The organism is Kurthia sp. 11kri321, from assembly GCF_001534765.1.
Classification (GTDB): Bacteria; Bacillota; Bacilli; order Bacillales_A; family Planococcaceae; genus Kurthia; species Kurthia gibsonii.
Genome location: NZ_CP013217.1, coordinates 1632919 through 1748261, shown reverse-complemented (window position 1 = coordinate 1748261; position 115343 = coordinate 1632919). Strand labels below are relative to the sequence as shown.

Genomic DNA, 115343 nt, shown 5'->3' with positions numbered 1-115343 from the left:
AGTTAATATAGCTAACTTCAAGTTAAATATAAATTATAAACAAGAAAATGAAATACTTTCAGGTTTGGATGGTGCGAAAAAGACTTTAGAAAGACACGAACAAAAAATACTTCAAATTAATGAGAAATTGGATGAAGTAAAAGAAATGACGATGTGTTTTGTTTTATTACCTTTTTTAGATGAAAATGGTGAATTATACTATAAAGCAAAAGAAGACCCTAAAAAAGCTATTCGTGCAGGTTTAGCTACAACAGGAAGGTTATCACAATTTATCGATTGCAGCGCAGACAAGAGTAATCTAAATTTGCGTGTTAAAGTCGCAATCTTAGATGCTTTAAGACAATTAGGGTATATTGATTCGTTTGAAACTAGAAAATATAAAACAATTAATTATAATACGGTTTTTTCAGGAATTCATATTATTAATTTTAAAAGAACGCCATATGGAATTACAAATCGTATATTTGTATATATTGAACGTAGTGCTAATAAAGGACCTACTTTTGTTGAATGCCCGTCTCTTTGGAAAGGTCGCAAATATTATTGGGAATCTAGCTTAGAATTCCAAAAAATATCTACATTTGAAGGGCGAAAGCAGTTTAAAGCAAATCGTATAATTAAGGATATAAAAGATAAAATTCATGAATTGAACCATCGAAAAGATGAACCACATTTATTGATGATTTTTAGTGATGGTGTTACTAGAAAAGAATGGGGATTTATAACAGATAAAAATTTGGCTTCTGTTGATAAAAAAGGAGATTATACATTAGAATCAATTTGGTTTGAAAAAGGTAAAGAGTCTGAAGGAGTGCAATTTGATGAGGGAAACCAACTTCGAATTATTAGAGTAAGAAATAATTCTGAAGTTCCAGATTACTTGACACCTTTAAATGATAAAGGGGACTATCAATCTAAAACAGGGATATTCATTTTAAATGGTGTATATTATAGCATCGGCCAAAAACCAAAAGATAAAGAGTATGGAAATACTAGGTATTCCAATAATAGTAAAATACTTATGCAAAACCCTAATAAAACATGTAAGATTTCAAATATTGTAGAACTTTACCCAATTCATTTGAATAGTTTAGATGACCCGAATGAATGGATTAGTTTAGTTCATAACTATCGAGAGTTTGCACATCAATATAAAGGTACATTACAAGCTCCTTTATTATTGCACATGGCTTCTCAATTGGAAGAATATATTTATTAGAATAAAAGGTTGAATCAATATAGTATACTAGCGTATAAAAATATTAATGATTAGACTTGAGTTTCTTATTTGTGTCGGATCATACTATCTTTTTATGTAGACGAATTATTAGAATGAGATATTTTAAAATATATATTCACCATTATGATATAAAAGTATCGTGGGTTTTCAGTGTAATTTGAGAAATCTTATTTTAAAAAACAAAAAAGATCCTGGAACAGAACAAAATAATATGTCTCAAATGCGAATAATCCAATCAATTGAACGCGTAGAAAACGACTCCTGCGGGAATAGCATGAGCTGAAAACCCCACAGGAACGTAGTGACGAGGAGTTTGAAGCCATGCCCGCGGAAAGCGTTTTTCGAAGCAGAAATTGATGTGAACGAACAAATCCTGTATGATTTTTCAAAATCATATGGGATTTGTTCTGTTGAAAATACTTTTGTCCCAGACTTTTTTTATTCCTCACCCTAAATACGCTCTAAAAACTCTAAGCGATTTCCGCAAGGGTCATTCACATAAAAGCGAATCGCGTTTTCAAGTGGTTCATCTTCAACTGTCTCGATGTTGTGTGCGTGTAATGTTTCTTTGAGTAGAGCTAAGTCTTTCACGATAAAGGCTGGATGTGCTTTCGTTGCGGGGGTAAAGGGTTCTTGAATACCGATATGTACTTCATGCTGTCCGCACTTGAACCATACGCCGCCGCGTTTTTTTAGATTGTCTGGTTTTTCTATTTCAGGCATACCTAAGATGTCATGAAAGAAATGTCTATAAGCAGCTTCACTATTTTTCGGAGCAGCTAATTGGATATGATCGATGTCGATGAACATGGTTGGTTCCTCCTTATATACGTTTTCCACGTAAATTAATGAACATTGCAAAGAAAATAAGGCTAAGAATTAAGAAAATAATAATGAAGAAATTCGATAAGAACGGGTTATGGTCGGGTTCGGTTGGATAACTGCCTGTGAATACTTGGGCGAACCAATAAATCATCGTAGCAATGTGCTCTAAACTGAAGACAATGCCACTCGCTATTAAAAAGCTTGCGCTTAATACGATACTACTTTTTTCTGTCATACCGTCACCACCTTCCTAAATATTAGTATAAAGTAAAAAAATGGAATTAAAATAGTTTTTGTGTAAGTTTTCAAAACAAGTGGTAAAGAGAAGGGAGTTGAAGGGAGAGAATGATGTGAAAGGAACGGTCTTTGCAATTATTTATGTCATACTAGGAATTTTAATCATTTTAGCACCGTCGATTATTTCAGGACGTGGTTATGATGAGGCGAATACGTTGTCGTCCTTTTTGACAGCCGATTATATCGTGCGAATCATCTCGTTTATTGTAGGGATTTTAATTATTGTATTTGCGGTGCGCGCGTTCCAAAAGAAATAATACTGTAACAAACATTGAAATAGAGAAAACCCCTAAAGTTCTTATTCTACACGAATAAATGTGATTTATGAATATTGAATATGTTCTGACAAAAGAAATTCACCTTTTTGTCAAATACCATAAGAGGTATTGTGCCTATCTCGTGAACATTTAAGAAGTAGGATTGATTTTACATGTCCATATGATAGGATAAAAGCGTAATCAATATTCATTACAAATTAACTAGAACTTATTATTTAGGAGATGTTTTCATTATGTCATGGGCATTACTTATTACGCTTGTACTTGGGACAGTAGTCAAATTACTTACAGCACCACCAAATATCGTGGTTGTTTGGTTGACAGAACGTTATGCGATGCATCAAAAGTTGAAGTCAGAAGAAGTAACAATTACATTTGACCAAAAAGAATTAACAGGACAAGAGAAAGAAGATTTCATCCAATCATTTAATGAAGCCGCATTTTTAGTACGTAATCCAATTTTTAAAGGTTTCGAAGATGAAGTATTAAATCCAGATACAGACATTGTACCGTACGTAATCGATGTGAATAAAAAAGGTAAACATTCAACACTATCTGTTTATTATGCAGAAGATCGTGTAAATGTAGTAAAACAACGCAATAAAAAAGTAATCTCTTACAGCTTAAACTCAGAAGAACTATCAAATACAACATTAAAAGGTCAAGCAGCTTGCAGTAAACATATGCAACTTGTTTAATGTGATCAAACGAATGATTGAGCGAATCAATCATTCGTTTTTTTTATTACTTTTCGTTACGCTAAGAACCTGTTAAAATAGAAGCAGTGTATGTACACGTGACGAGAGTGAAAGTGGTGAAAGATATTGGACGAACAGAAAAAGCAAGAGGAACAGCCAGAAGTAGAACCGAAAGCCTCGGAAGAAACGAAGCCTGCTGGTAAATACATTCGCCTGAAGCCCTTTACACTAATTATGATGATTATTGTATTAATTCTTGCGACATCAGGTATCACAATTTTTGCTTTAACGGTTGGGGAGAAGAAGGTAGTCGAAGTACGCACACCAAACCATGAAGAATTCCAAAAAGTATTTGATACATATGATGAACTAAACAAATCGTACTATGAAAAAATAGATGAAGATGCACTTGTGAATGGTGCGTTAAAAGGGATGATTGAGTCATTAGGTGATCCTTATTCAAACTATTTAGGCAAGGAAGAAGCAACACAATTTAATGATAGTATCTCATCTAGTTTTGATGGGATTGGTGCAGAGATTCAAGAAAAAGATGGTCAGATTATGATTGTCTCGCCAATTAAAAACTCACCTGCAGAAAAGGCTGGCTTACGTCCAAATGATATTATTAAATCAGTTGATGGTAAATCGGTTGTAGGAAAAACAGCAACAGAGACCGTACAAAAAATTCGTGGTAAAAAAGGTACGAAAGTGACATTAGAATATCAGCGTGGAAAAGATTCAAAACTACACAAGGTGACGATCACACGCGATGCAATTCCAATCGAAACGGTCTATGCAAAAATGACAAAAGATAAAATTGCACATATTCAAATTACAACATTTGCGGACCAAACGTATCAAGAATTACTGAAGAAGCTGGATGAGATGGAGAAGAAGGGTATGAAAGGTCTTGTACTCGATGTTCGTCAAAATCCAGGTGGTATTTTAACAACTGCCGTTAATATTGCGAGTCTATTCGTAGATGCGGGTGAACCGATTATGCAAATTGAGCCGAAAGATGGTCAAAAAGAGATTATTCGCGCTCAAAATGGTCGTAAAGTAGATGTGCCAACTGCGTTATTAATTGATGGTGGTAGTGCTTCTGCTTCTGAAATTCTAGCAGCAGCGATGAATGAAGATGCACATATTCCATTAGTTGGTGAAAAAACATTCGGTAAAGGTACGATGCAAACAGCGAAAAGTTTAGAAGATGGTTCTACGTTAAAATATACAACAGGTAAATGGTTAACACCTGAAGGTAAATGGATTCATAAAAAAGGAATTCAACCAACTGTTAAAGTAGATTATCCAAGTTATGCTTCGTTACCATATTTAGATCCTTCTAAAACAATGAAATTAGGGGATGTATCAGAACAAGTGAAGGCAGCAGAAAAAATGCTGAAGGCACTTGGTTATAATCCAGGCAAAATTGATGGATTATATGATGAGTACACATCTTATGCGGTCAGTCGTTTCCAAGCGAATAATAAACTAACAGTAGATGGTATATTAAAAGGCAAAACGACGAATAAATTAATGGATGAATTACGTGAGAAAATCCGTAAAGATGATCCACAATTATTAAAAGCACGCAAAATTGTTTTAAAAGAATTGAATCAATAAGGAGGAAGGGGCAGCTTATGAGTTGTCCCTTTTTTCATAAAGGAGTGTTATATATGAAAGATGTGTATTTATTAAGTGGATTTTTAGGTAGTGGTAAAACAACATTACTCGCGAATATGATTAAATCATTAAAAGAACAGGGGTTAAAGCCTGCAGTTATTATGAATGAATTAGGGGAACTAAATTTTGATTCACAAGCAGTTGAAGAAGGCATTCCATTAAAAGAAATGTTGAATGGTTGTATTTGCTGTACAGGTTCTGAAAATACAGAAGCGCAAATTCAAGGGTTACTAGCAGAGAATGATTTTGATGTCTTATTGATTGAAACAACGGGTGCTGCACATCCTGTGGAAGCATTAGATGCAGTATATTCACCGCTTTTTGCAGATCAATTGAATATTAAAGGCATCGTAACCGTAGCAGATAGTAAGCGTTGGTTGATGCGTCATGAGATGACACCACAAACACGTTCTTTATTTTTAGAGCAAATTCGTCATGCGCATTTATTATTAGTAAATAAAGCAGATTTATTAACAGAACAAGAGTTAGGGCAAGTCACATACGAATTACAAGCACTAAATCCGAATGCTTTAATCGTTCAAACAACGAATGCAAAAGTACCATATTCATTTTTAAATAAAATTCAAGCGACAGCGCGTCCAACGGATATTGAAAAAGCAGATATTGGACATCATTTGCACCTTAGTTCTCGCTTAGTTGATTTTACAGACCAAGCATTTACGCAAGAGGAGATTGAGGATTGGGTGCGCTCATTACCAGAGACAGTGTATCGTATGAAAGGGTATTTGCCGATTAAAGGAAATAGTAAGCCGATGTTATTCCAATACGCATACGGTTTAACGCAGTGGATGCCTGAATTCATAAAAATGCCGCCGAAGTTAGTGATTATCGGCGACGGAGTAGATGCGATTCCTTTACCCACTACTACTTTGTGATTTAGCACGCTTAAATTGAATATAGTAGATGAGGAATGTTACGACTAGAATGGCAACAAAAGCGACGAATTCCCATATACCTAGATGAATCGTAGTGATATCGAGTGCAAGAAGTACATTTTTCAACATGATCCATGTGAGGAAGAGTAAGAGTTCATTTTTTAAAAGGCTAGTCATACGAGAGAGAATCATATGCTGTTCTTCTGATGCGAGCCGTTGATCGGGTTTTGGAAGGTGCATGAATTGTGGTTTTTGTTCCATATAACGTAGGAAACTCCAAAGAGCGATACCGAGTGCTGGAATGAAGAAAACAAACCAACGATTTGCATAGCGATCAGGTTCTCCTAAAATATTATAGTGACTTGGAACTTCTGCAGGTAGGCGATTGAAGAAAATGATGAGTAGCATAGTTGTGGCGAACCAGAGAATAAGTGTGATCCAATCGAGTACACGATACATAAAAATCCCCTCCTTCGTGCTTTTATTATAGCATGAGGAGGGGATTTTTAATAATTCACAACATCCTTTTTATGGAATTTATGAACGGAATTTATTTTGTACAATGCTTAGTCGAATACTGAGTGAGATGGCCCCAATTGCAAGACCTGTAATGAGACCAATCCAATAACCGTAAGGACCCAAATCGAAAAATGTAGCGAGTACATAACCGAATGGTAGCGCGATTACCCAATACGAGATGACAGCCATGATTGAGGTAATCGTAACATCTTTATATCCGCGTAGTGCGCCTTGAATCGGTGCTTGAATGGCATCTGATAATTGGAAGAATGCCGCATAGATTAAGAAACTTGCAGCAAGAGATAGAACATCGACATCATCACTATAAATCATCGCGATTTCATGGCGGAAACCAATAAGAATAGCGAGTGTGACCATACAGATGGACACTGCGAGCAGGATGGCTTTTTTCGTATAGTCGCGTGCATCTTTTGCGCGTCCGGCACCAATTTCATAGCCAATTAAAATGGTTGCACCCATAGAAATACTAAGTGGGATCATATAAGAGAGACTAGCGAAGTTCATGGCGATTTGATGTGCACCGATGACTTCTGTTGAGTATTGGCTCATCACAATTGTCACTACAGCGAAAATACCTGTTTCAGCAAAGAGTGCAAGTCCGATGGGAACGCCAATAAGTAAAATCTCTTTTGACTTCTTCCAGTTGGGTTTTGAAAACTGCTTGAACAACTGAAAATTTGAGAATGGTTTTGCTTTGATTGTAATCCCAATCGCGATGAAGCAAATAATCCAATATGTAATAGCAGAAGCAATACCAGCACCTACACCACCAAGTGCAGGGAACCCCCAGTTACCAAAAATAAAAAGATAACAGAAGAAGATGTTTACAGGTGTCGAAATTAAGGTGATGAACATCGACATTCTTGTTTGTCCGAGTGCATCAATGAAGCAACGAAGTACAGTGTAGATGAATAAAGGAACGAGTCCGAAACACATCGCGAGTAAGTAGCCATGTGCGACATCTTGAACATGAGGTTCTAGTGGCATCCAAGAGAGAATCGTATTCATGCTGAAGAACATGAAGGCGAAAACAATCATTGCTAAAATAATTGATACGATGATTCCTTGTTGGACGGTAAATGTTGCCTCTTTCATTTTTTTTGCGCCGACTGATTGTGCTACAATAGGGGTAACAGATAGTAAAATACCAGAAATCCCTACATAGATTGGCATCCAGATGGACGAACCGATGGAGACACCGGCTAAATCGGTTGTGCCGTATTTGCTTGAGAATAATACATCAAAAAAGGTAACTAAATATAGTGCAATTTGTGTAACTAAGATGGGTGAAACAATGACTAAAAGCAATTTCCACTTTTGTCCGTTCGTAGTCGTTTCGTACACAGAATCGCCTCCTTTCATAAAATTAAGTCCATTGTGCCTTTTCATGGATGGGTTGGTATAGTACAATAAGATATTATTTTTATACATGTAAAAATCGTATAAATAGAATGGAGTTTATTATACAAATGAATCAGAAAACAGTTGTATTAACTGGTGGCGGAACAGCAGGGCACGTCTCGCTCAATCAAGCTATCATACCATCATTTTTAGATAAAGGCTATGACGTTCATTATATCGGTTCTAAGGACGGTATTGAACAAGAAATTATTTCAGAAGCGTTTCCAAATTTACCGTTTCATTCAATTTCAAGTGGGAAGTTACGTCGCTACTTTTCGGTGAAGAATTTTACAGATCCATTCAAAGTGCTGGCAGGTGTATTCCAAGCAGTCGGTCTACTACGTAAATTAAAGCCAATGATTGTCTTTTCAAAAGGTGGATTCGTATCGGTACCGGTCGTTATTGCAGCGAAAGTTTTAGGTATTCCTGTTGTCTCACATGAATCTGATGTTACACCAGGTCTTGCGAATAAGATTTCATTACCATTCGCATCACATATTTTCACGATTTTTAAACAAACATTAAAATACTTACCATCTGAAAAATCAAGTTGTACAGGTTCAATTATTCGTCCAGAATTATTTGAAGGTGACCGAACAAGAGGATTAGCGATGTGTCAATTTACAAATGGTAAGCCGACCATCTTAATTATGGGTGGTTCACTTGGCTCGAAGTTCATTAACCAAGCAGTACGCAACAACTTAACGGAATTACTTGTACAATACAATATCATTCATCTTTGTGGTAAAGGTAATATAGATGAGGCATTAAATGAAATGCCAGGTTATCAGCAGTATGAATATGTGACGACTGAATTACCTGACTTACTTCATGCGAGTGATTACATCGTATCGCGTGCTGGTTCCAATTCGATTTTCGAATTTTTAGCGCTAGAAAAGCCCATGTTATTAATTCCATTATCAATGGCGCAGTCGCGTGGTGATCAAATCGTCAATGCGAAAATTTTCAAACAACAAGGTTTAGCAGAAGTGTTGCAAGAAGAAGAATTGACACCTGAAAGCTTCATGCAGGCACTGCGTACATTAAAAGAGAACGAAACGGCTCTACGTCAAAATATGATAGAAGCAGAATCACCAAAAACACCAGACGAGATGGTGGCACTGATTATGCAATATGCGAAAAAATAATTAGTTAATCGGGAGAGTCTTAGGATTCTCTCGATTTTTTTTACACACAAAACCCCTCCATCTAAAATGAAGGGGTTGTTTTATTACATCGCTTGTTCTGTCTCCTGTGCTTGGCGAGCAGTATACAAGTAGAAGTTATCTCGTTCGATTTTGAACAATTCGAATTTTTGTTCACCTGCATTGATTTCTTCGTATAGTGCTGGGTGACTTTCTTTCGCATCACACGCATACTCTAATTTCGCAGCAGCACGTTGAGATTTAATGTTCTCTTTTTTAATTTTCATAAATACAGTTTGAAAGTCTAGTTCAAAAAACAGTTCATTGAAGAAGTCTAGTTTTGCTTGTTGGTTATAACCCTTACCTTGATAAGGTAAACCAATCCAAGTGCCTAAAAAACCAGCCTTATCTTCAATATCGTATAGTGTAATCGTCCCAATTGGGTGGCCCCACTCGTCAAGTATTGTACGAGAAACAACAAGTCCTTGCTCTTCTTCCTCCATAAGCTGGCGAGTCATAAACCATAATTCATCTGCTGTCTTAGCCTTTTGACGGACAAAAGGGAAGACAGATGGGTGGCTTAACAATTCAAATAATTCATTACTTTCGTAAAGATCACGTTGTTTAAGCATACCTAACGCCTCCTTTTGGGTGGACCTTCAAACATACATACCATGTTCGCTCCACCTTCGAAATTTTTCATAAGTGTTGCATAAAAAATTTCGGGGTGGGAATCGAACCCACTAGAACCAGAAAACTGGTGACGCACCATTTGCCTTCCCTAAAATCTACTATTACGAATAGAGATTCATTTATGAAATTATTTTGCAATTTAAATATACAAGGAATTACATCATTTGAAAAGATAAAAATGCGAAATTTTTATCTTTTTTTAAAAAATCCCTTACCTAATGACAAAAAATCTTAAAAATTGTCTAAATCGTGTCTATTCGTCTTAGTAAATTTTAAATAAGGTTTTACTATATACCCTCTTTTAAATAAAAATATGCCGTTTTAAAGCAAAAAAATATTTCAAATAAGAAAAAATATTAGAACAAATGTATAGTATTTGATATAATTTATACAATTTTTCATTAAAAAAGCATAAAATTCTCAAAAAAATAAATTATGACTTCAAGTGAACAGGGTTGTAACCATAAAAAATAAGAATTATGATAGAGTAGACAGGAAATGTAGGGGGATTTAACGATGAAATATGATGTATTAAAAGTTCAAGGTTCAGGCAATACATTCTTTTTAATAGAAGGTAAAAATGACGAGTTGAATTGGTCAGAAATCGGTAAATGGTTATGCGACCCAGCGCAGTATGGTGGAGCAGATGGCCTACTTGTTGTGTTACCATCAGTACATGCAGATGCAAAAATGCGTGTCATTAATGCGGACGGATCAGAAGCGTCAATGTGTGGAAATGGATTACGCTGTGTGGCACGTTATGTATTAAATAAACTCGGTAAAGATCAGGGGATTATCGAAACAATGAAGGCAGACTTACATGTTGCACGTCAAGGTGAGTTAGTAGAAGGGATTCATGCTTTTGCAGTAGAGATTGCACCTGTGTCATTCGATTTAGCTTCTTTACCAATGGTCTATAATGCACAGCACACATTAATTGATGAACAGATTGCCGATTTTTCAACAGAATTACGTTATACAGCAGTATCTGTACCAAATCCACATTTAATCTCAATTGTACCTAAAGCATATATTGAAGATTTTAAACATCAGGAGCAATTAGCGAAGCGCTTAAATGACGAAAATAATTATACGCCAGATGGTGTAAACGTTAGCTATGTCTATCCAATCTCATCATCAGAAATTTTTGTCCGTACATATGAACGAGGTGTTGGCTTTACGAATGCATGTGGTACAGCGATGACAGCCTCATCGTTAGTTGCTTCACTTTTACACATTGTGGACGAAAATATGGTTACAGTCTATAATCCAGGTGGTTTCGTTAAGTGTCACGTGCAGCAAAGCGGAACAGAAACAAAATTATCCTTAATCGGAAATGCAACATATATCGCATTATATGAATTGAACATTGATGACGAAAATCATCTTTATATAAAGGAAGAGTTAACGGAGCAAAGTGAATATCTACAAAAAATAAAAGAAGTGTGTATTGCTTTTTGAAACGTGAGAAAAACAAACTCGGGGGAGTGGAAGAAATTTGAGAAACGAAATAGAAGCATCAGTGAACCAATTGCATACTTTATTTGAACATTGTGCGGATTTCGTTTTTTACATGGAAAACGTAGATGGACAATTCATTTATCGTTATGTTAATCCCGTGGCACTTGAAAAAGTATTTCAACAACAATCGCCAATCAATCAAACATTACAACAACATGTTCTAGTTTTAGAAACGCTACATGTCATTGAACGCCACTATAGACAAGCGCTTGAGACAAAAGAACAAGTTGTATTCCGAGATTTTTACTTGTTTTCAAATACACCCACAACGAGCGAAACAACTGTTATTCCATTCGGGAATGGAGAAGCGGTCTTAGCTATTACAAAAGAAGTTGATATCTTAAAAACAATAGAGGAAGAAAATCACTTTTTAAGAACATTGTTTCAAGAACAGATGAATCCTATTTTGGTGTTAAATACAGAATATGAAGTTATTAAAGCAAATAAGCGTTTTTATGAAACATTTGGTTTCCAACCCAATATTCTTAGTAGAAACTTTTTTGATATAGCAAATTTAGATGAAGAAAAAAGAGTAGTATTCTTTAATGCTCTGGCGAATGCACGCCGAGGTCGCCGTACAATGGTTCGGCAAAAATTGATTAAGGTGCGACAAGAGACAGCAGAATTTATTTTGAGTTTCACACCTATTTTACTGCATGAACGTGTTGTCGCAATTTGCATTCAGGCACAGGAATATACACGTAATATTGCGCTTCAGGAATCTTTAGATGAAGCAAGTACGATTTTGAAAGCGTATCAATTCGCTCTAAATGAAGCTGCTAATCTATGTATGACGGATGCAGAAGGTGTCATTGAATATGTTAGTCCAGGATATGAAAAGATATCACAATATAAAAAAGAAGATTTAATTGGACAGACGAATGGTTTACTTAATTCAAGACAGCACCCGAAAAGCTTTTATAAAGAGATGTGGGATACGATTAAAGCGGGTCAGCCTTGGCGTGGTGAGATTTGTAATCGAACACGTCTCGGAACGCATTTTTGGGTGGATACAACCATTGTGCCAATGTACGGATCAGATGGCGAAATCGAACACTTCTTGTCGATTTGTTTAGATATTACAGATAAGCGTGTGATGATGACGAATTTACGCAATATTGAACGTACTTTCCGCTTAATTACAGAAAATACAAATGATTTTATCGTTATTACGAATGAAGATGGTATTGTACTATATGTTTCGCCTAATCATGAATCTCGTTTAGGTTATGAGAAAGAGGAGTTACTTGGTCAATTTTATTTAAGTGTTTTAACAGAAGAGAGTAAGATGGTATTAAGTACAGAACTTGATGTGCTTTTAGAAAATGAAGGCGAATCACAGTTAGAATTACAATTATGTACGAAGTCAGGCGAACGTGTCTGGATTGAAGCACATATTACAGCTGTAGAAGATACAGAACGCTCTGAAGTGTATCAATTCGTTATTATTGCCAGGGAAATAACGAAGCGTAAACAAAAAGAAGATGAGCTTCGATTCCTTGCGTATCACGATAGTTTAACGCTCTTACCGAATCGTCGTTACGTGACACTAGAGTTTCCGAAGTTAGTGAAGCAAGCGATTACATCGGGGACTGCACTGACGCTACTCTATTTAGATGGCGATAATTTTAAACGTATTAATGACTTATACGGACATGATATGGGGGATGACTTCATTCGAAACTTTGGGCAAGCTTTACTAGAAAGTGTACGCGATCATGATATTGTTGCGCGTATTGGTGGTGATGAGTTTATCGTCATTTTATCGAATATGTCATTAGATGATGACAAGCGAAATCGTCAAACGCTACAAACAATTGAACGTATTCAAAATACACTACGCCGTGGTTGGATGATTGGAAGTACACACTTCTCACCAACATCTTCAATCGGTGTAGCGAGCTATCCGAAAAATGGAGAATCTATTAATGAATTAATGGGTCATGCGGATGAAGCGTTATATGTGGCAAAGCGTATTAACGGAAAAGACTCATATCATATTTCAGAAAAGTATTTTCAGGAGGATGTGTAATGAAAAAAATCTTATTGGTAGAAGATGAAAAAAGCATTGCACGTTTTGTTGAATTAGAGCTACGTCACGAACAGTTCGATGTAACCGTTGCATACGATGGTCGCAGTGGATTGGACTATGCTCTTACCGAGTCATTTGATTTAATATTACTCGATGTCATGCTACCTGAACTGAACGGTATAGAGGTGTGTAGACGCATTCGAAAGGAATCAGATATACCCATTTTACTCATTACAGCTAGAGATGCTGTTATGGACCGTGTAGCGGGATTAGATGCAGGAGCGGATGACTACATTGTAAAGCCTTTTGCGATTGAAGAATTATTAGCACGTATTCGAGCAGCACTTCGACGCACAACGACAATGAAGGAGGAAGAAACGCCTATTCTTCGTTTCCGTGATTTATTCATTGATGAGCAAGCGTATACAGTCACAGTTGAAGGACAGGCGCTTCAATTAACAAAAACTGAATATGATTTACTCGTGTTACTCGTTCAAAATCAAAATCGTGTCTGTACAAGAGAACAGATTCTTGTAGCAGTATGGGGGTATGACAGCGAGGTAGAGACGAATGTAATTGATGTATACATTCGTCATTTACGTGCGAAGTTGCCACCAGACTACAGTCATGCAATTGAAACAGTAAGAGGAGTGGGATATGTGATGCGCACATGAAAATCAAACAACAAATAATGCAGAAGTGGATGCACCAATCGTTAAAAACGAAGTGGGCGTTCATATCTGCTTTTGTCATTTTTATTAGTTATTTATTTATTTGTGTTGTGATGTATGTATCATTACAATCATGGCTACTCTCAGATGAAAAACAGTCTGTCACACGTTCGATGAATGACCTCACATCCTTCTTTGAAAGTCGTGGTCCTTACTTAACGCTTGAAGAAGTCCAGCGCAACGAGAATTTAATTAATGGCATTGTCGATAAGAATCAAACAGCACGTATTTTAAATGCAGATGGCGTCGAAATTCTTCGCATTAATAATACGACAAAAGAGATTCCAGCCATACCATCTGATGTACCCAGCCGAGGCTATGCACTTGAAACATTAAAAGTGGATGGAGAAAAAAGTTTTGTAGCAACTGCAAAACTACGTCTAGGCGCGTTTGAAGGATATATTCAATTAACGCATCCTTTGAGTTCCTATGTATCACTCATGCGCTATTTATTAACAGCAATGATTTTAATGGGTGTGATAGCGCTTGTGTTATCATCAGCTGTTGGTTACACGTTGGCAACGAGGCTGTTGCGACCACTTGACCGTTTACGCTTTGAGATGAATCGTGTATCGAAAGAAGGTTTTGAAGCAAAAATCGAATTGCACGAACAAAGGCATGATGAGATTGGTGACTTACTTGATGTGTACCGTAAGATGATGGTGGAACTTGAAAATTCTTTTTTACAACAACAACGATTTATTTCCGATGCCTCTCACGAGTTACGTACGCCGATTCAAATTTTAGAAGGTCATTTAAACTTAATCAAACGATGGGGAAAAGATGATCCAGAAGTATTGGCGGAATCACTCGATACGTCTTTACAAGAGATTCATAGAATGCGCTCTTTAATCGAAGAGTTATTAGACCTTGCAAGACGTGAGAAAAAAGATATTCAAAATGGAGTAAATTTAATAGAAGAAACTAAAAAAGTAATAAATGAAACAAAACAATTACATCCAGAGGCTGAAATCATACTTGTGAGTAATGAAAATGATACCTTGAATGCAGCAATATCAAGGGATGCTTATAACCAAATTGTACGAAACCTATTACAAAATGCTATTCGTTATACCGAAAAAATTCCAAATATACGAATAAGCTTGACAAATGCGGCTGAGTGCCACAAAATCGAAGTCGAAGACAATGGTATCGGCATTCAATCAGATGCCATTCCACGTATATTTGATCGTTTCTTCCGAGTGGATGAAGCACGTTCGAGAGAGCATGGAGGAACCGGTTTAGGCCTGGCAATCGTCAAGATGCTTGTTGAAAAGTATGATGGACAAATTTCAGTAACAAGTAAGGTAGGAAAAGGCACGAAATTCACTGTTAAAATTCCTAATTTTAACAATAAAGATGGAATAAATTAAGTAATTACGTGTTTCAAGTCCAAATTTGCTGAATTTGATAAAAAATATTGTATTTTTTGTGAAGAGTAGTAAGATTGAAGGGGAAAAAATATTATATCTAATTGCTAAAAGAATTCGCTTACATGCAAGCAGGTATGATTGGTAAAATATACAGTGGATTTTCATATTATTATTATAACTATTGGAAAGATGCCACTAGGCAAAAAACTTGGAGGTTATTCTCATGTCAAACAACGTTTCACCATGGGCTGCTTTTTCAGGACCTAACCTTGGCTATGTGATGGATATGTATGACCTATACTTAACATCACCAGAGGAAGTAGATGCAGAATTAGTAGCATTATTTGAACAATACGGTGCGCCAGTTGCTCCAGCAGCACAAGGCGGCTCAGAAGTAGCAGCAGTTGCTTCATCAGGTAATATTACAACAATTCTTACAGCGGTTAAATACGCTGATGCAATTCGTAACTTTGGTCACTTAGCAGCAGACATTTACCCACTTCACAATCAAGCAAGAGATACGAAGCGTATTGAAGCAGCAACTTACGGTCTTACAGATCAAGATCTAATCGAAGTTCCAGCTTCTGCACTTATCAAAGAAGTACCTGCAGGTGTACGCAACGGTTTAGATGCAATCAACTACTTAAAAGAAATTTACACAGGTAAAATTGCATTTGAATACAACCAAGTTGTTGGACAAGAAGAAAAAGAGTGGATCCAATCTAAGATTGAAAGCGGTTCACTAAATGGCGCATTAACTGCGGATGAGAAAAAAGCTGTATTAAACATGTTAAACAATGTTGAAGGCTTTGAACAATTCATGCACAAAACTTTTGTCGGCGTAAAACGCTTCTCAATCGAGGGTGTTGACTCTTTAGTTGTATTAATTGATGAATTAATCAAACGTTTTGAAACAAAAGGTACAAACGATGTTCAAATCGGTATGGCACACCGTGGTCGTCTAAATGTGTTAACACATAACGTTCACAAACCATACAAAATGATGTTGGCAGACTTTGCACACGTACCAAGCGATTTATTCGTACCAGAAGACGGTTCACTTGTTGTAACAAAAGGCTGGTCTGGCGATGCGAAATATCACTTAGGTGCAACATATAAAGCAGACAATGGTAGTCGCGTATCATTAGCTTACAACCCATCACACTTAGAAGTTGTATCACCTGTTGTAAACGGTGCAACACGCGCTGTTCAAGAAGATACATCAAAACCAGGTTTACCTGTACAAGACACTTCTAAATCAGTATCAATCTTAGTGCATGGTGACGCAGCATTCGCTGGTCAAGGCGTTGTAACAGAAGGCTTCAACTATGCAGGAACAAAAGGATTCACAACAGGCGGTTCTGTACACATCATCGCTAACAACATGATTGGTTTCACAACGGAACGCTATGATTCTCGTTCAACTGTTTACTCTTCAGACTCTGCAAAAGGTTACGAAATCCCAGTATTACACGTAAACGCTGATGCACCTGAAGCTGTAATTCAAGTTGCACGTTTCGCAGTTGAATACCGCGCGAAATTTGGTAAAGACATCGTTGTTGACTTAATCGGTTACCGCCGTTATGGTCATAATGAAATGGATGAACCAATGATTACAAACCCAGAAATGTACAACATTGTTCATAACCACGATACAGTGCGTGCGTTATACGGTAAACAATTAGTATCTGAAGGTGTTGTAACAGATTCAGATGTACAACAACTACAAGCAGATATTAAAGCAACATTACAAGCAGAATTAGACGTTGTAAAATCAGCTGGACAAGGTGCAGAACCTGATCACTCAGTACCACAAGTTGTACTTGATGGATTCCCAGAAGTTGATACATCCGTTGAAAAAGAGCGCTTAACAAAAATGAATGCTGAATTACTTCAATTCCCTGAAGACTTCAACGTATTCAAAAAATTAGGTAAAATCTTAAACCGTCGCCAAGATCCATTTGAAGGCAAAGGTAAAATTGATTGGGGCCATGCAGAAACACTTGCATTCGGTACAATCATCCAAGACGGTCACCCAGTACGTATTTCAGGTCAAGACGTACAACGTGGTACGTTCGCACACCGTCACTTAGTATTACACGATGAGAAAAATGGTAACGAGTTAACAATGTTACACCACATCTCAGGTGCAAAAGCTTCATTCGATGCAATTAATAGCCCATTATCAGAAGGGTCAATTCTTTCATACGAATTTGGTTATAACATTCAAAATCCAAACGCTTTAGCAATTTGGGAAGCACAATATGGTGACTTCGCAAACATGGCGCAAGTTATTTTCGATAACTTCATTTCAGCTTCACGTTCGAAATGGGGCGTTAAATCAGGTTTAGTGATGTTATTACCACACGCAGCTGAAGGACAAGGTTCTGAGCATACATCTGCTCGTTTAGAACGTTTCTTACAATTAGCAGCAGAGAATAACTGGACAGTCGCAAACCTTTCAAGCGCAGCGAACTACTTCCACTTATTACGTCGCCAAGCAGCAATGTTAAATACAGAAGCAATTCGTCCACTTGTATTAGTATCACCAAAATCACTACTACGTAACCAAATCGTAGCAGCTGATGTAGATGAACTAGCGAATGGTAAATTCGAAACTGTCATTGAGCATCCTGTAACAGGTAAAGATGCGAAAAAAGTAGAGAAACTTGTCTTTGCATCTGGTAAAATGGCAATTGATATTGCAGAAAAAGTAGGAGAAGGAAAAGGATATGAGCACTTACACTTAGTACGTGTTGAACAGTTATACCCATTCCCATCTGAAAAAATTCAAGCAATCATTGAAAAATATCCAAATGTAAAAACACTTGCATGGGCACAAGAAGAACCGAAAAACATGGGTTCTTGGTCATTCGCTGATCCTTACTTACGCGAGTTAGAAGGCGATCACGAAATTCGCTATGTAGGTCGTGGGGAACATTCTTCACCAGCTGAGGGAGATCCAGATTCATTCAAAGTAGCACAAACAAAAGTGATTGAAGAAGCAGTATCTAAATAATCGTTCATCATATTGAAGGAGGAAATTTAAAATGGCTGACATTATCGTACCAGAATTAGCAGAATCTATTACAGAAGGTGAGATCGTACGCTGGGTAAAACAAGTGGGCGACTCTGTAGAAAAAGGCGAATTCATCGTTGAACTTGAAACAGATAAAGTAAACGCTGAAATCATCTCAGAAGAAGCAGGTGTTTTAACTGAGATCCTTGCACAAGAAGGCGATGTTGTAGAAGTAGGCGCTGTTATCGCACGCGTTGACGCAAATGCAACAGGCGCTGCTCCAGCACCAAAAGAAGAAGCACCAAAAGAAGAAGCGAAACCAGAAACACCAAAAGAAGAAGCTCCTAAAGCTGCTCCAGCACCAGCTGCACCAGTAGTAGAAGAAACATCTTCAAACGAACGCATTATCGCTTCACCAGCTGCTCGTAAATTAGCACGTGAAAAAGGAATCGATCTTGCTGCTGTATCACCAGTAGATCCACAAGGTCGCGTACGCGTACAAGACGTAGCTGCACATGGTACAGCTCCAGCGGCTCCTGCAGCACAAGCTACACCAGCAGCTCCAGCTCCTAAAGCTGTAGATGATTCTCGCGTAGAAGCAGTGAAAATGACTCGTCGTCAACAAACAGCTGCTCGTAAATTATTAGAAGTATCACAAAACACTGCGATGCTTACAACATTCAACGAAATCGACATGACAGCAGTTATGGCACTTCGTAGCCGCAAGAAAGATGCTTTCATGGAAAACCATGACGGTACAAAACTTGGCTTCATGTCATTCTTCACAAAAGCTGTAACAGCAGCACTTAAAAAGTACCCAGCTGTTAACGCTAAAATCGTTGGTGACGAAATCCACTACAACAAGTTCTATGATGTAGGTGTAGCGGTATCAACTCCAGACGGTCTTGTAGTACCAAACGTACGTGACACAGATCGCAAAAACTTTGCTGAAATCGAAGCAGACATTGCTGAGTTAGCAGTAAAAGCACGTAACAAAAAATTAGCATTATCTGACCTTGAAGGTGGTTCATTCACAATCACAAACGGTGGTATCTTCGGTTCATTAATGTCTACACCAATCATCAATGGTGACCAAGCAGCAATCCTTGGTATGCACAACATCGTAAAACGCCCAATCGCTGTAGGCGACGAAATCGAATTACGCCCAATGATGTACGTAGCATTATCTTACGATCACCGTATCATCAACGGTAAAGAGTCTGTTGGTTTCTTAAAAATGGTTAAAGATTTAATCGAAAACCCAGAAGATTTATTATTAGAAGGTTAAGAAAACCCTTGCGTAGCAAGGCTTTAGTAGACTTCTTGAAATAGAGAAAAAGAGAAAGCCTCCGAGAAATCGGGGGCTTTTTTTGTGTTGTTTTTCTAATTTGATCACATTTTTGACCACAAGAGCTATAAATAAAATTTATATAATTAGTATGTTATAAAAGAGGAACTTGTTTTTTCAATCTAGTCTAATTGAGATACTTGATTCATATTCTAAGAATGATGAGTCTGTTTTTTTATATTATTGAACAGTAAAAAAGAACTGATTTTCTTAGTTCGCTTACAATTTGATAATTAATTGTTTAATATAGTAAAAAATACTATATAATAGATAATTAAATGATAACGAATTTTATGTAAACGTATCATTTGTTAAGTATGCTATATGGAAAAGAGTGAAGTGTATGCGAATGAAATTTGAAATTGAACCTTATGAAGATATGTTAGATGAACCATTTGAAGTAAGTAGTTATTTTTTGGACCGAATCAATATGTACATAGAAAAAAATAATCGTATGGAAGAGTTTTGCACATCGACATTTCATTCGTCTATTTTATTAGATCTCGCAGAGGGTTTGATTAACATGTACGAGCAGAATCAACAACCATTTGTGATTGAAATGTTTGAAAGTACATATGAATATACGTTTACTTATTTCCAAAAGCTTTTGACGATTACTCGATACGAAGGATATAACGGAGAGACGATTGAGATGATGAAGTGTCGCTTTGACGACTTTGTGGAAGCCTTTGTGAAGGAATATGAGAGATACCATAAGGCGATTTTGAAGCAGGATCGCCAAGCCTTTGAAAATGAGCATTATTGTATGATGCGTGACCAGATTAATATTTTGAAAAATCATGTGAACGGTGTGATTTAGGGGGAGATTCATGCGAATGAGATTTGAAATTGAACCAGATGAAGAGCTAGCGCAATTGCCTTTTCGAGTATCGACGTATTTTGAATATCGTATGAATGTGTTTGTTTTGCAAAATGGTGTAGAGAAAGAGTTTTGCACATCGACTTTTCATTCGTCTATTTTATTAGATCTCGCAGAGGGTTTGATTAACATGTACGAGCAGAATCAACAACCATTTGTGATTGAAATGTTTGAAAGTACATATGAATATACGTTTACTTATTTCCAAAAGCTTTTGACGATTACTCGATACGAAGGATATAACGGAGAGACGATTGAGATGATGAAGTGTCGCTTTGATGATTTTGTGGCAGCTTTTGTGACGGAATATGAGAGATACCATAAAGCAATTTTGAAGCAGAATCGCCAAGCCTTTGAAAATGAGTATTATTGTATGATGCGTGACCAGATTAATATTTTGAAAAACCATGTGAATGGTGTGATTTAGGGGGGGGAGATTCATGCGAATGAAATTTGAAATCGAATTATATGAGGATATGATGGGTAAACCATTTTGTTTGGATACGTATTTTAATTGTCGAATGAATATATTGATTTATCAAAATGGTGTAGAGAAAGAGTTTTGCACATCGACTTTTCATGCTGCAATCTTAGTCGGAATCGCAAAAGGTTTAATCGAAATATATGCCGATGAAAAATCGAAATTTACAGTTGAAATGTATGAAAGTACGCTTGAATATACGTTTACCTATTTCCAAAAGCTTTTGACGATTACTCGTTATGAGGGATATAACGGAGAAACAGTTGAGATGATGAAGTGTCGCTTTGACGATTTTGTGGCAACTTTTGTGACGGAATATGAGAGATACCATAAGGCGATTTTGAAGCAGGATCGCCATGCCTTTGAAAATGAGCATTACTGTATGATGCGTGACCAGATTAATATTTTGAAAAACCATGTGAACGGTGTGATTTAGGAGGGAGATTCATGCGAATGAGATTCGAAATTGAACCAGATGAAGAGCTAGCGCAATTGCCTTTTCGAGTATCGACGTATTTTGAATATCGTATGAATGTGTTTGTTTTGCAAAATGGTGTAGAGAAAGAGTTTTGCACATCGACTTTTCATGCTGCAATCTTAGTCGGAATCGCAAAAGGTTTAATCGAAATATATGACGGTGAAAAATCGGGATTTACAGTTGAAATGTATGAAAGTACGCTTGAATATACGTTTACCTATTTCCAAAAGCTTTTGACGATTACTCGTTATGAGGGATATAACGGAGAAACAGTTGAGATGATGAAGTGTCGCTTTGACGATTTTGTGGCAACTTTTGTGACGGAATATGAGAGATACCATAAGGCGATTTTGAAGCAGGATCGCCATGCCTTTGAAAATGAGCATTACTGTATGATGCGTGACCAGATTAATATTTTGAAAAACCATGTGAACGGTGTGATTTAGGAGGGAGATTCATGCGAATGAGATTCGAAATTGAACCAGATGAAGAGCTAGCGCAATTGCCTTTTCGAGTATCGACGTATTTTGAATATCGTATGAATGTGTTTGTTTTGCAAAATGGTGTAGAGAAAGAGTTTTGCACATCGACTTTTCATGCTGCAATCTTAGTCGGAATCGCAAAAGGTTTAATCGAAATATATGACGGTGAAAAATCGGGATTTACAGTTGAAATGTATGAAAGTACGCTTGAATATACGTTTACCTATTTTCAAAAGCTTGTAACGATTACTCGTTACGAAGGATATAACGGAGAGACGATTAAGATCATGAAATGTCGTTTTGAAGATTTTGTGGAAGCCTTTGTGAAGGAATATGAGAGATACCATAAGGCAATCTTGAAGCAGGATGGCCATGCCTTTGAAAATGAGCATTACTGTATGATGCGTGACCAGATTAATATATTGAAAAATCATGTGAACGGTGTGATTTAGGGGGGAAGAAAGAGATGCGAATGAAATTCGAAATCGAATTGTATGAGGATATGATGGGTAAACCATTTTGTTTGGACACGTATTTCAATTGTCGGATTAATATATTGATTTCTCAAAATGGTGTAGAAAAAGAGTTTTGTACATCGACGTTTCATTCATCCATTTTATTAGATCTTGCGGAGGGCTTGATTAATATGTATGAACAGAACCAACAAGCATTTATGATTGAAATGTTTGAAAGCACATATGAATATACGTTTACTTATTTCCAAAAGATTTTAACGATTACCCGCTATGAAGGATATAACGGAGAGACGATTGAAATCATGAAATGTCGCTTTGACGATTTTGTGGAAGCCTTTGTGAAGGAATATGAGAGATACCATAAGGCAATCTTGAAGCAGGACAGCTATGCTTTTAAAAATGAAGATTACTGTATAAAACGAGATCAAATCAATATTTTAAAAAATCATGTGAACGGTGTGATTTAGAGGGCGATAAGCATTAAATCTTAAAAAAATTCATTTCCTTTTATATTTATACGTTTCTGTAGTACAATAGAAGTGGAGGGGATTAAATGCTTACTAAAATTAGAAAAGTGAAATTCGAACCCGCAACAAAAAAACCCGTTTACCAAGTCATTATGGAATGTCCAGAAGGGCAGCAGTTATATATCAAATTTGATTATACACAAGCAACAGGAAACTTTTGGCCGCTACAAGTGATTTATAATAAGAAGAGCTATGGCTCAAAGTTAGCATGGTACACGCAAAAAGTTGAAAAAATGCCTGTTCAAGAATTTTTAGGCAATATCTCGGCAAAGATTAATCGCAAGTACGATTTTACATTTAAAGAACCTTTAACAAAATAATCAATAACCTATTATTCTAGGAAGGCGGGGCTTCATTCATCACGAGGCGACTTCGCTTGCCTTTTTAGTTTAGAGGGATTTTGAAACAGATGCAGACAATGGAGGAGACTTCGTTGTTTTTTTATTAAAAAAATTAAGAGGTGTGCAAATTTTTGCACACCTCTTTTGGTATATTAACCACAAGTTCAGATAAAAATAGTGTTTATTAAAATAAACGCTTTAAATCCTACAAATTCAGATTTATCTACAGTATAACTTATTTAGCTGAGTAAAAAAAGATTCTGAAATACTTGTTATAATTTTACAGGTAATATATACTATTTTCAGGAATTAATAATAAAAGAAACGAGGTGCTAAAAATGAGAGTTGCTTTACAACTTAAAGTCAAAAAATTACCCATTCAATATCGGATGATTTGTCTGGCTTTTGTAAAAGAGATGATTCGCCAAAGTGATGAAGAAATGTATAATCGCTTATACGATAATGTCAAAAAGCCGAAGCCTTTAACGTACAGTATCTATATGCGAAACTTTAAAGCTTCACAGACCTATTATGAAATGGAAGGTGCAACCTTTATATTTTCTTCCTCTGATCCGATGATTGCGTTAGCCTTCATTAATAGTGTATCAACGATTAAAAAGTTTGAGCATCAAAATGTATCAATTGAAATCGAACATGTTCGACTCGTAAAAGAAGTAGTTATTCGTGAACAGCAAGCAGAGTTTGCAATTTTAAATGCAATGTTAGTAGAAGATGTACATGGAAAACCTGTTTTAATTGATGATGAAAATTTTGAAACAGAGTTAAATCATATTATGAATGCTAAGTTTCAGTACTTATATGGTAGAACCTTAAAAAAACCGTTAAAAATTGTGAAATATCGTTTGAAAAAAGTAGTCGTAAAAGAAACAAATCGTCATGCCAATGGAAAAACATTATATTATACAGGGCAAAAAGGAAGAATTGTTTTAAATGGACATCCAGAAGACTTACAAAATCTTTATTACGATGGAATTGGTTTACGAACGTCTAGTGGTTGGGGGACTTTGGAATTTATAAAGTAAGGAGGGATGAACATGTATGAACATTTGTATATTCATGAATGGATTTATAATGCTGGGGCAGTTGCTATGCTCCAGCTAGATTCACAAAAGGAAATTAAAGTGAATGCGAATCGTTTAGATGTACCTATAGAGTGGATTGAACAATTACCACAACGTCTTTTTGATTATTTGATTGAAAATTATTCACGCGCGCAGAATACATTGGAGTGGCTACAAAAAACAATAAACTATGCGCGGAAAAACGTGGATGAAAAAGATAAAAAACAACAGACTGCTTTTAAAATATCTATTGATCGATTTAAAAATACTTTAAAAGATAGTTTAGCAAAAGTGAAAAAATATTTTGAAGAAGAAGAAGAAGCCATAGAAGCGGAACGATTAGAAAAAGAGAGTTTAGAAGCTTTAAAAGATAAAAATTTTGAATTATTAGAACACTTAATAAGTGAAATTCGAATTTTATTAGAAAAGAAAGAAGTAGATGAAAAAATCACGTTAAATTATGTGAAAGCTGTTATTTTAGCACCTGCTTCTGGTCAAGTTTCGTTTTTAAACGTTTCGAAAAATAAAGCGACACGACAAGAACAACAACAAATTTTTTATACAGATTTTGTTGAGCCAGTATTAATTGAGTTACGTCTACGCATGTGGATTGAACAGCAAGATGAAGAATCCTTACTTACTTTTTTACGAAAAAGTGAATATATAATCGCAAAAGAATGGCGAAAAGCACATAAGAAAGCTACAACAATCGATTTTGAATGGTTTGAACAATATCCTAAATGTGCAGCATTACCTAATCATTGGGGGACACTTCCATTCGAAGAAAAAATCTTTATGCCACTGGCTTCCACAAGTCTAAATGATCGTTGGTTTGGACATAAAGACTATATTCAAGTAATTAGTCCACTTGCACGTTTATTACTCTTTTTATCGCCACTTGGTTGTACACGTTATCGTAAAAAAACAGCAAATTCGGAGGAAATGGTATTTGCGTTTTTACACGTAGAGGGAGATTGTAAAGAAAGTCTAAAACGTAATCGTGCTTTTTCAAAAATCATGCATAATGAAAATTCGCTCATAGAGGCTTTACGAGGAACACATGAGAAGCAACAGCAGATTGAAAAAGCGAGAAGAGAAGTAACCGTATTAATTGAATGGTTTACAGAGAGTAAAGCGAAAAAGACATTATTAGAATATCGATGGATTGAAGAGCGTTTTTATAAATATGTTCTCAATGAAAATTATATTTCGCAAGTTTATCCGATGGAATTTCGAGAGGCAATTGTACAACAACATTTACGAAACTATGATACAAAAATGTTGATTCAACAAGAGCTATATGAGCAATTAAAAAAAGATACGAGGCGTAACACATGGAGTGTGTACCAATGTTTACGTATACGTGAACTCATGATGGGAGGAAGTACAGTGGAACAACAAAAGTCTCTAACAGATCGCATGCATGGTACAGGTCGTGCGTTAAGGTTAGCATTAACGAGTAATGATGTAAGTAATAGCGGGCAAAATGAATACAAAGCATTGAATAGTAAGAAGTTAGATGCATCTATTTATCGTATTTTAAATGCGGCTAAATCGGGTAATCGTACATTATTTTTTGAATTGGTTATTCGACTGAGTATATTAGCAGGACGAAAAATCAGCAAGGAATTTGCACAATGTCTTGATCGAGAAGTGGTGAACGATGCGAAATTTGCAACAATGTCACTGGCATTTGTCGCAGGATTAATGGCTGTCCAAACAAAAGAGGAGGAGAAAAAAGATGGGGAAAACAATTAGTCTATCGGTTATAGTAGAAGCGAGTCCGCTAAATTATGGTGAAGGTTTTGGAAATGTATCGGAAATGAAAAAAATAAGTCGTGTAGACGGGAATACGTATCCATTTGCATCGCGCCAATCGATTCGTTATGACATTGTTCGTTTGGGAAATGAATGGTTTGGATGGAATTTAGATACCGTATCCAAAACAAAGGGAACAGTGCAATTTAAAGATGATGTAACGATTGCCGATTCAGTTGAAATGGATTTATTCGGTTATTTGAAAACAAGTAAAAAAACGGGTGAAAAAACAGGTGAAAAATCACGTAAGCGTGCGGCAGTTGCTCGCTTAAGTCACGCAATTGCGTTAGAACCCTATACGGGAAATTTTGAATTTCTTACAAACATGGGTTTAGCTGAACGTATTGACGATACAGCAAACTTAGCAAACATCGAAAATCATTTAAGCTACTATACCTACACGATTACAATTGATTTAAGCCATATCGGTATTGATCAAAACGATTCGTTAGAGTTATCAAATGATGAAAAATATGAGCGTGTAGTACAACTACTCGATATTATTAAATTACTTTCTCGTAATATTCGAGGTCGTCAAGAAAACCTAACACCAAAATTTATTATTGGTGGTCTTTATCCAGTAGCGAATCCTTTCTTTTTAGGCAATATCAAAATGAATGTAAAGGCGTTAGAACTTGCGCCGCTAAAAGATACAATGGCATTAACATTTGCTGGACAGTCAATCGGTGAATGTACACAGATTGGACTGACACAAGGTACATTTTCAAATGAAGCAGACGTAGTGGAGCAGTTTGCAGGTCAAGTGCATACAGTGGAACAATTCTTCCAACAACTTTCAAAAGAAGTCGCACATTACTATGGTGTAGCACATGCAACTACTCAAGATTAAACTATTTCAGGAAACCGCATGCTACTTGAAGCCTTTTGCTTTTAAAGTAGGCGAAACATATCCCCTTGCACCGTTTTCAACGGTCAAGGGCATGTTACATGCTATTTTAAATGCGAAAGAGTATATTCCACTGCAACTCTCTATTCAAGGTGAGTTTGAAAGTATGTTCGTTGATTATCAAAAGAAATATATGTATAAGAAGTCAGATGTACCGGCACAATTGATTACAGATGGACTAAAAGAACAAGTTGAAACAGATTCGAACCTTGTTACAACGATGCCTATGTATCAACACTTATTATTTAATGTCACGCATGTCATTCATGTACAGGCAGAACCAACTATTTTAGAAGAACTCTATAACAAGTTTCAAAACCTTTCGACAACCGTTAGTTTAGGTAGATGGGAAGACTTAGTAAGAGTAGACCAAGTTGAATTGATAGAAGTACAAGAAGAAGGAAATGACGTAACAAAATATACACAATATATTCCAGCTACTTTGCGTGAAGAGTATGAAATGGGAGAAAATAGCCCGTTCTATCATTTACCACGAAAATACACGATTGTACGAGGACGTAGACAATGGGATTACATCGAAGCGATGCTAATACCTAAAGAAACAGATATATCTCTACATGATTGTTTTGATGAAGAAGGATTACCGATTTTTTTAATGGAGGGATAACAATGTATTATGCAAAATCAAAACCAACTCCCTTGACGATTAAAGAGCATACAGATGATGTGGTAGAGGCTGTTCGTGTTTTGAAAAAAGCTGTGGAATCTGATCTTACATTTTGTCCTAACCAATGGGAGCTGCTTGAAATAGCAGCTCTTTATCATGATATTGGTAAATACAGTACAGGATTTCAACAACGCATTCAACAAGCTTTACAACTACCAATCAATCAACAAAACCAACTGCGTAACTACCCACATAATTATATTTCTACGATGATGTTGCCATTAAAGTCACTTAGTAAAAAAGGATATCCGAAAAATGATTTAATCATTTTAACGTTAGCAATTGGTTATCATCATGAACGAAGTCAAGTTCCTCACCTAGATGAATTAAAGTCAATTTATGAAGAACAATTAGCACCTTATTTACAAGAGATTCAACAAGATTTTCAACAAGAAATTGGTCCACCAAACAGTGGTTTTTTGAAACACTTAATTAATCGTTCACTCATCTATCAACAATTACAAAAGAAACAACTACACACCAACTATATTTTACTGAAAGGACTGTTACAAAAAACAGACCGTGCTGCCTCTGCTAAGTTGCCAGGCGAAGATATTACACATTATATTGAGCGCGCAACACACACGAATGTTGGTAAACAAACGGAAGCTTTTATTGTGGAAAAATACAATCAATTACGTCCACTTCAACTTTTTGTAAGTCAGCATAAAGATAAAAATATTATTTTAATTGCACAGACAGGGAGTGGTAAGACGGAAGCAGCGCTCATCTGGATTGATGCACAAAAAGGCTTTATTACATTACCGCTGCGAGTTAGTTTAAATGCATTATACTTGCGTGTAACAAATAAAGAAGGTATGAATTATCCGCATGTAGGTTTATTACATTCCACAGCACTAGATTATTTAATTCAGAGTGAGATGGACCATGAACAAACGTCGTATGAACAATTAGTTTTGCATACACAACATACCGAGAGACTAGCAGAAAAATTAACCTTCTCTACGGTTGATCAGTTATTCAAATTTCCACTATTGTATCAATCATTTGAAATTGAACTCGCTACGCTTGCGTATTCAAAAGTAGTAATTGATGAAATTCAAGCATATGATCCGAAAATTGTCGCAATTTTACTAAAAGGATTAAAAATGATTGATGAACTAGGTGGTAAATGGATGATTATGACAGCTACAATGCCAGCGATTTTTTTAGATAAAATGCAAGAGCTAGAGTTATTAGGCAAAAACACCGTTCAAGAAACGATTTTGTTGAGAGATGACCGAGATTCAAATCCTGAAGTACCAAGAAGACATTATGTCGAAGTGAGAAATCAATCCATACATGATTTTTTAGATGATATACAAGAAAAAGGTAGGAAATCCAAAGTATTGGTTGTCGTAAATACGGTAAAACAAGCTTTAGCACTTTATAAAGAATGCAAAAAGAATCAACAAATTCAAACGAATCTACTGCATTCACAATTTACACCATTACATCGTACAGCAAAAGAAAAAGAAATTTATAAATTTGCGCAGTTATCAAATGAAGAAGCAGGTGTATGGATTTGTACGCAAATTGTAGAGGCTTCTTTAGATGTAGATTTTGATTATTTATTTACAGAAGCTGCGACAGCAGATGCATTGTTCCAACGCTTCGGACGTTGTAATCGTGCAGGAAAGCGTTACAATGGGGGCGTTCCAAATGAGGCGAATATTTTTATTGCGGCTAATTTAGAAGAAGTGAGCGGGATTGACTATATTTATGAGAAAAAGATTGTTGAAAATAGTCTACAAGAATTGACTCAGTTGCCCTCACCATTAGTAGATGAGCAACAAAAAATTCAAATTGTAAAAGATGTATTTAGTCAAGAACAGTTAGAAGATACAAAATATTTACAAATATTCGAACAGACTTTTGAGGATTTAGAAGGGTTACGTCCATTTGAATTAAAAAAAGAAGAAGCTCAAAAAATTTTGAGAGATATTACAACAGTTCCGTTCGTCGCAGGGCAAAAAAATTATGAAAAAGTGATTGCATATATTGAACAATATAATGAAGCGAAAACATTGAAGCAATATAACCAAATGAAAAAAATTCAAATTGATATGGAACGATACTTGATTACAGTAAATCCGTATCGTTTAGAAAATCAAAAGAAAAACGAAAATTTTCAATTAAATAAATTTGCCTATCGAGATTTTGAACATATTTATTTTTCAACAGACGTATCTTATTCAAAAGAACAGGGATTAGACCTAGTGTTAGATGAGACAGTGGACTACTTTTTTTAAAGAGGTGAGTAAATGGATCAGACAGTAGGGGGTTTACATGTACAGTATTTTGCGGTTTGTAAGCGGAAGTTATGGTTATATAGTAAACAAATTGGATTTGAAACGGAACATGAAAAGGTAATAGAAGGAACTGTGTTACATGAAAATTCGTATAAAAGAAAAAAGAAAGAATATAACATTTCAAATCATGCAGTAGTAGATGTAGTAGATCAAGAGTATATTCAAGAAACTAAATTATCGAGTAAAATGCAAAAAGCAGATGAACTACAATTATTGTATTATTTATATTTATTGAAATTGAGAGGAATAGATAAAAAAGGAAGGATTGCTTATACAAAAGAAAAGAAAGTAATCGACGTAGAATTAACAGAAGAAAAGGAAAAAGAAATTAAGCGTATTTTAGCTGAAATTCATACCATTTTGGAAGAACCCTTTGCCCCTAAATTAAAAAAGAAACCATATTGTAAAAGTTGTGCGTATTATGACTTTTGCTATGCATTAGAAGAGGAGTGATTCTATGCAACGTGATATTTATATGTTTGCAAATGGAACAGTTAAAAGAAAAGATAATACAATTTATTTAATTTCAGAAGATGAACAAAAAAGAGCATTACCAATTGAACAAATTGAAAACTTACACTTATTTGGAGAAGTGAATTTGAATACATCTTTTTTAAATTATGTAGGACAAAAAGATGTAGCTATTCATATCTATAACTATTATGGCTTTTATTCAGGTAGTTTCTTGCCACGCGAAAAAAAGGTATCTGGTTTAGTAACAGTAAATCAAAGCGCGCATTATTTACAACCAGAAAAAAGACTATATCTAGCAAAGGCTTTTATAGAATCGGCAGTATTTCATATGATTCGCTTTAATCGAAAAAAGCACAATCAAGATTCTTTATATGTAAAAGAAATTCAAAAATTACGTGAAGGAATTGGAAATGCGAAAAGTGTAGCGCAATTAATGGGATTAGAAGGTATGATGAGACAAAACTATTACCGAGCATTAGATGAACTAATTCCAAAAGAGTTTTCCTTTATGGAACGCACAAAACGTCCACCTAAAGATGCTTTTAATGCGCTCATATCTTTTGGTAATACAATGATGTATACGACTATTCTAAGTGAGATTTATAAAACGCAACTGAATCCAACGATTAGTTATTTACATGAACCTTCCCAAAAACGCTTTTCATTATGTTTGGATTTAGCCGAAATTTTCAAACCTCTTTTTGTAGATCCTTTAATCGTTTCTCTTGTGAATACGAAACAGATTCAATTAGAACATTTTGATTTTGAAGAAGGTTTTGTCTACTTATCTGAACAAGGACGTAAAATCTTCATTCAAGCATTCGATAAAAAATTAAAAGATTCAATTCAGCATCGTCAATTGAAAAGAAAAGTAACCTATCGCTACTTTATTCGTTTAGAGTGTTACAAATTAATTAAGCATGTCATTGGTGATACAAGTTATAAACCGTTGAAAGCGTGGTGGTGAAATGTTTGTCATTATCACATACGATGTAAATGTAAAAAGAGTAGGGAAAGTTTGCAAAAAATTAAAGGAACATCTTACATGGACACAAAATTCTGTATTTGAAGGAGAAATTACAAAAACACAATTTTTAAAGTGTAAACAAGCAATCGAGTCTATTATTGACCCTGCACAAGATAGCTTATATTATTATGTGGTAGAAAATCCAAGACATATAAAAAAAGAATTATTTGGATATGAAAAAGGAGATATGGATTTATTTTTTTAATTGGTGCATTCTGGTATAATATTAGCAAATGCGAATGAAGTGTTGATATATTAGTGTTTGTGATATTGTTTTAAGAATGTTACTTTACACGACTAGAGGTTCACTGCAAAACCGCTCTTAAAAACATTGGTATTATCATGTTTTGGGTCGGGATTTTATCTGAACATAGAGAGATTTAAAGCCAAATAATAATAAAATGTAAATACGTGCTACTAAATTTTATCTGAACATAGAGAGATTTAAAGGTCATCGTGCATTACATCATGATGGAAAACACCGTATTTTATCTGAACATAGAGAGATTTAAAGAAACCAACCGATAAACCACCAAGTGAAACTGAAAATGGATTTTATCTGAACATAGAGAGATTTAAAGTGTATTCAACAAAGAAACAAAGCGCGTTACGTGCGAGATTTTATCTGAACATAGAGAGATTTAAAGGGCTTCAACGGAAAACCATCCGTCGATTGGTTCAAGTGATTTTATCTGAACATAGAGAGATTTAAAGATACATTTGGCGAAGAACGACCGCAAGAACATATTATATTTTATCTGAACATAGAGAGATTTAAAGATGGTTGCATTAGCTTTTTTATGGTTTTATTTTGTTTTGATTTTATCTGAACATAGAGAGATTTAAAGTGTTAAGCATAACGGTACACTGTATTACCCAAATGATTTTATCTGAACATAGAGAGATTTAAAGTTAATACGATCTGCCAACGTCAACTTGTTAAGAATTATTTTATCTGAACATAGAGAGATTTAAAGTGATTTTGCGCCACCCACGATTCAGGTACACGCGCCATTTTATCTGAACATAGAGAGATTTAAAGTTTTTAGAGTTAGAAATACCAGATGGTAAGCAAATCAATTTTATCTGAACATAGAGAGATTTAAAGTAGTCTACATGGTCAAAAGGTACGTATCCCATCAAAATTTTATCTGAACATAGAGGGATTTAAAGTGTATTATCCGAAGTCAAGACGTTCGATTCCTGTTCATTTTATCTGAACATAGAGGGATTTAAAGGATAAACCATCGCTTGAACGGAGCAGTCGTTTTAAATTTTATCTGAACATAGAGGGATTTAAAGTGATCTTCGATTATTTTTACACGCATACCATTCCAATTTTATCTGAACATAGAGGGATTTAAAGTCTAATACATCTTCTACACCAGGTGTTTCTTTACTTAATTTTATCTGAACATAGAGGGATTTAAAGATCTAAGAATCATCACCACTTGTTAACTCAAAAAACATTTTATCTGAACATAGAGGGATTTAAAGGCTTTTGATGAAATCAAAGAAGAACTCGAACTGAAAATATTTTATCTGAACATAGAGGGATTTAAAGAAGTTTCTACCCCTAAAAGATATCGTGAGTATTCTTGACTTACTCGCACTTTACGGGATTTAAAGAAGTTTCTACCCCTAAAACCTAAGAAAACTTCTATTATTTTATCTGAACATAGAGGGATTTAAAGGTGTTTGTAATACGTGTTGTAATTCTTTTAGGAAATCATTTTATCTGAACATAGAGGGATTTAAAGTTGTTACGTTCTTTATACTAATAAGGAAAGCGTTCGATTTTATCTGAACATAGAGGGATTTAAAGAAATAGTCATCATGATAATAACCATTTTCTTCTGTATTTTATCTGAACATAGAGGGATTTAAAGGCTATTTTGCCAGATGGAAAAGTAGCGTTTTCACTAAACATTTTATCTGAACATAGAGGGATTTAAAGACCTCATCCCGCATTACACGTGACGGTGAATGAATTCATTTTATCTGAACATAGAGGGATTTAAAGACCTCATCCCGCATTACACGTGACGGTGAATGAATTCATTTTATCTGAACATAGAGGAATTTAAAGCGTCGTCATCATCGTCATAGTCTGATACTTCGAGATTTTATCTGAACATAGAGGGATTTAAAGTTATATAAACCAAATACGACAACAGCACCCACTTTATTTTATCTGAACATAGAGGGATTTAAAGTTCGATTTTGTAAGACCGATTACTTTCACTACATCACCATTTTATCTGAACATAGAGGGATTTAAAACACTCTTTATGAGTAAGCGGATTGAAATATATCATTCACTCATGCTAACGTAATTCTTTCCGCTTCACCAAAATAAGCAGGTAAATCAATACGATTTACCTGCTTGTTTATTACATACTTATATGAAGTTTTTCACCTCCACTGCATTTCGTCATGTAGTGCTTTTTTGAGTTGTTCGAGTTGTGTATGGAGATTGCTTGCGATGGCGCTGTGCGTGTGTGTATTTAGCCAGTCGCACCAAGCGATACCTGCTTCATATAACGCCTCCATCCATACATTCATTTCTGCTTCCACTGTTTGTTCGTCGATCGTGCAGCGAATCATACGTGCATGTTGTTGTTCCATCTTGATCATAACCGGTGTATTTGGAAAATACCTTTCTGCTGTGCCGCGTTCTATACATTCAGCAAAACCATCTACGGTAGATTGCCAGAGCGTATGTAATTCATCGGGTGCATGTTCGGTTGAGAGGTGTTTGGTAGCTGTTTGAATGGTGAGAAAGCCTTCAGCATTTGAAAAGCCACCTTGCAAACGAACATTATGCGTTTGATGAAGCAGTTGTGGTTGATTTTCTTCATCATAGACATATGTTTGGATCTGCATTCTCTGTACCTCCTACACGAGCGTAGTTTGTCGTTTCATCTTCTTCCATAATTGTACACGACTACGTGGGTAGTCGGCGAGGTTCTGAATGCCTAGTTCTTTCGCTACTTCAAAGAGTAGCGGGCGTTCTAAGTGTGCTGCTTGTAAAATCGCCTGTTCTTCAAAGAGGGCAACAGGGTCACCCATATACGTCATCTGTCCGTCTTGCATAACGAGTACGAGGTCAGCCCATTCATATGCGAAGTCTACGTCGTGCGTCGATAAAATAATCGTCCGTTCTTCCGTATGAAAGTCATTCAAATGTTTCATAATTTGATTGGCATAGTAGCGGTCGAGTCCAGCAGATGGTTCATCTAAAATTAAAATATGTGGTTCCATTGCGAGAACACCTGCAATCGCCACGCGTTTTTTCTGTCCCAAACTTAAAAAGTGAATGGGCTTTTTTCGTAATGATTCGAGTTCAAGTTGCGTAATTACGTGTTCAACCTGTGCATGTATTTTGTCAGAAGACCAGCCGAGGTTGGTTGGGCCAAATGCGATGTCTTGTTCAACCGTTCCAGAGAAGAGCTGTGCGTCTGGATCTTGGAAGACAATCCCGACTTGTCCACGTAATGCTTGAAGTCCTTTTCGGTTGTATTGATACGGCGTATCTTCCATGAAAATCGTACCTGTCGTTGGTTGAAATAAGCCATTCAGATGTTTAAATAGTGTCGATTTTCCCGCACCATTATTGCCAAGCAGTGCAATTTTTTTTCCTTGCGGTAACGTGAATGATAGGTCGTATAATGCGATTGTACCGTCAGGATATTGGTACGATACATGGTCAAATGTAATCATAAATAAAAACCTCCTAGATAAACTGCGCCGAGTAGGCATAAACTAACGCCAATACCAAGCCAGTTTCTGCGTTCGGTTTGGTACGTTACATAATGGCTTGAAATATCTTCGTTGTAGCAACGAGAAGCCATCGCCTCATGAAGTTGTTTTGAACGTCGAAAGACATCTTTAAACATGGCCGTCACTAAATAACCGACAGATTGGAACCAGCGGCGCTTTTTTTGATAACCAAGACGGGATTGCTGGGCTTCATAAATCGCCTGCATACTTTGTAAAAAGACAAAAATAAATCGGTAAGTAAGTTCACATAATTCGATAAAAATAATTGGTATTTTCAATTGACGCATCGCATATGTGATAGCACTAATCGGCGTTGTCAGTGCAATAAAATAAAGACAACTAATACTTGCGAGCACCGAGAAAAAAAGGTGAAACGCTGTATCGACACTCGCTTTTCCGATAAAAAGCTGTACACTTCCAAATGACATACTCCAATAGTGAGGAGGAAGTGTAGACGTTGTAAATGAAATAAGAATCGAAAAAATACTTGTCAGCAAAAAGAAACCAGGCAAAAGAAGTAATTTACAATAGAGTGATAATGGTATTTTAGCGGCAAATAAAATAAAAGTACTCATTACGAAAAACGTAATGAGTGAAATAAGTACATCCTTTGTGATGACAGCGAATAGCAAAAAACTCAGTGCCAATACCATCTTCTCTAAAGGATGTACGTTGCTTAAACGATTCGTATAAGCATATTGATCAATTGGAATCATGCGAAACCTTTTCTTTTTTCGTACGACCACGCATTAAACCGAAGAAGTAGCCGATAAAACCTGCACCAATTGCCGCTTGTAGTGCAAATAATAAACTTTCGATTTCGCCACTTGGTGGTTCCCAAATGCTCGAGAACCATGGTTCATAGCTTTTGTCGATTTCGGTAATGGCTGCCTCTGCTTCACCATCCGCACCGCCAAATTCAGCACCCTTTTGAATAAATAAAGGGAAGATGGCAAGGGCGATGACGATGAAAAGGAAGAATAGGTTCTTTTTCATTATTTAGCTGCCTCCTTTTTCTTCGTAAAAATATTTAACATACGTAACTCTGCCACATTGTATTTTCGTAAGAAGTTCATAACAATGACCGTTAATAAACCTTCACTAATCGCAAGTGGAATTTGTGTGAATGAGAAAATACTTGCGAATTTTGCGAATGAAGCAAGCATGCCGCCCGCTTCTGATGGGAAGGCAAGTGCTAATTGGAATGATGTAATTGTATATGTACCGAGATCACCAAGCATTGCGGCTAAAAAGACAGCAACGGAGAATGACCAACCTGCTTTTTGAGCGCCTTTGAATACATACCATGCGATAATTGGACCAGCAACTGCCATTGAGAAGGCATTTGCGCCAAGTGTTGTAAGACCGCCATGTGCAAGTAGTAATGCTTGGAATAGTAAGACGATTGAACCGACAACACTCATCGCCAGTGGTCCGAATAATACAGTACCTAAGCCGACACCTGTTGGATGTGAACAACTACCTGTAACCGATGGAATTTTTAATGCGGATAATACGAAAGCGAAAGCCCCAGATAATCCAAGCATCATCTTCGTTTCAGGATGTTCTTTTACAGTTTTTCGAATCGAACGAATCCCCATAATGATAAATGGTAGGGAGATGGCCCACCAGAAAATCGCCCACTCAATCGGTAAAAAGCCTTCCATAATGTGCATCGCATTCGCACGATTTGGCACGATTAAGAGAATGGGTAAAAAATAAACTAGCTTTAATAATTTCTTCAACACGTTCAAACGTCCTCCTTTTTCTTTGAGAATGTGCACAAAAAAACCTATTCTACAATATAGAATAGGTTAAAAAAGACATAGCAAAAAAAGCTGTCTTTCATACGCCTATCCTCGTAGGGTGAAATCAATCTTCGGTGGCAGGTCTCCTGGCTTCGCCTCATCATGTATCAACACCTTCCCGTTCATTGAACAGTGGCATATCGTTCATACACTCCGCTTCACAGTTGCGGGACAGCATCGGATTTACACCGATTTCCCTTTTAAGTAAGTTCATCAAAAACTTACACCATCGAATCGTTAAAATTATTTGATATTTCTAAAAAAGCTTATCATAAAACGCTAAATTTTGACAATACGTATTTTTTTTAACAAAAATTTTTTATGTAAGAATACTGGATAAATGCAGAGATTTCAGTGTTTTTTCAAGGTAAATAAACTTTAATAATATTCTATCAAAATGAATTTTCAGAAAAGTGTCTTGAAAGTTAGACAAATTATGGTTATGATTATAACCAAGATTTTGAAATTACATATAACGATTGTATTTTAGGAGTGCCTATTATTTTTAGGTTAAAAGGGAAAATGGTGAGATGCCATTACAGCCCCCGCTACTGTATAAGTGTCGAAACAGTCAGATCCATTGGCGAATTGCTGAGAAGGGACTGCGTTCGGATACACTTGAGTCAGGAAACCTGCTTCTAAAATCGGACAAACTTTTCGGTGGGAAGAGATTTGGACAAACTAGTAGTTGGGCTACGCTTATTTCGCTATGCCAATTTTTAGGATGTTCAACCTCTATTCGCCTAGAATAGAGGTTTTTTGTTTGCGCAAAAGCGGATCGTTCGGATACATACGAGGGGGATGTTAGAGATGACAACTTGGAATTTGAATGGTGTGCAATCACACGTATTAATTTGTAATGGTAGTAGCTGCATGCGTAAAGAGGGAGAAGAGATTACACAAAAAATTCGTGCAGAAATTACAGCACGTAACTTGGATGAACAGATTCATACATCACGTACACGTTGTAACGGGCGCTGTAAAGATGCATGTGTTGTTGTGCATTATCCAAAAGGCGATTGGTATAGCATTACGTCAGAAGAAGAAGCGACACGTTTTGTAGCGCAACTTGCAGGCGAGCAAAAAACGGTTGTACCGCGTATTACATTTGAAAATGGCGCGTTCGTTCGTAATGAAGATACACCAGCGATTAAGGGGATTTCAAAAGTGAAGGAGGAAGTTTAATGACACAACAAGGAAAATTGTATGTCGTTGGCTTCGGTCCTGGAGACTTTCAGCATATTACGAATCGTGCAGTAGAGGTATTAAAATCATGTGACGTTGTCATCGGTTATAAAACTTATGTCGATTTGATTCAAGATTTAATTACAGCGACAGCCGTAATTAGTACAGGGATGACAGAAGAAGTGTCGCGTGCGCAAGAAGCAGTAAGACAAGCAGAGGCAGGTAAGTCCGTTGCCGTAATTTCAAGTGGCGATGCAGGTGTGTATGGTATGGCAGGGCTTGTGTACGAAGTGTTAATTGAACAAGGTTGGACGGAGAAAACAGGTGTACCGATTGAGATTGTACCAGGGATTTCAGCAATTAATTCATGTGCATCACTACTAGGCGCACCCGTCATGCATGATGCTTGTACGATTAGTTTGAGTGACCATTTAACACCATGGGATCTAATTGCAAAACGAATTGAAGCAGCTGCGATGGCAGACTTCGTTATTGCTTTTTATAACCCGAAAAGTGGTCGTCGTACACGTCAAATTGCGGAAGCACAGCGCATTTTACTGATGTATCGTCATCCAGATACGCCTGTAGGTCTAGTGAAAAGTGCTTATCGTGAGACGCAGCAAATTCAGATGACGACGCTACAAGAGATGTTGGAACACGATATTGGGATGTTGACGACCGTTGTCATTGGGAATTCGTCGACATTCATGTATGACGGGAAGATGATTACACCGCGTGGTTATCAGCGTAAATATACACTTGGTGAAGAAAAACAACCGTTAAAGCCGCATCAGCGTTTGAAAAAAGAAGCAGAACCATGGGCGATGGATCAGGAAACAGGAAAGTCATACGCGCCACAAGCGATTGCTACAGTGGAGCCGAAAAAGCTTGAAGTAGATACGTTAGCACTTGCAGAGGAAGCGCTTGGCTATCTTGGTGGAACCGTTGTTGAACCGAAACAATATGTTCACCAGAAGATGGAGGCAATTTTCGAGTTTGCGGTCAGCCCAGGCGTAGCGAATAAGAAGATTACACCACAGCAAATGCTTGTATTGGCTGAAGTAGTTGGTGAAAAAGGTTCGATGGAATATACGCCAGACCATGAATTTATTCTTCGTATTCCAACCACATCACCTGAACGTATTACCGATCGTTTGCGAGAAGTCGGTCTCATAATCGCACCGGTTGGCGATGTTGTGAAAATGAAGGCATGTGATTTCTGTGACGGTGAAAAAGCCGATGCGATTCCATATGCAGATGCACTGCAAGAGGCATTTGGTGGAATGAGCTTACCGAAAACATTGAATATGGGTTTTAATGGCTGCGGAATGGCTTGTTATAAAGCAGTGATGGATGATATCGGAATTGTTTACCGAAAAGGTGCATTCGATGTCTTTATCGGCGCAAAACCTGTCGGACGGACAGCGCACCCGGGTCAACCTGTAGTTGAGGGACTAGACAAAGAACAGTTAGTACCTCTTGTAGAATCGATTATTCAAGAATACAAAGCAAATGCGCATCCGAATGAGCGCTTATTCAAATATTTTAAACGTGTGAAGAAGATTGGAAACTTTATTTATCAAGATCTCACACCAAAAATCAAAATTGCCCCTGCACCTTGTGGGGATTAGGAGTGTTGAAGATGAAAACAGCAGTATTAATCGTAGGTCATGGTAGTCGTCTACCAGCAGGAAATGAAGAAGTACGTCAATTTGCAAAGCGTATTGAAGCGCAATTACCAGAACAATTATTAGTGGAAACATGTTTTTTAGAATTTGAAAGTCCAAATATTGCACAGGGAATGAAGGCGTGTGTCGAGCGCGGCGCAGAAAAAATTATTACGATTCCAATTATGCTTTTACAAGCAGGGCATTCAAAAATTCATATTCCAATGGCGATTGATGAAGCGAAAGAATTGTATCCACATGTATCGATTACATATGGTCGTCCATTAGGCATTCACCCAAGTTTAATTGATATTTTAGAGTACCGTTTAGCAGAGAGTGGTTTTGTAAAAGACGAACAAGATGAAGATACGACGGTCTTATTAGTAGCACGCGGCGGTAGTGACTTAGATTCAAATAGTGATGTTTATAAAATTGCGCGCTTATTATCAGAGCAAATTGGTGTGCGTAATGTAGAGCCTGCGTTTATGGGTGTGACCTATCCAACAGTGGATGAGGGGATTGCACGTTGTGAAAAATTAGGTGCGAAAAAAGTATATATGCTACCGTACTTCTTATTTACAGGTATCTTAATGGAGCGTATGACCGATTGGAAAGCGCGCTATGATACGGAATACGACATGGATATTACATTATGCGAATACTTTGGCTACCATTCATTACTTGAAAAAGTGGTGATTGAGCGTATTGAAGAGGCGTTAGCTGGCGATGTGAAAATGAACTGCGATACGTGTACATATCGTATTAATGCATCTGAATTTGTCGACCATCATCACCATCACGACCATGATCATGGGCATCACCACCATCATCACCATCACGACCACAGTCATGACCATGCGCACGAACATAAGGAAGTGCATCAATAATGTTTTTTCTAGCAGGAACGAGTGATGCGCGTGCGTTAGCTGTTCGACTGAATAACCATCACGATGTTTTAGCAACAGTAGTGACAGATTCAGCGGCTGCGAGTTTGCAAGCAGAGGGAATTGCGACACATGTGGGGCGCTTAACAGCAGAAGAGATGGCTGAAAAAGTGACAGCACGCGGTGATCAAATCATTGTCGATGCAAGTCATCCCTATGCAGAAGAAGCATCAAAAAACGCACAACAAGCGGCACAGTTAGCAGGTGTCCCGTATTGTCGCTACGAACGGATGTCTGAAGATTATGAAAGCGACTTAATTACAGTTGTTGAAACATATGAAGAAGCAGCGCTTGAAGTGAAAAAGCGTAAAGGGAATGTGATGTTGCTGACGGGGAGTAAGACGCTACAAATTTTCACGAAGCATTTACTTGGTGAAGAAAGTATTACATTAATCGCACGCATGTTACCGCGCATTGACAATATGGAAAAATGCGAAGCACTTGGTTTACCGCAAAAGCAGATTATTGCGATGCAAGGACCGTTTACAGCAGAGCTAAATACGGCGTTATACAAACAATACGATACGACATTGATGATTACGAAAGAGAGCGGGAAGGTTGGTTCGGTTGATGAAAAAATCACGACAGCTTTAGCACTTGGAATTGAAGTGATTTTGATTGCACGTCCGAAAATGGATTATCCGAATATGTTCCGTAACTTTGATGATATTGAGCAATTTATAGGAGGCATTTGATCATGACAAATGAGCAACAAGAAAAAGAATTATTTATTAATACCGACAACTTTAATACGGATTTCACACCTTTAACAGTAGAGCCGAACCGTATTTATGAATATAGTTTTGAAACGATTTTAGAAGAATATGGTCCGCATGATTATTCAGAAGATGAGTGGTCAATTATTCGTCGTATCGTGCATGCATCAGCCGATTTTGAATTAGGAAAAAGTGTCATTATTCATCCAGATGCGATTCGTGCAGGCATTGAATCGATTCGTGCTGGACGACCTGTGATTGCAGATGTACAGATGATTCAAAGTGGTTCAGGTCGTAAACGATTCCAAAAACATGGTGGCGACTTGTATTGTCATATTGCAGACGAAGATGTATCGAAAATGGCGAAGGAACATAATACGACGCGTGCGATTATTTCGATGCAAAAAGCAGCGCGCTTACATGAAGGTGGTATTTATGCGATTGGGAACGCACCAACTGCATTACTAGAACTGATTCGTCTCATTCGTGAAGGAATTGCAAAGCCCGATTTAATCATTGGTATGCCGGTTGGTTTCGTATCAGCAGCTGAATCAAAAGAGGAATTATCGAAAGTGACAGAAGTGCCTTTCATTACGAATTTAGGTCGTAAAGGCGGTAGTACGGTAACCGTTGCGGCACTAAATGCGATCTCGATTTTAGCTGATCGCCAAGACTAATGGAAAAGAAGAAGAAAAAAGACCCGAAAGATATGCGCCACGGTTATACAACGGGTGCATGTGCTACTGCAACAACGAAAGCAGCTCTAATTGCTTTACTTTCGGGTGAAGAACAAGAATCGGTGACGATTTTTTTACCGGTTGGAAAATATGCCACATTTACGATGGAGCATACCGTACGAGAAGGAGAGGCTGTTCGTTGTGGCACGATTAAAGATGCAGGAGATGATCCTGATGTGACGCATTTAGCACTGATCGAATCGACTGTATCTTTTATTGAAGGTGATGCCATCGTTTTAGATGGTGGTGTCGGTGTAGGACGTGTAACAAAACCAGGGCTTCCTGTGCCTGTTGGAGAAGCAGCGATTAATCCTGTACCGCGTAAAATGTTAGAGGAAGTTGTGAAAGAGACACTCGAACATTTCGGCGTGAAGCGAGGTGTGAAAGTCGTCATCTCGGTTCCAGCTGGTGAGGAGTTGGCGAAAAAGACATTGAATGGTCGCTTGGGAATTGTCGGTGGTATTTCCATCTTAGGAACGAGAGGAACAGTTGTACCGTTTTCAAGTGCAGCTTATATGGCGAGTATTGCTGAAGCTGTTAGTGTTGCACATGCAGCAGGACAAAAACATTTGATTTTAACGACAGGTGGACGGAGTGAGCGCTATGCGATGGCGCTTTTTCCTGATTTAGCTGAAGAATGTTTTATTGAGATGGGTGATTTTGTCGGTCATGCATTGAAGCACTGTAAAATACATGACATTCCGCAAGTGACACTGGTCGGTATGATGGGGAAATTCTCAAAAGTGGCACAAGGGGTCATGATGGTTCACTCGAAAAGCGCGCCAATTAACTTTGAGTTTTTAGCAGAGCTTGCAGCAGAGAGTGGTGTGCCGCCCGCATTACAAGAAGAAGTGAGGCATGCGAATACGGCTTCGCAAGTAGGCGAGATTATGCTAGAACATGGCTATCAAGCCTTTTTTGATCGTCTTTGCATGGCATGTTGTCATGCGTCGATTCAACATGTGAAAGGAAACATCAATGTGAGTACCTACATTTATTCAATGAAGGGCGAGCAATTAGGAAGGGCTGAACAAATTGACAGCATCGATTAAATTAATCGGGATTGGTGATGGGGGAAAAGCTACCTTAAACCAACAAACAACCGAATGGATTGAACAAAGTGATGTATTAGTCGCAGGTGAGCGTGTTCTTGCCTTTTTCGATACATATGAAGGACAAAAAATCGTCATTAAAGGCGGTTTAAAACAAGTTGTGGAACAGATTCAAGCAGCTACAGGTAACATTGTCGTACTAGCTTCAGGCGACCCTCTTTTTTACGGAATTGGACAATATCTTTCGAACAAAATGCCATTAGAGATTTATCCGCATGTGAGTTCTGTTCAACTTGCATTTGCACGTTGTCAAACGAGCTGGCAAGATGCAAAAGTGATTAGCTTGCATGGTCGTTCAATAAAAGGTCTTGCTCAAAAGATGAATGGTGAAAAGAAAGTGGCGCTTTTAACAGATGAAGTAAATTCACCGAATGCCATTGCACAGTATTTACTTGATTTTGGCTTCCATGAATATCGTGCTTTTGTCGCTGAAAATTTAGAAGGTGTGGAGGAACGCTGTCGTCATTTCACATTAGATGAGATGAAAGAAGCAGCGTTTTCGCCACTGAATGTGGTCATTTTAATCGCACAGGAAACACCGTATGTATGGCCGCTTGGTATTGAAGATGAGGAATTTTCACAGCGCAAGCCAGATAAAGGGCTGATTACGAAAAAAGAGATTCGTGTGTTATCCATTCAACAATTAAATGTGAAGCCAGATTCGATTATTTGGGATATTGGCACATGCACAGGTTCGATGGCGATTGAAGCAGGGCGTATTGCAAAAGAAGGAGCAGTCTATGCGATTGAGAAGAATGAGCCTGATTTAGCAAACTGCCTTGAAAATCAAAAGAAATTCCGCGTAGATGTGACGGCGATTCATGGGAAAGCACCTGAGCGTTTAGACGAATTTCCGAATCCAGATGCGGTCTTTTTAGGCGGTACAGGCGGAAATATTCGTGATTTATTGACGATTTGTTCAGAGCGCTTAAATGAAGGTGGACGCATCGTTTTAAATGCGACAACAATTGAAAATTTAGCGAAGGCCGTTGAGATTTTTAAAGAATTGGGTCTACACGTACATATTATCCAAGCGCAAATCGCACGCAGTAAGCCGATTTTGGATATGACACGTTTTGTTCCACTCAATCCAATCTTTATTATTACAGCGAGCAAGGGGGAAAATTAAGATGGCAACATTGTTCGGCTTAGGGGTAGGTCCAGGAGATCCAGAATTAATTACAGTGAAAGCTTTTCGTGTGATGAAAGAATCACCTGTCATTGCCTATCCAAAGAAGATGAAGGGCAAAAAAAGTTACGCACAGCGCATTGTTGATGTCTATGTGAATGGCATGGATAAGGAGATGCTTGGGCTTGTGTTCCCAATGACAAAACATCAGGAAACATTAGACCGCGAATGGAATAAAGCAGTTGATGAAGTATATGCGCGTATTGCGGAAGGAAAAGACGTAGCATTCGTAACAGAGGGCGACCCAATGCTCTTTAGTACGTTCATTCACTTAATGACATTGATGCAAGAACGTCATCCAGATGTCGACATTCAAATGGTTCCAGGGATTTCATCATTTAATGCCTCTGCTTCAAGATTAGGTATTCCACTTGGTGAAGGAGACGACCATATCGCGATGATTCCAGCAGTCGACGATTACGATGCGATGCGTCGCGCGATTGAAAATCATGATGCCATCGTCTTTATTAAAGTGGCAAAAGTGATTGATTTAATGCTTCAAGTGTTACGTGATTTAGACTTATTAGACCGCGCACATGTGGTCACAAAAGTAACGTCCGATGAAGAAATCATTTGGAAAACATCTGAACTTGATGGTGTCGAGCTTGAATATCTTACATTAATGGTGGTGCGTAAATAATGAAAAAAATTTATATTGTGGGCGCAGGTCCGGGAGATCCTGATTTAGTAACAGTAAAAGGATTACATATTATTCAAACAGCTGATGTTGTGATGTATACAGATTCTTTAGTGAATCAAGAATTAATTGCGAAGGCTAAGCCAGAAGCGGAAGTTGTGAAAACAGCAGGTATGCATTTAGATGAGATGGTACAAGCGATTGTCGATCGTGTAAATGAAGGGAAAGTGGTGGCACGTGTTCACACAGGAGATCCAGCGATGTATGGTGCAACCATGGAACAGATGGCGATTTTACAGCAACATGATATTACATGCGAAATTATTCCGGGTGTGAGTTCTGTATTTGCGTCTGCTGCAGCAGTAGGAGCTGAGTTAACAATTCCTGATTTAACACAGACACTTATTTTAACGCGTGCAGAAGGTCGTACTCCTGTACCTGAATTTGAAAAATTACGTGATTTAGCAAGTCACCATTGTACGATTGCACTATTTTTAAGTGCGACATTAACGAAGAAAATCGTGCGTGAATTACAAGATGCAGGTTGGTCGGATGATACGCCAATCGCAGTAGTACAACGTGCAACATGGCCAGACCAAAAGATTGTACGTACGACATTAGTGAATTTAGATGAAGCGATGCGTACGAACGGAATTCGTAAACAAGCAATGATTTTAGCTGGTTGGGCATTAGATCCACATATTCATGAAAAAGATTATCGTTCGAAATTATATGATAAAACATTTACGCATGGTTTCCGTAAAGCGGTGACAGAGTAATGGTCATCGAGTTACGTGACGATGTATTAGCGCCAATTGAAGTGAAGCATCCGTATGCGATTGTCGCAATTACTAAGCATGGTGTGGAGATTAGTCGTAAACTACACGCGGCATTGCCAAACACAGATGTCTATTATATGAGTAAGTTTGAACGTGGTGATGAGCGCGCGCATAATGTTCAATTATTTAGTGGTAGCGTGCGTATGTTATTCCCAGCATTATTTAAGCATTATCAAGGTATTATCACCATTATCTCACTCGGTGCAGTCGTACGCATGATTGCACCTGTGTTAGTCGATAAAAAGGTCGATCCAGCTGTCGTTGTCATCGATGACCGCGGTGAGAATGTCATCAGCATGTTATCAGGGCATCTTGGCGGTGCAAATGCTTTAACGCATACGGTAGCAGAAGCTCTACAAGCGAATGCGATTATTACAACAGCATCTGATGTTCAAAAGACCATTCCAGTTGATTTATTCGGTGCGAAATTTGGCTGGCAGTGGGATTCTGATACACATTTGACACCTGTATCGGCTTCAGTTGTCAATGAGGAACATGTGGCGATTGTACAAGAGACAGGTGAAAAAGATTGGTGGATGCATGATACACCGATGCCGACGAATCTAAAACAATATGACACGATTGCAGAAGCGATGGATGCAAAACCACAAGCAGCACTCGTAATTACACATCGTCTCTTACAACCAGATGAACTGATTGAAAATGCGGTCGTCTACCGTCCGAAATCATTAGTCATTGGTATGGGGTGCAATCGTGGTACATCAACAGAAGAAGTAGAGCAAGTCATTCAAGAAACATTACAAGAACTCGGCTTATCCATCAAAAGCGTGAAGGCACTTGTGACATTTGAATTGAAAAAAGATGAGCCTTGCTTCCATGAGGTTACGTCAAAATATGACTGGGAATTTAAGTGGTATTCAAAAGACGAGTTGAATGCAGAACAAGTGACAGCACCTTCGGATACGGTTTTTAAATATACAGGTGTTTATGGAGTAAGTGAACCAGCTGTACGTCGTTATAGTGGGAACAGTGAACTATTATTAGTGAAGAAAAAATCAGGAAATACAACCATTTCGGTTGCGGAAATTGTTTATGAGGATGTGAGAGAATGAATCGTTTTGTCATCGCAGGGACGAATAGTGGTGTAGGAAAAACAACACTTACGATTGGTTTAATGGCAGCGTTACAAAAAAGAGGTTTGACGGTACAGGGATTTAAATGTGGCCCCGACTATATTGACCCATCATTCCACCAAGCTGTAACAGGTAGAACATCGCGTAATATTGATAGTTTCATGTTTGAAGAAGACGTTGTAAAAGACATCGTCATGCGTGCAACTGCATCAAGTGATGTCGCGATTATTGAAGGTGTTATGGGATTTTACGATGGGAAAAATCCATTGTCAGACGTGGGTTCAACAGCGGACATTGCAGCGATTACAGAATCGCCTGTTATACTCGTTGTGAACTGCGCTGCGATGGCAAGAAGTGCAGCTGCGATTGTGAAGGGGTTCCAACTTCTATCGAACCGACCGAAGATTGTTGCGGTCATTGCGAACCAAGTGGGAAGTGCAAGTCATTTTCAAATTGTGAAAACAGCAATCGAAGCAGAATGTCGTATTCCGGTCATTGGCTATATGAAGAAACAGCCTGATTTACATATGCCAAGTCGCCATCTAGGGCTAATTCCTGCTTTAGAACGCGGTGAGATGCAAGATTATTTTGATCAATTAGCTACGCTTGTAGAAGAAACGATTGATCTCGATCAATTATTAGATGTAACGAAGGCCGCGCCATTAGCTGTAACATCTTCTGTTTTTACAAAACAAACTGAACAGACTTGTACCATCGCAGTCGCAAAAGATGCAGCATTTAACTTTTACTATGAAGAAAATTTAGAGCTTTTACAGGCAAATGGAGCCAAGCTTGTTTATTTTTCACCTTTAGCAGATGAGGAAGTGCCAGAAGAAGCAGATGGTCTATATATTGGCGGGGGCTTCCCAGAAGAATTTGCGGAGAAACTTTCAAAGAATGAACGCGCAAAACAATCCATTCAATCATTCATTGCTTTAAAACGCCCAACCTTTGCTGAATGTGGAGGCTTTATGTATTTAACAGAAGCGATTGAAACATTGGACGGAGAACGTTTTGACATGGTCGGTGCCATTCCAGGATGTACGAAGATGCAAGGAAAACGTGTGGCGCTCGGTTACCGAGAAATCTATGGTAAAAAAGATAACTTTTTAATTAAAGAAGGTATGGTTGCAAAAGGACATGAATTCCACTATTCAACATATGAAGGGGAAAGTGAAAACCATGCATATGATACGAAGGGAAAATTCAAAGCAAAAGGCGAAGGTTATTTACGTGACAATATCGTTGCGGGCTATACACATTTTCACTTCGCGTCAAATCCAGCAGTAGCAGCACGCTTTGTTAGCGCATGCTCGGAAAGGAAGGTCTTATGTACGGAAAAGTCTATTTAGTAGGTGCGGGGCCTGGCGATTTAAAGTTAATTACAGTAAAAGGACTGGAATGTGTACAGGAAGCAGATGTCATTGCATATGACCGATTAGTGAATAAAGAGTTATTGAAATATGCTAAATCAGGTGCTGAATTAATTTATTGTGGTAAAGAACCCGGTCGTCATCATTTTATTCAAGAAGAAATTCATGCATTACTCGTTGAAAAGGCGAAAGAGGGAAAAGTAGTGACCCGTTTAAAAGGCGGTGATCCATTCGTATTCGGACGTGGTGCAGAGGAAGCGCTCGTACTACGACAAGAGCAAATTCCATATGAAGTCGTTCCAGGTATTACAGCGGGAATTGCAGCGCCAGCTTATGCAGGAATCTCAGTGACACATCGTGAAATGGCATCAAGTTTTGCGATTATAACAGGGCATGGGCGTGATTCAAAAGGACAAGATACGATTCAGTGGGAACATATCGCAACAGGTATTGATACACTTGCTTTTTATATGGGTGTTGGGAATTTACGTTATATTTCCGAACAGTTAATAAAACATGGTCGACCTGCTACAACACCGGTTGCCATTATCGAAAAAGGTACAACAGCTGAACAGCGTACGATTGTATCCACATTGGAATGTATTGCAGATGAAGCAGTCGAACAAAATATTAAAAATCCAGCGATGGTGCTCATTGGTGAAGTAGCAAGCTTACATGAAACACTCGCATGGGTAGAGGAGGAACAACAATATGTCAGTCATTCAGTCTATTAAAGAAAGACGTGCGATTCGAAATTATACAACACAACCTGTAGAACGTGAAAAAATCGAACAATTAATTGAAGTGGGAACATATGCACCAACGGATCGTTTGCGCGAACCATGGCATTTTTATGTTTTTGGTGAAGAAAAGAAACAAGCATATGAACAACTAGCAACAACATACTTAGAAGAACGTTTTCCAACGAAGCCACATTTAGTTGAAAGCTCACTAAAAGTCGTGCGTACAACACCGGTTGTCATCGTTGTAACATCGAAGGCTGTTGAAGGCGATGCAGATGCGACAATGGACGACCTTTGTGCAACAAGCTGTGCCATCCAAAATATGTGGTTAGCGGCATCTGAACTCGGTCTTGGGTTTGTATGGCGTACACGTGGTGTCGGTCTTGTACATGATGAACGTTTACATACATTTATTGAAGCTTCGTCTGATGAACGAATCATCGGGACGATTTTTATTGGTTATCCAGAAGGCGATACACCAGAACCGACAAAACGCACACCAGCTGTAGAAAAGACGACGTGGTTATAATGGCAAGACAGGGATTATTCTTACTCTATACAGGTGATGGCAAAGGGAAGACAACTGCCTCTTTAGGTGTGACATTACGTGCGATTGGTCGTGGATTAAGCGTTACGTATTTACAATTCATTAAAAATCCAGACCGTACATATGGCGAAAAGCTCGCTTTAGCGAAGCTGGGTGTTGAGATGAAGCAGATGGGCATTGGTTTTACATGGACGAAAACACCAGAAGAACATCGCGAAGCACTGAAAAAAGCATGGGCTTTAACAAAAGAGAAGCTACAAGATGATACAATTGATGTACTCGTATTAGATGAATTAAATAATGCACTCGCAATTGATCGTTTTCCGATTGATGACGTACTACCACTTGAAGAAGTCGTCGAAGCCATTCGAAATCGTCCGAAAACGATGCACCTTGTCGTAACAGGTCGCAGTGCAAAGCAACCATTAATTGATTTAGCTGATCTTGTATCTACAATTGAACCAACAAAACATTATTATGATGAAGGTATTCCAGCAGTGAAAGGACTTGAATTTTAAAGGGGGAATGACGATGCCAGCAAAAGCAGTCATGATTCAAGGAACGTCATCGGATGTGGGAAAAAGTATGTTGGCGACAGCTCTCTGTCGTCATTTTTCAAATGCAGGTTATCGCGTCGCACCATTCAAATCACAAAACATGGCACTGAATTCCTATGTAACTGTGAGTGGTGGCGAGATTGGTCGTGCGCAAGGGGTGCAAGCAGAAGCAGCGCGCGTCGAAGCGACAACGGATATGAACCCAATTCTGTTAAAGCCAAAGCAAGATATGATGTCTGAAATTATCGTACATGGAAAACATCATCTCAATATGACAGCTAAGTCGTATCGCAATGACTTTGTTGATGAGGCATTACCCATTGCAGTAGAAGCAGTGCAACGTCTAAAAGAATCCTATGACGTCATCGTTTTAGAGGGTGCTGGAAGTCCAGCCGAAATTAATTTAAAAGCACGTGACATTGCCAACATGAAAATGGCACATGCGGCAGATGCAGCTGTCATCTTAGTGGCTGATATCGACCGCGGTGGTGTATTCGCTTCAATCGTCGGGACACTCGCATTACTTGATGAAGACGAACGTGCACGTGTAAAAGGCATCATCATTAATAAGTTTCGTGGCATGAAAGAATTACTAGATGATGGATTAGAATGGCTTGAAAATTATACAGGCATTCCTGTCCTCGGTGTCGTTCCATATATGGATGTACAGATTGAAGCAGAAGACTCTCTTGCACTCTCGGCACTACGTTTAAAACGCCCGAAAGACAATGAATTCGACTTAGATGTTGCAGTCATTCAATTACCACGCATTTCGAATTTCACAGACATCGACCCGCTCATGGACGAACCAGGTGTTGGCGTACGTTTTGTGAAAACAGTCGCAGAATTGAAAAATCCCGATGTCATTATTATACCGGGAACAAAAAATACGATTGACGACCTCGCATGGCTGCGTGCGCAAGGTTTTGAAGAAGAACTGACGACGCGTGATGTCGCCATTGTCGGGATTTGTGGTGGTTATCAAATGTTAGGGCAGTCTTTATATGACCCTGATTTTGTGGAGGGGAATGTAGACTATACAGAAGGTCTTCGTTTATTACCGATTGAGACGACTTTTGTCGGTGAGAAGAAGACTGTTCAAAATAGCGGCATTCGTTTTGGCACAAATGAACGTCTAACAGGCTATGAAATTCATCTCGGACGTACAAAACATACACATCTCTGTGAGCCATTTCTTCTATTAGATGATGGACGAACAGATGGCGCAGTTGTTGGACGTATTCTCGGCACGTATTTCCACGGAATCTTCCACAATCGCACATTTACACGCCAAATGGTCAATGAATGGCGAATTTATAAAGGACTTGCGCCACTCGATGCAGCTGTAAAATCAGAAAAAGAATTACGTGAACACGCCTATAATGTAGCAGCCGAACAATTTGAACAAGCAGTCGATTTAGAAAAGCTGTATGAAATAATGGGGTTAGAACGTGTTGCTACAATAAGTGAATAAAGATGTAACCAGAACAAAGTTTAATATGTTCTGGTTTATTTTTGTTAGTATTTTGATTTATTTACGTATATTTAAATGAAAAATGGTATGATGTATGAGGTTTTAAAAGGAGGAAGAAATAAATGATTAAAAAAATAGGTTTATCGATGGTTTTATTCATCATGGCTACACTTATTTTTACACCAAAAATATTTGCTAATGAACAAGACTATACATATATTATTGAAGATGATGCTATTACAATTACAGGATATATAGGAAAAGAAAAAAATATTCAAATTCCATCAAAAATCAATGGTATGCCTGTAAGGAAAATAGGGGAATTAGCTTTTGCACATAAAAATATAGAAGCAGTTTCTTTTCCAAGTACAGTAGAAGTTATTGAACGTGCGGCGTTTTTTTCGAATGAACTTCAGACATTAACGCTACCGAATACTATAAAAGAAATAGGCGAAAGTAGTTTTGATTATAATCATATAGCGGAAGTGAAATTATCAAATCAATTAAAAGAAATCCCAAAAAGCGCATTTAGTTCGAATCGTTTAATAAAAGTTGATATTCCTAATTCAGTAAAAATAATTGGTTCGTCTGCATTTGAGCGTAATCGATTGACAACAGTGAAATTGTCTAATCAGTTAGAGATAATTGGTGATCGAGCTTTTAAATCAAATTATATGAAGCAAGTACAACTACCAAAGACTCTGTATAAGATTGGGAATTTTGCATTTGAATATAATCAACTAAAAAGTCTGATTATACCTAGTAAAGTCACAACAATTGGTCGTAATGCATTCAAATTAAATCAATTAGAAACAATCTCACTTTCAAACAGCGTTCAACAAATTGGAGAGTCTGCTTTTGCAAGTAATCGATTAAAAGAAATAACGCTTCCTCAATCACTTCAAGTAATTGAGAAAAGTGTGTTTCATAAGAATCAACTTACAAAAGTAGTTATAAATGAACATATTAAGACAATTCAGAGTGGTGCTTTCAGTGACAATCACCTTACGACATTTGATTTATCGCATGTTCAAGAAATAGGTGCAGGTGCATTTAGTAGTAATAAATTAAAAACAGTTAATTTAGCGCATATGACGTCTGTTGGTTCACATGCTTTTGAAAAGAATCAAATTGTTAATTTCATCTTACCAACTAATATGACGAAAATACCGGACTCTTTATTTGAAAATAATAAATTAAAAACCCTTCAATTGTCTGAGAAAATCACAGAAATAGGTGCAAGTGCATTTGCAGCGAATTATTTATCGCAAATTCAGTTAAGTAACGAAATGCATACGATTGGTTCTCGAGCATTTAAAGATAATCAACTTACAAATATAGACTTACCATTAAAGCTTAAAAAATTAGGTGAAAGCTCATTTAAAAATAATCATTTGACTACAGTTGTGGTACCAGAAGGGCTTCAAAAAATTGGATCTAACGCTTTTGAAGAGAATCAGTTAAAACATGTTACATTACCCGATAGTTTAGAAGTCATCGATTATGCTGCTTTTCAAGAAAATTTAATAGAAACCATACAATTGCCAGAAGGAATTAAACAAATTGATTCGTATGCTTTCTCAAATAATCAATTGAAAAAGCTAAAAATCCCATCTGCAATGATTAAAATTTCTTCAGATTCCTTCTCGAAGAATCAGCTTAAGACTTTAACAATTCCTAAAAATATTCAAGTCATAGATTTAAGAGCTTTTAAACAGAATCAACTACAGAATGTGACGATTGAAGAAGGCATAAAAGTATGGGGAGAAGAAGCACTTTCACAAAATCCTATTGAAAAAATCACATTTTCAGCAGACGAAATGCCTACATTTGAAAAAGCAATGTCGCAACAGAATCAGATGACAAAAATGGATGGGAACATGTTAAAAGGTCATATTGCTTGGATGACGGATGAACAGTTAACAACGAAGTGGGATGGCAAAACTGCGAATACAACTATTTATCGCAAATGGGGTTATTTCCCAGAAATCAAAGGATTAGAAGATGCCTATGTGACAATAGGAGAAGATTTTGATTTCCTAAAGGATGTTGAAGCTTTTGATGTAGAGGATGGCAATCTTACGCAAAAAATCACGTGGGACGTAAACAGCCTATATAAAAGTAAAATCGGCAATTATACCATTCAATATGTTGTTAAAGATTCAGATGGTCTCGTTCGCTTTTATAATCGTAAATTGAATGTTGATACGAACACAAAACCAGTGATTACAGGTAAATCAAAAGAGATTATTCCATACAATAAGTATTTTGATCCGTTCGAAAATGTACAAGTAACTGACCAAGAAGATGGGAATTTACAAGAAAAAACGACTGTGACAGGGTGGGACTTTGACACAACGAAGCCGGGTATTTATAAACTCACATATCGTGTGAAAGACGCACGTGGAAACGAAGCTGTGTTTTATAAAACGGTTCATGTTAAGCCGTATAAAGTGTATTGGAATAAACAAACATCAGCAACAGCGAGGACGATTCCTGTAGCTTGGGATCAAGTAGTCGGCGCAAGTGGATATGAGGTGTTGTTATATGATCGTAATGGAAAGTATTTACGAAAATATGATACCAAAAAAACAGTTTATACATTTAAAGAATTAGAGCCATTAACTTACTATTCCTTCCGCGTGCGTGCATATAAACAAGTAGGATCACAGCGCATCTTAGGTGATTTATTTATAAAAGAGCGTATTGTCACAGCGCCAAGTGCACCAAAGATTCAATGGAAGAAGTTAAAAAATGATTATCGAATTACATGGCCCCGTAATGCAAATGTTTCATTATATAAAATACAATGTAGTACATCGAAAACATTTAATAAGAAGTATACAAGAACGTTAAATTCAAATAAACCGCTTGTGTATGTAGGTGATCCAAAGAATAAAAAAACGTATTATGTACGTGTTCAAGCTATCAAATATTATAAAGATCGACAATATACTAGTGCGTGGAGTCAAGTAAAGGTATTAAAATAGAATAAGTTTTCAAAAATTATCATAATGAATAGAATCCCGTATAAATCTAATCGTTATACGGGATTTTTATATATAAAAATATGATGTTAAGAACTTTTAAAGTCATAAAAATACTATATAAAAATAGGTGTAAGTTGAAAATGACTAAAAAAAGAAAAAGTTTTCAAAAATGAAACAAATAAAGGTTTAAAAACGTTATATAACAGGTATAAAAAAACAAAATAGTAAAAATATTAACTATATGAGTATAACAAAAAGTTCGTTTTCCAATACATAGTTGTAAAGAGAATGTAATATAAATGTAAAAATGTTCTACAGATTTTCAATTTAATAATGATATAATATGATGGATTAATTATAATCTTATATAATTATTAATTTTATATGTATGGAAAAATGACGTTTTGTTTGAAAACTAGGAGAGATTAGATGTTTATATTAGAGCAAAATAAAAACACCTTTCATATTACATTAGAAGAATTATCACAAGGTGCTTATCAATATATACTTTTAAAAAATCGTGAGTGTGTCATCACGATTCCAATCACTTCTTTACAAGTGACGATTGAAGAAAGATATTTTGAACAATGGTTTGAACAATATGGCACAACAGATGCTATTTTAACAATTGCATATTTATACCCTTTAGAAGACGAGGAACAGGCTTTACGTAAAGATCGTGTGGTTGAAGTAGATGGCGAATTATTTGAACAACGCTATCGTTTATTTAAACCTCATCGCATGCAATTGGAGTTAAAAGACTTACATACATTTCAGTTGAATGGACATACAATCGATCCGCACTTTACAAAAGAAGGTTACTTGGTCTTTTCTTTTGATGCAAATAAGCGTGCAACAGATTATTATGCAGCGCGTAAACTAACAAAAATTCACCCAACAAAAGATTATTTACATTTACAAGCTCAGCTCTCTGTTCGTAACTTACCGCTGACTTCGATTGAATTAGAATTACAGTCGCGTAACACAGGTGAGAGTAGTTTTGTAGGTGTGGAAGCAAAGCTTGTAAAAATGCAAAAGAAAAAAAGTGGTTATGTCTATCACTATGAATTAAATGTGAAGGCACAAGAGAGTATTCGAACTCTTTTAAAAATAGTTAATGCGCAGTTTGATGAAGATGTATGGGATTTATGGTGGGTGTTACGCCAAAAAGATGTTCAAGATGTAGCACGCGTACGTTGTGGTATGCCACGAATTATTGTAGAACAGTTGATGAAAGGGCAAATTAATATTGCAGATAGTCAATATGTACATAATTTCGTCCCATATCTAACAGTAAAGGGACGAAATCTATCGTTCTTTTATAATCAATATACAAAAGAAGAATTTGAGATGTATCAAAAAGTATTGAAAAAAGGTCGCGTAAAAAAAGCGAATGAGCGTCCAATTTGGATTGTTGGGGAGCGTCCGTACAAAGCACAGGATAATGGTTTACGCTTCTTCGAGTATTTGCGAACACAGCATCCAGAGATTGATGCGTATTATATCATTCGAGAAGATTCGCCAGAACGCGTGAATGTAGAACCATATGGTAATTTACTTGACTATCGTTCAAAAGAACATTTTGATTTACTTGTAAAAGCAGATTATATTTGTGGAACACATCATCCAGATTTCTTGTATCCAAATCGTTCAAAAGAGTTTATGAAGTGTATTCGTGCAAAGCAAATCTTTTTACAACATGGTGTATTAGGTGTGAAAAATATTTCAGGATTTTACAGTAAAAAGATGAAAGATTTCCAAACCGATCTATTTATTACATCATCTGAACGTGAAAAAGATATTGTAGTACGCGATTTGAACTATGAAGAATACGAAGTAGCTGTAACAGGCTTACCTCGCTTTTCCCGTCTTTTTACAGATGATATTGAAGTGAAAAAACAAGTACTAATCATTCCAACTTGGCGCGATTGGCTGACGACGAATGATAAATTTTTAAAATCTGAGTATTTAGAGCGCTATACAGAACTACTTCATAATGATCGACTACTTGCACTGAAAAATCAGGGAGTAGAATTACTATTCTGTTTACATCCAAATATGCAACAATTCGTTGATTACTTTGATATACCAGAAGAAATTACAGTTATTCGTCAAGGAGACCGCTTAGTACAAGATTTATTAAAAGAGAGTGCGCTACTAATTACCGACTATTCGAGTGTAGCATTCGACTTTAGTTTCCTTCATAAACCTGTTATTTATTATCAATTTGATCGCGATCATTTCCTCGGAAAGTATCCATCGCATCTAGATATTGATGCGACATTACCGGGATTTATTACAGATGATGGTGAAGAAGTGGTAAATGAAACATTGCGTTCATATGAAGCTAATTTCCAAATGTCAGATCATTATAAAGAGTTAGCCAATCAGTTTATTGCAAATCGTGATGTGTACTCGAATGATCGAATTTTTGAAGCGATTCAAAAAATGCCAAAGAAAAAACCAATATATGACACGCTTAAACATCATCAAGTATATGATGCGAGTATGAGGAAATTTAGAAAAAGTAAGAAGTATTTTTCAGCAATGCGCAAAATGTATAAAGTGATGTCGAAAACACTGAAAAAAGATCCGAAACTCATTTTATTTGAAAGTGGTGTAGGAAAACAAATTTCAGATAGCCCTAAAAATATTTACGATGAGCTGGTAAAACGAAACTCAGATTATCGTTATATCTGGGTTTACAATGGTAAAGATGAATTTAAAAAATCACATACGAAAGTGATTAAACGTCTAAGTCCTGAGTATTTTTATTACTTAGCGAAAGCGAAGTTTTGGATTAATAATCAGAACTTCCCGAGCTATTTAAAGAAAAACTCAAAACAGACCTATATTCAGACATGGCATGGTACACCATTGAAAAAAATGCAAAATGATGTAGAGGACTTTAAAGGCAAAGATCCTGGTTACTTAGCACGTGTAAACCAAGCGGTGAAGCAGTGGGACTATTTAATTTCGCCAAGTCCATATGCGACAAAAGCTTTCCGCAGTGCTTTCCAATTCAAAAAAGAAGTTTTAGAGGTGGGTTATCCACGTAATGATATTTTTTATCATCCAGAGGAGCAGAAACAGTATATTGAACAAGTGCGTTTGAAATACAACATTCCAAAAGATAAAAAGGTATTATTATATGCACCGACATTTAGAGATGATGATTTAGATGAGAATGGTAAACATATATTTAATATGCAGCTAGATTTGCAAAAACTATACGAACAGTTTGGCGATGAGTATGTTATTTTAATGCGTACACATGTTATTGTAGGGAATCGTTTACCAATCCCACTTGAATATCGTCATTTTGTTATAAATGTATCACGTTATCATGACATTCAGCATTTGTATTTAATTGCAGATGTATGTATGACAGATTATTCTTCTGTTATGTTTGATTTTGCTCATACACGCCGTCCACTGCTATTCTTTACGTATGACTTTGATCATTATAAAGAGAATTTACGTGGTTTCTATATGGACTTTGAAAAAGAAGCACCGGGTCCTTTACTACGTAATACAGATGATTTAGTAGATGCACTATCGAATATAGAAGAAATGACGAAAACGTATGCAGAAAAATATGCAGCTTTCCATGAAAAATACTGTGGTCTAGAAGATGGACATGCAGCAGAGAAAATCGTAGATAGTTTTTTCCCAGATGCACGTAAATAATAAAAACGGAGATGAGCTTAATCGCTCACTCCGTTTTTTTCTGCCTCTAATGCGAGTAAATATTTTTTGCGTTCGATGCCACCACCATATCCACCGAGATCACCATTTTGTTGAATAACGCGATGACAGGGGATGATGATGGCAATTTGATTTGCACCGTTTGCATTACCAATCGCTCGAACACTTGTGGGTCGATTAATGTTATGTGCAATTCCTGTGTAAGAAGTCGTCTCCCCGTAAGGAATTTGTTCAAGTGCATGCCAGACCTCTTGCTGAAAAGGTGTACCAATATACATGAGTGGAACAGAAAATTGTGTACGCTGTTCATTAAAATATTGCTCTAATTCTGTTGTGGTTTGTTTATGAATAGACGTGTTTCCTACTAAAATTCGTGCATCATATCGTATACGAAGACGTTCAATTTCTTTTTCTAAACCACGTCGGTCGATAAATTCTAGTAAATAGAGTGCTTCTTCTGTAGAAATGGCAATCATACGCCCAATTGGTGTTGCTAACATATTCATATAGAGAATGATTGAATTTGCTTTTTTAGGTGGGTTCCCCATAATTTTTGAGAACGCATCGTGGAATGCGCTTGAGGATTCATAGCCTGTTGCGAGTTGTTGATTTATAACTGTTTCACCTTGTGTAATTTCTTTGAACGCAATGCCCATACGTCGTGCGCGTGCATATTGTACAAAGGTCATACCATATACTTCTTTGAATTTTCGTCTTGCAGTTGCCGAGTGGACACCAAGTGCTTGAAAATCAGCTTCTTTCCAGCGACGTGCAGGATCAGCTTCTACTGCTTCAACCAGATTGCGCACTTCTGCTGGAATCTGTTGTGGATAGAAGAGCGGATGACATCTTTTACAAGGACGATAGCCAGATAGAAGTGCTTCTTCAGCTGTATGAAAAAATGTACAGTTTTCAAATTTCGGTTTTTTCGCTGTACATGTCGCATGACAGAAAATACCTGTTGTACGAATGCCTGCAAAGAAAATACCGTCATATGCAGGATTTTTATTTAATAAAGCTTCATAATACTCTCGTTGTAAAGCAGGGTCTGTAATCATTTAACACGCCTCTTTTCGATAGAAGATACATTCATTATAAAGAAAATGAATAGAAAAAACGCCCGAAAAATGAACAACTAATTTTAAAATTTATATGGAATGGATAATAGAAGTGGATTTTTAGGGAATAAGAAAAATAAATTCAAGAGAAGAAAGGAGAAATGGCAGATGAATAAATATGGTGTTTTCTCGGTCGTTCTTTTTATTATCGCAACGCTTGTTTATCTTACGTCAATTTTCGTTTCAGATAAACTTTTCCCTGATCCTGTGCTTATTCTATTAACAATTATTGTCCCTTTCATTGGAATTTTGTGCGCATTAAAAGATACGAACAAGACACGAGCATTTGGTGTCGTAGCAAATTCACTTGTCCTTATATTTTCAGGCATTATCCCTGCACTTGTCACATTGTTTAAAACATTATTTTAAAATGGGAAGGGGAGTGGGCTTCGTCCCAACCTTCTTTTTTCTGTATAATAGATGTGAGGTGAGGAAGATGTACATAAGACAAGTAGAAGAAAAAGATTTACCCATGTTAGTAGAGATTGAACAACAAGGCTTTACACCAGAAGAAGCTGCAACAAAAGAAGCCTTTATTCAGCGCATTCAACAAATTCCAGATACATTTTTAGTAGCAGAAAGTGCTGGAGAAATTGTTGGCTATGTGAATGGACCCGTCATTTCGAAACGGTATATTACAGATGATTTATTTACAGAAACGATGCATAATCCACATGAAGGCGGTTATGCGAGTATTTTGGGTTTAGCTGTTTCAAAAAAAGCACGAAAACAAGGGATTGCAGCAAAGCTATTGAAGGTATTTGAAGAACAAGCAAAGAAACATAAGCGACAAGGTGTTACACTGACCTGTAAAGCAGAGTTAATTCCATTTTATGAGCATCTTGGTTACACAAATGAAGGTATTGCAGAATCAGTGCATGGTGGTGTTGTTTGGTATAACATGGTGAAAGAATTTGTATAGTATGAAAAATTAATTTGAGTATAAGAAAAGCAGAAATCTCCTTTATTGGACGATTTCTGCTTTTTGTTGCAAACTTTAAAAAGAGTGAAACACGGCTCTATTCACATATTATTAAAAACGCTTATAACCTACAAAGTGTGATTGCCAGTAGCTATTTGTAATATCATCAATTTGAACATGTGTACCAGAAGCGCTAACCATTTTGCCATCGCCAATGTAGAAACCTACATGTGAAATACCTGATTTATATGTTCCTTCGAAGAATACTAAATCACCGTATTGTGGAGTTGTTACTTTTGTGCCAAGTGTATAATAACCAGCAGCAGAAGTACGACCATAATTGAATCCAGCTTGTTTAAATGCATAATCAATTAAACCAGAACAATCAAAACCTTGACTTGGAGAAGAACCGCCAAATACATATGGAACACCAACTTGTGTTAATGCCGCTTTAGTTGCAGCAACAAGTGTACTTGATTGGCTTGGTGCTTGTTGTGTTTGTTGATTGTTTTGCTGTGTATTTTGTTGCGTATTTTGTGTTGAAGTTGTTGGATTACTTGTTTGTACCACTTGATTAGATGGTGCTTGTGATGCTGAAGCACCACGTACTTTTAATGTTTGACCTACATAAATCATTGTAGAAGATAGATTATTATTTTCCATTAATTGTGTGTAAGTTGTATTGTGTGCTTGCGCAATTTTAGATAATGTATCACCTTTTACAACTGTGTACGTACCAGAAGTTGTATTTGCTGGCTTTGAAATAGTTGTTGTTTGATTATTCGTTGTTGTTTGATTCGTTGTAGTCGTTTGTTGTTTTGAACCACTTACTTTTAACGTCTGACCAGGATAGATCATTGTAGAAGAAAGATTGTTTAACGACATAATTTGTTGATACGATGTACCATATTTTTGTGCAATTTTAGATAATGTGTCACCTGATACAACTTTATATGTATCTTGCATTGTTGTTTTTTGAGCCGTTGTTTGAGCTTGCTTCGATGGAAGCGTTTTAGAAAGTTCGTATTGTAATGCTTGTTTTTGAACTTGTTGTTGCTGCTCTTGTTTCATTTCTTGACCGCTATTTGCCATTGCATTTGCATCAGTTTGACCTGTTAGTGAAGATATAAATAAAGTTGAGCCTAATGTTAAAGAGGCTACAATTGTTTGCTTTTTCATTGAAAATAAACACTCCTACTTATTCATTTTTTGGAACAACTCTATCTTAACAGGTAAATATAACAAATAGATGATGTAAACATGTTATTTTCATAACTATTATATTAAAATAAGACGAAAATATAAAAAATATAACAAAAATATATCTTTTTTAACAAATAATACACGAAAAAAGCAATATAAAGTTATTTAAATAAAATAAAAAATCATCTGCATAAAGAGCCAGATGATTTTTTTAGTTATACAAGTGTTTGTTGTGCATCTTCTTCATCAATTGTTGTTTCAAATAGTTCCATGTCATCGTGAGAAAGTGCCACAGGTTCGTCGTCTAAACTCGCTTCTTTTTCGGTTTTACCACCTAAATAATTACGTCCATATGAAGCATTTGTTTCGAGTAAGTCTTTAATGTCGATCCCAGTGGTTTCTTTTAATGATTTTTGTACCATCGACATAACGCCAACTGTGTTTCCAGCAACGCCTTGCACACCGCCACCTTCACCGCCAAAGTCCATTACTTGTACATTTTTAATAGAAGCAAGTGGTTCTGCAACTGCGCGAGCAAAATCAGGAAGGGCTTTAATGAACATTTCAGCAATTGCCGCTTCACCGTATTCTTTCATGGCTTCAGCTTTCTTTTTAATAGCTTCCGCTTCCGCAATACCTTTATCACGAATCGCATCAATTTCAATTTGATTTTTACGTGCAATGGCGTCGTTTTCTACTTTTAATTGTAACTCTTTTGAACGAGATTCGGCTTCCGCTTGACGCTCTGCAATACGTGCTTTTGCATCATTAGCGATGACTTCTTTTTCAGAAGCAATTTGTGCGTCAATAATTGCTTGTTGCTTTGCTAATTCTTTTAATTCTAGTTGTGCTTTTTCACGTTCACGCTTCGCCTGTGTTTCTTTTTCAATTAAGTCCAGTTCTAGTTCAGCTTGTTTTTTCTCATAGGCTTGTTTTGCAATCGCTCGCTGTTCGTTTAGTTCACGTTCACGTTTTGTTTTTTCTAATTCTAAGTCGTTTTGTGATTTCGTCTGTTCTAATTGTAAATCGGTGTGTTGACGCGTGATTTCAATGTTTGATTCACTTTTTGCACGTTCTGTTAACTGGGCATTTGTCGCCTTGTTTTCTTCAATTTGACGTTCTGCATCTGAGCGTGCGTTTTGTGCTTGTTTAGAAGACTCTGCCAGTTTTGTAATTCCTAAATTCTTTAAAAAACCGAGTTCAGAATCATATTCGTCTGCATCGAGTACGCGGTCAAGAGAGAAATTGACCACATTAAAGCCCATAGATTGTAAGTCGGATTCTGACTTTTCTTGTACAACTTGAATAAAGTTTTCGCGTGCATTGTTTACTTCAAGTGCACCTTGTTCTGCTACTGTTGTGCGCAATTTACCTTCTAAAATAACACGTAATTCTTTAGAAATTTCGTCAGGTGCTTTTCCCATGAACTGCTCAGCAAACTTAATGACAGCTTCTAGTTCATCGGCTACTTTAATTGTAGAAGTTGCATGAACGGTAATAGGTACTTCGTCTTTTGTGAGAATACCTTCTGCTTTTAATGGAATTTGGAATGAATTGAGAGAAATCGTATGTGCAGATTGAAAAGGAGTAACGAGAACAGTGCCACCACGTACAACACGCAAGCGACGTCCATCTCTTATGTAGACACCAGGGTCGCCTTCTTTTCCGACGTTTTTCCCTGAAATAATGAGTGCTTCATTTGGTGCAACTTTTTTATAGCCAAATTTAAAAACCATACAAGAACCTCCATAAAAAGTTTTTTAAGGAAAAAATATCCTTACTATAAGGTTAGTGGAAGAAGAGGAGGGCGTCAACATGAAAAAAGGCACCTTTTTACAGAGTGCCTCATGTTGTTATGATTGTGTTTGATGATAAGCTTCTAAATCTGCGATTGCTTGTTTGTAAAGCTCTTTTGTAATAGGGTAAGGTGAGCAAGCGATATCAACCGTTGTCAGTGCTTTATCTAAAATACGCTCAACTTCTTCTTCATTTTTCACACCAATTTGTTCAAGTGATACAGATAAATCAACACGACGCATAAAGTCATATAGACGATTACGTGCTTCAATTTGTCCATCCATTGTTAAAAGAAGTAATACACCATAACATACGATTTCACCATGTAAGTGTGATTCACAGCCTTCGACCACAGTAGAACCATAGTAGAATGAATGGGCTGCATTTGAATTGTAGTCGTTGTCGACTAATACCGATGTTAAAGCAGTTGTCATTAAGATATCCAAAGCCACTTGTTCTAAAGCGAAAGATGTTTTGTTTTCTGTACAAGAATCAAGTGCATCTTTGCCATATGTCATTAAGCGATCCGCACTATTTTGTGCCACTTGAACGCCAAGTGCATCGGTATAAGCAAGTGTTTTACCGCGCGAAGAAAAAGCAGATTCATATTCTTTTGAAATGGCATCTGCAATTCCAGCCCACAAATAAACGCTAGGTGCTTCTGCAATAATCTCTGTATCAATGAAGCAATGTTTTGGCGGGGCATTTAAAAAGAATAGTCCATCCATTTCACCAGTTGCTTTATACATCACTGATACAGCAGTATTTGGCGCACAGTTTGAAGCAATCGTTGGGAATGTGAAAACAGGTTTTGCCATACGTTCAGCAAGCGTTTTTACAGTATCTACTGCACGCCCCCCACCAACTGCGAAGATCAAGTCTGCTTCTTGTACAGTCGGGATTGCTTGTAACCGCTCGACATGTTCATAGGTTGCATCGTCACCATAAACTTGTACATCCGTTAAAATAAAGTCAGTTTTTGCTAATGAAGCTTTGATTTTGTCGATACTTTTTTCTAAAGCCGTTTGACCACCAATAATGGCGACCTTTGTTCCAAATGTGTGACAGATTGCACCAATTGCATCATATGCATCTGTTCCAATCGTATAGTTTGGTAAAAATACGCTATTTGCCATCTGAGTTGCACTTCCTTTTTTTATTAAGTTATATCATCATAACATAAAAGCAATTGAATTTTCAGTATTTTTAAAAAATAAGATCTATATTTCAACTCATGGGTATAGTTTATTTTAGCTTTAAAAGACCGATATGAATTTTGTAATACACTATTACACGAAAGAAAGAGGAGAGCATATGAAGAAATTTTTAGCAGTTGGACTTGCAACAACGTTATTATTATCAGCAGGTGCACAAGTAGATGCCAAACCAAAATTTATTGATAAAAATAAAAATGGCATCGAAGATAAATGGGAAAAGAAGTACAAATTAAAAGGTAAAAATGTCGCAAAATTAGATACAGATAAAGATGGTCTAAACAACTTTGTTGAGTATAAGTTAAGTTTAAATCCAACGAAAAAAGATACGAATAAAAACGGTGTAGCAGATGCATTAGAAGATACAGACCGCGATGGAATCAGTAATGCGACTGAACTTGATTTAGGTTTAAAACCATATACTGCATATAGTAAAAGTAAAAAAGTAAAAGATGGTAACTTAAAAGATACAGATGGTGTGAAATGGTCTGAAAAAGTACGTGAACTTGAAATTTCTGTTGAGTCAGGCAAAAAAGAATTTGAGCTAGAGTACGAAAAGAAAAAAGGCAAAGCGAAAATCAAATTAAAACAAAAAGGTTATAATTTAGATCAAGCGACAGTTCGTGCACTTGTAACAGATTTACAAAAAGCAATTGACGATAACTTAACAGAAGATCAAATTTTAGATTTAATCCAATCACGTTTTGAGTTAACAGACACATACGAAATTGAAGTAGAACTTGAGTACATGAATGGCGATGAATTCGAAATCGAACGCGAAGTTGAAGTGGATGATGAAGACGACGCAGATGATGAAGAAATGATTGATGAAGATGACCAAGACGATGAAGATCAAGACGAAGACCAAGATGTAGTGGTAGAAGTACCGGCTGTTTAATAGAAGATAAAACAGGGGTTGCATATATTGCAGTTCCTGTTTTTTAAATTTTCGCAATAATTTTATTTGAAACGATAAAAGAGTGGTACAGAGATAGTAAGCGCTTTAAAGTAGTTAATAGTACATATTTGATTTTTTAGATGGATATTTTGAGCAATAAAATGTTTTTTTACTCAAAAATCCGATATACTATAGATATTAAATAAGTACAGTTGGAAAGAAGTGTTATAACAGATGACAAAAGAAATTTTGAACTTTGTTGATGAAATTCAAAGTCAATTGATGTATGACTTAGTAGATGGTGAATCGAATTTAGAACAGATTGCACAGCGTTTAATGGAGTGTCACCAAACGAGCACACGCGATATTTGCCAAGCTTATGAAGTCGTAAAACATGAGTTAGTCGGTACATTATAAGTACGTCGAAAAAGCAATTTCAAATGAGATTGCTTTTTTATTATGCTATGATTATAGTACGAATTGAAAATATACAATGAAGGTGAATCAAATGCCAGCACTCACGATGGAACAAGTTTTAACATTGGATGCACATCAAGTGTACACAGTAGAACCCAAAAGAACACTTTTTACATTAGAAAGAATTCGTAAAGAGTTTTTCCAAGAGGAACTGGGTGAGTTGATGCAAGGAATTACAGAAGCCTCTTCAAAAGCAGCAGCGATTTCGCATCTATCTAAAAAATATGCACAGTTTATCGCGATGCAATTTTATATGCTGACAGCGTATGATGAGATTTGGGACGGAGATGAACGTGATTTACAATTTGATGTAACAGAGGGGAACGGGGTCTTCACTGTCTGCATGTTCGCAAATCCTAATGATTGGCGCTATGTACAAGAGGGCGACCGAGCATCCGTAATGAAATGGATTTTGTGGAAACAATGCTATGAAATTATTCAGGCGCTACGTAATACGACAAGCATTTCACCGAAAGTATTGTGGGACAATCTGTTTGTCCAATTAACGATTACATATGCAAAATTACTGGAAGACCCGATGCTAGCTGATCGTGCAATGGACGATTTAGAAATGCTAGAAAGCGCAGAAGTATGGTCCATTTTCACAGACCACTCACTTTATTTGGATTATACCAAAGGACGAGCACCACAAGATTTAGTCGGACAACCGATTCGCAAAAGTTGTTGTCTGTCAAAAGATATACCGGGTGTAGGAGAATGTGGCTATTGCCCACTTGCCAATTAAAAGGAGCGTAACTACATGATTCGTAAAGAGAAAAAACAAGATGCAGAACAAATTAGTGTCTTATTGCAACGAGCATTTCAAACAGATCCACATAGTAATCAGAAAGAGCATGAACTCGTTGAAAAGTTGCGTGTAACGGATGCCTATATCGATGATTTAGCACTCGTGTATGTTGAACAAGACAAAATTATTGGATTTATTATGTACACAGAATGTTTTATTGGTGATTTTCCAGTACTCGCTTTAGGACCGCTCGCTGTTTTACCAGAGAAACAAGGACAGGGCATTGGTACACAGTTAATGGAAGCATCTATTGAACGTGCGAAATGGAGTGGGTTTGCAGCAGTTGTTGTATTGGGACATGCTGATTATTATGCGCGCTTTGGTTTTGAACGCGCCGATCAATACGGCATTCAAGCACCATTTGACGTACCACTTGAAAATTACCGTGTGCTGCCACTATATAAAGGCGCATTAACGGATATATCAGGTGTTGTAACTTACGCGCAACCATTTTATGAAGAATGAAGAGTTGGGGAAACCCAGCTCTTTTGTTTTGGAAAAAATGAAAATTAATATTGCTGAAAGGGACAAACTCGCGTGCGAAAGGGAATCGCCGCTGTTGAAAGGGACAAACTCGCGCGCGAAAGGGAATCACCGCTGTTGAAAGGGACAAACTGTCGCGCGAAAGGGAATCGCCGCTGTTGAAAGGAACAAACTCGCGCGCGAAAGGGAATCACCGCTGTTGAAAGGGACAAACTGTCGCGCGAAAGGGAATCGTGTCTGTTGAAAGGGACAAACTGTCGCGCGAAAGGGGATCGTGTCCGTTGAAAGGGACAAATCCTCGTGCGAAAGGGAATCGTGCCTGTTGAAAGGGACAAACTGTCGCGCGAAAGGGAATCGCCGCTGTTGAAAGGGACAAACTCGCGCACGAAAGGGAATCGCCGCTGTTGAAAGGGACAAACTCACGCGTGAAAGGGAATCGCCGCTGTTGAAAGGGACAAACTCGCGCACGAAAGGGAATCACCGCTGTTGAAAGGGACAAACTCATGCGTGAAAGGGAATCGCCGCTGTTGAAAGGGACAAACTCACGCGCGAAAGGGAATCGTGCCCATTGAAAGGGAATCCCACCTGTTAAATGGGGTATCTTGCTCTAGTACTCGACATAATAAACAAAGAAAATTAAATATTTTCTGAAAATTGGTTGACTTTGCTTTTTTAATGGTATATTATTCTAAACAATCAGATAATTCAAACAAGCAAAGATTGAAAGTAGTAGAGAAATGTTCCATCTTTAGAGAGCTAACGGTTGGTGAAAGTTAGTGATGCGCATTCTTGAACTCGTTCATGAGCACATAACCTGAACAATCGAGTAAGGTTATACGGATTCCTCCGTTATCAGGATTAAGGTGAGAATCTTAAATAAGTGGGATTGTGTGATGCAATCCAAGTAGAGTGGTACCGCGAGTAATGTCTCGTCTCTAGTAGCTAGCGATAGCTATATAGAGGCGGGACTTTTTTTATTATACAGAAAAGAGGGAAAAATTATGTCGAAAAAAATCTGGCTATTTGATACAACATTACGTGATGGAGAACAAGTTCCGGGAGCGAAATTGAACTTATACGAAAAATTAGAAGTGGCACATCAATTAAAAAAATTACAAGTAGATATTATCGAAGCAGGGTTCCCCGCTTCATCAGAAGGTGACTTCAATGCAGTAAAGCAAATCGCACAAAAAGTTGGAAATACAGATGATATTATGATCACAGCTTTAGCGCGTGCAGTGAAAGCGGATATTGATTCAGTTTACAATGCTGTAAAATACGCAGAAAATCCAATGATTCACATGGTACTTGGTACATCGGATATTCACGTAGAGAAAAAATTCTCAAAATCAAAAGATCAAATTCTACAAATTGGTGTAGATGCAGTAAAATACGCAAAAACACTTTTACCACAAGTACAATATTCAACAGAAGATGCATCGCGTTCTGATTTTGAATATCTATGGAAAACAATTGAAGCTGTTATGAAAGCTGGCGCAACGATGATTAATGTACCAGATACTGTTGGTTATGCAGTACCAGAAGAATTCGGTGAAATGATTGGTAAATTAAATGATCGTATGAAAAACTTAGATGATTCTGTATTACTAAGTGTTCACTGTCATAACGACTTAGGTATGGCGACAGCGAATACACTTGCGGCAATTAAAAATGGTGCGGATAAAGTAGAGTGTACAATTAATGGAATCGGTGAGCGTGCGGGTAACGCAGCACTTGAAGAAGTCGTGATGGCACTATCAACACGTTCAAATTATTTCAATGCACATACCCGAGTCAACAAGAAAGAGATTATGAACACATCGCGCATCGTTTCGAGCTTAATGGGACTTGATGTACAAGTAAATAAAGCAATCACAGGCGACAATGCCTTTGCGCATTCATCTGGTATTCACCAAGATGGTCTATTAAAATCACGTGATGCTTATGAAATCGTGAGCCCAACAGAGGTTGGTTTAGACGATATGGAATTAGTATTAACAGCTCGTTCTGGTCGTCATGCGGTGAAAAATGCACTTGAAAACTTAGCGTTAGGCAACTTAACACCAGATCAATTTGAAGAGGTTTTTGCGGATTTCTTAAAGTTGGCTGATACGAAAAAAGAAGTGTATAACCATGACCTATTCATTTTAGTAGAAAATTATTTCAAACGTACAAATGAAGATGCAAAAGTTGCGCTTCATAGTGATGCTTTCTACCACTTAGAAGACATTCAAGTGATTTCGAATCAAATCTTCCCGTCTGCAAGTGTGAAGGTACGTCGCGGTGAGGAAGTACTGAAAGCAGCGACAGTTGGCTCAGGTTCAATTGATGCATTGTATTCAGCGCTACAAGAAGTAACAGCATTCGAAGTAAAGCTACTTGAATACAAAATTTCAAGTGTGACACGCGGTAAAGAAGCTATCGGTAAAGTGAAGTTACAAGTTGAATATGAAGGCGAAACATATATTGCAAAAGCTTCTGATACAGATGTCATTAAAGCGAGTGCACTTGCTTATATTAATGCGATTAATACGATTGTTGTCGATCAGTTCATCTCGATTCCAGAACCTGTTTAAAAAATCGCTTGACTTTCCAATTGTTGTCATAGATGATAGGTGTGTACTAACAATTAAATACACAAACAATCACTACTAGGGGTGCCATATAGAATTGGCTGAGAGAGCAGTAGCTTAACCCTCTAACTTGATACAGTTCGCACTGTCGTAAGGAAGAAGTGACATTTTTAGCATATTATTTGCAGGTCATTCTCCGTCTTTTACGATTTTCGTAATGCGGTGAGTGGCCTTTTTGTTTCCTTCGTGTTTGTGAAAAGGGAGAGAAAAAAGATGAAGTTTTCAGAGCAATTAATTGAGGAAATTCGACCGATTTGGCGTGCAAATCACGCACATCCATTCGTACAAGGAATTGGTCACGGAACATTAGAACCAGAGAAATTTCGTCACTACATGATTCAAGATTATTTATATTTAATTCAATATGCAAAAGTGTTTGCGATTGGGATTCAAAAAGCACGCGATTTAGATGTTATGACACGCTTGTCAGCTTCAGTCCATCATACGCTATCAATTGAGATGGCACTGCATCGTAAATATGCAGAGCGTTTTGGGATTTCAGAGCAAGAGATGCGTGAAGCAAAAGAAGCGCCGACAACGATAGCTTATACTCGTTATATGTTATCAGAAGCGCAGAATGGCTCACTTGCGCATGTGATCGCAGCTATCTTACCATGTGCTTGGAGCTATTTAGAGATTGGACGTGAACTCGCACAAATTCCTGGAGCTGTCGATCATCCACTTTACGGTGACTGGGTGCGTATGTATAGTGAACCGGCATTTGAACATAGCGCACAAAATATGATTGATTTGATGGATGAGTTAGCAGCTGATTTAACAGGTGATGAACTGGCACATGTTAAAGAAATTTTCTTACAAACAACTCGCTTTGAATATTTGTTCTGGGAGATGGGGAACACAATTTCTCACTGGCCTCAGGAACTTCAAGCTGACAAAATCAGTTCTATATAATAGAATGAACACCCACTGAAATTTATTCGGTGGGTGTTTTTTTATGAATAAGTAGTAATTTTATAAGAAAAAGGGAATAACTAACGGATGTAAAGGAGGGGCGTAAATGAAAAAATGGTTTGTATCACTTTTATCATTCTGTATACTTTTTATGACGTACGCTCCGATGAGTTTTGCTACCACAATGACAACACATGATTTTCGTCATTCAAATTACGATACTTTTTATGAAAATTTAAATGGAAACTGGAACTTTATACGTGGTGAATTGTTTGATCCACAAGATATGAAAGAAGAAATTAAGCTTGGAAACAGCGATATTGTCAAAGTACCTTATATGCTAAATCAGCGTTTAAATATTGACTCTGATCGTGCGACTTATAGTACAACGATTAAAGTTCCTGAATCTTTTGTTGGCCGCTATTTAAAATTTTATATACCTTTTCAATATAGTAGCTATAATTTATATGTAAATAATGTACTTATCAAAGAGAATGGAAGCCTCCTAAAAAGTAATAAGACAGCTGTACAACAAATGAAACCACAAATACCTAGTTTTCGCGTAGATCAAACGACGTTGCAAATTACGTTTCAAATGATTAGTTTTGAGAATGTAAGTGGTGGTTTGAGGAAAAGTATATCTATCGGTAATGAACAAATTATCGTGAAAAAGCAACAGCAACATGAGTTTTGGCAAGTCTTTTTAATTGGCTGTATTACATTAACTGCATGTATTTCATTACTTTTTTATGCATTTAGAAGAAAGCAAAAGGAATTTTTAGCTTATGGCATGTTTTGTGCAGCAACAAGTCTATGGGGTTTTTTCACGGACTATTATTTATATACAGCCTTTTTAAACCAACTAGATTGGAGCGTGGCTCTACGTCTAACATTTATTATGCCTCAAATTGTTATGTTGTTCTATGTAGGCTATGTATATAAAATGTTTAGCGAAGCGGTCCCGAAAAAATTCATTACTTTTTATAACTATATAATGATTGTAATTATTTTCTTTACGGCATTTTCTTCTACGGTCATGTATCAAAAATTATTTAATATTATTTTGATTTTTATGTATGTTTTTTATATCTTTTTACTTGTAAGTGTTATTAGAAAAATAAATTGGCATGATTTGACACAAGTGATTACACTTGTGGGGATACTATTAGTATTTGTAGGGGCCATACATGACATGATTCGCGTTTCGGCAGCTGGAAATTCAATTCATCTTACTTTTATCATGCTAGGCATTTTTATTAGTATCCAGTGTATACTATTTTGTCGGAAATTTGCTCTACAATGGTTACAAGTTGAACAACTGAATAAAGAATTGATTTCCCTCAATGAATCTTTGGATGAAAAAATTCGCATCCGAACGAAACAATTGGAAGAAAGTAATGAAAAATTACGTGAACTAGCTTTATTAGATAGTCTTACAGGAGTTTTTAATCGTCATTATTTAAGTAGTAGTTTAGAAAAGTTATATAAACACTATAAAGACACGAAAGTACCTTTTGCTATTTTAATTTTAGATGTCGATGAGTTTAAAAAATATAATGACTATTATGGTCATATTTTAGGTGACCAACTATTAAAAAACCTTGTAAAAATTTTAACAGATGCGTTACCTGCTCGTGCGGAATTAACGCGTTATGGTGGAGAAGAGTTTGTTGTGTTGTTAGATGCTACGACTTATAGCGAAGCTTTCGATATTGCAGAGTATATGAGAAATGCAGTTGAAAAAGCAGAGCTAGAACATTTAGGGCGTGAATGTAAAGTTGTAACAATTAGTGTAGGAGGAGTTGCGTTGACAGAAGCGCAATTTACTAATACAACTGAATTTGTAAAAATAGCAGACCAACAATTATATGAAGCAAAAAATGCAGGGCGCAACTGTGTTCGAGTAAAAAATTTACATTAGCAAACACAACTTATAGTGTGAGAATTCATGCTGTAAGTTGTGTCTTTTTTAATTGACAGTATTTTTAATCCATGTTATCTTTAATTCAAGATATTTTAATTCGAGATAAAAGGAGTGGATAAAATGTCAAAAGAATTATCGCTAAAAGCATTGACGGTTCTACTTCGAGCGTCTCAGACAGTTGAAGAAGTATTGCGAAAGGACATGCAACGCTATCAGCTGAATTTAACAGAATTTGCGGTATTAGAATTGCTTTATCATAAAGGAGATCAACCGATTCAACGCATTGGTGAGAAGATTTTAATTACGAGTGGCAGTATCACATATGTTGTTGATAAATTACAACAAAAAGGCTATGTCGAGCGCGTAGCCTGTCCAACCGATCGACGCGTCACGTTTGCAGCACTTACAGAAGAAGGATGCTCATTTATTGAACGTATTTTTCCACAACATGAAGCATTAGTTGAAAAGCTATTTAATGTTGTAGATGAACATGAAAAACAGCAACTCATTACAGCTTTAAAAACAGTAGGATTACACGCCAAAAATATGTAATTAACGGAGGAAATAATCATGAATCAACAATTAAAAGGTATCCATCACGTCACAGCTATTACAAGTAGCGCAGAAAAAAACTACGAATTTTTTACGAATGTATTAGGTATGCGTTTAGTGAAAAAAACAGTCAATCAAGATGATATTCAAACATACCATACATTCTTTACGGATGATCGAGGTTCAGCTGGAACAGATATGACATTCTTTGACTTCCCAGGAATTCCAAAAGGAACACATGGTACAAACGAGATTTCACGTACAGGTTTCCGTGTACCAGATGATGCAGCACTTGAATATTGGGCAAAACGCTTTACACGTTTAGGTGTAAAACACGACGGTATTCAAACACAATTTGGTGTAAAAGTATTACCATTTACTGATTTTGATGATCAACGATACCAACTTGTATCAGATGAACATAATGAAGGGATTAAAAGTGGTACACCATGGCAAAACGGTCCAATCCCACTTGAATATGCGATTACTGGTTTAGGACCAATCGAAATTACCATTGCTGATTTTAAATATTTTAAAATGATGCTAGAACAAGCACTATTATTTAAAGAAGTCGCACAAGAAGGAGACTTCCATCTATTTGAAGTAGGAACAGGCGGAAATGGTGCGCGTGTTATTGTGAAACACGATGAAACATCACCAAATGGTCGACAAGGTTTTGGAACTGTTCACCATGCGGCGTTCCGAGTAGAGGACCGTGAAGTGTTAGACTACTGGACAAAACGAATGGAAGAAATCGGATTTAATACATCGGGTTATGTGAATCGTCACTTCTTTGAATCACTTTATGCACGTGTAGCACAAGGCATTCTATTTGAGTTCGCAACGGACGGTCCAGGATTTATGGGAGATGAACCTTATGAAACATTGGGTGAAAAATTATCACTTCCACCATTCTTAGAACCAAAACGTGATTATATCGAAAGTGTTGTTCGTCATTTTGATACAGTGCGCTCAACAAAAACATTTGAAAAAGAATACGAATAATGAACAAGCGAGAATCATCTTTATAGGTGATTCTCTTTTTTTATATTAAATTTCTTCTGAAAGGGTAAAGGTATAGCAGTTATAACCAAATAGCGTTTTAATCCTGAATCCAATCGGGTAAAAGGTTATAGATTAGAGTATTAAAAAAGAGATGGAGGGGGGATTCGATGATTTATACTGTTACATTTGCACCGTCAATTGACTACATTCCATATGTAGATGATTTTCAAGCGAATACGTTAAACCGTGCAAAAGAAGTAAGTTATTACCCTGGTGGTAAAGGCATTAATATTTCACGTGTACTCAAACGAATGGAAGTAGACGCTACAGCACTTGGTTTTGTCGGTGGATTTACAGGTGATTATATTCAACAGTTTTTACAAAGAGAACAAGTACCTTCTGCATTCATTCAAGTAGATAGTGTAACGCGGATTAATGTCAAAATTAAATCACAGCAAGAGACGGAACTGAATGGCCCAGCACCCACACTGCAAAGTCAAGAAATAGAGCAACTACTACATTTTCTACAATTACACGCAAAAGAAGATGATTGGATTGTAGTCTCAGGAAGTATTCCAGAAACGGTGACGGATGAGTTCTTTGAACAACTTCAAAAAAGTTGTGCATTAACCGGTGCAAAGTGGGTACTCGATACGTCAGGACCACGCTTAAAACAACTTTTACAATATCAACCGTACTTTATTAAACCGAATCAGCACGAGTTAGGTGAATTAGTAGGAGATACAATCGACACATTGGAACAAGCTGTAGCACATGCAAAAAAATTAACAGAACAAGATGTATCACTTGTAATTGTATCGCTTGGTGGTGAAGGTGCAGTATGTGTGAGTAGTGACACACAATTTCTGGCAAAAGCTCCTAAAGGACAAGTTGTCAATACAGTAGGAGCTGGCGATTCACTTGTGGCAGGTATGGTTGCTCAATTAGCACAACAGCAAAGTTTACAAGATGCATTCCGTTACGGCGTTGCTTCAGGTAGTGCTACAGCTTTTAAAGAAGATTTATGCCATAAAGAAGAAGTAGAAAAACTCGTTCCACAAGTCGAAATTCAAACAATTTAAGAGGTGAAACGCATGAAAATTACAGAATTGATGCCTCTCGATACGATACAATTATCGCTGTCAGGTGGCACAAAAGGAGAGGTACTTGCAGAATTAGCAGATGTACTCGATCATGCAGGAAGGCTAAATAATCGAGATGACTTTTTAGCCGCAATTTTAAAGCGTGAAGAAGAAAGTACAACTGGTGTTGGTGATGGTATTGCGATTCCACATGCGAAAACAGCCGCTGTAAAAACTCCGACAATTGCTTTTGGGCGTAGTGAAAAAGGTGTGGATTATGCTTCGTTAGATGGTAAAAATGCGGACTTATTCTTTATGATTGCAGCGACAGACGGTGCAGGACAATTTCATTTAGAAGCATTATCTCGCTTAGCAGGGTTTTTAATGGATTCTAACTTTACAACTCGTCTACGTGAAGCGAAAACGAAGGAAGAAGTTTTATCGATTATTGAAGAAAAAGAAACAAATGAAGAAAAGCCCAAGCAAGCGACTACTACTTCAAGTGAACAACAAACAACAGGGAAGAAGGTTAAAATTCTTGCTGTAACAGCTTGTCCAACAGGTATTGCGCATACCTATATGGCAGCTGAAAAATTAGAAAATGTCGCAAAAGAAAAAGGAATCGACATTAAAGTTGAAACAAACGGTTCAAGTGGTGCACAAAATGTACTTACAAAAGCTGAAATTGAAGAAGCAGATGCGATTATTGTAGCAGCGGATACAAAAGTCGAGATGGCTCGTTTTGATGGTAAAAAAGTAATTCAAGTACCTGTTTCAAAAGCGATTTATGAAACAGATCAATTATTAGAGCGTGCAGTAGAAGGAAATGCTTCTATCTTCCATTCTGACTCAGGAAAATCAACAGATGAACAAGACGGCGATGAGAAAAAAGGAATTGGATCTCAAATTTATAAACACTTAATGAATGGTGTATCGAACATGTTGCCATTCGTTGTCGGTGGTGGTATTTTAATTGCTTTATCTTTCTTCTGGGGTGTTAATTCTGCAGATAAAGATAGCTCACAATTTAACCAATTCGCCTATATGCTAAAAACTATTGGTGGCGATAATGCCTTCTATTTAATCGTTCCCGTATTAGCAGGATTTATCGCAATGAGTATTGCAGACAGGCCAGGTTTTGCACCAGGTATGGTAGCAGGTTTACTTGCTATCACAGTTCAAAATAGCGAAGGAGCCAACTCAGGTTTCTTAGGTGGTTTGATCGCAGGTTTCTTAGCTGGTTATGTAGTAGAAGGCTTGAAAATTGTATTCAAAAAATTACCGAAATCTTTTGATGGATTAAAGCCAATTTTGCTATATCCAGTGTTTGGTATAGCGATATCCGGTATTGTTATGATGTTACTAAATCCACAATTAACGAAATTATATACCGCATTCTCGTCATTGCTTAATTCGTTGAATGGTTCAAACGCGATTATTTTAGGAATGGTTTTAGGTGCGATGATGGCATTTGACTTGGGTGGTCCACTTAATAAGGCAGCCTATACATTTGGTATTGCTATGCTTGAGGCAGGGAACTATGAAATTATGGCAGCTGTAATGGCTGGTGGTATGGTTCCGCCACTTGGCGTCGCTTTAGCAACAACAATCTTTAAAAATAAATTTACAAAAGCGGAACGTGAAACAGGTAAAACAAGTTATATTTTAGGTGCTTGTTTCATATCAGAAGGTGCGATTCCTTTCGCAGCGAGTGACCCACTACGTATGATTCCATCGTTCGTTGTCGGTGCAGCGATTACAGGTGGTTTATCGATGGCATTTAATATTGGATTACCTGTACCACATGGTGGGATTTTCGTTATTCCACTCGTTGAAAATGGTGTCGGCCAAATGTTGTTATATGTAACAAGTATCATTATTGGTGCAGTTGTATCTGCAATGATGATTGGACTATTAAAGAAAAAAGCAAAAACAGCTTAATAAAAAAGAGTGGAATCATAAGGTTACCCCTATCTGATTTCACTCTTTTTTTATTCTTGTCGCCACAGTGTCCCTGTTACCAGTGGTTGAAAACAAGCGATATTCCTATGAAAATCTTCTTCATTTTTTTCATGTAAACAATGAGCAAGTGTCTCTAAATAAGGGGTCGGCTGATCGACTAAAGTAGCTACTTCTAATAATTCATCAATCAAATAAGCATCTTGATTGGAAGGTATTTTTTGATAGGGAAGTAATAACTTTTCAATAATTGGCATCATTTCGGTTTTTTTGGTATCAGAATCAATTATTAATGCGGCATAATCCAGTTCGGATGTCTTTGCTAACGTAATGTTGTATTTTTTAGCTATCCGTACAATTTCATCTACTAAATGAATGGAGGATTGTAAAGCAATAGGATGATGTAAAATATCGCCATATAAACAATTTAAAGCACTGGCTAATCGGTCGATTGCTCCAGAGAAGATAGCTTGTGTCCATTTAATATCAAAAGCAGTACGTACAATTTGTGTACAGCCTATGGTGTCTAATACACTTTTTACTTCTTCTGCGTAATAAAAGTAAGATGGATGACTATCATATAAGTCAAAAGCAACTTGGTTGAGAGAAGTGTGCGGTGAAGTGACGACAACTTGGTGATGCTGTTTGACATAAGTTTCAAATTTACAAACAGCTGAAAGGACTGGAAAGTTTTGAAACGATTGAATTAACTCCCAATCCGAAAGATTTTCTTGAAATGATACGATAAAGCACCTTTGCTGTAGCGTAGACTTTAGAATAGGTAAAATATTTTTATTATAAAAGGGATGAGCAAATAAAAATACGAAATCATAATCAGAGGCACATGCTTCAATTGGTTTCACAACGAAATTTGTAAGAAAAGTTGTACTTGAGTAAATCGTAACTCCACGTGACTGAATTTGCTCAAGCGGTTCCATCGGCACATCGAGAATTGTCACGTCTGGATAAATTTTTTGTAAATAGGCTGCAACAGTTAAACCTTTTCCTGTAGCGCCAATGATCGCAATTTTCATCTAAAATCTCCTTTATCGCTTCATTAATTAGAGAAAAGAAAAACTGCCTGAGCAATCAGTGCTGCAGGCAGTTTTTTAGAGCGGTGGGTTATCATTGAGTACATCTTCACTAACGCCTTCGTATTCCGCTTCTACATTATCTTCCGAATCGTCGTCACTTACGACGTCATCTAGCACTGTATCATATAGTTCCGTATCTTTATCATATACGCGTTGTGGATTTTCTTTTAAAATCGGTTCGTCTGGTAAAATATCTTTATCTTTTTTCATGATGAAAACTCCCTTCATATAGAGTAATTCCCCAAAAATTTAAAGATAAGCCCTGTATTTGTTGTTTTCCTTTGATATAATATAAGAACAAATATTCGGAAAGGTTGGCGTATATGCAAGTAGAAGAATTATTAAATGATTTAACGATGCGCGCGATGAATAATCAACAGCAGCGTGTCTCCATTAAATGCCGTACATTTATGAAAAAGCTCGGCTACCAAACACGTTCGAAAAAGCGAGTGGAAGAAGTAGAACAGGCAATTCGTTCTTCTAAGTTGACATTACGTTTACCAGAAGAAGTAGAGAGTTGGTCAGCCATTTCTCCAGATGATTCACTTCATTTTTACATAGAAAAACAAGTACAGATGATTCGAAAAGCGCAGCACACACCACCACTTCCATATGCTTTTCAGGCAGAAGCTATTCACCGTTTACATCAAATGCGAAAAAAGACTTCTTTTAAAGGACTTGTTGTACTACCAACAGGTGGAGGGAAAACGACGACTGCGGTTCGCTGGCTATGGGAAGCAGCATTAGTGAGAGGGAAAAAGGTATTGTGGCTTGCGCATCGCCATGAATTATTAAATCAAGCCTATGCGACATTTTGTCAATACGCACAGTGCGATATAACCTATCGAATAGTGTCGGGTGTACATGATTCAGCTCGTTTAATTCAAGATGAACAATTACTCATTGCGAGTAAAGATAGTTTAGTACATCATGAAGCAATTTTAAGTAGTTGGTTAGCCGACGAACAAGAGGTCTATGTCGTAGTCGATGAGGCACATCATGCGACCTCTACAACATATAAAACATTACTCTCACATATAGAACGTCAAGGTGCTCGCATGTATCTACTTGGGCTTACAGCGACACCATTTCGAACAGCCGAAAGTGAACAAGGTGCATTACGTGCTTTATTTACAGATGGTATTTTTTACAAAAAAGATTTGAAACATTTAATTGCCAATGGTATTTTAGCAGCACCACATTTTCATTCATTGCAAACAGATGTGGTAGTTCAAACAGTATTGAACGAAGAACAGTGGCGAACACTTCAACAACTAGATCAACTACCTGAATTAATTATGCAGCAACTTGTAGCGAATCAACCACGAAATCACATGATTGTACAACAATATGTTCAGCGTCAAAAACAATATGGTAAAACCATTCTATTTGCGATGAATCGATTGCATGCTTTAACTCTTGCACAAGTTTTTAAACAATATGGTATAGATGCACGTGTCGTCATTTCAAATCATGAAACATCCATAGAAAACCAACAGACCATTCAAGCATTTAGAGAAAACGTATTTCCTGTTTTAATTAATGTGGCGATTTTAACAGAAGGAGCAGATTTTCCAGATGTTCAGACTGTCTTTTTAACACGTCCTACTGTATCTGCAATTCTGATGACACAGATGGTTGGAAGAGCGTTACGAGGTGTTGCAGCAGGTGGAACAAAAGAAGCGTATATTGTTAGTTTTATTGATGAATGGGCTGAGAAAATTGCATGGTCTAATCCGCGCGTATTACTGGCTGGCGAAAATTTAGAGCCGATTCCATCTGAGCAGCTACCACTTCAAATGACACAAATGATTTCAGCAAAAATGGTGGAACAAGTGGCGCAGAGACTACAAGATCAAGCGCCAATTGAAGAACGAACATTTGAGCAAAGTGTGCCAAAAGGTATTTATTCATTACGTTATATCCATGAAGAGCGCGCGATTTCAGAAAATATTTTAGTTTATGAAAGTGATGTAGAAGACTACGAAGCGATGTTTCGATTTTTACCTACGTATTGTGTACAGCAGGGGCTACATGCAAATTTAGAACGCCGCGCATTACGTGCGTATGCTGAAGAATTAGAAATGCAATTTTTCATTCAAGACCAATTAAGTCCGATGTATGATATTTGGGACCTTGTCACGCTCATCCATTACTATTTAGTAACAGGTGAATGTCCGAAACTACTAGTATTTAAAGAGCGACAACAAATTAATGTGACGGATTTAGCTAAAAAAATTATGAAACAAAACATGAGCTACAGAGAACAGCAGCAGTATGTTCTTGAAAATTGGGAGCAGCATCCATTCTTGCGTATTTTTTTCGATGATCAATTTTTATACTATAAAAAATGTATTCAAACCGAGCTTATTTTATTAGAACATACCCAACAAAGCTTAGATGAAGAAGCCTTTCGAGACACACCACTCAACCAATTGGAACGACAGCATCATGCCATTTGGCGTAAAATCGTCTATCGCGTTTTTGAAGAAAATCAAAAACGATATGGTCAATATACATGTGTGAAAACAGGTTATACAAGCAATGAAAAAATCGATTTTCATATTGCATATAAAGTTTCATTAAAAAGAGGCGGCACAACAACCGTTGATAATTTAACGCTCGTTTATAAAAAATATATACAAGAAAAAAGTTCGAGACGCACGTGAAAACGTTGCTCGAACTTTTTTTATTTGGTGAATGACCCGTTTGAGTGGACGAGTGAACCGTTTTCGCGCTCGAATGTCCTCTTTTGACGAGTGAATGTCCCGAATCGAGTAGCGAGTGACCCAACAACTTCATCGAATGTCCCGTTTCGCCAGTCGAATGTTCGATTTCACACAAACCAAGTCAAATGAAGTCCTTAATTTCTCAAAGCCATGTGAAAAATTCTTTTTCCGAGATAATCTGAATGGGGAATCCTTGTTGTTGTAAGTGAATGGCTTTTGTCCATTTGGAACTTTGTTTTTGTGTGCCGTCATACTGTTGTTGGCTTCGTTCACTCACAACGAGTACATCCACTTTTTTTGTCATCGTATTACTAAAGAATCCACCTGCTTGCATGACTTTTCTAGCAGCTTCTGATCTTGTCATTTGTTCTAAAGCGCCTGTGAAAACGACTGTTTTTTGAACAAGAGATTTGGTTGCAACTGTTTCAAGGTGCGTGAGAGCTTGTTTGTTTTCGAGAGCCTGCGCAATTTGTACAATGCGTTCTGCATCATTTAGTGCCTCTTTCGTCTGTACTTTTACATGAACATCATAGAGGGTATAGGAAGAAAGGGTAGGCCACTGCGCTTTCATATCGCTCAATAAATTTTTATGTGTAAAGAGCGGCATTAATTTTCCGCAAGCCTCAAAACTTTCTTGTAAGCAGAGGTGATCGTACGGTGCGAAATAAGAGATGACAGTTTGATGTTGAAGCCATCGTTCAAGTATGGGAATCAGTGATTCAAATGTAGGAGCTAATTGTACATCATTTGCTTCAATTCCATGGATACTTGTATAAAAAGGGTCAAACGTTTGTAGCGTTTGGACATATGTACTAAAAGAATCAACGATTGCATTTTCTTCTATTCTTATTAATTCAATTGCACAAATACTATCAGGCCATTGATTGGCTGCTTTCACTGATAGTGTCACATAATTCATGTGAATCAACTCCTTGTTCTTTCATTAGTGTAAGGGAATAGAGAGAAAAAGTACAAACGTATAAATGGGTAAAATAGTCGTTATATGGTAAAATAAACAAATCAACCATTAGGAGGGTTTTTTATGATTTCAGAAAAACTTCATGCAGCATTAAATGATCAATTAAACTTTGAATTTTATTCAGCACATGCGTATTTAGCAATGGCAGCTTATTGCACAGATCAAGATTATGATGGATTTGCAAATTTCTTTTTAGTACAAGCAGAAGAAGAGCGTTTCCATGCGATGAAATTTTATAATTTCCTAAGTGACCTAGGTCAACGCGTTACAATTAGCGAATTCCCAAGTGTTAAAAATGATTTCACATCGCTATTAGATGCTTTTGAAACAGCATTAAAACACGAAAAAGAAGTGACACGCCGTATCTACGAATTAGCAGATATCGCATTAGATGAACGTGAACATGCGACAATGGCATTCTTAAAATGGTTCATTGATGAACAAATTGAAGAAGAATCAACATTTGATACATTAATCACAAAGATTGCACGTATCCAAAACGATGCAAATGCTATTTTCATGTTAGATGCAGAGCTTGCGACACGCTCTTTCAAAGCACCAGCAGAATAGTAAAGTAGTGATGTAGGGGTTGTTTTATAAACAATTCCTGCATCTTATTTTTATTTTAAAAAATATTTTAAAAAAATAGTTGACCATATTCGATATTCTATGATAATATATTTTTTGTCAGTAAGAGATGCGGAAGTAGTTCAGTGGTAGAACACCACCTTGCCAAGGTGGGGGTCGCGAGTTCGAACCTCGTCTTCCGCTCCAAAATGGAGATATACCCAAGTCTGGCTGAAGGGATCGGTCTTGAAAACCGACAGGCGGGTCAAACCGCGCGGGGGTTCGAATCCCTCTATCTCCTCCATTTTCAATTTTATACGTTTTTGCGGAAGTAGTTCAGTGGTAGAACACCACCTTGCCAAGGTGGGGGTCGCGAGTTCGAACCTCGTCTTCCGCTCCAAAAACGGAGGTATACCCAAGTCTGGCTGAAGGGATCGGTCTTGAAAACCGACAGGCGGGTCAAACCGCGCGGGGGTTCGAATCCCTCTACCTCCTCCATTTTTAATTTTATATTTTGCGGAAGTAGTTCAGTGGTAGAACACCACCTTGCCAAGGTGGGGGTCGCGAGTTCGAACCTCGTCTTCCGCTCCAAAACGGAGATATACCCAAGTCTGGCTGAAGGGATCGGTCTTGAAAACCGACAGGCGGGTCAAACCGCGCGGGGGTTCGAATCCCTCTATCTCCTCCATGAAGGGTCGGTAGCTCAGTTGGTAGAGCATTAGATTGAAGCTCTAAGTGTCGGCGGTTCGATTCCGTCCCGACCCATATTAAGCTCGTAAGTAGTATGACTACTTATGAGCTTTTTTCTATGCCTATAAACAGAAAAGAGACTGGATGTATTTCCAAGTCTCTTTCTTTTTACATAAAATATAAAGTTTCTTCGACTAACTTTCGTGTTTCGAGTAATTGTTTAGTCAGCCATTCAGTTCGTTCTTCTGTTAGTGAAAAAGCTAGAACACTTAAACTAATCACATGTAACAACTCTTGATTCTTCGTAACAATCGGTGTCGCAAAAGAGACTGTCTCTTTTTGTGCATCGTCCATTAAAACAAATCCATCTACAATGATTTTCTGTAAAAATGAAGTATCCACATTAAATACATTTTCTTTTTTCTCTAAAATAATACGATGCGCCAAAATGATATGGTTAGCAGCACCTTCTGGCATAGCAGTTCGTAAACCAAGTCGATCAACAATATGTATACGACTATTCGGACTATCCAAACGCTCAACAATCATTGATTCGTCTTCCATTGGTTTATGCATATACACACTTTCTTGTGTGAGCTCGGCTAAGTCATCTAAAATCGGACGAATTTTCGATACATAATCAAATTGATCATATACTTGTAATCCGTATTGCATCCATGCATCACCTAATGTGTAACGCTTCGTTGTTGCATCGAATTGAATAAGACGATGTTCCACAAGTGAGTGTAAAATGCGATGTAATGTAGCAAGTGCGAGTTCGGTATGTTCTGTTAATTGGCTGATGGTAACGCCTGTCTGGTTGTGTTCAGAGATGGCCTTTGTGATCATCATCATGCGATCAATGGCTTGCATATGAAACACTCCTTTTAAAAAATAATAAAATACATCTATTGACATTATAAAGTATGGCGATTATATTTGGAATATAAATTTTTCATATAACGGAATTGTTTTCCGTCTAGTGAAAAAATAAAAGGGGTGTAGCAGTTGTTTACAGACACAATGTACAAAAAACTTGAAAAAGTGATTGTAAAACATCCGAAAGATGCTTTTATTAGTCAAGAACATCTACGAGAGAATTGGATGAAATATTTTTATTTATCTGAACCAACCTACGATGAGGCATTAAAAGAGTATGAGAATTTTTTAACGCTTTTAAAACAGCATGTAGGGGAAGTTTTGTTTTTAGAACAAGATGAACGTGTCGGTTTAGATTCGATTTATGCGCATGATCCGGTGAAATTTACACCGCAAGGCGCAATTATTTTAAAATCAGGTAAAGCATTACGTCAGCCAGAAGCAACAGTGTATCGTGAATTTTTAGAAAAGTATGACATTCCGGTTATCGGTCAATTGCAGGGGGATGCAGTATGTGATGGCGGCGATATTGTCTGGTTAAATGAGAAAACGGTTGCAATTGGTCGCGGCTATCGTACAAATGATGAAGCGATTCGCCAGTTAACAGAGATGTTAGAACCGATGGTAGATGAAATCAAAGTTATTCAATTACCACATGATCTAGGGGAAGAAGCATGCCTACACCTGATGTCCTTCATTAGTATCGTCGACAAAGATTTAGCTGTCGTTCATTCGCGTTTAATGCCTGTCGCACTTAGACAGTGGTTATTAGCACAAGGTTTTACACTTGTGGAAGTACCAGATGATGAATACGATGCACTGGGTTGTAATGTATTAGCATTAGCGCCGAGAGTTTGTATGATTCCTGCTGGAAATCCTGTAACAACAGCGCGATTAAAAGAAGCAGGTGCAACAGTTTACACATATAAAGGTGATGAAATTACTGTAAAAGGTACGGGTGGACCAACTTGCTTAACATGTCCAGTCGTTCGTATATAAAAGGGGGAAAATAAAATGTTCAATCATGTCATCGTTAAAAAACCAGGTAAAAGTTATGTAGAAGGTCTTACAACATCTGATTTAGGTGTTCCAAACTATGATGAGCTATTAGTACAACACGAAAATTATGTTGGTGCATTAAAACAATGCGGTGTGGAAGTAGTTTATTTGGAAGCAGATGAGCAATTCCCAGATTCGACATTCGTAGAAGATACAGCCGTTTTAACAAAAGAATTTGCGGTCATTACAAATCCAGGTGCAGACAGTCGTAATGGGGAAGTTGAAGCGATTCGTCCAGCTGTATCGACATTCTATGACAAAATTTATACAATTGAATCGCCAGGCTATTTAGATGGCGGTGATGTATTACAAGCAGACAACACATTCTATATTGGTATTTCGGAGAGAACGAATGAAGAAGGCGCGAAACAACTACAAGCCATTTTAGAAAAAGAAGGCTATACAGCGCATATCGTACCATTAAAAGAGTTCTTCCATTTAAAAACAGGCATTGCGTACTTAGGTGATAATACGATGGTATTAGCAGGTGAATTTTTAGAAAATTCATTATTCGATGAATATAAAAAAATCATTATTCCGAAAGAAGACGAGTATTCAGCGAACTGTATCTTAATGAATGATTATGTCATCATCCCAGATGGTTATCCAAATACAAAAGAAAAATTAGAGAAAAATGGTTACCAAGTGATTGCGTTACCGATGAGCGAGTTCCAAAAGCAAGACGGGGGATTAAGCTGTTTATCATTACGATTTTAAAAAAGTTGTCCACTGCGTGAGTGCGCGGTGGACAACCTCATTCGCATAGAACAAAGGGGAGCGGATTACAATGCATAAACAAGACACAACACCGCAATTAAATCGGACGATGAAAAGTCGTCACTTAATGATGCTATCACTTGGTGGCGTTATTGGAACAGGGCTCTTTTTAAATGTTGGTTACACGATTAATCAGGCAGGACCTGGTGGAGCGATTATTGGTTATTTAATCGGAGGCTTTATTTTATACATGGTTATGACTTGTTTAGGGGAGCTGGCAGTTCATATGCCAGTGACAGGTTCATTCCAGACATATGCGACCAAGTTTATTCATCCAACAGCAGGATTCTCGTTAGGATGGATGTACTTCGTTGGGTCAGCTGCAACTGCAGGGGTGGAGTTTACAGCTGCTGGTATTTTGATGAAGCATTGGTTTCCAGATATGCCAACATGGATTTGGTGTGCGATTTTCATCGTATTATTATTCTCGCTAAACGCTCTTTCAACAAGAGGTTTCGCAGAAGCAGAGTTTTGGTTTGCAGGCATTAAAGTATTAGCTGTCGTATTCTTCATCATCGTTGGCGCAGCAGCTATTTTCGGTATTGTACCAATGGCGGATCGTGTTGCACCACATTTGACTAATTTAGAACCGACCTTACTGTTTCCAGCAGGCATCATTATTATCTTTGTGACGATGATGAATGTTATTTTCTCGTATCAAGGTTCTGAATTGGTTGGGATTGCAGCAGGTGAGACAGAAAATCCACAAAAGACGATTCCAAAAGCGATTCGCACGATCTTAGTTCGAATCATTGTCTTTTATATTGCATCAATCGTCATTTTATCAGCGATTTTCCCATCATCTGAGCTTGGATTGTTAGAAAGCCCATTCGTAACATTACTTGAGTTAGTTGGGATTCCATATGCTGCAGATATTATGAATTTTATTATTTTAACAGCGATTTTATCCGTTGGGAATTCATGTTTATATGCGTCAACACGTTTACTTTGGGCGATGTCACTTGAAGATATGGCACCGAAAATTTTCAGTAAAACAAGTAAACGTAACATTCCGCTTAATGCTCTATTATTCACGATGGTCTTTTCATTACTTTCTCTATTAACAAGTGTTATGAAGGCAGATGCGGTATTTGTACTTCTTATGTCGATTGCAGGTATTTCCGTTACAATCTCATGGATGGGGATTGCACTATCACAGTTTATGTTTAGACGAAAATATGTAAAATCTGGTGGACGTTTAGAAGACTTACAATATCGTGTGAAATGGTATCCATTCATTCCGCTATTTTGTATTACATTCTGTAGTGCTATTCTCATCTTCTTACTATGGGATGAAACACAACGGGCAGGTGTATTGTATGGAATTGGTTTCTTACTATTATGTATCGTCTTTTATTCAATTAAATTAAAAAGACAAAAGAGAGAAGCAGTTCAAGTACCTGAAGTGAATGAAGATTTATAAATTAAAAGGAGGAATAAGATATGAATTGGCAAACACCTGAGAAATTGCGCGCGTTATTATGTGAGGTAGTAAGCTTTGGGAGTGAGACATTTACAGAAGGTGAGCGTTTATTTTCGCGTAAACTAAAAGAAAAACTAGAAACATTAGCTTATTTTCAAACGAATCCGTCGCAATTGCAACTTGTCGATGTCGATTACGGACGCCAAGTCGTATCTGCTTTTTACCATGCACCACATTGTCGAGATACGGTTGTACTCATCAGTCATTTTGATACGGTCCAAACAGAAGAATACGGTGAAATTCGTCACTTAGCGACACAACCAGAAGAGCTGACAGCACTTTTAGAAAAACAGCCACATTATGTCAATGAAGCGGCACAGAAAGATTTACAAAAGGGCGAGTATCTATTTGGACGTGGTGTTATGGATATGAAGATGGGGCTATGTTTACACATGCAGTTAATCGAAAAAGCGATTGAAGAGCAGTGGCCGATTAATTTACTACTTATTACAGTACCTGATGAAGAAGTAAACTCAGCAGGTATGCGAAAAGCAGTGGAACATATTGCAGCTTTACGTGATAAACATGATTTACACATTGAGTTATTTTTAAATAGTGAGCCATCTTTTTCACAAGGTCCAGAAGATGTCAAAGAGTACATCTATTCAGGCACAATTGGGAAAATTATGCCCGCAGCTTTATTTTACGGAAAAGAAACGCATGTTGGTGAACCATTAAAAGGCATTACAGCACCGTTTATGAGTGCCTTCTTAACAGCTGAGATGGAATTTAATGATCGCTTTGAAGAGACAGTTTACGGCGAACCAACACCGCTCCCTGTATCACTGCAGCTAAAAGATTTAAAAGAGCAGTACTCAACTCAAACACCGTACCGAGCAGCAGCGCTTTATAACGTATTTTTAATGAAGCGTAGTGCAAGCGAGATTTTTGATATATTTGAACAAGTAACAATAGAAGCGATGGACAAATGTAATGCACAATACGAAAAAATTTGTGCGAAAAAGAATGTAAAGCCTGTTGGTACAATTCGTACGATTCGCTTTAGTGAATTGAAAAAGTATGCCCTTGAAAAATTAGGTGAAGAGAAAGTGTCAGAGTTAGAAGAGGGAATTTATACGAATGATACATGGGATGACCGAACAAAATCATTGAAGATTGCGGATGAATTGATGATTCATTGTAAAGAGTTAGCACCAGCGACGGTTATTTTATTTGCGCCGCCGTATTATCCACCAGCGAATTCGTCAGAGCATCCGTTTATGAAACAAGCAGTGTCGTACTTATTAGATGCAGCAAAACCATATGACATTCCACTCGAACAAATTCATTACTTTAATGGTATTTGTGACTTGAGTTATTGCCAATATGTTTTAGATGATGGCTGGCAAAGCTATGAAGAAAATACACCGGTATGGGGCAAGACATATGAAATTCCTTTCGAACAAATTGCGACATTCGACGCACCAGTTTTAAATGTAGGACCTTTCGGAAAAGATGCACATCAAATTTCAGAACGACTGCATACAAAAAGTGCATTTGAAGAAATGCCTGAATTAATTCAAGGGTTGATTCAGCAAATGATTGTGTGGAAACAACAAAATGAAGCTGTATAAGTAATGTTGAAAGAGGCTGGATTGTCAGCCTCTTTTTCGTTTATAGTAGGAAGAGGAGGGGGTTATATGAATAAACGGACATGTATTATTGTATTACATGAAATTTATGGTGTGAACAATCATATGGCGTATTATCGCCAAGTATTTGAACAACAACAGATGGATGTCTACATACCAAATTTATTAAATAGAGCAAAAGTTTTTTCGTATGATGAAGAGGAAAAAGCCTATGAATATTTTATGGAAGCAGTAGGTTTTGAAAAAGCAAAGAAGATGGTTGAGGAGTTAATAGATGCACTGGCAAAACAATATGACTTTATTCAATTAGTCGGTTTTAGTGTCGGTGCAACAGTCGCATGGTTATGTAGTGAACATCCTGCTGTACAGAAAGTATTATGCTTTTACGGTTCACGTATTCGCTCCTATACGAATGTCATACCAAAAGTACCTGTGCAGATGGTCTTTGGAAAGAATGAAAAAGCATTTAGCCCAGAGAATGTAAGAATAGGATTAAGTGAGCACCCTCTAGTAACTTTTGAAATAGTAGAAGGTACACATGGCTTTGCGAATCCTTATGATCAAATGTATCGTGAACAGACTACGAAGCGAGTATTACAACAATGGTTCGATTTGAAATAAAAAGTAAGAAAAAATTTCAGATAATAGTTGTCAACGTGTAGTAGTTATGATAATATAATTATTGTCAGTAACAATAAATCACTTAATAATAGCGTGATTTATACATCCATGCCGGGGTGGCGGAACTGGCAGACGCACAGGACTTAAAATCCTGCGATGAGTGATCATCGTACCGGTTCGATTCCGGTCCTCGGCATCTTTTTTATGCTTAATTTGCGGAAGTAGTTCAGTGGTAGAACACCACCTTGCCAAGGTGGGGGTCGCGAGTTCGAACCTCGTCTTCCGCTCCAAAATGGAGATATACCCAAGTCTGGCTGAAGGGATCGGTCTTGAAAACCGACAGGCGGGTCAAACCGCGCGGGGGTTCGAATCCCTCTATCTCCTCCATAAAGGGTCGGTAGCTCAGTTGGTAGAGCATTAGATTGAAGCTCTAAGTGTCGGCGGTTCGATTCCGTCCCGACCCATACTAATCGCGCAAGTAGTTATACTACTTGCGCGATTTTTTATAGTTTTTTGTCACATGAAGTTAGTTAGAAACACCAATAAAAAGAATTGAAATTTAGTACGAGTTACGTTTCATTTATGAAATGTAACTCGCTTTTTTATATGAATCGTCGAATTTTTTTGTTTAACATAAAGATAAGTATTCTCAAATTATTAGTGAGCAATCATCTCGTGTGCAATAGTATGTCCATTCATAGAAGAAGGGTAAAATGTTGGCCAGTTCGTTACTTCTTTTAATAAATTTGCACGATTATTTCCTAAGTAAATATGATAGTGAGAAGATGCAGTAGGTGAAATACTGTGGTCACTGAATTGGATATATGTTGGCAAATTTGAATCTTTTTCTACTAATTTAAAGATATAACGGACACCACGATTACCTTTTTCATATGTTAAAATTTCATATCCATCTTCTTTATAAGTACCTGTTGCTTCTTTTCCTTTTTCTGTAAAAGTAACTTGGTTTCCTTTAATTTTGATATGTTCAATAGATGTTTTATATCCTTTTTTATAATATTTTTTGTATGCTTCTGCAGTCATACTATTATCTTTTTTTGCTTTATAAGTAAATACTTCATCTAATGTACCATCAAGTAAATAGGGATAGACCGATTGCCAATCACCAGCCCAATCGCTTAACTTACGCGATTTTACTTGTTCATCTTTAAAGTAACCTGCATAAATTTGTTTTTGTGTTTCACTCAACTTTGTATGATTATGATCGTGTTTCTTTGTTTCTTCTGTTGGTTTCTCAGCTTTCACTTTCTCTTCCTCGGTAGTCCCGTTGCATCCTGTTAGTAATAGACTAAGTGCTAAAATACTACCCCATGTTTGCTTGTTCATTTGTAAGTACGCTCCTTTAAATAGTAATGATTACACTTTAGAATTATAAAGGGATTATTTGTAAGTGTCAACATAAATAGTAATGATTACTATTTATAAAAAATAGAACAAACTAAATCACAAAGGTTGCAAATGGTTTCAAACAGATGTACAATGAAGTCAAGTTAATAATTGGTTTGAGTGAATGAGAGACCTTTAAAGAACACATGCGATAGCTATGTGCTTTTTAAAGGTCTCTTTTTTCGCGTCTAAAAATAGGAGGAATTTACGTATGAGAGCAGCATCAGCATTCAATCGTCAACAAACAATCGAGGAATTACAACAAACATCATATGATTTATTAGTAATTGGTGGAGGAATCACAGGTGTCGGTATCGCACTAGATGCTGTTACACGTGGTTTGTCTGTGGCATTAGTTGAAATGCAAGATTTCGCGGCAGGTACGTCTAGTCGTTCAACAAAATTAGTGCATGGTGGCTTACGCTATTTAAAACAATTCGAAATTAAAGAAGTTGCAGAGTTAGGTAAAGAACGTGCAATTGTATATGAGAACGGACCGCACGTAACAACACCTGTTTGGATGTTATTACCGTTCCATAAAGGTGGTACATTCGGCAAATTCTCAACAAATATTGGTTTACGTCTATACGACTTTTTAGCAGGCGTTAAAAAATCAGAACGTCGTTATATGTTAAATGCATCGCAAACATTAGCAAAAGAACCACTTGTAAAGAAAGTTGACTTAAAAGGTGGCGGTGTCTATGTAGAGTACCGTACCGATGATGCACGTCTAACAATTGAAGTTGCAAAAACAGCAGTTGAAAAAGGTGCGACATTAATTAATTACACAAAAGCAACAGGCTTTTTATATAATGAGCAAGGAAAAATTAACGGGATTGAAGCACAAGATGTATTAAATAATCAATCTTTCAATATTCGTGCAACTAAAGTAATCAATGCAGCGGGTCCATGGGTGGATGACGTGCGTTCAATCGAAGGTAAAACAACAGGAAAACATCTAATTCTTTCAAAAGGTGTTCACTTAGTATTTGATGAGTCTGTATTCCCATTAAAACAAGCGATTTATTTTGATACACCAGATGGTCGTATGGTATTCGCGATTCCACGTAATGGAAAAACATATGTGGGAACAACAGATACATTCTATAAAGGTGATCCAAAAGATATGGAAATCACAAAAGAAGATCGTAAGTACATTTTAGATGCGATTCACTACATGTTCCCAGATGTGAATATTACAGAGCATCAAATTGAATCAAGTTGGGCAGGGGTTCGACCATTAATCCATGAAGAAGGAAAAGACCCATCTGAAATTTCACGTCATGATGAAGTATGGGAATCTGAAACAGGATTAATTACGATTGCGGGCGGTAAACTAACAGGTTATCGTAAAATGGCAGAAGGCGTGATTAATCGTATTGCGTCAAGCTATAACCGTACACTAGCACCTTGTCAAACGAAGCAATTGAAAATTTCAGGTGGTGATATTGGTGGTTCACAAAATCTTGAAAAATTCATCGATATGAAAGTGGCTGAAGGTGTAAAACATGGCTTAACAGAAAAAGAAGCGCGCCATCTTGCGCATCACTACGGAGCGAATGTGAATCGAGTATTTGCTTACTTAGCAGAAGCACCAAGTAATTTACCAGCAGGATTGTATGCACAATTACAATATGGTTTAGCTTATGAGTTTGTACAACATCCAAATGACTTCTTCATTCGTCGTACAAGTGATTTATTCTTTAATATTCAAGAAGTAATTGAATACAAAGAAGTCATTTTACAATTGATGTCTCAACAATTACAGTGGACAGATAACCAAAAAGCGTTATATACTGAACAATTGGAGTTAGAGATTACACGCGCAACAACAGCCAAATAATTTGCTTGAGAGGAGAGAACGACATGAGTTTTCAAAATCAGCGCATTATTCCAGCTGCCAAAACAATTAGTCAAGTCGATCGTGCTTTTTCAAGTCCATTTGAATATGTTGTATTACTGGAAACGCATATTAGCCAATTACGTCCATTAAAAAGAGAAGCAGAACGTGTAGGAAAGAAGTTAATTATACATGCTGATTTAATTAATGGTTTAAAGACGGATAATTTTGCAGCTGACTTTTTATGTAATGAAATTCAGCCAGATGGTATCATTTCGACACGTTCGAATATGATTATGAAAGCGAAAGAGCGAGGAATTTTAGCAATTCAACGTGTCTTTTTAATTGATACCATTGCACTTGAGAAAAGTTATTCTTTAATTGAGAAGAATGCACCAGATTATATTGAGTTATTACCGGGTATAATTCCAGAGATGATCCAAGAAGTGTATGAACGAACAAAAATTCCTGTTATTACGGGTGGATTGATTCGTCATGCGGAAGAAATCGAACGCGCTTTGGATGCTGGAGCAGTAGCCGTGACAACATCAGATAAAAAACTTTGGCGAAAATTCCAAAATAATATTGACGATTCACGTGATCCTATCTAAAATGAAAAATAAGATAATATTACGTGGTTGAGATTAGGAGTCCGCATCTATAGCTATTTTTAGTAGCTTATTTAGATGTGGACTTTTTCTGTTTGCCATACAAAAAAAACCAAAGGAGTGAGTTTATGTCTACTTTTACAGCAGAATTAGTTGGTACAATGTTATTGATTTTATTCGGGGGTGGTGTAGTAGCAGGTGTCGTATTACACAAATCAAAAGCTTTCGGTGGTGGCTGGATTGTCATTACATTTGCATGGGGGCTTGCAGTAGCGATGGCTGCATATGCAGTAGGAGGAATTAGTGGTGCACACTTGAACCCGGCTCTAACGTTATCGCTTGCAACAATTGGTGAATTTCCGTGGAAAAATGTACCCGCTTACATTTTAGCGCAAATGATTGGTGCATTCATCGGTGCAGTGTTAGTCTATTTCATGTACTTACCACATTGGAAAGGAACAGAAGACAAAGAAGCAAAATTAGCTGTTTTCTCAACAATTCCTGCAATCAAGCATCCATTTTCAAACTTAATTGCGGAAATGATTGGTACATTTGCATTAGTACTTGGTATTCTAGCTTTAGGAACAAATACGATTACAGATGGTATGAGTCCATTCTTAGTGGGTATGTTAATTGTAGTAATTGGTATGGCTTTAGGTGGACCAACAGGTTACGCAATTAACCCAGCTCGTGATTTAGGGCCACGTATTGCACATGCATTACTACCGATTCCAGGAAAGGGTTCATCGAATTGGTCATATGCATGGATTCCAGTTGTTGGACCGATTATCGGCGGTGTATTCGGTGCATTATTCTTCCAAAAAGTATTTGAGGGAGAAAATAATCCGTTATTTTGGGTATTTGCAGTGATTATTATCCTTATTTTTGTAGCTGCTCAAATGACTGTAAAGCATGTAAAAGAAGATTAGGAGGAAATTGATATGACAGAAAAGTATATTTTAGCATTAGACCAAGGTACGACAAGTTCACGTGCCATCTTATTCGATCATGAGGGAGAAATTTTTTATTCACATCAAAAAGAGTTTCCACAGTATTTCCCAGAAGCAGGTTGGGTAGAGCATGATCCAGAGCAAATCTGGTCTTCTATTCTATCGTGTATTGCAACTGTTTTAGCAGATAAACATATAGAGGCTTCACAAATTGCAGGGATTGGTATTACAAACCAACGTGAAACAACTGTTGTTTGGGACCGTCACACAGGTGAACCAATCTATAACGCGATTGTTTGGCAATCACGACAAACAGCAGGTATTTGTGAAGAACTAAAAGGTGAAGGATACGATCAACTTTTCCGTGATAAAACAGGTCTTCTAATTGACGCTTACTTCTCAGGTACAAAAGTAAAATGGATTTTAGATCATGTAGAAGGCGCACGTGAAAAAGCTGAAAACGGTGATTTATTATTCGGTACAATTGATACATGGTTAATTTGGAAATTAACAGACGGCAAAGTACATGTAACAGATTACTCAAATGCTTCACGTACGTTAATGTATAATATTCATGAATTAAAATGGGATGAGGAGTTACTCGATATTTTAGGTGTCCCAGCATCTATGCTACCAGAAGTTAAACCATCGTCTGAAGTGTATGGTGTAACAGATGCAGCGAAATTCTTCGGTAGTGAAGTGCCAATCGCTGGTGCAGCTGGTGACCAGCAATCTGCTCTATTCGGTCAAACTTGTTTTGAACAAGGTATGGTAAAAAACACATACGGAACAGGTTGTTTCATGTTGATGAATACAGGTGAAAAAGCAGTCAAGTCAAATAATGGTTTATTAACAACGATTGCATGGGGCATTGATGGTAAAATTCACTATGCCCTTGAAGGAAGTATTTTCGTAGCAGGTTCTGCGATTCAATGGTTGCGCGATGGTTTACGTATGTTCCGTAATTCATCTGATTCAGAACAGTATGCAAAGCGTGTTGACTCAACAGAAGGCGTTTATGTTGTTCCAGCATTCGTTGGTTTAGGAACGCCTTATTGGGATTCAGATGTACGTGGTTCAGTATTTGGCTTAACGCGTGGTACGACAAAAGAACATTTCATTCGTGCAACGCTTGAATCGCTTTGCTATCAAACAAATGACGTATTAAGTGCAATGGAAGAAGATTCAGGTATTCCATTTAAAACATTACGTGTAGACGGTGGTGCGGTGGCGAATGACTTCTTAATGCAATTCCAAGCAGATCTATTAGATGTTCCAGTAGACCGTCCAGTTGTAAAAGAAACAACAGCATTAGGTGCAGCATATTTAGCTGGTTTAGCAGTTGGTTTCTGGTCTTCAATGGATGAAGTAGCGGCACATTGGAAGTTAGAGCATAAATTTACACCAGAGATGGAACAATCACGTCGTGAAGAATTATATACAGGATGGAAAAAAGCAGTAAAAGCAGCACAAGCTTTTAAATAATTTAAAAATCGGAATCGCGCGATGGTGTGGTTCCGATTTTTTGTTGCGTACGCTTTTTAAAATATAAAAAGTATATTTGCAGAGAGAAATTAAGTCTGAAAACAGAATAAGTAGTAAGGTTCTTTATCATTAAAATAAAAAATGTATAATTTTCTACTTATTGTTTGCTTTTCTCTTTTTCGTTCGATTATGATAGTTTCAAGATTTGATTAAGGGAGGCTATTTAGATGACGAAAATTGAGACAAATGCAGTTCGAGAACTTTTTAATGCACAAGAAGAAAACCAGTGGAAGGTGCGTCAGACAACTGCAAAAGAGCGAATTGCACAGTTGAATGCGCTAAAAGATGCATTGATTGCGCGTACACCAGAAATTATTGAAGCGGCACAAAAAGATTTCGCACGTCCAGAAGCAGAAGAGAACAGTCAAATTCAAGCCGTTGTAGAAGTTATTCAATATACAACAGCGCACTTAGAAGAATGGATGAAACCAGAAGTTGTACCGAGTGGCGAAGATGCAGAAGTACGTATTGTATATGAACCAAAAGGTGTTATATGTATTATGGGGACGTGGAATTCACCGTTATCGACTTGTATTCACCCATTAGTGGAAGCGCTTGCATCTGGGAACTGTGTTGTGCTCAAACCATCTGAATTGTCTCCACATTATGCAGATATTATTCGCGTTATCATCGAAGATGTATTCAAGGCAAATCATGTAGCTGTTGTGACGGGTGATGCGACAGTAGCGAATGAATTATTACAAATTCCATTTAACCACTTTTTCTTCACAGGAAGTCCGCGCGTCGGTAAGCTTGTAATGGAAGGCGCTGCCAAGCATTTAGCAAGTGTTACACTTGAGCTAGGAGGGAAGTCACCAGTCATTTTAGATCGCGGATATGATATGCAGCAAGCAGCGCAACAACTCGTATTCGGTAAAATTCTAATGGGTGGTCAACTCTGCATTTCACCTGATTATATTTTTGTTCATGAAGATGACGTGACGAATTTTGTCGTAAATTATGAAGGAGTCACAAAATATATGCTCTATGATGAATCAGGAAAGATTCGTTATGATGAACGCACAACAATTGTGAATGAAGCACATTATGAACGACTAAAATCACTATTTACCGATGCCATTGAAAAAGGAGCTACTGTATTAACTGGTGGGGATTTTAATGATGAAAAGCGTTTAATTGAACCAACTGTTTTAGGCAATGTAACAGAAGATATGCGCATTTCAGAAGAAGAAGTTTTCGGTCCGATTACATTTATAAAGCCTTATAAAACAGTAGATGAAGTCATTCATTATATTCAAAAACGTCCAAAACCACTTGCTATGTATCCATTCAGTAAAAATCGTCACTTCCAAGAAGCTTTATTACAAGGCACATCATCTAGTGGTGTAACAATTAATGGAATCATTATGCATAATGTTCATCCAGGTTTACCATTCGGTGGTGTTAATAATTCAGGAATTGGCAGTTTCCATGGTATTCATGGTTTCAAAGGGTTATCACATGCACGCGCTGTATATCATATTTTATAAATAAAATTTTATCATAAAAATAAAGCGAGAGTATGAACATTACATATGTCATACTCTTTTTTAATGTTGAAAGGGTTTACGCATGAAAAAGCGAATAGTTTATATACATGAATATTTTTTGATTATATAAATAATGGGTTATGGATAAATAAGAGAGGGGTATAAGACTATAAAATAAATATAAAGGGGTGGCAGTGTGAGAAAAGCGTATGTCGGAATCATACTTCTTATAGGCACGCTTCTACTAGGTGCATGTAATGAAACAACAACGTCACACTCTATTCAATACGGAAAAATCATTCAAAATGACGAAGTAGAATTAACACATACATTACGCAACGAGCAAGTATACGAAAAAATTCACGAAATTTTAAAAGAAGCTACAAATGTTGGGATGTCTGAAGATGAGCTCAGTCATTTTTCATCACAATACATTCAATTTAAAAATACACGACAAAATATGCTGATTGCGAATTATTATCTCTGGGAAGACCGAAAAAATCAGCGTTATATTTGTCGCCCTTTTTATGAATCCAAGTATTTATTTTATGAAGTAACGGCTCATAATTATCGAGAACTAAAAAAACAAATAGAGAAAGTGAAAAAGAGTAAAGAGAAATTAGATAAAGATGAAACGGTCACTAAAAAACAACCTGAGCAAACACCTAATTTATTAGGAGATTGAAATAATAAAATGAACTCTCCATTACGTTAAATCGTATGGAAAGTTCGTTTTTTTATTATTTGTGTTTAAAATATAGTCTTTTAGGGGTATATAAAAAACATACCACCTTAGATGTAATAGGTGTAGTAATTTTTAAAGCCAACTCCTCTTGCTTTAAAAATGCTACAGTCTCTTATTACCTCATAACTTATTTTGACCCTTGCTCGTAGGGTCCTTTTTTATGATTTAGACTGCGGATAGAGTGCATCGACTAACACATAGATAATGGCTGTTATAATACTCACGATTAAAATAGGTGAACCGATAAAAGGTAGTGTGCCTGCGATTAAATAAAGTAGCACACGGATCAGAATTTTCACGACTTGATAATCGAAAATAGCAGCGATTCGTTCGATGATATACGATGCAAGCAAGCCATACGTCATTAATAAAATCATAATGAGGCAAAAAATAAACCACACACGACTCGGCTCCATTGAATTCCAATAATAAATCTTCGTTGCAATGGTTGATAAAATACTAGTAATAATCGTAATGATTATTCGCTCACGTAAAGAATGCAAGAGCATCAACCTCCCATCTTCTATTATACGATAGAATCCCTTCAGAATCACCACAACTTTATCTTCCATATTGTACTTCGAATCGTAAAAGTGTAAACTTATTTATTGTATCAGTTTACATAAAAGGGGCGCTTTTCATGATTCATTTAAGAGGACATCATTTACTTTGCTTAGTTGGCTACAGAGGAATGGGTTATTCAGAAGAATATGTAGAAAATATGACGCGCATTCATCGACAACTGCGTGCAAGACCGACGACACTTGTTCGATTAGTAAAAGGCATTGATCATCTATGCGAAAAATATCCAAACAGTGGTGAATATCATTGTTTAAGCGAAGAAATTTTTAATCAAGATGCATATATTGCAGAAAAGTTGGGCATTCAAATTGGACAACTCGTACCATGGTTCGAAGTTGAAAGAAGATTGAAAAAGTATATTCAACCGACAGACATTGCAACAATTTGTGAAAATTGTTCTTGGCGTTCCTACGGGGTTTGTGAAGAAGGAATGGAGCGGATTCATAAGGGAATTTCATTATTTGATGTATAAATCATAAGGGAATTAGCACTTGAATTATGGATAAATATTGTAAAACAATAGATTTTGAACTAGTCAAAAGTACTCTATAGAATAGAGTGAGAATATGCGATAATAGAATACGAACGTACGTTCATTTTCATATTATATTGGAGGTTTAGTATGACAACTTTCCTTTTCAAACGCTTAAATCAATTATTTGGACTGAAAAAATATATTGTTGTTGCAGTAGAAAAAGCCAGTGGACAATCAAAACAATTCGTTGTGGTATCACGTAAACAACACGCAGCAGTTTCAGAAGTGAGTAAGCAGCTTGATTTACAACAGTACGACGTAACAGCTTATACAAAAGTGCAATATGCACATATGTTAAAATTAAAATATTAAGAAAAAAGAGATTCTTTTAATTGGAATCTCTTTTTTGTTACATATAAAATTGGAAACAATAATAGATGGTTTTTAGTGAATAGTGTTATGATACAGTGGGGTGAGAGTTATGAAGTGGGTGAAACGCTTTTTAAAATGGTACATAGGTTTAAATATTATACTCATTGTAGGACTAATTGTCGCGACAGAAGTATCACCAAAACCTGGTACAGCGATGATTCGCTATGTTTTTAATCGAGAAGTACCAATTAAAGACGTCGGAAATTTTAAGAAAAGTGAAGAAGTAGTAAATATACAAAAAAATATCAATTATAATTCAAAATATCCACGTAATACATTCGATTTATATACACCAAAAGATGTGAAAAAAGATGAAAAGTTACCTGTATTAATTTGGCTACATGGTGGTGGTTACTTAGCAGGGGATAAGTCACTTGCAAAAGAGTTTGCGACATATGTTGTGACAAAAGAGCGAGTTGCGGTGATTTCCATGAATTACGAATTGGCTCCTGAGTTACGCTATCCAGGTCAAGTTGTACAAGTGAATGATTTGTACAAGACACTTGTTGCTTCACCTGAAAAATGGACAAATTTCGATTTAACAAAGATTGCGTTTGGTGGCGATTCAGCAGGTGCGCAGATTGTGGGGCAGTATGTTGCGATTCAAACAAATCCCCTATATGCAAAAGAGATGAGCATGAAGCAACTTGTACCGAAAGAACATTTAAAAGCTTTCATTTCCTATTGTGGTCCACTCGATTTGCAGCAAATGAAGGATTTACCGAAAAAAGAGGTACTAATGAAATTCTTTGCACGAACCGTTGCATGGGATTTAATTGGCGATAAAAATTGGAAAGATAGCCCGGTTGTGACACAAGCTTCATTGACTGAGCATGTGACATCTGACTTCCCACCAAGTTATGTAACCGATGTAAACGGTTTTTCTTTCTTACCGCAAGGGCAAGCGTTTGTAAAAGAGTTAGTGGAGCAAGATGTCCCTGTTCAGTCGCTATTTTATGCGAATGAAGAACAGCCGATTTATCATGAATACCAATTTAGTTATGATACAAAAGAGGCGCAGCGCTGTTTAGCAGAAACACTCGCATTTTTAAAAGTAACTTTAAAAGATTAAGAAAGAACAGAGACATAAGCGTATGAACACAAAAAAAACGGAATCACGCTATCGAGCGGTTCCGTTTTTTTTTCGAACTCTAAAAAGAGAAGTGAATAGCCTCTTTCATTTTATAATTCATCTGCATAGCCGAGTAAGACGATACCGACTAAGATAATGCTGATGACAAAATATTGACGCGTTGATAATTTTTCTTTTAAGAAAATGCGCGATAAGATAATAGAGAAAATACAGAATGACGAAATCAGTGGTGCAGCACCAATTGCATAAGCAGCAATGGCATATACATAGAAGAATTGGCCAGCTGTTTCGAGTAATGCCGCAATTGTTCGATCTCCTTGTTTGAAGATGTTGACAACTTCATTTTTTACAACTGCTAAGTAAGCCCAGTAAATAACTGCTACGATGAAGAATGTATATTCATAGGCGATTAACGCTGCATCTTCTGATAATAGTTTCGTCTTGTCTAAGACAACACCATCTGCAAATGTTCCTAGACCATCTAATACAGCGTATAGTAATGGGAATAGTAAGGCAAAAAAGCCGAACTTATATTTTTTCTCGATGACAACGCCAGATTGGTGGCGAATTAAATCATCTTGTTGTTTTTCAAGTACAGCAATCCAAATAACACCGATACAAATAATCGAAATACTTACATAGTGTAACCAGTTATTATCACTTGGATAGAAAATAGATAGTAAAATGACGGTAATTGCACCTGAAGAATTTTGAAGTGGTGCGACAATTGATAATTCCAAATAACGTAAACCAACATATCCAAACACCATTGAAGAAATATAAAGTGCAGAAACAGGTAAATACGTAATCATATCATCAAGATTTAATGATAAACCTTTAACAAGCATATAGATGGTTGCATGTGCACCCATGACAAGACCAACCATGATTGTAATTTTGGCATGACTATTGCGGTCGGCAGGATCTGACCCTTTTTTGTAGAACAAGTTGGCTGCGCCCCAACATGCCCATGTTAACATTGCATATAAAAACCACATAAATAAAAAAGACTCCTCTATCTCAATAAAATAAACGAATGCATGAGGAAAGTTACGACATGAATTGTTTTTTCAGTTCGACTGTTAATTCATCAATTGTTGTACAAACACAGCCATTTTGCTTAATTAAGCCAACAACGAATAAGTTGCGATAGACGAATTGATTTTCAACAGCGTCTGCTCGTAGTGCTTCAATTTTCTTCATGTTGTCGCGCCCTTGTTGTCTTGAATCTGTAAATACAGCGAAAATAGGACGATTTAACATTGAAAAAGCACCGATTTCTGCGGCAACACCACTGTCGATTTCAACACCATCAATGACTGCTATTAAAAAGTCACTCATTTTTAATGCTTCAATATCTGCGTATGCAATCTGCTCACTATTTGCAAATGCTGTTTTATCATTAATTGCATCATTTTCTTGTGGTACGTATAAATCGACGTTTGGTAACGTGTGACGAACTGCTTTTGCAATCATTTCGTTCACTAAACGGCCACCTAAACTAAATAATCCGTTCGCTAAATAACCTTTCAACATCTTGCATAACCTCCGTTCTGTTCTATTGTATGTTATTGTGTAATAGAAAAACAAGCGTCTATGTAAATTTTGAATTGAAAGAAAAAGAGAGACGCCAAAAAAGAAGTCTCTCTGTTTTACTATTTGCAATTTAATAAAATCAAACCCTTATCTTGTGTGTGTAATTGGGCGTGAATCGTCGCTTTTTTTAATTTGCTCATCACTTCAGGCGATACGCCAATTTCATAACCTTCTACTTCGATAATATGATCCGTATCAATTAGCGTATCAATATCTGCTCCAATCGTAAAATCACCCGACTGATAAATACCATAAAAACGTAATTTTAAGGTTTCTTCATTTGCGATGGCTTTTTGAATAAATGCTTTTCCTGCCTCTGTCAATTTCAACGAGAAGTCACATTCCTTTCAAAGAAAAATTATTTTACACTCTTTTTCCACTGAAAAGATAGTAATAAACCTTATTTGCGTGTCAGCCATTCTGAAAAAATGAAAAATAGAATGATGAATGAAAAAGCGATAATGAAGAACCAAGTTGGAACACTACCGAACATTAATAACATATTGAACCTCCAAAACCATTGTTTTATCTAGCATAGCATGAAATGAAAAGGGCGTAAAAAAATTAACACATTTCTCTAAAAATGAGTTAGAATAAGAGAGTAAATGCGAGTAGAGAGGTTGTTTGAACATGATACATTTAAATTGGAAAGATGCACCAACAATTAAAACGGTCAAATGCGAACATACAAATGCAAAAAAATATTTAGTATCGAATATGCTAACAGTAGGTAAAGAGTATGAAGTGAAAAATGAAACAGACGAGTTTTATTTTGTAGTTGATAACTCAGGCCACGTCGGTGGTTACTACAAAGAATATTTCGCATAATTGAGCGATTTACAGAAAACAGCTCCTCCGTCTCATCGGGGGAGTTTTTCTTTTTTAGAATAGGGGGAAGCGACGATGCACGAACTGATTGAACAAGAAATTGTAAAGCGTACGAAAGACCATGAAAATAATGAGTGGCAATCACTTATTCCAGAAGGTGGTTATAAATCACCGGATGCTTATTTATACGAAGATATTCTATTAAGTGTCGTACTGAAAAAAGCGATTTTACTAAAGGGTCCTTCTGGTTCAGGGAAGACGAAATTAGCAGAATCGATTGCGGCATTATTTGAACAACCGATGCATAGTATTAACTGTTCGGTTGATTTAGATGCGGAAAGTTTACTTGGTTTTAAAACAGTTGTACAAAAGGAAGGACAGACATGGATTGATTTTGTGGAAGGTCCTGTTGTAAAAGCGATGAAAGAAGGACATTTCCTTTATATTGATGAAATTAATATGGCAAAACCTGAAACATTACCGATTTTGCATAGTGTATTGGATTATCGCCGTATGTTGACGAATCCATTTACAGGTGAGGTTATTCAAGCGCATCCAAACTTTGGCGTCATTGCCGCAATTAATGAAGGATACATCGGGACAACACCGATGAATGAAGCGCTAAAAAACCGTTTTGTTTCTTTTGCGATTCCATATATTACAGGTGAACAATTAGCGGGATTAGTGGATGAATACTTCCCGACGATTCAAGCAACTTTAAAAAATAGTATGCTGTCACTTGCGACAGATTTGCGAAAACAAGCAGAGAATGGTTTAGTGAGTGAGGAAGCAGCGTCGATTCGAAGTTTATTAGATGCGATTGAGTTAGCGCAATACATGTCACCCATTCGTGCAGTGCGATATGCCATTGCAGAAAAATTAGATGATGCATCAGAAAAGCAGTTAGTTATTGAATTAGCAAAAACATGGATGGAGTAGGTGATTCGATATGGCAGAGATGAGTAGATTTATTCAATTTAATAATGAACAAATCGATGCAAGACAGATGATTACCTATGAGAATTTAGCACAGGCACTTTCGGAAAATCCACATATTCATCTAACAGAACGACAATTAATGGAATTCAATCCGAAAGAACAAACGATATCCATGTCTGTATTTTGGCGTCATCGAACAGCTGAACAAACGCATTTAGGCCGTTTATCTGATATTTATTTACTAGCAGAGGGATTTTGGCGTCATTTTTCACAAAGAGCTTGGCATGAATTTCAAGAAGAAATAGCAGAGCTGAACTATCCGAAGTTTTTCGAACAACAGCTTATTATGGCAGAAGAATTTCGTTTGATGGAGTCTGTCGCCAAAAAACGTCCAGGTACAAAAAAAGCTTTTCGATTGCGTGCACAAGCCTATTTAGCGACATACCAACATCAAATTCATGTGCATCATCAAAAAGGCTTTCTAGCAGAAGCATTATTAAATTATTTTTATATCGCTCTACATGAAGGTAGTTTGCGCTTACCGACAGGTGGAATATTCGACACATTTGGCGATTTACTATATAAATGGCAGCACGTATTCGATAGTCAATCGACAGAGGAAACAATTCGTATCATTTGGGCGCTTATACCGCAGATTGAAGAAATTCTAAAAAAAGATATTCAGTTGGATGTTTACGCTTTACTAGATCAGTTGGAAGCAGCACCTTTTATTCCAGATTATGAACATGATGGTGTTTGCGGGATGGAAGAAGGCAGTGATGAAGCTAAAGAAACAATCGAAGAAACTTTTAGAAGTTGGCATCGTGAATCACAAGATGATACAGGGACCCATTTACGCTTTGAGTTAGAGCGGGGAAACGAAGGGAAATCTTTATCAGATGAAGCAGTGAAAGGACAGGATGGTCAACCACCGACAGAAGTTGGAACGGGTGGCGACGTCGATGCGACTGCTAAACCACAAAAAGAAGAAAGCTTAGCAACAAAATCACTAAAAAAGAAATATACCAAGTCTGGTGAAGTATTTGGACGTGAACATGAACAAGTAATCTATCAAGAGAAGATGATTACTACACATGGAGAGGACATCACACCAAAATCGGTCATGGAAAAATGGCGATTACAACAAGAGCCGATGGTACGCGCACTTGTTCAAGAATTACGAAAACGCATGGCACAAAAGAAGATGAGTCGACGAACGCATCTTAGTTATGGTCGTTTAGATTCAAAACAACTTTTATCATTTGTTACAGAGAATCGCCCACGTCCTTTTTATAAAAAAGATGCACCTTCTAAACCTCTAGATGCTGTATTTGGTTTATTAATTGATGGCTCGGCTTCTATGATGGATAAAATGGATGAAACAAAACAGGCCGTTCTATTATTCCATGATGTACTGCGTTCACTTGAGATTGCGCATGAGATGACTTTATTTTATGAAGATGCTTATGAAGCGACAAAAGAAGTGCAGCCGAATACATTTGAATGGATTCATCGTTTAGAGGACGGGGCAGTAGATGCTAGTGAAAAAATTGCAGCGATGACATCGCATGAAGATAATCGAGATGGCTTTGCGATTCGCTGGATGACAGAGCGTTTAAAGAAGCGACCTGAAAAACATCGCTTTTTACTTGTTTTTTCCGATGGGGAACCTTCTGCTTTTGAATATGCACAGAATGGTATATTAGATACTGCTGAAGCTGTTATTGAAGCAGAGAAGCAAGGGATTACCGTATTACATCTATTTTTAAATACATCAGAACCGAGTGAAGAGCAACTTCAATTATTTTCAACCATCTATGGTAGACAGTCTATTGTCGCAAGTGATGTAGCGCAATTTTCAGATATGACACTTCGCATGTTACGAAAAGTTTTATCACTCGTTGTACAAAGTATGTAAAAAAAAGGAGTCATTCCTCTATGACGGGGAATGACTCCTTTTCATTTTAATAGCCTTGTTGTTTCGTTTGAATCGAAAGTAAACGCTGTTTTAAATCTTCTTCCATACGACCAATTTCAATTTCAGCTTCACGACGTTTTTGACGTCCTTCTGCTTGAATTTGTAAAGTTTCTTCAATCGTCGAAATTAAGTTCTCTTGTGTTGCTTTTAATGTTTCGATTTCTACGATACCACGCTCATTTTCACGCGCTGTTTCAATCGTGTTCATCTTCAGCATTTCAGAGTTCTTTAATAATAAATCATTTGTTGTCGCAGTTACTTGTTTTTGCGCTTCAACTGCTTTACGTTGATTATTCAATGTAAGAGCGATGGCAATCTGATTGCGCCAAAGCGGAATTGCTGTCATAATCGAAGATTGAATTTTTTCAGCTAATGTTTGGTTCGTTTGCTGAATCATACGGATTTGCGGAGCAGATTGAATCGTAATCTGGCGCGATAGCTGTAGGTCGTAAATACGTTTTTCTAAACGATCGACGAACTGTGCTAAATCATTTACTTCTTGAATCGCCATTTGATCATTCGATTTTTCAGCTTCTGCACGTAATTTTGGCAAAATATCGTTCGTGATTTCATCGCGCTTTAATTCAGCTGCAGCGATATAGACATTTAATGCTTCAAAGTACGTTTTGTTTTGTTCATATAATTGGTCGAGCATTTGAACATCATCTACAAGACCGCGTTTTGAATGTTCAAGTTGCACACCAATACGGTCAATCTGTGTACTCAGTTTTTGATACTTCGACATCATTTCTTGAATCGATTTTTGCATTTTACCAAAAAGTTTACGTAAGCCTTTTGGTTTGTCTTGATGTAATTCTTCAGGATCAAGTTCATTTAATTTTGTCATTAAATCTTTCAAAATATCGCCGACAGGCCCAATATCTTTCGCCTGTACATGGTCGAGCATTTTATTTGAGAAGCTCGATAAAGCATTTTGTGCATTTGCACCATACGTTAAAATTGCTTCATAACTACCTGTTGGAATTTGAGAAGCTAATTGACGTGCTTTTTCTTGATCTTCAGGTGTTAAACGATCTAATTGGCGAACCGGTGCATCTTTTTGAATTTCTGGTTGAATCGTTTGTTGCTGTGGCAGAGGATTCATCGTAAATGGATCTGCCAGTAAATCATCGACTGATTTATTTGACTGATTTTCTTGCATAGATTAAGACTCCTCCTTCGAGCTGCGCTCACTTCGTCGCGTCACAAAATCAAGCTCGACTTTTAATTCTTCGATATCAGCTGCTAAAATTTGACGAAGATCTTTTTCTAATGACACAAAAAGATCTTCAAGTGCATCACGTGTGCGTTGGAGTGCAAGATGCATCTCCGTATCTTTAATCGGCTGTTTCGATAAATAAGCATATTTCTCCGTTAATTCAGCAGCAGAAGGTAGGTGAGAATAGAAAAAGATTTCTGCTTGATAGAATTTCGGAGGGTTTGCACGCACAATTGAAATAATGCGTTTTGATAAACGACTCATCTCAAATAAATGTTTAAAACCTGAAATTGAACGAACGCGTGTCGCCATTCGGTTAAAGTTGTAAAGTGATTCTCGCGCCTCTTGAATCTGCGCTTCGATGTGATTATATTCTGATTTGGTAAGACCAAATTGCTTTCTTTTCTTGTATCGTTGATAGACTTTTATAATAAAGTTGCTCGCCATGTAAACGAGCGCGGCGATTACAAGACTAATCCAAAAGCCCAAATGGAATCCTGACATCGCAATCATAAATGTAACAGGTATCGTTACAAATGAAATGAAGTAGCGTAATGCTGTATGTCCAGCGTGTAACATGTAATTCCCTCCTTACACTCTTTTGTTAATATACGTTTTAAAATGTAGAAGGTTTCAATTCAAAATATTTTCTTTTGAAATAATTTGTCGAATTATTGACCACGTTGTAGTTCAATCTTGTGAATGAGTTCGTCAATTAATTCTATCACATATGATGATGCTTCTTCTAGTTTAGACAAGCACTGTTCAGCTGTACGTAAGTCGTTGTGTGAATAAGCAGTTGCAGCTTGTTTTGCTAGTTCATGTACTTGTGCATGATACGTATCTAATTGTTGATATGCGGGCTCATTCGCAAAACGAGCACGTGCTTTTTCTGAGTTGTACCATTTACCTAAACGACAATCCATGTGCGAAGACACATCTTCAGGACGGATATGTTCTAAACCTAAGAACATATTATATACTCTCCATTTCCATAAAATATGATCGGCTTTTGATAATTGCAACAGAGCATAGCTTGAAAGCTGTACATTTGCATTATTGACAACACTTAGACGGAATGCATCAATCTCTTTACTTAATTGATGTACACCAACAGAAGTCGATTGTCCAAGTTCACGAATATCTTGTTGTAAATCGGTAATCTGTACCATACGATTAGATACGTCATCAATCGCAACAGACTGTTCTTCAGAAATTGAAGCAGTGGTTTTAACTGCATCGTTGATATCTGAAATCTCGTCGACAATTTGATTTAGAAGTGGAAGTGACTCTTTTGCTTCAGTAGTAGCTTCTTTAATAATTTTTGTTGTACTTGTAATCGATTCTTGAACCGTATTTGAATATGATTTTAAATGCTTCACATTCGTGGATACTTCTGTTAAAGCAGATACCGTATTTTCTGCAAGCTTACGAACTTCTTGTGCAACAACTGCAAAACCTTTGCCATGCTCACCTGCGCGCGCTGCTTCGATTGATGCGTTTAGTGCTAGTAAATTCGTTTGATCAGCGATTTCATTAATCAAAGTGACAACATGTTCAATGTCACCGACACGTTTTTGTAATTCGCTAAATGACTCAACAATTGTAGAGAATGTTTCACCTGTTTTCATAATTTCATTTAAAGCACCACCAATTTCATTTTGTGAATGAAGTGCATATTCAACAGATTGGTTTGTTTTTTCTGAAATTCGGGTAGAAGTACGTGCAATCTCTGCAATCGAAGCAGTAATCTCTTCAGTTGCAGCAGTAGAAGATTGAATCTCGTCTGTTTGGCGATCTAGACTATAAATTAAGTCTTTCATATACATGATTTTAGAGTTTGTCTCAATTAAACGGACAATTTCAGATACGGATCTTTCAAGTGTGCGCTCTGTAAAAGATTCAAATAATAATTCTTGATCGACATTCACTGCAGATTGAAATGAGCGCATTAAGTCGAATGCTTTGGAAGGTTTAAACCCAAAGTTGTATAATACGTGTGTTGTCACATAGAATGCGAATTGATTGAAAATCACAATCGTTTTTCCAGGTTCAAATTGATGTTTTCGGAACTGATCAAAGAATCGTAACGTCTCATTTACATAGTGTTCGTCGCGATCAGCTGTAAAAAAGTTTACAAGATAATGTTCAATCATCTCTTCAGCAATTTTATGGTGGCTATCAGGAGATAATTCTGTTAAATATTGTGTGAAAATTTCTTTCATAGATGGAGTTGAACTAGCCAACGTTTCATATAAATAACGTAAATTTTTTTCGTCGTTTGATGTAAAATGATTGAATGCGAGCGTTTTTTGAAAACGTTCAATTGTTTGAATATCAGTACCACGTTCTAATAATTGATTCATTTTAAGTTTTGGGCGAAGTGAAGAAAACATGTATAAACCTCCATTTTTTGGTTAAAGCTTTTTTAGTTATTTTAGCATATTTTAAGAGGATAGTGTAGTAAAAAAGATATATTGGCACATAAGTAATTTTTTTAGAAAGTAGGAATATTATGTATAAAGTGATTTACATGAAAGCAGACTACGAGCCATGGTGGCAGTTTGAAGGTTGGGAAGAACATGTCGTGACAGAAGTCACATATGATAATGAACAAGAAGCAAGTCAATATTTACAACAATTAATTGAAGAGTTTTCAAAAAAATATATGAATATGATGCATAAAAAAGAGCGTTTTTGGGCTTTTTGGTCTGATGATGAAAGAGAATACTGTGAAAACTGTGCAGATTGTTTACCTGTTTACCATGGGGTAATATGGGAAGTAGTAGAAGAAAATGTCAAAAAATGAAAGAAATTATTGTCAAATATATTCAAATTTATTGACAACATAAAGTGGTATGTTATAATAAATTTAACAAATGAAACTTGTATTACCGGTACTTCTATTCACATATTACAAAAAGTGATCGGGTTTATGTCGGTACTTATTGTAATATGTGAATTTTTGCAAAGGTATAATTAGATTCATATGTTCACTTTTTATTTTGGAGGTTTTTACACATGAAACAAGGTACAGTAAAATGGTTTAACGCAGAAAAAGGTTTTGGCTTTATCGAAGTTGAAGGAGAAAACGATGTATTCGTACACTTCTCTGCAATCCAAGGCGAAGGATTCAAAACTTTAGACGAAGGTCAAGCAGTTGAGTTCGAAGTTACTGAAGGTAACCGTGGACCACAAGCAGAAAACGTTGTAAAACTTTAATTTACAATTACAGAGGCTAGCTTCGGCTAGCCTCTTTTCTATTTCATTTTTTATTTTCTGAATTATTTGTTATTATGGATATAATGAATAGTATGGAGGTTAGATAAATGGAACAAGGTATAGTAAAATGGTTTAACGCAGAAAAAGGTTTTGGTTTTATTGAATCAGAAGAAGGAGCAGATATTTTTGTTCATTTTTCAGCGATTCAAGGTGATGGGTTTAAAACATTGGATGAGGGACAAGCTGTAGAATTTCAAATTATCGAAGGTGAGCGTGGACCACAAGCAGCAAATGTCATGAAAAAATAGTGTACAAGAGAAAATCTTTAAATTAAAAAGAAAACACATAAAAGCAATGTTGTTTTCTTTTTTTAATGTAAAAAAGAGAATTGAATATTATATCATCATAGTGATTAAAGGTATATTTTTATGACAATTAATAGTAGTTTATGATACAATTGGTTTTAGGATAGAAGTTATATGGGGGAATATACATGGGTGCAAAAACAAGAACGTCCAAACGACGTCGAAAGAGGCTGCTGCATGGTTCTTTATGGTTGTTAGTCCTTTGTTTAGCTGTTGTTAGTAGCTACCTGATTTATTCAGTGATATCTGTTAAAGGGGCATTGAACGATTCCAAAGTATCACTACAACGTGAAGCAAATAAGTCAGATTTGAGAGAAAAGGAAGTTTCATATAGTGATGATCCCTTCTCCATTCTATTGCTAGGCATTGAAGATTATGCGAAAAATACAGAAACTGCACGTGCAGATACACAATTAGTCGCAACATTCAATCCAAAAGAAAGTAAAGTGATTTTAACGACTGTACCACGTGATACACGTGTTCAAATTGACAATGCGGGCGAATATACGGGTGTACATAAAATTAACGCAGCAATGACATATGGACAGATTAATTCGTATGGTGGAGAGAAGTTACAGTTGGAAACAACCGAAAAATTATTGAATATTCCGATTGATGCTTTTGTAACAGTTAATTTTGATGGATTTCGTGATGTAGTGGATGCACTAGGTGGTATTAATATAGACATCAAATATCCTTTCTGGGAAACAAATGTCTATAATAAACAGCGCATTGATTTCAAAGCTGGCGAGACTCGTTTAACAGGAGAGGAAGCACTTGCCTTTGTGCGTATGCGTAAGCGTGATGTCAATGATGTTTATTCACGTGAACAGCGCCAACAACAGTTTATTCAAGCAACTGTTGAACAGTTAAAATCTGCGAATACATTATTAAAAGTAGGGGAATTAACAAAAATCTTCGGCAAAAATGTGAAAACAAGTTTATCGATTTCAGATTTATTTGCTATCCAAAATCAATATTTAAAGATGGAGAATCTAAAAATCGAATCAAAAGAAATTGAAGGTTATGAAACGCGAATTAATGGCGTTTCGTATTTTGTAGCAGATCAACAGAAGTTACAAAACTTAAGCAAAGAATTGCGTACAGAGTTAAACTTGAATCCAAATGAACCATTCAAGACAAATGCGTCATTTGGTGCTTATTAAATCAAATTTTAGAGTGCATACTTTCGGGTATGTGCTTTTTTTGTATAAAAAAGAAGAAACCACATCATTGTGATTTCTTCTGTATTTTAAATTAATCTAATTTATTTGTTGCTTTCCACTCTAGGAATTCATCATATGTTAATTGCTTATCTAAAATTGAACCGTCTTCGCGGATTTCAATTACACGATTTGCGATTGTTTGGATGAACTGATGGTCATGAGATGTGAAAATCATCGCGCCTTTAAAGCTTGTTAAGCCTTCATTTAATGCTTGAATTGATTCAAGATCTAAGTGGTTTGTTGGTTCATCTAAAAGTAATACGTTTGAATGTGATAACATCATACGAGATAACATACAACGTACTTTTTCGCCACCTGATAAAACAGCAGGTGATTTTTTCACTTCTTCACCAGAGAATAGCATACGACCTAAGAAACCACGTAAGAATGTTTCTGTTTCGTCTTCTGGAGAGAACTGGCGTAACCAATCAACTAATGTTTTTTCAGAACCTTGGAAGAATTCTTCGTTATCTAATGGGAAGTAACTTTGAGAAGTTGTAACGCCCCATTTGTAAGAACCTTCAAAATCTTCATCTTCACCAGCGATGATTTTTAATAAAGCTGTTTTAGCGATTGGATTACCAAGTAAAACAATTTTATCTTCACGATTCATTGAGAAGCGCATATCTTTAAATTGTTGTTCGCCATCTACAGTTTTACCTAAACTTTCAACTGTTAATACGTCATTACCGATTTCGCGTTCCATCGTAAAGTTGATGAATGGATATTTACGGCTAGATGGACGAATGTCATCTAACTCGATTTTTTCTAACATCTTTTTACGAGAAGTCGCTTGTTTTGATTTTGAAGCGTTCGCAGAGAAACGAGCAACGAATGCTTGTAATTCTTTGATTTTCTCTTCTTTTTTCTTGTTTTGATCTGATAACATACGTTGTGCTAATTTACTTGATTCATACCAGAAGTCGTAGTTACCTACATAAACTTGGATTTTAGAGAAGTCAAGGTCAGCGATATGTGTACATACTTTATTTAAGAAGTGACGGTCATGCGATACAACGATGACAGTGTTCTCGAAGTTGATTAAGAATTCTTCTAACCATTGGATTGCTTTTAAGTCTAAGTGGTTGGTAGGCTCATCTAGTAATAGAACGTCTGGCTTACCGAATAAAGCTTGCGCTAATAATACTTTGACTTTTTCAGAACCTGTTAGTTCAGACATTGTCATATAGTGCATTGAATCAGGAATTCCTAAACCTTGTAGAAGGATTGCTGCATCTGATTCAGCTTCCCAACCATTCATATCTGCGAATTCACCTTCTAATTCAGCAGCACGAATACCGTCTTCATCTGTAAATGGATCTTTTGCATAGATGGCATTTTTCTCTTGCATAACTTCATACAATTTTTTATGACCCATCATAACTGTTTCAAGCACTTGGAATTCTTCATATTCGAAGTGATTTTGTTTTAAGACAGCTAAACGTTCATCTGTCCCCATGCTTACATGGCCTTCTTGTGGCTCGATTTCACCAGAAAGAATTTTTAAAAATGTTGATTTACCAGCACCGTTTGCACCGATTAGGCCATAACAGTTACCAGGTGTAAATTTAATATTAACGTCTTCAAATAGCTTACGATCGCCGAAACGAAGAGCTACATTACTTACTTGAATCATGTAAGTACCTCCTTTTTCACAATACCTCCATTATAACACGTCTACATAGGTACGACTATAGGCTAGATGGAACTAAACAGGAAACTGACATAGTTTCTTAGAAAATATCGAAAGAAACGCGAAAATAAAACAAAAGAGGGAGGGCATAAAAAATACGAGCATCCAAAAGGATACTCGTATTTGAAGTGACTCTTATTCTACAGGTTGATTTTGTTTTTTCATTGAACCTGTTTTTTCAAGATTGTCGTACATTTCGAATGCACGGTTTAATAAGTGTGGAGTTTGTACATTGCCGTGTTTTTCAACTGCAGCATTGTAGTATTCCCATAATTGTTCACGGAAATCAGGGTGTGCACAGTTTTCGATGATTAATGGAACACGTTCTTTTGGTGCAAGACCACGTAAATCAGCAACACCTTGTTCTGTAACGATTACATCTACATCATGCTCTGTATGGTCAACATGTGTAACCATAGGTACGATTGAAGATACAGCCCCACCTTTAGCATATGATTTTGTAACGAAGATGCCAAGACGTGCGTTACGTGCGAAGTCACCTGAACCACCAATACCGTTCATCATTTTTGAACCTGAAACGTGCGTTGAGTTTACGTTGCCGTAAATATCTGCTTCAAGTGCAGTGTTGATTGAGATTAATCCTAAACGACGAATTAATTCTGGGTGGTTAGAGATTTCTTGTGGACGTAATGTAATCTTGTCTGCATATTTCTCTAAGTTACCATATACCTTTTGTTGTAATTCTTCAGTTAATGTAATTGAAGTAGCAGCTGCGAAGCGTACTTTACCTGCATCAATTAGATTGAATACAGCATCTTGTAATACTTCTGAAGCAACAACTAAGTTTTCAAATTCTGCGTCTGCGAAACCATCTAATACAGCATTTGCTACTGAAC

Annotated in this window: 108 protein-coding genes, 11 tRNA genes, 2 CRISPR repeat arrays, 3 riboswitches and 1 other annotated feature (2 of these 125 only partly in view); of the genes, 91 read left to right on the top strand and 28 right to left on the bottom strand. The window is 36.9% G+C overall.

What is annotated here, in order from left to right; genetic code table 11:
• Positions 1-1219, top strand: the end of a protein-coding gene (locus ASO14_RS08995) for a pPIWI_RE module domain-containing protein (RefSeq protein ID WP_068454010.1). It extends 1235 nt beyond the left edge of the window; only the last 1219 of its 2454 coding nucleotides appear in the window; its start codon lies off the left edge, out of view; it ends in the stop codon at positions 1217-1219.
• Between the two features lie 471 nt (positions 1220-1690).
• On the opposite strand, the gene ASO14_RS08990 is transcribed toward ASO14_RS08995, so the two are convergent.
• Together ASO14_RS08990 and ASO14_RS08985 are read right to left on the bottom strand one after the other, a co-directional pair.
• Positions 1691-2050, bottom strand: coding sequence for a VOC family protein (locus tag ASO14_RS08990; RefSeq protein ID WP_068454008.1), 360 nt, complete (start codon positions 2048-2050; stop codon positions 1691-1693).
• 13 nt (positions 2051-2063) lie between these two features.
• The gene (locus ASO14_RS08985; protein WP_068454006.1) at positions 2064-2300 is read right to left on the bottom strand and encodes a hypothetical protein; all 237 of its coding nucleotides are present in this window, start codon (positions 2298-2300) and stop codon (positions 2064-2066) included.
• Positions 2301-2415: 115 nt separating this feature from the next.
• Between ASO14_RS08985 and ASO14_RS08980 the strand changes: the two genes are divergently transcribed.
• The 4 genes from ASO14_RS08980 to ASO14_RS08965 all read left to right on the top strand — a co-directional run bounded on the left by ASO14_RS08980 (position 2416) and on the right by ASO14_RS08965 (position 5917).
• A complete protein-coding gene (locus ASO14_RS08980; protein ID WP_068454005.1) occupies positions 2416-2619 on the top strand; it encodes a hypothetical protein in 204 nt (67 codons plus the stop codon).
• Between the two features lie 254 nt (positions 2620-2873).
• Positions 2874-3338, top strand: a complete 465-nt coding sequence (locus ASO14_RS08975) for a YfmQ family protein (protein WP_068454004.1) — start codon at positions 2874-2876, stop codon at positions 3336-3338.
• Between the two features lie 126 nt (positions 3339-3464).
• Positions 3465-4961, top strand: a complete 1497-nt coding sequence (locus tag ASO14_RS08970; RefSeq protein ID WP_068454002.1) for a lmo1851 family serine protease — start codon at positions 3465-3467, stop codon at positions 4959-4961.
• A gap of 53 nt (positions 4962-5014) precedes the next feature.
• Complete coding sequence (locus tag ASO14_RS08965; RefSeq protein ID WP_068453999.1) at positions 5015-5917, top strand: CobW family GTP-binding protein; 903 nt, start codon at positions 5015-5017, stop codon at positions 5915-5917.
• Here the strand turns inward: ASO14_RS08965 and ASO14_RS08960 are convergent.
• Together ASO14_RS08960 and ASO14_RS08955 are read right to left on the bottom strand one after the other, a co-directional pair.
• A complete protein-coding gene (locus ASO14_RS08960) occupies positions 5897-6376 on the bottom strand; it encodes a DUF1648 domain-containing protein (RefSeq protein ID WP_068453997.1) in 480 nt (159 codons plus the stop codon). The genes ASO14_RS08965 and ASO14_RS08960 overlap by 21 nt on opposite strands.
• A 78-nt stretch (positions 6377-6454) precedes the next feature.
• On the bottom strand, positions 6455-7801 hold the full coding sequence (locus tag ASO14_RS08955; protein ID WP_068453996.1) for an MATE family efflux transporter: 1347 nt from the start codon (positions 7799-7801) through the stop codon (positions 6455-6457).
• A 125-nt stretch (positions 7802-7926) separates the two neighbouring features.
• Here ASO14_RS08955 and ASO14_RS08950 point away from each other — a divergent pair, with 125 nt between their 5' ends.
• Positions 7927-9006 carry an undecaprenyldiphospho-muramoylpentapeptide beta-N-acetylglucosaminyltransferase gene (locus ASO14_RS08950; RefSeq protein ID WP_068453995.1) on the top strand — a complete coding sequence of 360 codons (1080 nt, stop codon included), beginning with the start codon at positions 7927-7929 and terminating at the stop codon, positions 9004-9006.
• 83 nt (positions 9007-9089) lie between these two features.
• Here ASO14_RS08950 and ASO14_RS08945 read toward each other — a convergent pair whose 3' ends face one another.
• Positions 9090-9635 carry a GNAT family N-acetyltransferase gene (locus ASO14_RS08945; RefSeq protein WP_068453994.1) on the bottom strand — a complete coding sequence of 182 codons (546 nt, stop codon included), beginning with the start codon at positions 9633-9635 and terminating at the stop codon, positions 9090-9092.
• 577 nt (positions 9636-10212) lie between these two features.
• On the opposite strand from ASO14_RS08945, the gene dapF reads away from it, so the two are divergent.
• From dapF to cas2, 21 genes are all read left to right on the top strand, one after another.
• The gene (dapF, locus tag ASO14_RS08940; RefSeq protein WP_068453992.1) at positions 10213-11157 is read left to right on the top strand and encodes a diaminopimelate epimerase; all 945 of its coding nucleotides are present in this window, start codon (positions 10213-10215) and stop codon (positions 11155-11157) included.
• 37 nt (positions 11158-11194) lie between these two features.
• A complete protein-coding gene (locus ASO14_RS08935) occupies positions 11195-13249 on the top strand; it encodes a sensor domain-containing diguanylate cyclase (RefSeq protein ID WP_082701435.1) in 2055 nt (684 codons plus the stop codon).
• Positions 13249-13923, top strand: a complete 675-nt coding sequence (locus tag ASO14_RS08930) for a response regulator transcription factor (protein ID WP_068453990.1) — start codon at positions 13249-13251, stop codon at positions 13921-13923. The genes ASO14_RS08935 and ASO14_RS08930 overlap by 1 nt, the downstream gene beginning before the upstream one ends.
• Positions 13920-15353: a HAMP domain-containing sensor histidine kinase gene (locus ASO14_RS08925; RefSeq protein WP_231726945.1), complete on the top strand. Its 1434-nt coding sequence runs from the start codon at positions 13920-13922 to the stop codon at positions 15351-15353. The genes ASO14_RS08930 and ASO14_RS08925 overlap by 4 nt, the downstream gene beginning before the upstream one ends.
• Before the next feature lie 223 nt (positions 15354-15576).
• On the top strand, positions 15577-18372 hold the full coding sequence (locus tag ASO14_RS08920; RefSeq protein WP_068453988.1) for a 2-oxoglutarate dehydrogenase E1 component: 2796 nt from the start codon (positions 15577-15579) through the stop codon (positions 18370-18372).
• A gap of 31 nt (positions 18373-18403) precedes the next feature.
• Positions 18404-19660, top strand: a complete 1257-nt coding sequence (gene odhB / locus ASO14_RS08915; RefSeq protein WP_068453986.1) for a 2-oxoglutarate dehydrogenase complex dihydrolipoyllysine-residue succinyltransferase — start codon at positions 18404-18406, stop codon at positions 19658-19660.
• Between the two features lie 403 nt (positions 19661-20063).
• Positions 20064-20540 (top strand): hypothetical protein, encoded by a 477-nt coding sequence (locus tag ASO14_RS08910; RefSeq protein ID WP_068453981.1) that lies wholly within the window; start codon positions 20064-20066, stop codon positions 20538-20540.
• 10 nt (positions 20541-20550) lie between these two features.
• Positions 20551-21027 carry a hypothetical protein gene (locus ASO14_RS08905; RefSeq protein WP_068453980.1) on the top strand — a complete coding sequence of 159 codons (477 nt, stop codon included), beginning with the start codon at positions 20551-20553 and terminating at the stop codon, positions 21025-21027.
• A gap of 13 nt (positions 21028-21040) precedes the next feature.
• Positions 21041-21517, top strand: a complete 477-nt coding sequence (locus ASO14_RS08900) for a hypothetical protein (protein WP_068453978.1) — start codon at positions 21041-21043, stop codon at positions 21515-21517.
• 11 nt (positions 21518-21528) lie between these two features.
• Complete coding sequence (locus tag ASO14_RS08895; protein WP_068453977.1) at positions 21529-22005, top strand: hypothetical protein; 477 nt, start codon at positions 21529-21531, stop codon at positions 22003-22005.
• Positions 22006-22016: 11 nt separating this feature from the next.
• A complete protein-coding gene (locus ASO14_RS08890; protein WP_068453975.1) occupies positions 22017-22493 on the top strand; it encodes a hypothetical protein in 477 nt (158 codons plus the stop codon).
• Positions 22494-22507: 14 nt separating this feature from the next.
• Positions 22508-22984: a hypothetical protein gene (locus ASO14_RS08885; protein WP_068453973.1), complete on the top strand. Its 477-nt coding sequence runs from the start codon at positions 22508-22510 to the stop codon at positions 22982-22984.
• A gap of 86 nt (positions 22985-23070) precedes the next feature.
• On the top strand, positions 23071-23364 hold the full coding sequence (locus ASO14_RS08880; protein ID WP_068453971.1) for a hypothetical protein: 294 nt from the start codon (positions 23071-23073) through the stop codon (positions 23362-23364).
• A gap of 359 nt (positions 23365-23723) precedes the next feature.
• Positions 23724-24428, top strand: a complete 705-nt coding sequence (cas6, locus tag ASO14_RS08875) for a CRISPR-associated endoribonuclease Cas6 (RefSeq protein WP_068453969.1) — start codon at positions 23724-23726, stop codon at positions 24426-24428.
• A gap of 12 nt (positions 24429-24440) precedes the next feature.
• Entirely contained in the window at positions 24441-26225 is a 1785-nt protein-coding gene (locus ASO14_RS08870; protein WP_068453967.1) for a hypothetical protein, read from the top strand.
• Positions 26209-27135 (top strand): type I-B CRISPR-associated protein Cas7/Cst2/DevR, encoded by a 927-nt coding sequence (cas7i, locus tag ASO14_RS08865; protein ID WP_068453966.1) that lies wholly within the window; start codon positions 26209-26211, stop codon positions 27133-27135. The genes ASO14_RS08870 and cas7i overlap by 17 nt, the downstream gene beginning before the upstream one ends.
• A 25-nt stretch (positions 27136-27160) precedes the next feature.
• The gene (gene cas5b / locus ASO14_RS08860; RefSeq protein WP_231726944.1) at positions 27161-27820 is read left to right on the top strand and encodes a type I-B CRISPR-associated protein Cas5b; all 660 of its coding nucleotides are present in this window, start codon (positions 27161-27163) and stop codon (positions 27818-27820) included.
• Positions 27821-27822: 2 nt separating this feature from the next.
• Positions 27823-30132, top strand: coding sequence for a CRISPR-associated helicase/endonuclease Cas3 (locus tag ASO14_RS08855; protein ID WP_068453963.1), 2310 nt, complete (start codon positions 27823-27825; stop codon positions 30130-30132).
• 12 nt (positions 30133-30144) lie between these two features.
• Complete coding sequence (cas4, locus tag ASO14_RS08850; RefSeq protein ID WP_068453961.1) at positions 30145-30645, top strand: CRISPR-associated protein Cas4; 501 nt, start codon at positions 30145-30147, stop codon at positions 30643-30645.
• Positions 30646-30649: 4 nt separating this feature from the next.
• The gene (cas1b, locus tag ASO14_RS08845; protein ID WP_068453959.1) at positions 30650-31633 is read left to right on the top strand and encodes a type I-B CRISPR-associated endonuclease Cas1b; all 984 of its coding nucleotides are present in this window, start codon (positions 30650-30652) and stop codon (positions 31631-31633) included.
• Position 31634: 1 nt separating this feature from the next.
• Positions 31635-31898, top strand: a complete 264-nt coding sequence (gene cas2, locus ASO14_RS08840; protein WP_068453957.1) for a CRISPR-associated endonuclease Cas2 — start codon at positions 31635-31637, stop codon at positions 31896-31898.
• A 152-nt stretch (positions 31899-32050) separates the two neighbouring features.
• Positions 32051-33257: a CRISPR direct-repeat array (repeat unit 29 nt; unit sequence ATTTTATCTGAACATAGAGGGATTTAAAG).
• A gap of 100 nt (positions 33258-33357) precedes the next feature.
• Positions 33358-33976: a CRISPR direct-repeat array (repeat unit 29 nt; unit sequence ATTTTATCTGAACATAGAGGGATTTAAAG).
• A gap of 132 nt (positions 33977-34108) precedes the next feature.
• Here cas2 and ASO14_RS08835 read toward each other — a convergent pair.
• Genes ASO14_RS08835 through ASO14_RS08815 form a run of 5 tightly spaced genes read right to left on the bottom strand, consistent with a single transcriptional unit; the run spans position 34109 to position 37152 of the window.
• The gene (locus tag ASO14_RS08835; protein ID WP_068453955.1) at positions 34109-34579 is read right to left on the bottom strand and encodes a hypothetical protein; all 471 of its coding nucleotides are present in this window, start codon (positions 34577-34579) and stop codon (positions 34109-34111) included.
• Positions 34580-34591: 12 nt separating this feature from the next.
• On the bottom strand, positions 34592-35416 hold the full coding sequence (locus tag ASO14_RS08830) for an energy-coupling factor ABC transporter ATP-binding protein (protein ID WP_068453950.1): 825 nt from the start codon (positions 35414-35416) through the stop codon (positions 34592-34594).
• On the bottom strand, positions 35413-36192 hold the full coding sequence (gene cbiQ, locus ASO14_RS08825) for a cobalt ECF transporter T component CbiQ (RefSeq protein ID WP_068453948.1): 780 nt from the start codon (positions 36190-36192) through the stop codon (positions 35413-35415). Before cbiQ ends, ASO14_RS08830 begins: the two co-directional genes overlap by 4 nt.
• Positions 36179-36472, bottom strand: a complete 294-nt coding sequence (locus tag ASO14_RS08820) for an energy-coupling factor ABC transporter substrate-binding protein (protein ID WP_068453946.1) — start codon at positions 36470-36472, stop codon at positions 36179-36181. The genes cbiQ and ASO14_RS08820 overlap by 14 nt, the downstream gene beginning before the upstream one ends.
• Positions 36472-37152 carry an energy-coupling factor ABC transporter permease gene (locus tag ASO14_RS08815; protein ID WP_082701568.1) on the bottom strand — a complete coding sequence of 227 codons (681 nt, stop codon included), beginning with the start codon at positions 37150-37152 and terminating at the stop codon, positions 36472-36474. The genes ASO14_RS08820 and ASO14_RS08815 overlap by 1 nt, the downstream gene beginning before the upstream one ends.
• Positions 37153-37343: 191 nt before the next feature.
• Positions 37344-37530, bottom strand: a riboswitch (cobalamin riboswitch).
• Positions 37531-37757: 227 nt separating this feature from the next.
• Positions 37758-37938: riboswitch (cobalamin riboswitch) on the top strand.
• 156 nt (positions 37939-38094) lie between these two features.
• Here ASO14_RS08815 and ASO14_RS08810 point away from each other — a divergent pair.
• The 17 genes from ASO14_RS08810 to ASO14_RS08730 all read left to right on the top strand — a co-directional run bounded on the left by ASO14_RS08810 (position 38095) and on the right by ASO14_RS08730 (position 58778).
• Positions 38095-38469, top strand: coding sequence for a (2Fe-2S) ferredoxin domain-containing protein (locus ASO14_RS08810; RefSeq protein WP_068453943.1), 375 nt, complete (start codon positions 38095-38097; stop codon positions 38467-38469).
• Complete coding sequence (cobJ, locus tag ASO14_RS08805; RefSeq protein ID WP_068453942.1) at positions 38469-40100, top strand: precorrin-3B C(17)-methyltransferase; 1632 nt, start codon at positions 38469-38471, stop codon at positions 40098-40100. The genes ASO14_RS08810 and cobJ overlap by 1 nt, the downstream gene beginning before the upstream one ends.
• An 11-nt stretch (positions 40101-40111) precedes the next feature.
• Positions 40112-41023 carry a sirohydrochlorin chelatase gene (locus ASO14_RS08800; protein ID WP_068453941.1) on the top strand — a complete coding sequence of 304 codons (912 nt, stop codon included), beginning with the start codon at positions 40112-40114 and terminating at the stop codon, positions 41021-41023.
• Positions 41020-41775, top strand: coding sequence for a precorrin-6A reductase (gene cobK, locus ASO14_RS08795; RefSeq protein ID WP_068453939.1), 756 nt, complete (start codon positions 41020-41022; stop codon positions 41773-41775). The genes ASO14_RS08800 and cobK overlap by 4 nt, the downstream gene beginning before the upstream one ends.
• A 2-nt stretch (positions 41776-41777) precedes the next feature.
• Positions 41778-42473: a precorrin-8X methylmutase gene (locus tag ASO14_RS08790; RefSeq protein WP_068453937.1), complete on the top strand. Its 696-nt coding sequence runs from the start codon at positions 41778-41780 to the stop codon at positions 42471-42473.
• Positions 42473-43585, top strand: a complete 1113-nt coding sequence (locus tag ASO14_RS08785) for a cobalt-precorrin-5B (C(1))-methyltransferase (protein ID WP_068453935.1) — start codon at positions 42473-42475, stop codon at positions 43583-43585. The genes ASO14_RS08790 and ASO14_RS08785 overlap by 1 nt, the downstream gene beginning before the upstream one ends.
• On the top strand, positions 43569-44774 hold the full coding sequence (locus tag ASO14_RS08780) for a bifunctional cobalt-precorrin-7 (C(5))-methyltransferase/cobalt-precorrin-6B (C(15))-methyltransferase (protein ID WP_068453933.1): 1206 nt from the start codon (positions 43569-43571) through the stop codon (positions 44772-44774). The genes ASO14_RS08785 and ASO14_RS08780 overlap by 17 nt, the downstream gene beginning before the upstream one ends.
• A gap of 1 nt (position 44775) precedes the next feature.
• Positions 44776-45474, top strand: a complete 699-nt coding sequence (gene cobI / locus ASO14_RS08775; RefSeq protein WP_082701434.1) for a precorrin-2 C(20)-methyltransferase — start codon at positions 44776-44778, stop codon at positions 45472-45474.
• The gene (gene cobM, locus ASO14_RS08770) at positions 45474-46250 is read left to right on the top strand and encodes a precorrin-4 C(11)-methyltransferase (RefSeq protein WP_068453932.1); all 777 of its coding nucleotides are present in this window, start codon (positions 45474-45476) and stop codon (positions 46248-46250) included. The genes cobI and cobM overlap by 1 nt, the downstream gene beginning before the upstream one ends.
• Positions 46250-47383 (top strand): cobalt-precorrin 5A hydrolase, encoded by a 1134-nt coding sequence (locus ASO14_RS08765; RefSeq protein ID WP_068453931.1) that lies wholly within the window; start codon positions 46250-46252, stop codon positions 47381-47383. The genes cobM and ASO14_RS08765 overlap by 1 nt, the downstream gene beginning before the upstream one ends.
• Positions 47380-48756: a cobyrinic acid a,c-diamide synthase CobB gene (locus ASO14_RS08760; RefSeq protein ID WP_068453929.1), complete on the top strand. Its 1377-nt coding sequence runs from the start codon at positions 47380-47382 to the stop codon at positions 48754-48756. Before ASO14_RS08765 ends, ASO14_RS08760 begins: the two co-directional genes overlap by 4 nt.
• Positions 48735-49511: a uroporphyrinogen-III C-methyltransferase gene (gene cobA / locus ASO14_RS08755; protein WP_068453928.1), complete on the top strand. Its 777-nt coding sequence runs from the start codon at positions 48735-48737 to the stop codon at positions 49509-49511. The genes ASO14_RS08760 and cobA overlap by 22 nt, the downstream gene beginning before the upstream one ends.
• Entirely contained in the window at positions 49489-50049 is a 561-nt protein-coding gene (locus ASO14_RS08750; RefSeq protein WP_068453927.1) for a nitroreductase family protein, read from the top strand. Before cobA ends, ASO14_RS08750 begins: the two co-directional genes overlap by 23 nt.
• Positions 50049-50585, top strand: a complete 537-nt coding sequence (locus tag ASO14_RS08745) for a cob(I)yrinic acid a,c-diamide adenosyltransferase (protein ID WP_068453926.1) — start codon at positions 50049-50051, stop codon at positions 50583-50585. The genes ASO14_RS08750 and ASO14_RS08745 overlap by 1 nt, the downstream gene beginning before the upstream one ends.
• A gap of 13 nt (positions 50586-50598) precedes the next feature.
• A complete protein-coding gene (locus ASO14_RS08740) occupies positions 50599-52098 on the top strand; it encodes a cobyric acid synthase (RefSeq protein WP_068453924.1) in 1500 nt (499 codons plus the stop codon).
• Positions 52099-52220: 122 nt separating this feature from the next.
• Positions 52221-55088: a leucine-rich repeat protein gene (locus ASO14_RS08735; protein ID WP_068453922.1), complete on the top strand. Its 2868-nt coding sequence runs from the start codon at positions 52221-52223 to the stop codon at positions 55086-55088.
• Between the two features lie 429 nt (positions 55089-55517).
• Positions 55518-58778, top strand: coding sequence for a CDP-glycerol glycerophosphotransferase family protein (locus tag ASO14_RS08730; RefSeq protein ID WP_068453920.1), 3261 nt, complete (start codon positions 55518-55520; stop codon positions 58776-58778).
• A 17-nt stretch (positions 58779-58795) separates the two neighbouring features.
• On the opposite strand, the gene ASO14_RS08725 is transcribed toward ASO14_RS08730, so the two are convergent.
• A complete protein-coding gene (locus tag ASO14_RS08725; RefSeq protein ID WP_068453919.1) occupies positions 58796-59854 on the bottom strand; it encodes a bifunctional transcriptional activator/DNA repair enzyme AdaA in 1059 nt (352 codons plus the stop codon).
• 168 nt (positions 59855-60022) lie between these two features.
• On the opposite strand from ASO14_RS08725, the gene ASO14_RS08720 reads away from it, so the two are divergent.
• Positions 60023-60283, top strand: a complete 261-nt coding sequence (locus ASO14_RS08720) for a hypothetical protein (RefSeq protein ID WP_068453917.1) — start codon at positions 60023-60025, stop codon at positions 60281-60283.
• Positions 60284-60350: 67 nt separating this feature from the next.
• Positions 60351-60836 carry a GNAT family N-acetyltransferase gene (locus ASO14_RS08715; protein WP_068453915.1) on the top strand — a complete coding sequence of 162 codons (486 nt, stop codon included), beginning with the start codon at positions 60351-60353 and terminating at the stop codon, positions 60834-60836.
• A 111-nt stretch (positions 60837-60947) separates the two neighbouring features.
• On the opposite strand, the gene ASO14_RS08710 is transcribed toward ASO14_RS08715, so the two are convergent.
• From ASO14_RS08710 to ASO14_RS08700, 3 genes are all read right to left on the bottom strand, one after another.
• Entirely contained in the window at positions 60948-62015 is a 1068-nt protein-coding gene (locus ASO14_RS08710) for a C40 family peptidase (RefSeq protein WP_068453913.1), read from the bottom strand.
• 239 nt (positions 62016-62254) lie between these two features.
• Positions 62255-63775, bottom strand: coding sequence for a flotillin family protein (locus ASO14_RS08705; protein ID WP_068453912.1), 1521 nt, complete (start codon positions 63773-63775; stop codon positions 62255-62257).
• Positions 63776-63892: 117 nt separating this feature from the next.
• On the bottom strand, positions 63893-64972 hold the full coding sequence (locus ASO14_RS08700; protein ID WP_068453910.1) for an iron-containing alcohol dehydrogenase family protein: 1080 nt from the start codon (positions 64970-64972) through the stop codon (positions 63893-63895).
• A 178-nt stretch (positions 64973-65150) separates the two neighbouring features.
• Between ASO14_RS08700 and ASO14_RS08695 the strand changes: the two genes are divergently transcribed.
• From ASO14_RS08695 to ASO14_RS08645, 11 genes are all read left to right on the top strand, one after another.
• A complete protein-coding gene (locus ASO14_RS08695; protein WP_068453905.1) occupies positions 65151-65948 on the top strand; it encodes a hypothetical protein in 798 nt (265 codons plus the stop codon).
• A gap of 234 nt (positions 65949-66182) precedes the next feature.
• A complete protein-coding gene (locus ASO14_RS08690) occupies positions 66183-66365 on the top strand; it encodes a hypothetical protein (RefSeq protein WP_068453904.1) in 183 nt (60 codons plus the stop codon).
• A 91-nt stretch (positions 66366-66456) separates the two neighbouring features.
• The gene (locus ASO14_RS08685; RefSeq protein ID WP_068453903.1) at positions 66457-67170 is read left to right on the top strand and encodes a Fe-S oxidoreductase; all 714 of its coding nucleotides are present in this window, start codon (positions 66457-66459) and stop codon (positions 67168-67170) included.
• Positions 67171-67185: 15 nt separating this feature from the next.
• A complete protein-coding gene (locus ASO14_RS08680) occupies positions 67186-67698 on the top strand; it encodes a GNAT family N-acetyltransferase (RefSeq protein WP_068453902.1) in 513 nt (170 codons plus the stop codon).
• A gap of 725 nt (positions 67699-68423) precedes the next feature.
• Positions 68424-68656, top strand: a binding site (T-box leader).
• Between the two features lie 61 nt (positions 68657-68717).
• On the top strand, positions 68718-70292 hold the full coding sequence (locus ASO14_RS08675) for a 2-isopropylmalate synthase (protein WP_068453900.1): 1575 nt from the start codon (positions 68718-68720) through the stop codon (positions 70290-70292).
• 67 nt (positions 70293-70359) lie between these two features.
• A riboswitch (TPP riboswitch) is annotated at positions 70360-70463 on the top strand.
• Between the two features lie 99 nt (positions 70464-70562).
• Positions 70563-71261: a thiaminase II gene (gene tenA / locus ASO14_RS08670; RefSeq protein ID WP_068453899.1), complete on the top strand. Its 699-nt coding sequence runs from the start codon at positions 70563-70565 to the stop codon at positions 71259-71261.
• Between the two features lie 106 nt (positions 71262-71367).
• Positions 71368-73182: a sensor domain-containing diguanylate cyclase gene (locus ASO14_RS08665; protein WP_068453894.1), complete on the top strand. Its 1815-nt coding sequence runs from the start codon at positions 71368-71370 to the stop codon at positions 73180-73182.
• Positions 73183-73305: 123 nt separating this feature from the next.
• The gene (locus tag ASO14_RS08660; protein WP_068453892.1) at positions 73306-73737 is read left to right on the top strand and encodes a MarR family winged helix-turn-helix transcriptional regulator; all 432 of its coding nucleotides are present in this window, start codon (positions 73306-73308) and stop codon (positions 73735-73737) included.
• An 18-nt stretch (positions 73738-73755) separates the two neighbouring features.
• Positions 73756-74742 (top strand): ring-cleaving dioxygenase, encoded by a 987-nt coding sequence (locus tag ASO14_RS08655; protein ID WP_068453891.1) that lies wholly within the window; start codon positions 73756-73758, stop codon positions 74740-74742.
• 167 nt (positions 74743-74909) lie between these two features.
• Complete coding sequence (gene pfkB / locus ASO14_RS08650) at positions 74910-75824, top strand: 1-phosphofructokinase (RefSeq protein WP_068453890.1); 915 nt, start codon at positions 74910-74912, stop codon at positions 75822-75824.
• 12 nt (positions 75825-75836) lie between these two features.
• A complete protein-coding gene (locus ASO14_RS08645; protein WP_068453886.1) occupies positions 75837-77765 on the top strand; it encodes a PTS fructose transporter subunit IIABC in 1929 nt (642 codons plus the stop codon).
• 50 nt (positions 77766-77815) lie between these two features.
• Here the strand turns inward: ASO14_RS08645 and ASO14_RS08640 are convergent, their stop codons facing one another.
• The gene (locus ASO14_RS08640) at positions 77816-78817 is read right to left on the bottom strand and encodes a ketopantoate reductase family protein (RefSeq protein ID WP_068453884.1); all 1002 of its coding nucleotides are present in this window, start codon (positions 78815-78817) and stop codon (positions 77816-77818) included.
• Between the two features lie 75 nt (positions 78818-78892).
• Positions 78893-79087: a hypothetical protein gene (locus ASO14_RS08635; protein ID WP_068453883.1), complete on the bottom strand. Its 195-nt coding sequence runs from the start codon at positions 79085-79087 to the stop codon at positions 78893-78895.
• 113 nt (positions 79088-79200) lie between these two features.
• Here ASO14_RS08635 and ASO14_RS08630 point away from each other — a divergent pair, with 113 nt between their 5' ends.
• A complete protein-coding gene (locus tag ASO14_RS08630; protein ID WP_068453880.1) occupies positions 79201-81546 on the top strand; it encodes a DEAD/DEAH box helicase in 2346 nt (781 codons plus the stop codon).
• 202 nt (positions 81547-81748) lie between these two features.
• Here the strand turns inward: ASO14_RS08630 and ASO14_RS08625 are convergent, their stop codons facing one another.
• On the bottom strand, positions 81749-82525 hold the full coding sequence (locus tag ASO14_RS08625; RefSeq protein WP_068453878.1) for an exonuclease domain-containing protein: 777 nt from the start codon (positions 82523-82525) through the stop codon (positions 81749-81751).
• Between the two features lie 123 nt (positions 82526-82648).
• Here ASO14_RS08625 and ASO14_RS08620 point away from each other — a divergent pair, with 123 nt between their 5' ends.
• From ASO14_RS08620 to ASO14_RS08585, 8 genes are all read left to right on the top strand, one after another.
• On the top strand, positions 82649-83155 hold the full coding sequence (locus tag ASO14_RS08620; RefSeq protein ID WP_068453876.1) for a ferritin: 507 nt from the start codon (positions 82649-82651) through the stop codon (positions 83153-83155).
• Between the two features lie 129 nt (positions 83156-83284).
• Positions 83285-83359, top strand: a tRNA-Gly gene (locus ASO14_RS08615).
• A gap of 4 nt (positions 83360-83363) precedes the next feature.
• A tRNA-Ser gene (locus tag ASO14_RS08610) sits at positions 83364-83456 on the top strand.
• 21 nt (positions 83457-83477) lie between these two features.
• Positions 83478-83552 (top strand) — tRNA-Gly (locus tag ASO14_RS08605).
• A 5-nt stretch (positions 83553-83557) separates the two neighbouring features.
• Positions 83558-83650, top strand: a tRNA-Ser gene (locus ASO14_RS08600).
• An 18-nt stretch (positions 83651-83668) separates the two neighbouring features.
• Positions 83669-83743 (top strand) — tRNA-Gly (locus tag ASO14_RS08595).
• Positions 83744-83747: 4 nt separating this feature from the next.
• Positions 83748-83840 (top strand) — tRNA-Ser (locus tag ASO14_RS08590).
• 4 nt (positions 83841-83844) lie between these two features.
• Positions 83845-83917, top strand: a tRNA-Phe gene (locus ASO14_RS08585).
• Positions 83918-84010: 93 nt separating this feature from the next.
• Here ASO14_RS08585 and ASO14_RS08580 read toward each other — a convergent pair.
• On the bottom strand, positions 84011-84715 hold the full coding sequence (locus ASO14_RS08580; RefSeq protein WP_068453875.1) for an IclR family transcriptional regulator: 705 nt from the start codon (positions 84713-84715) through the stop codon (positions 84011-84013).
• A 150-nt stretch (positions 84716-84865) separates the two neighbouring features.
• Here ASO14_RS08580 and ASO14_RS08575 point away from each other — a divergent pair, with 150 nt between their 5' ends.
• From ASO14_RS08575 to ASO14_RS08535, 9 genes are all read left to right on the top strand, one after another.
• Positions 84866-85720, top strand: a complete 855-nt coding sequence (locus ASO14_RS08575; protein ID WP_082701566.1) for a dimethylarginine dimethylaminohydrolase family protein — start codon at positions 84866-84868, stop codon at positions 85718-85720.
• Between the two features lie 15 nt (positions 85721-85735).
• Positions 85736-86497 (top strand): dimethylarginine dimethylaminohydrolase family protein, encoded by a 762-nt coding sequence (locus ASO14_RS08570; protein ID WP_068453871.1) that lies wholly within the window; start codon positions 85736-85738, stop codon positions 86495-86497.
• A 70-nt stretch (positions 86498-86567) separates the two neighbouring features.
• Positions 86568-87980, top strand: a complete 1413-nt coding sequence (locus tag ASO14_RS08565; protein WP_068453870.1) for an amino acid permease — start codon at positions 86568-86570, stop codon at positions 87978-87980.
• A 20-nt stretch (positions 87981-88000) separates the two neighbouring features.
• Positions 88001-89614, top strand: coding sequence for a M20/M25/M40 family metallo-hydrolase (locus ASO14_RS08560; protein ID WP_068453868.1), 1614 nt, complete (start codon positions 88001-88003; stop codon positions 89612-89614).
• 66 nt (positions 89615-89680) lie between these two features.
• Positions 89681-90253 (top strand): dienelactone hydrolase family protein, encoded by a 573-nt coding sequence (locus ASO14_RS08555; RefSeq protein ID WP_068453867.1) that lies wholly within the window; start codon positions 89681-89683, stop codon positions 90251-90253.
• A gap of 110 nt (positions 90254-90363) precedes the next feature.
• Positions 90364-90449 (top strand) — tRNA-Leu (locus tag ASO14_RS08550).
• Between the two features lie 19 nt (positions 90450-90468).
• Positions 90469-90543, top strand: a tRNA-Gly gene (locus ASO14_RS08545).
• A gap of 4 nt (positions 90544-90547) precedes the next feature.
• A tRNA-Ser gene (locus tag ASO14_RS08540) sits at positions 90548-90640 on the top strand.
• Positions 90641-90644: 4 nt separating this feature from the next.
• A tRNA-Phe gene (locus ASO14_RS08535) sits at positions 90645-90717 on the top strand.
• 193 nt (positions 90718-90910) lie between these two features.
• Here the strand turns inward: ASO14_RS08535 and ASO14_RS08530 are convergent.
• Positions 90911-91600 carry a metal-binding protein ZinT gene (locus ASO14_RS08530; protein ID WP_068453866.1) on the bottom strand — a complete coding sequence of 230 codons (690 nt, stop codon included), beginning with the start codon at positions 91598-91600 and terminating at the stop codon, positions 90911-90913.
• Between the two features lie 271 nt (positions 91601-91871).
• On the opposite strand from ASO14_RS08530, the gene ASO14_RS08525 reads away from it, so the two are divergent.
• From ASO14_RS08525 to ASO14_RS08500, 6 genes are all read left to right on the top strand, one after another.
• Entirely contained in the window at positions 91872-93503 is a 1632-nt protein-coding gene (locus ASO14_RS08525) for a glycerol-3-phosphate dehydrogenase/oxidase (RefSeq protein ID WP_068453864.1), read from the top strand.
• Between the two features lie 23 nt (positions 93504-93526).
• Positions 93527-94111, top strand: coding sequence for a glycerol-3-phosphate responsive antiterminator (locus tag ASO14_RS08520; RefSeq protein ID WP_068453863.1), 585 nt, complete (start codon positions 93527-93529; stop codon positions 94109-94111).
• A 125-nt stretch (positions 94112-94236) separates the two neighbouring features.
• The gene (locus tag ASO14_RS08515; RefSeq protein ID WP_068453862.1) at positions 94237-95037 is read left to right on the top strand and encodes an MIP/aquaporin family protein; all 801 of its coding nucleotides are present in this window, start codon (positions 94237-94239) and stop codon (positions 95035-95037) included.
• Positions 95038-95049: 12 nt separating this feature from the next.
• The gene (gene glpK / locus ASO14_RS08510; RefSeq protein WP_068453861.1) at positions 95050-96543 is read left to right on the top strand and encodes a glycerol kinase GlpK; all 1494 of its coding nucleotides are present in this window, start codon (positions 95050-95052) and stop codon (positions 96541-96543) included.
• Positions 96544-96770: 227 nt separating this feature from the next.
• Positions 96771-98093 carry an aldehyde dehydrogenase family protein gene (locus tag ASO14_RS08505; protein ID WP_068453859.1) on the top strand — a complete coding sequence of 441 codons (1323 nt, stop codon included), beginning with the start codon at positions 96771-96773 and terminating at the stop codon, positions 98091-98093.
• Between the two features lie 196 nt (positions 98094-98289).
• Positions 98290-98778, top strand: coding sequence for a hypothetical protein (locus ASO14_RS08500; protein ID WP_068453858.1), 489 nt, complete (start codon positions 98290-98292; stop codon positions 98776-98778).
• 218 nt (positions 98779-98996) lie between these two features.
• On the opposite strand, the gene ASO14_RS08495 is transcribed toward ASO14_RS08500, so the two are convergent.
• Positions 98997-99341, bottom strand: a complete 345-nt coding sequence (locus ASO14_RS08495; protein WP_068453856.1) for a hypothetical protein — start codon at positions 99339-99341, stop codon at positions 98997-98999.
• Positions 99342-99478: 137 nt separating this feature from the next.
• On the opposite strand from ASO14_RS08495, the gene ASO14_RS08490 reads away from it, so the two are divergent.
• The 3 genes from ASO14_RS08490 to ASO14_RS08480 all read left to right on the top strand — a co-directional run bounded on the left by ASO14_RS08490 (position 99479) and on the right by ASO14_RS08480 (position 101399).
• Entirely contained in the window at positions 99479-99892 is a 414-nt protein-coding gene (locus ASO14_RS08490) for a DUF1284 domain-containing protein (protein WP_068453854.1), read from the top strand.
• 150 nt (positions 99893-100042) lie between these two features.
• A complete protein-coding gene (locus tag ASO14_RS08485) occupies positions 100043-100267 on the top strand; it encodes a hypothetical protein (RefSeq protein ID WP_068453852.1) in 225 nt (74 codons plus the stop codon).
• A gap of 109 nt (positions 100268-100376) precedes the next feature.
• Positions 100377-101399 carry an alpha/beta hydrolase gene (locus tag ASO14_RS08480; protein ID WP_068453846.1) on the top strand — a complete coding sequence of 341 codons (1023 nt, stop codon included), beginning with the start codon at positions 100377-100379 and terminating at the stop codon, positions 101397-101399.
• Between the two features lie 110 nt (positions 101400-101509).
• Here ASO14_RS08480 and ASO14_RS08475 read toward each other — a convergent pair whose 3' ends face one another.
• From ASO14_RS08475 to ASO14_RS08465, 3 genes are all read right to left on the bottom strand, one after another.
• A complete protein-coding gene (locus ASO14_RS08475; RefSeq protein WP_068453841.1) occupies positions 101510-102418 on the bottom strand; it encodes an EamA family transporter in 909 nt (302 codons plus the stop codon).
• Between the two features lie 52 nt (positions 102419-102470).
• Positions 102471-102956, bottom strand: a complete 486-nt coding sequence (locus ASO14_RS08470) for a nucleoside 2-deoxyribosyltransferase (RefSeq protein ID WP_068453840.1) — start codon at positions 102954-102956, stop codon at positions 102471-102473.
• Between the two features lie 119 nt (positions 102957-103075).
• Complete coding sequence (locus tag ASO14_RS08465) at positions 103076-103345, bottom strand: hypothetical protein (RefSeq protein WP_068453838.1); 270 nt, start codon at positions 103343-103345, stop codon at positions 103076-103078.
• Between the two features lie 301 nt (positions 103346-103646).
• On the opposite strand from ASO14_RS08465, the gene ASO14_RS08460 reads away from it, so the two are divergent.
• The 3 genes from ASO14_RS08460 to ASO14_RS08450 all read left to right on the top strand — a co-directional run bounded on the left by ASO14_RS08460 (position 103647) and on the right by ASO14_RS08450 (position 106701).
• Positions 103647-103844 (top strand): DUF6501 family protein, encoded by a 198-nt coding sequence (locus tag ASO14_RS08460; protein ID WP_068453836.1) that lies wholly within the window; start codon positions 103647-103649, stop codon positions 103842-103844.
• Positions 103845-103919: 75 nt separating this feature from the next.
• Positions 103920-104783: an AAA family ATPase gene (locus tag ASO14_RS08455; protein ID WP_068453835.1), complete on the top strand. Its 864-nt coding sequence runs from the start codon at positions 103920-103922 to the stop codon at positions 104781-104783.
• A 10-nt stretch (positions 104784-104793) separates the two neighbouring features.
• Positions 104794-106701 (top strand): vWA domain-containing protein, encoded by a 1908-nt coding sequence (locus ASO14_RS08450; protein WP_068453834.1) that lies wholly within the window; start codon positions 104794-104796, stop codon positions 106699-106701.
• A 46-nt stretch (positions 106702-106747) separates the two neighbouring features.
• Here the strand turns inward: ASO14_RS08450 and ASO14_RS08445 are convergent, their stop codons facing one another.
• From ASO14_RS08445 to ASO14_RS08435, 3 genes are all read right to left on the bottom strand, one after another.
• Positions 106748-107923, bottom strand: coding sequence for a toxic anion resistance protein (locus ASO14_RS08445; RefSeq protein ID WP_068453833.1), 1176 nt, complete (start codon positions 107921-107923; stop codon positions 106748-106750).
• A 3-nt stretch (positions 107924-107926) separates the two neighbouring features.
• Positions 107927-108559, bottom strand: a complete 633-nt coding sequence (locus tag ASO14_RS08440; RefSeq protein WP_068453832.1) for a 5-bromo-4-chloroindolyl phosphate hydrolysis family protein — start codon at positions 108557-108559, stop codon at positions 107927-107929.
• Positions 108560-108651: 92 nt separating this feature from the next.
• A complete protein-coding gene (locus ASO14_RS08435; RefSeq protein ID WP_068453831.1) occupies positions 108652-110376 on the bottom strand; it encodes a globin-coupled sensor protein in 1725 nt (574 codons plus the stop codon).
• 119 nt (positions 110377-110495) lie between these two features.
• Here ASO14_RS08435 and ASO14_RS08430 point away from each other — a divergent pair, with 119 nt between their 5' ends.
• The 4 genes from ASO14_RS08430 (at position 110496) to ASO14_RS08415 (ending at position 112733) form a co-directional block, all read left to right on the top strand.
• Positions 110496-110789, top strand: a complete 294-nt coding sequence (locus ASO14_RS08430) for a DUF1033 family protein (RefSeq protein WP_068453828.1) — start codon at positions 110496-110498, stop codon at positions 110787-110789.
• Positions 110790-111001: 212 nt separating this feature from the next.
• Positions 111002-111202: a cold-shock protein gene (locus ASO14_RS08425; protein ID WP_068453826.1), complete on the top strand. Its 201-nt coding sequence runs from the start codon at positions 111002-111004 to the stop codon at positions 111200-111202.
• Positions 111203-111309: 107 nt separating this feature from the next.
• Complete coding sequence (locus tag ASO14_RS08420) at positions 111310-111510, top strand: cold-shock protein (protein WP_068453824.1); 201 nt, start codon at positions 111310-111312, stop codon at positions 111508-111510.
• Positions 111511-111695: 185 nt separating this feature from the next.
• On the top strand, positions 111696-112733 hold the full coding sequence (locus ASO14_RS08415) for an LCP family protein (RefSeq protein ID WP_068453822.1): 1038 nt from the start codon (positions 111696-111698) through the stop codon (positions 112731-112733).
• A gap of 91 nt (positions 112734-112824) precedes the next feature.
• Here ASO14_RS08415 and ASO14_RS08410 read toward each other — a convergent pair whose 3' ends face one another.
• Both ASO14_RS08410 and ASO14_RS08405 read right to left on the bottom strand, forming a co-directional pair.
• On the bottom strand, positions 112825-114429 hold the full coding sequence (locus ASO14_RS08410; RefSeq protein ID WP_068453821.1) for an ABC-F family ATP-binding cassette domain-containing protein: 1605 nt from the start codon (positions 114427-114429) through the stop codon (positions 112825-112827).
• Positions 114430-114621: 192 nt separating this feature from the next.
• Positions 114622-115343, bottom strand: the end of a protein-coding gene (locus ASO14_RS08405; RefSeq protein ID WP_068453820.1) for a succinyl-CoA:acetate CoA-transferase ScpC. The gene runs 802 nt beyond the window's last position; only the last 722 of its 1524 coding nucleotides appear in the window; its start codon lies beyond the right edge, outside the window; it ends in the stop codon at positions 114622-114624.

Coding starts and splice junctions, on each gene's coding strand:
- ASO14_RS08990 (WP_068454008.1), bottom strand. CDS start 2,050: ATGTTCATCGACATCGATCATATCCAATTAGCTGCTCCGAAAAATAGT.
- ASO14_RS08985 (WP_068454006.1), bottom strand. CDS start 2,300: ATGACAGAAAAAAGTAGTATCGTATTAAGCGCAAGCTTTTTAATAGCG.
- ASO14_RS08975 (WP_068454004.1), top strand. CDS start 2,874: ATGTCATGGGCATTACTTATTACGCTTGTACTTGGGACAGTAGTCAAA.
- ASO14_RS08965 (WP_068453999.1), top strand. CDS start 5,015: ATGAAAGATGTGTATTTATTAAGTGGATTTTTAGGTAGTGGTAAAACA.
- ASO14_RS08960 (WP_068453997.1), bottom strand. CDS start 6,376: ATGTATCGTGTACTCGATTGGATCACACTTATTCTCTGGTTCGCCACA.
- ASO14_RS08950 (WP_068453995.1), top strand. CDS start 7,927: ATGAATCAGAAAACAGTTGTATTAACTGGTGGCGGAACAGCAGGGCAC.
- ASO14_RS08945 (WP_068453994.1), bottom strand. CDS start 9,635: ATGCTTAAACAACGTGATCTTTACGAAAGTAATGAATTATTTGAATTG.
- dapF (WP_068453992.1), top strand. CDS start 10,213: ATGAAATATGATGTATTAAAAGTTCAAGGTTCAGGCAATACATTCTTT.
- ASO14_RS08930 (WP_068453990.1), top strand. CDS start 13,249: ATGAAAAAAATCTTATTGGTAGAAGATGAAAAAAGCATTGCACGTTTT.
- ASO14_RS08925 (WP_231726945.1), top strand. CDS start 13,920: ATGAAAATCAAACAACAAATAATGCAGAAGTGGATGCACCAATCGTTA.
- ASO14_RS08920 (WP_068453988.1), top strand. CDS start 15,577: ATGTCAAACAACGTTTCACCATGGGCTGCTTTTTCAGGACCTAACCTT.
- odhB (WP_068453986.1), top strand. CDS start 18,404: ATGGCTGACATTATCGTACCAGAATTAGCAGAATCTATTACAGAAGGT.
- ASO14_RS08910 (WP_068453981.1), top strand. CDS start 20,064: ATGCGAATGAAATTTGAAATTGAACCTTATGAAGATATGTTAGATGAA.
- ASO14_RS08905 (WP_068453980.1), top strand. CDS start 20,551: ATGCGAATGAGATTTGAAATTGAACCAGATGAAGAGCTAGCGCAATTG.
- ASO14_RS08900 (WP_068453978.1), top strand. CDS start 21,041: ATGCGAATGAAATTTGAAATCGAATTATATGAGGATATGATGGGTAAA.
- ASO14_RS08895 (WP_068453977.1), top strand. CDS start 21,529: ATGCGAATGAGATTCGAAATTGAACCAGATGAAGAGCTAGCGCAATTG.
- ASO14_RS08890 (WP_068453975.1), top strand. CDS start 22,017: ATGCGAATGAGATTCGAAATTGAACCAGATGAAGAGCTAGCGCAATTG.
- ASO14_RS08885 (WP_068453973.1), top strand. CDS start 22,508: ATGCGAATGAAATTCGAAATCGAATTGTATGAGGATATGATGGGTAAA.
- ASO14_RS08880 (WP_068453971.1), top strand. CDS start 23,071: ATGCTTACTAAAATTAGAAAAGTGAAATTCGAACCCGCAACAAAAAAA.
- cas6 (WP_068453969.1), top strand. CDS start 23,724: ATGAGAGTTGCTTTACAACTTAAAGTCAAAAAATTACCCATTCAATAT.
- ASO14_RS08870 (WP_068453967.1), top strand. CDS start 24,441: ATGTATGAACATTTGTATATTCATGAATGGATTTATAATGCTGGGGCA.
- cas7i (WP_068453966.1), top strand. CDS start 26,209: ATGGGGAAAACAATTAGTCTATCGGTTATAGTAGAAGCGAGTCCGCTA.
- ASO14_RS08855 (WP_068453963.1), top strand. CDS start 27,823: ATGTATTATGCAAAATCAAAACCAACTCCCTTGACGATTAAAGAGCAT.
- cas4 (WP_068453961.1), top strand. CDS start 30,145: ATGGATCAGACAGTAGGGGGTTTACATGTACAGTATTTTGCGGTTTGT.
- cas1b (WP_068453959.1), top strand. CDS start 30,650: ATGCAACGTGATATTTATATGTTTGCAAATGGAACAGTTAAAAGAAAA.
- cas2 (WP_068453957.1), top strand. CDS start 31,635: ATGTTTGTCATTATCACATACGATGTAAATGTAAAAAGAGTAGGGAAA.
- ASO14_RS08835 (WP_068453955.1), bottom strand. CDS start 34,579: ATGCAGATCCAAACATATGTCTATGATGAAGAAAATCAACCACAACTG.
- ASO14_RS08830 (WP_068453950.1), bottom strand. CDS start 35,416: ATGATTACATTTGACCATGTATCGTACCAATATCCTGACGGTACAATC.
- cbiQ (WP_068453948.1), bottom strand. CDS start 36,192: ATGATTCCAATTGATCAATATGCTTATACGAATCGTTTAAGCAACGTA.
- ASO14_RS08820 (WP_068453946.1), bottom strand. CDS start 36,472: ATGAAAAAGAACCTATTCTTCCTTTTCATCGTCATCGCCCTTGCCATC.
- ASO14_RS08815 (WP_082701568.1), bottom strand. CDS start 37,152: ATGCACATTATGGAAGGCTTTTTACCGATTGAGTGGGCGATTTTCTGG.
- ASO14_RS08810 (WP_068453943.1), top strand. CDS start 38,095: ATGACAACTTGGAATTTGAATGGTGTGCAATCACACGTATTAATTTGT.
- cobJ (WP_068453942.1), top strand. CDS start 38,469: ATGACACAACAAGGAAAATTGTATGTCGTTGGCTTCGGTCCTGGAGAC.
- ASO14_RS08800 (WP_068453941.1), top strand. CDS start 40,112: ATGAAAACAGCAGTATTAATCGTAGGTCATGGTAGTCGTCTACCAGCA.
- ASO14_RS08790 (WP_068453937.1), top strand. CDS start 41,778: ATGACAAATGAGCAACAAGAAAAAGAATTATTTATTAATACCGACAAC.
- ASO14_RS08785 (WP_068453935.1), top strand. CDS start 42,473: ATGGAAAAGAAGAAGAAAAAAGACCCGAAAGATATGCGCCACGGTTAT.
- cobI (WP_082701434.1), top strand. CDS start 44,776: ATGGCAACATTGTTCGGCTTAGGGGTAGGTCCAGGAGATCCAGAATTA.
- cobM (WP_068453932.1), top strand. CDS start 45,474: ATGAAAAAAATTTATATTGTGGGCGCAGGTCCGGGAGATCCTGATTTA.
- ASO14_RS08765 (WP_068453931.1), top strand. CDS start 46,250: ATGGTCATCGAGTTACGTGACGATGTATTAGCGCCAATTGAAGTGAAG.
- ASO14_RS08760 (WP_068453929.1), top strand. CDS start 47,380: ATGAATCGTTTTGTCATCGCAGGGACGAATAGTGGTGTAGGAAAAACA.
- cobA (WP_068453928.1), top strand. CDS start 48,735: ATGTACGGAAAAGTCTATTTAGTAGGTGCGGGGCCTGGCGATTTAAAG.
- ASO14_RS08750 (WP_068453927.1), top strand. CDS start 49,489: ATGTCAGTCATTCAGTCTATTAAAGAAAGACGTGCGATTCGAAATTAT.
- ASO14_RS08745 (WP_068453926.1), top strand. CDS start 50,049: ATGGCAAGACAGGGATTATTCTTACTCTATACAGGTGATGGCAAAGGG.
- ASO14_RS08740 (WP_068453924.1), top strand. CDS start 50,599: ATGCCAGCAAAAGCAGTCATGATTCAAGGAACGTCATCGGATGTGGGA.
- ASO14_RS08735 (WP_068453922.1), top strand. CDS start 52,221: ATGATTAAAAAAATAGGTTTATCGATGGTTTTATTCATCATGGCTACA.
- ASO14_RS08730 (WP_068453920.1), top strand. CDS start 55,518: ATGTTTATATTAGAGCAAAATAAAAACACCTTTCATATTACATTAGAA.
- ASO14_RS08725 (WP_068453919.1), bottom strand. CDS start 59,854: ATGATTACAGACCCTGCTTTACAACGAGAGTATTATGAAGCTTTATTA.
- ASO14_RS08720 (WP_068453917.1), top strand. CDS start 60,023: ATGAATAAATATGGTGTTTTCTCGGTCGTTCTTTTTATTATCGCAACG.
- ASO14_RS08715 (WP_068453915.1), top strand. CDS start 60,351: ATGTACATAAGACAAGTAGAAGAAAAAGATTTACCCATGTTAGTAGAG.
- ASO14_RS08710 (WP_068453913.1), bottom strand. CDS start 62,015: ATGAAAAAGCAAACAATTGTAGCCTCTTTAACATTAGGCTCAACTTTA.
- ASO14_RS08705 (WP_068453912.1), bottom strand. CDS start 63,775: ATGGTTTTTAAATTTGGCTATAAAAAAGTTGCACCAAATGAAGCACTC.
- ASO14_RS08700 (WP_068453910.1), bottom strand. CDS start 64,972: ATGGCAAATAGCGTATTTTTACCAAACTATACGATTGGAACAGATGCA.
- ASO14_RS08695 (WP_068453905.1), top strand. CDS start 65,151: ATGAAGAAATTTTTAGCAGTTGGACTTGCAACAACGTTATTATTATCA.
- ASO14_RS08690 (WP_068453904.1), top strand. CDS start 66,183: ATGACAAAAGAAATTTTGAACTTTGTTGATGAAATTCAAAGTCAATTG.
- ASO14_RS08685 (WP_068453903.1), top strand. CDS start 66,457: ATGCCAGCACTCACGATGGAACAAGTTTTAACATTGGATGCACATCAA.
- ASO14_RS08680 (WP_068453902.1), top strand. CDS start 67,186: ATGATTCGTAAAGAGAAAAAACAAGATGCAGAACAAATTAGTGTCTTA.
- ASO14_RS08675 (WP_068453900.1), top strand. CDS start 68,718: ATGTCGAAAAAAATCTGGCTATTTGATACAACATTACGTGATGGAGAA.
- tenA (WP_068453899.1), top strand. CDS start 70,563: ATGAAGTTTTCAGAGCAATTAATTGAGGAAATTCGACCGATTTGGCGT.
- ASO14_RS08665 (WP_068453894.1), top strand. CDS start 71,368: ATGAAAAAATGGTTTGTATCACTTTTATCATTCTGTATACTTTTTATG.
- ASO14_RS08660 (WP_068453892.1), top strand. CDS start 73,306: ATGTCAAAAGAATTATCGCTAAAAGCATTGACGGTTCTACTTCGAGCG.
- ASO14_RS08655 (WP_068453891.1), top strand. CDS start 73,756: ATGAATCAACAATTAAAAGGTATCCATCACGTCACAGCTATTACAAGT.
- pfkB (WP_068453890.1), top strand. CDS start 74,910: ATGATTTATACTGTTACATTTGCACCGTCAATTGACTACATTCCATAT.
- ASO14_RS08645 (WP_068453886.1), top strand. CDS start 75,837: ATGAAAATTACAGAATTGATGCCTCTCGATACGATACAATTATCGCTG.
- ASO14_RS08640 (WP_068453884.1), bottom strand. CDS start 78,817: ATGAAAATTGCGATCATTGGCGCTACAGGAAAAGGTTTAACTGTTGCA.
- ASO14_RS08635 (WP_068453883.1), bottom strand. CDS start 79,087: ATGAAAAAAGATAAAGATATTTTACCAGACGAACCGATTTTAAAAGAA.
- ASO14_RS08630 (WP_068453880.1), top strand. CDS start 79,201: ATGCAAGTAGAAGAATTATTAAATGATTTAACGATGCGCGCGATGAAT.
- ASO14_RS08625 (WP_068453878.1), bottom strand. CDS start 82,525: ATGAATTATGTGACACTATCAGTGAAAGCAGCCAATCAATGGCCTGAT.
- ASO14_RS08620 (WP_068453876.1), top strand. CDS start 82,649: ATGATTTCAGAAAAACTTCATGCAGCATTAAATGATCAATTAAACTTT.
- ASO14_RS08580 (WP_068453875.1), bottom strand. CDS start 84,715: ATGCAAGCCATTGATCGCATGATGATGATCACAAAGGCCATCTCTGAA.
- ASO14_RS08575 (WP_082701566.1), top strand. CDS start 84,866: ATGTACAAAAAACTTGAAAAAGTGATTGTAAAACATCCGAAAGATGCT.
- ASO14_RS08570 (WP_068453871.1), top strand. CDS start 85,736: ATGTTCAATCATGTCATCGTTAAAAAACCAGGTAAAAGTTATGTAGAA.
- ASO14_RS08565 (WP_068453870.1), top strand. CDS start 86,568: ATGCATAAACAAGACACAACACCGCAATTAAATCGGACGATGAAAAGT.
- ASO14_RS08560 (WP_068453868.1), top strand. CDS start 88,001: ATGAATTGGCAAACACCTGAGAAATTGCGCGCGTTATTATGTGAGGTA.
- ASO14_RS08555 (WP_068453867.1), top strand. CDS start 89,681: ATGAATAAACGGACATGTATTATTGTATTACATGAAATTTATGGTGTG.
- ASO14_RS08530 (WP_068453866.1), bottom strand. CDS start 91,600: ATGAACAAGCAAACATGGGGTAGTATTTTAGCACTTAGTCTATTACTA.
- ASO14_RS08525 (WP_068453864.1), top strand. CDS start 91,872: ATGAGAGCAGCATCAGCATTCAATCGTCAACAAACAATCGAGGAATTA.
- ASO14_RS08520 (WP_068453863.1), top strand. CDS start 93,527: ATGAGTTTTCAAAATCAGCGCATTATTCCAGCTGCCAAAACAATTAGT.
- ASO14_RS08515 (WP_068453862.1), top strand. CDS start 94,237: ATGTCTACTTTTACAGCAGAATTAGTTGGTACAATGTTATTGATTTTA.
- glpK (WP_068453861.1), top strand. CDS start 95,050: ATGACAGAAAAGTATATTTTAGCATTAGACCAAGGTACGACAAGTTCA.
- ASO14_RS08505 (WP_068453859.1), top strand. CDS start 96,771: ATGACGAAAATTGAGACAAATGCAGTTCGAGAACTTTTTAATGCACAA.
- ASO14_RS08490 (WP_068453854.1), top strand. CDS start 99,479: ATGATTCATTTAAGAGGACATCATTTACTTTGCTTAGTTGGCTACAGA.
- ASO14_RS08485 (WP_068453852.1), top strand. CDS start 100,043: ATGACAACTTTCCTTTTCAAACGCTTAAATCAATTATTTGGACTGAAA.
- ASO14_RS08480 (WP_068453846.1), top strand. CDS start 100,377: ATGAAGTGGGTGAAACGCTTTTTAAAATGGTACATAGGTTTAAATATT.
- ASO14_RS08475 (WP_068453841.1), bottom strand. CDS start 102,418: ATGTGGTTTTTATATGCAATGTTAACATGGGCATGTTGGGGCGCAGCC.
- ASO14_RS08470 (WP_068453840.1), bottom strand. CDS start 102,956: ATGTTGAAAGGTTATTTAGCGAACGGATTATTTAGTTTAGGTGGCCGT.
- ASO14_RS08460 (WP_068453836.1), top strand. CDS start 103,647: ATGATACATTTAAATTGGAAAGATGCACCAACAATTAAAACGGTCAAA.
- ASO14_RS08455 (WP_068453835.1), top strand. CDS start 103,920: ATGCACGAACTGATTGAACAAGAAATTGTAAAGCGTACGAAAGACCAT.
- ASO14_RS08450 (WP_068453834.1), top strand. CDS start 104,794: ATGGCAGAGATGAGTAGATTTATTCAATTTAATAATGAACAAATCGAT.
- ASO14_RS08445 (WP_068453833.1), bottom strand. CDS start 107,923: ATGCAAGAAAATCAGTCAAATAAATCAGTCGATGATTTACTGGCAGAT.
- ASO14_RS08440 (WP_068453832.1), bottom strand. CDS start 108,559: ATGTTACACGCTGGACATACAGCATTACGCTACTTCATTTCATTTGTA.
- ASO14_RS08435 (WP_068453831.1), bottom strand. CDS start 110,376: ATGTTTTCTTCACTTCGCCCAAAACTTAAAATGAATCAATTATTAGAA.
- ASO14_RS08430 (WP_068453828.1), top strand. CDS start 110,496: ATGTATAAAGTGATTTACATGAAAGCAGACTACGAGCCATGGTGGCAG.
- ASO14_RS08425 (WP_068453826.1), top strand. CDS start 111,002: ATGAAACAAGGTACAGTAAAATGGTTTAACGCAGAAAAAGGTTTTGGC.
- ASO14_RS08420 (WP_068453824.1), top strand. CDS start 111,310: ATGGAACAAGGTATAGTAAAATGGTTTAACGCAGAAAAAGGTTTTGGT.
- ASO14_RS08415 (WP_068453822.1), top strand. CDS start 111,696: ATGGGTGCAAAAACAAGAACGTCCAAACGACGTCGAAAGAGGCTGCTG.
- ASO14_RS08410 (WP_068453821.1), bottom strand. CDS start 114,429: ATGATTCAAGTAAGTAATGTAGCTCTTCGTTTCGGCGATCGTAAGCTA.